Annotated in this window: 74 protein-coding genes, 5 tRNA genes and 3 pseudogenes; 17 read left to right on the top strand and 65 right to left on the bottom strand. The window is 72.5% G+C overall.

Annotation, left to right across the window (positions count from 1 at the left end; all coding sequences use genetic code 11):
• The first annotated feature begins 236 nt into the window (after positions 1-236).
• The 3 genes from ACIO5E_RS37310 (at position 237) to ACIO5E_RS37320 (ending at position 3,612) form a co-directional block, all read left to right on the top strand.
• Positions 237-1,802 carry a YfjI family protein gene (locus tag ACIO5E_RS37310; RefSeq protein WP_400676627.1) on the top strand — a complete coding sequence of 522 codons (1,566 nt, stop codon included), beginning with the start codon at positions 237-239 and terminating at the stop codon, positions 1,800-1,802.
• A 334-nt stretch (positions 1,803-2,136) separates the two neighbouring features.
• Positions 2,137-2,367: a helix-turn-helix domain-containing protein gene (locus ACIO5E_RS37315; RefSeq protein WP_400676629.1), complete on the top strand. Its 231-nt coding sequence runs from the start codon at positions 2,137-2,139 to the stop codon at positions 2,365-2,367.
• Between the two features lie 3 nt (positions 2,368-2,370).
• Positions 2,371-3,612, top strand: a complete 1,242-nt coding sequence (locus ACIO5E_RS37320) for a tyrosine-type recombinase/integrase (protein WP_400676631.1) — start codon at positions 2,371-2,373, stop codon at positions 3,610-3,612.
• A gap of 59 nt (positions 3,613-3,671) precedes the next feature.
• Here the strand turns inward: ACIO5E_RS37320 and ACIO5E_RS37325 are convergent, their stop codons facing one another.
• The 6 genes from ACIO5E_RS37325 to rpsB form a co-directional block, all read right to left on the bottom strand.
• Complete coding sequence (locus ACIO5E_RS37325; RefSeq protein WP_400676633.1) at positions 3,672-4,244, bottom strand: hypothetical protein; 573 nt, start codon at positions 4,242-4,244, stop codon at positions 3,672-3,674.
• Positions 4,245-4,510: 266 nt separating this feature from the next.
• Positions 4,511-5,701, bottom strand: a complete 1,191-nt coding sequence (locus ACIO5E_RS37330; protein ID WP_400676726.1) for a phosphatidate cytidylyltransferase — start codon at positions 5,699-5,701, stop codon at positions 4,511-4,513.
• A gap of 284 nt (positions 5,702-5,985) precedes the next feature.
• Positions 5,986-6,543 carry a ribosome recycling factor gene (gene frr / locus ACIO5E_RS37335; protein WP_280685339.1) on the bottom strand — a complete coding sequence of 186 codons (558 nt, stop codon included), beginning with the start codon at positions 6,541-6,543 and terminating at the stop codon, positions 5,986-5,988.
• 98 nt (positions 6,544-6,641) lie between these two features.
• The gene (gene pyrH, locus ACIO5E_RS37340; protein WP_030056790.1) at positions 6,642-7,406 is read right to left on the bottom strand and encodes a UMP kinase; all 765 of its coding nucleotides are present in this window, start codon (positions 7,404-7,406) and stop codon (positions 6,642-6,644) included.
• A 261-nt stretch (positions 7,407-7,667) separates the two neighbouring features.
• Positions 7,668-8,507, bottom strand: a complete 840-nt coding sequence (gene tsf / locus ACIO5E_RS37345; protein ID WP_400676636.1) for a translation elongation factor Ts — start codon at positions 8,505-8,507, stop codon at positions 7,668-7,670.
• Positions 8,508-8,636: 129 nt separating this feature from the next.
• Positions 8,637-9,524 (bottom strand): 30S ribosomal protein S2, encoded by an 888-nt coding sequence (gene rpsB / locus ACIO5E_RS37350; protein ID WP_400676638.1) that lies wholly within the window; start codon positions 9,522-9,524, stop codon positions 8,637-8,639.
• 796 nt (positions 9,525-10,320) lie between these two features.
• Here rpsB and ACIO5E_RS37355 point away from each other — a divergent pair.
• Positions 10,321-10,782: pseudogene (locus ACIO5E_RS37355) on the top strand (peptidoglycan DD-metalloendopeptidase family protein); the annotation flags it as partial.
• A 105-nt stretch (positions 10,783-10,887) separates the two neighbouring features.
• On the opposite strand, the gene ACIO5E_RS37360 reads toward ACIO5E_RS37355, so the two are convergent.
• The 18 genes and pseudogenes from ACIO5E_RS37360 to proS form a co-directional block, all read right to left on the bottom strand.
• On the bottom strand, positions 10,888-11,472 hold the full coding sequence (locus ACIO5E_RS37360) for a TetR/AcrR family transcriptional regulator (protein WP_400676728.1): 585 nt from the start codon (positions 11,470-11,472) through the stop codon (positions 10,888-10,890).
• 243 nt (positions 11,473-11,715) lie between these two features.
• Entirely contained in the window at positions 11,716-12,720 is a 1,005-nt protein-coding gene (gene whiG, locus ACIO5E_RS37365; protein ID WP_400676640.1) for an RNA polymerase sigma factor WhiG, read from the bottom strand.
• A 336-nt stretch (positions 12,721-13,056) separates the two neighbouring features.
• Entirely contained in the window at positions 13,057-14,226 is a 1,170-nt protein-coding gene (dprA, locus tag ACIO5E_RS37370) for a DNA-processing protein DprA (protein ID WP_400676730.1), read from the bottom strand.
• A 281-nt stretch (positions 14,227-14,507) separates the two neighbouring features.
• Positions 14,508-16,097: pseudogene (locus ACIO5E_RS37375) on the bottom strand (YifB family Mg chelatase-like AAA ATPase); the annotation flags it as partial.
• Between the two features lies 1 nt (position 16,098).
• Entirely contained in the window at positions 16,099-16,668 is a 570-nt protein-coding gene (locus ACIO5E_RS37380) for a YraN family protein (RefSeq protein ID WP_400676642.1), read from the bottom strand.
• Between the two features lie 169 nt (positions 16,669-16,837).
• Complete coding sequence (locus ACIO5E_RS37385; RefSeq protein ID WP_030056781.1) at positions 16,838-17,164, bottom strand: DUF2469 domain-containing protein; 327 nt, start codon at positions 17,162-17,164, stop codon at positions 16,838-16,840.
• Between the two features lie 55 nt (positions 17,165-17,219).
• Positions 17,220-17,693, bottom strand: a complete 474-nt coding sequence (locus ACIO5E_RS37390; protein WP_400676644.1) for an NUDIX hydrolase — start codon at positions 17,691-17,693, stop codon at positions 17,220-17,222.
• Positions 17,694-17,805: 112 nt separating this feature from the next.
• The gene (gene lepB, locus ACIO5E_RS37395; protein WP_400676646.1) at positions 17,806-18,561 is read right to left on the bottom strand and encodes a signal peptidase I; all 756 of its coding nucleotides are present in this window, start codon (positions 18,559-18,561) and stop codon (positions 17,806-17,808) included.
• A gap of 145 nt (positions 18,562-18,706) precedes the next feature.
• The gene (gene lepB, locus ACIO5E_RS37400) at positions 18,707-19,729 is read right to left on the bottom strand and encodes a signal peptidase I (protein ID WP_400676648.1); all 1,023 of its coding nucleotides are present in this window, start codon (positions 19,727-19,729) and stop codon (positions 18,707-18,709) included.
• Between the two features lie 243 nt (positions 19,730-19,972).
• On the bottom strand, positions 19,973-20,875 hold the full coding sequence (lepB, locus tag ACIO5E_RS37405; protein WP_400676650.1) for a signal peptidase I: 903 nt from the start codon (positions 20,873-20,875) through the stop codon (positions 19,973-19,975).
• 115 nt (positions 20,876-20,990) lie between these two features.
• Complete coding sequence (lepB, locus tag ACIO5E_RS37410; RefSeq protein ID WP_400676652.1) at positions 20,991-21,944, bottom strand: signal peptidase I; 954 nt, start codon at positions 21,942-21,944, stop codon at positions 20,991-20,993.
• Between the two features lie 76 nt (positions 21,945-22,020).
• Positions 22,021-22,371, bottom strand: a complete 351-nt coding sequence (gene rplS, locus ACIO5E_RS37415; RefSeq protein ID WP_030306736.1) for a 50S ribosomal protein L19 — start codon at positions 22,369-22,371, stop codon at positions 22,021-22,023.
• Between the two features lie 154 nt (positions 22,372-22,525).
• Entirely contained in the window at positions 22,526-23,344 is an 819-nt protein-coding gene (trmD, locus tag ACIO5E_RS37420; RefSeq protein WP_400676732.1) for a tRNA (guanosine(37)-N1)-methyltransferase TrmD, read from the bottom strand.
• Positions 23,345-23,379: 35 nt separating this feature from the next.
• On the bottom strand, positions 23,380-23,994 hold the full coding sequence (gene rimM / locus ACIO5E_RS37425; protein ID WP_400676654.1) for a ribosome maturation factor RimM: 615 nt from the start codon (positions 23,992-23,994) through the stop codon (positions 23,380-23,382).
• A 129-nt stretch (positions 23,995-24,123) separates the two neighbouring features.
• Positions 24,124-24,363, bottom strand: coding sequence for an RNA-binding protein (locus ACIO5E_RS37430; protein WP_030056773.1), 240 nt, complete (start codon positions 24,361-24,363; stop codon positions 24,124-24,126).
• Between the two features lie 2 nt (positions 24,364-24,365).
• Positions 24,366-24,794 carry a 30S ribosomal protein S16 gene (gene rpsP / locus ACIO5E_RS37435; RefSeq protein ID WP_280685331.1) on the bottom strand — a complete coding sequence of 143 codons (429 nt, stop codon included), beginning with the start codon at positions 24,792-24,794 and terminating at the stop codon, positions 24,366-24,368.
• Positions 24,795-25,187: 393 nt separating this feature from the next.
• A complete protein-coding gene (locus ACIO5E_RS37440; RefSeq protein ID WP_280685330.1) occupies positions 25,188-25,766 on the bottom strand; it encodes a hypothetical protein in 579 nt (192 codons plus the stop codon).
• A gap of 398 nt (positions 25,767-26,164) precedes the next feature.
• The gene (gene proS / locus ACIO5E_RS37445) at positions 26,165-27,577 is read right to left on the bottom strand and encodes a proline--tRNA ligase (protein WP_400676657.1); all 1,413 of its coding nucleotides are present in this window, start codon (positions 27,575-27,577) and stop codon (positions 26,165-26,167) included.
• Between the two features lie 245 nt (positions 27,578-27,822).
• On the opposite strand from proS, the gene ACIO5E_RS37450 reads away from it, so the two are divergent.
• Positions 27,823-28,647 (top strand): class I SAM-dependent methyltransferase, encoded by an 825-nt coding sequence (locus tag ACIO5E_RS37450; RefSeq protein WP_400676659.1) that lies wholly within the window; start codon positions 27,823-27,825, stop codon positions 28,645-28,647.
• A 162-nt stretch (positions 28,648-28,809) separates the two neighbouring features.
• Here the strand turns inward: ACIO5E_RS37450 and ftsH are convergent, their stop codons facing one another.
• The 7 genes from ftsH to ACIO5E_RS37485 form a co-directional block, all read right to left on the bottom strand.
• The gene (gene ftsH, locus ACIO5E_RS37455) at positions 28,810-30,732 is read right to left on the bottom strand and encodes an ATP-dependent zinc metalloprotease FtsH (protein WP_400676661.1); all 1,923 of its coding nucleotides are present in this window, start codon (positions 30,730-30,732) and stop codon (positions 28,810-28,812) included.
• A 95-nt stretch (positions 30,733-30,827) separates the two neighbouring features.
• Positions 30,828-31,370, bottom strand: a complete 543-nt coding sequence (locus ACIO5E_RS37460) for a GNAT family protein (protein ID WP_280685326.1) — start codon at positions 31,368-31,370, stop codon at positions 30,828-30,830.
• A 60-nt stretch (positions 31,371-31,430) separates the two neighbouring features.
• Complete coding sequence (gene ffh, locus ACIO5E_RS37465; RefSeq protein ID WP_400676734.1) at positions 31,431-32,996, bottom strand: signal recognition particle protein; 1,566 nt, start codon at positions 32,994-32,996, stop codon at positions 31,431-31,433.
• Positions 32,997-33,095: 99 nt separating this feature from the next.
• Positions 33,096-35,519, bottom strand: coding sequence for a [protein-PII] uridylyltransferase (locus ACIO5E_RS37470; RefSeq protein ID WP_400676663.1), 2,424 nt, complete (start codon positions 35,517-35,519; stop codon positions 33,096-33,098).
• Between the two features lie 155 nt (positions 35,520-35,674).
• Positions 35,675-36,013 carry a P-II family nitrogen regulator gene (locus ACIO5E_RS37475; RefSeq protein WP_400676665.1) on the bottom strand — a complete coding sequence of 113 codons (339 nt, stop codon included), beginning with the start codon at positions 36,011-36,013 and terminating at the stop codon, positions 35,675-35,677.
• Positions 36,010-37,443 carry an ammonium transporter gene (locus ACIO5E_RS37480; protein WP_400676666.1) on the bottom strand — a complete coding sequence of 478 codons (1,434 nt, stop codon included), beginning with the start codon at positions 37,441-37,443 and terminating at the stop codon, positions 36,010-36,012. The genes ACIO5E_RS37475 and ACIO5E_RS37480 overlap by 4 nt, the downstream gene beginning before the upstream one ends.
• Before the next feature lie 309 nt (positions 37,444-37,752).
• Positions 37,753-39,207, bottom strand: a complete 1,455-nt coding sequence (locus ACIO5E_RS37485) for a hypothetical protein (protein WP_400676667.1) — start codon at positions 39,205-39,207, stop codon at positions 37,753-37,755.
• Between the two features lie 605 nt (positions 39,208-39,812).
• On the opposite strand from ACIO5E_RS37485, the gene ACIO5E_RS37490 reads away from it, so the two are divergent.
• Positions 39,813-40,490 (top strand): bifunctional DNA primase/polymerase, encoded by a 678-nt coding sequence (locus ACIO5E_RS37490; RefSeq protein WP_400676669.1) that lies wholly within the window; start codon positions 39,813-39,815, stop codon positions 40,488-40,490.
• Positions 40,491-40,622: 132 nt separating this feature from the next.
• On the opposite strand, the gene ftsY is transcribed toward ACIO5E_RS37490, so the two are convergent.
• From ftsY to ACIO5E_RS37520, 6 genes are all read right to left on the bottom strand, one after another.
• The gene (gene ftsY, locus ACIO5E_RS37495; protein ID WP_400676671.1) at positions 40,623-41,819 is read right to left on the bottom strand and encodes a signal recognition particle-docking protein FtsY; all 1,197 of its coding nucleotides are present in this window, start codon (positions 41,817-41,819) and stop codon (positions 40,623-40,625) included.
• Positions 41,820-41,866: 47 nt separating this feature from the next.
• Positions 41,867-45,508: a chromosome segregation protein SMC gene (gene smc, locus ACIO5E_RS37500; RefSeq protein ID WP_400676673.1), complete on the bottom strand. Its 3,642-nt coding sequence runs from the start codon at positions 45,506-45,508 to the stop codon at positions 41,867-41,869.
• 191 nt (positions 45,509-45,699) lie between these two features.
• Complete coding sequence (locus ACIO5E_RS37505) at positions 45,700-45,903, bottom strand: hypothetical protein (RefSeq protein ID WP_030243474.1); 204 nt, start codon at positions 45,901-45,903, stop codon at positions 45,700-45,702.
• Between the two features lie 402 nt (positions 45,904-46,305).
• Complete coding sequence (locus ACIO5E_RS37510) at positions 46,306-46,605, bottom strand: acylphosphatase (protein WP_400676675.1); 300 nt, start codon at positions 46,603-46,605, stop codon at positions 46,306-46,308.
• Positions 46,606-46,634: 29 nt separating this feature from the next.
• Positions 46,635-47,138, bottom strand: a complete 504-nt coding sequence (locus tag ACIO5E_RS37515; RefSeq protein WP_400676677.1) for a winged helix-turn-helix transcriptional regulator — start codon at positions 47,136-47,138, stop codon at positions 46,635-46,637.
• A gap of 132 nt (positions 47,139-47,270) precedes the next feature.
• The gene (locus tag ACIO5E_RS37520) at positions 47,271-48,632 is read right to left on the bottom strand and encodes a hypothetical protein (RefSeq protein WP_400676679.1); all 1,362 of its coding nucleotides are present in this window, start codon (positions 48,630-48,632) and stop codon (positions 47,271-47,273) included.
• Positions 48,633-48,941: 309 nt separating this feature from the next.
• On the opposite strand from ACIO5E_RS37520, the gene ACIO5E_RS37525 reads away from it, so the two are divergent.
• Complete coding sequence (locus tag ACIO5E_RS37525; protein ID WP_400676681.1) at positions 48,942-49,862, top strand: hypothetical protein; 921 nt, start codon at positions 48,942-48,944, stop codon at positions 49,860-49,862.
• Between the two features lie 67 nt (positions 49,863-49,929).
• On the opposite strand, the gene mutM is transcribed toward ACIO5E_RS37525, so the two are convergent.
• From mutM to ACIO5E_RS37575, 10 genes are all read right to left on the bottom strand, one after another.
• Positions 49,930-50,808, bottom strand: coding sequence for a bifunctional DNA-formamidopyrimidine glycosylase/DNA-(apurinic or apyrimidinic site) lyase (gene mutM / locus ACIO5E_RS37530; protein ID WP_400676683.1), 879 nt, complete (start codon positions 50,806-50,808; stop codon positions 49,930-49,932).
• A 40-nt stretch (positions 50,809-50,848) separates the two neighbouring features.
• Positions 50,849-51,643 carry a ribonuclease III gene (gene rnc / locus ACIO5E_RS37535; RefSeq protein ID WP_400676685.1) on the bottom strand — a complete coding sequence of 265 codons (795 nt, stop codon included), beginning with the start codon at positions 51,641-51,643 and terminating at the stop codon, positions 50,849-50,851.
• Between the two features lie 20 nt (positions 51,644-51,663).
• Complete coding sequence (gene rpmF, locus ACIO5E_RS37540; protein ID WP_030056747.1) at positions 51,664-51,837, bottom strand: 50S ribosomal protein L32; 174 nt, start codon at positions 51,835-51,837, stop codon at positions 51,664-51,666.
• Positions 51,838-51,839: 2 nt separating this feature from the next.
• Positions 51,840-52,484, bottom strand: a complete 645-nt coding sequence (locus tag ACIO5E_RS37545; RefSeq protein ID WP_400676687.1) for a YceD family protein — start codon at positions 52,482-52,484, stop codon at positions 51,840-51,842.
• Between the two features lie 172 nt (positions 52,485-52,656).
• On the bottom strand, positions 52,657-53,850 hold the full coding sequence (locus ACIO5E_RS37550) for an ATP synthase F0 subunit B (protein WP_400676689.1): 1,194 nt from the start codon (positions 53,848-53,850) through the stop codon (positions 52,657-52,659).
• A gap of 214 nt (positions 53,851-54,064) precedes the next feature.
• Positions 54,065-54,556 carry a pantetheine-phosphate adenylyltransferase gene (coaD, locus tag ACIO5E_RS37555; RefSeq protein WP_400676691.1) on the bottom strand — a complete coding sequence of 164 codons (492 nt, stop codon included), beginning with the start codon at positions 54,554-54,556 and terminating at the stop codon, positions 54,065-54,067.
• Between the two features lie 49 nt (positions 54,557-54,605).
• On the bottom strand, positions 54,606-55,190 hold the full coding sequence (rsmD, locus tag ACIO5E_RS37560; protein ID WP_280685310.1) for a 16S rRNA (guanine(966)-N(2))-methyltransferase RsmD: 585 nt from the start codon (positions 55,188-55,190) through the stop codon (positions 54,606-54,608).
• 135 nt (positions 55,191-55,325) lie between these two features.
• Positions 55,326-55,859, bottom strand: coding sequence for a hypothetical protein (locus tag ACIO5E_RS37565; RefSeq protein ID WP_280686268.1), 534 nt, complete (start codon positions 55,857-55,859; stop codon positions 55,326-55,328).
• Between the two features lie 105 nt (positions 55,860-55,964).
• Complete coding sequence (gene recG / locus ACIO5E_RS37570) at positions 55,965-58,184, bottom strand: ATP-dependent DNA helicase RecG (RefSeq protein WP_400676694.1); 2,220 nt, start codon at positions 58,182-58,184, stop codon at positions 55,965-55,967.
• Between the two features lie 53 nt (positions 58,185-58,237).
• Entirely contained in the window at positions 58,238-59,869 is a 1,632-nt protein-coding gene (locus ACIO5E_RS37575; RefSeq protein ID WP_400676696.1) for a DAK2 domain-containing protein, read from the bottom strand.
• A 282-nt stretch (positions 59,870-60,151) separates the two neighbouring features.
• Here ACIO5E_RS37575 and rpmB point away from each other — a divergent pair, with 282 nt between their 5' ends.
• Complete coding sequence (gene rpmB / locus ACIO5E_RS37580; protein ID WP_014138233.1) at positions 60,152-60,337, top strand: 50S ribosomal protein L28; 186 nt, start codon at positions 60,152-60,154, stop codon at positions 60,335-60,337.
• 149 nt (positions 60,338-60,486) lie between these two features.
• Here rpmB and thiD read toward each other — a convergent pair whose 3' ends face one another.
• The 3 genes from thiD to ACIO5E_RS37595 form a co-directional block, all read right to left on the bottom strand.
• Positions 60,487-61,332, bottom strand: coding sequence for a bifunctional hydroxymethylpyrimidine kinase/phosphomethylpyrimidine kinase (gene thiD, locus ACIO5E_RS37585; RefSeq protein ID WP_400676698.1), 846 nt, complete (start codon positions 61,330-61,332; stop codon positions 60,487-60,489).
• A gap of 23 nt (positions 61,333-61,355) precedes the next feature.
• On the bottom strand, positions 61,356-62,381 hold the full coding sequence (locus ACIO5E_RS37590; protein ID WP_400676700.1) for a 6-phosphofructokinase: 1,026 nt from the start codon (positions 62,379-62,381) through the stop codon (positions 61,356-61,358).
• A gap of 186 nt (positions 62,382-62,567) precedes the next feature.
• The gene (locus ACIO5E_RS37595) at positions 62,568-63,533 is read right to left on the bottom strand and encodes a thiamine-phosphate kinase (RefSeq protein WP_280686263.1); all 966 of its coding nucleotides are present in this window, start codon (positions 63,531-63,533) and stop codon (positions 62,568-62,570) included.
• A gap of 205 nt (positions 63,534-63,738) precedes the next feature.
• On the opposite strand from ACIO5E_RS37595, the gene ACIO5E_RS37600 reads away from it, so the two are divergent.
• The gene (locus ACIO5E_RS37600; RefSeq protein ID WP_280686262.1) at positions 63,739-63,972 is read left to right on the top strand and encodes an Lrp/AsnC ligand binding domain-containing protein; all 234 of its coding nucleotides are present in this window, start codon (positions 63,739-63,741) and stop codon (positions 63,970-63,972) included.
• Positions 63,973-63,992: 20 nt separating this feature from the next.
• The gene (locus tag ACIO5E_RS37605; protein WP_400676702.1) at positions 63,993-64,511 is read left to right on the top strand and encodes a DUF3515 domain-containing protein; all 519 of its coding nucleotides are present in this window, start codon (positions 63,993-63,995) and stop codon (positions 64,509-64,511) included.
• A gap of 109 nt (positions 64,512-64,620) precedes the next feature.
• Here the strand turns inward: ACIO5E_RS37605 and ACIO5E_RS37610 are convergent, their stop codons facing one another.
• The 3 genes from ACIO5E_RS37610 to ACIO5E_RS37620 form a co-directional block, all read right to left on the bottom strand.
• Positions 64,621-65,766 carry a D-alanine--D-alanine ligase family protein gene (locus ACIO5E_RS37610; RefSeq protein ID WP_400676704.1) on the bottom strand — a complete coding sequence of 382 codons (1,146 nt, stop codon included), beginning with the start codon at positions 65,764-65,766 and terminating at the stop codon, positions 64,621-64,623.
• Between the two features lie 62 nt (positions 65,767-65,828).
• Positions 65,829-66,812: an NAD(P)H-dependent glycerol-3-phosphate dehydrogenase gene (locus ACIO5E_RS37615; protein WP_400676736.1), complete on the bottom strand. Its 984-nt coding sequence runs from the start codon at positions 66,810-66,812 to the stop codon at positions 65,829-65,831.
• A gap of 14 nt (positions 66,813-66,826) precedes the next feature.
• On the bottom strand, positions 66,827-67,648 hold the full coding sequence (locus tag ACIO5E_RS37620; protein WP_400676706.1) for a lysophospholipid acyltransferase family protein: 822 nt from the start codon (positions 67,646-67,648) through the stop codon (positions 66,827-66,829).
• A gap of 231 nt (positions 67,649-67,879) precedes the next feature.
• Here ACIO5E_RS37620 and cofC point away from each other — a divergent pair, with 231 nt between their 5' ends.
• On the top strand, positions 67,880-68,563 hold the full coding sequence (gene cofC / locus ACIO5E_RS37625) for a 2-phospho-L-lactate guanylyltransferase (RefSeq protein WP_400676708.1): 684 nt from the start codon (positions 67,880-67,882) through the stop codon (positions 68,561-68,563).
• 56 nt (positions 68,564-68,619) lie between these two features.
• Complete coding sequence (locus tag ACIO5E_RS37630) at positions 68,620-68,841, top strand: hypothetical protein (protein WP_280686257.1); 222 nt, start codon at positions 68,620-68,622, stop codon at positions 68,839-68,841.
• Between the two features lie 218 nt (positions 68,842-69,059).
• Here the strand turns inward: ACIO5E_RS37630 and ACIO5E_RS37635 are convergent, their stop codons facing one another.
• From ACIO5E_RS37635 to leuC, 4 genes are all read right to left on the bottom strand, one after another.
• Positions 69,060-69,809, bottom strand: coding sequence for an HU family DNA-binding protein (locus ACIO5E_RS37635; RefSeq protein ID WP_400676710.1), 750 nt, complete (start codon positions 69,807-69,809; stop codon positions 69,060-69,062).
• Positions 69,810-69,942: 133 nt separating this feature from the next.
• Complete coding sequence (locus tag ACIO5E_RS37640) at positions 69,943-70,290, bottom strand: hypothetical protein (protein WP_400676712.1); 348 nt, start codon at positions 70,288-70,290, stop codon at positions 69,943-69,945.
• 182 nt (positions 70,291-70,472) lie between these two features.
• Complete coding sequence (gene leuD / locus ACIO5E_RS37645) at positions 70,473-71,069, bottom strand: 3-isopropylmalate dehydratase small subunit (RefSeq protein ID WP_400676714.1); 597 nt, start codon at positions 71,067-71,069, stop codon at positions 70,473-70,475.
• A 5-nt stretch (positions 71,070-71,074) separates the two neighbouring features.
• Positions 71,075-72,496 carry a 3-isopropylmalate dehydratase large subunit gene (leuC, locus tag ACIO5E_RS37650; RefSeq protein ID WP_400676716.1) on the bottom strand — a complete coding sequence of 474 codons (1,422 nt, stop codon included), beginning with the start codon at positions 72,494-72,496 and terminating at the stop codon, positions 71,075-71,077.
• A 232-nt stretch (positions 72,497-72,728) separates the two neighbouring features.
• On the opposite strand from leuC, the gene ndgR reads away from it, so the two are divergent.
• The gene (gene ndgR, locus ACIO5E_RS37655; protein WP_148642806.1) at positions 72,729-73,442 is read left to right on the top strand and encodes an IclR family transcriptional regulator NdgR; all 714 of its coding nucleotides are present in this window, start codon (positions 72,729-72,731) and stop codon (positions 73,440-73,442) included.
• Between the two features lie 126 nt (positions 73,443-73,568).
• On the opposite strand, the gene ACIO5E_RS37660 is transcribed toward ndgR, so the two are convergent.
• The 8 genes from ACIO5E_RS37660 to ACIO5E_RS37695 all read right to left on the bottom strand — a co-directional run bounded on the left by ACIO5E_RS37660 (position 73,569) and on the right by ACIO5E_RS37695 (position 77,068).
• Positions 73,569-73,643, bottom strand: a tRNA-Gln gene (locus ACIO5E_RS37660).
• Positions 73,644-73,693: 50 nt separating this feature from the next.
• A tRNA-Glu gene (locus ACIO5E_RS37665) sits at positions 73,694-73,766 on the bottom strand.
• Positions 73,767-73,792: 26 nt separating this feature from the next.
• Positions 73,793-73,865, bottom strand: a tRNA-Glu gene (locus ACIO5E_RS37670).
• Positions 73,866-73,892: 27 nt separating this feature from the next.
• Positions 73,893-73,965 (bottom strand) — tRNA-Glu (locus tag ACIO5E_RS37675).
• Positions 73,966-74,003: 38 nt separating this feature from the next.
• Positions 74,004-74,075 (bottom strand) — tRNA-Gln (locus ACIO5E_RS37680).
• 235 nt (positions 74,076-74,310) lie between these two features.
• Complete coding sequence (gene gltX / locus ACIO5E_RS37685) at positions 74,311-75,810, bottom strand: glutamate--tRNA ligase (protein ID WP_400676718.1); 1,500 nt, start codon at positions 75,808-75,810, stop codon at positions 74,311-74,313.
• On the bottom strand, positions 75,803-76,603 hold the full coding sequence (locus ACIO5E_RS37690; protein ID WP_400676720.1) for a fumarylacetoacetate hydrolase family protein: 801 nt from the start codon (positions 76,601-76,603) through the stop codon (positions 75,803-75,805). The genes gltX and ACIO5E_RS37690 overlap by 8 nt, the downstream gene beginning before the upstream one ends.
• A gap of 243 nt (positions 76,604-76,846) precedes the next feature.
• A complete protein-coding gene (locus ACIO5E_RS37695; RefSeq protein ID WP_280686251.1) occupies positions 76,847-77,068 on the bottom strand; it encodes a hypothetical protein in 222 nt (73 codons plus the stop codon).
• Positions 77,069-77,706: 638 nt separating this feature from the next.
• On the opposite strand from ACIO5E_RS37695, the gene ACIO5E_RS37700 reads away from it, so the two are divergent.
• From ACIO5E_RS37700 to ACIO5E_RS37715, 4 genes and pseudogenes are all read left to right on the top strand, one after another.
• On the top strand, positions 77,707-81,453 hold the full coding sequence (locus ACIO5E_RS37700) for a nitrate- and nitrite sensing domain-containing protein (protein ID WP_400676722.1): 3,747 nt from the start codon (positions 77,707-77,709) through the stop codon (positions 81,451-81,453).
• A 10-nt stretch (positions 81,454-81,463) separates the two neighbouring features.
• Positions 81,464-81,877 carry a roadblock/LC7 domain-containing protein gene (locus tag ACIO5E_RS37705; RefSeq protein WP_097236138.1) on the top strand — a complete coding sequence of 138 codons (414 nt, stop codon included), beginning with the start codon at positions 81,464-81,466 and terminating at the stop codon, positions 81,875-81,877.
• Between the two features lie 163 nt (positions 81,878-82,040).
• Complete coding sequence (locus ACIO5E_RS37710; RefSeq protein ID WP_400676724.1) at positions 82,041-82,466, top strand: DUF742 domain-containing protein; 426 nt, start codon at positions 82,041-82,043, stop codon at positions 82,464-82,466.
• A pseudogene (locus tag ACIO5E_RS37715) lies at positions 82,420-82,601 on the top strand (hypothetical protein); the annotation flags it as partial. The gene ACIO5E_RS37710 and the pseudogene ACIO5E_RS37715, both read left to right, overlap by 47 nt.

Here is an 82,601-nt window from a genome sequence, read left to right on the forward strand (position 1 = left end):
GCCCGTGGTGCGCCCCCCCCCCCGGCGGCGCGCGCGCGGGGGGGGGGGGTTCCCCCCCCCCCGCGCCGCGCCCCCCCGCACGGGGGCGGGGCCGGAGAAGCGCTTCTCCGGCCCCGCGCCTCCCGGAACACCTGCCCACCAGCCCCGCCCCGTCGCCCCGAAGGGAACAGAGCCGTGACGCCCACCGCCCGCCGAACCGAGAACCCGCGTGAGGCGGCCCGCCGCCGGGTGGCCGTGTGAGCGCGCCCGTCCCCCCGGCCGAGCCGCTGTACGCGGACGACTGGGAGGCGAGCCTGCCCTCCGAGTTCACCGACGCCCCGCCCGCGTGGGAAGAGCCCATCCCGCTCGGCCAGGCCAGGACCCTGCCCACCTTCCCCACCGACGCCCTGCCCACGTGGCTCGGCGCCATGGTCGACGCCGTCGCAGAGGAGACCCAGACGCCCGCCGACCTGGCCGGCGGCATGGCGCTGGCGGCCCTGTCCACAGCCTGTGGAGGCCGAGCGGTCGTCTCCGTGCGCGGGCGCTGGCGCGAGCCGGTGAACCTCTACACCGTCACCGCCCTGCCGCCCGGCAACCGCAAGTCCGCCGTGGTCGGCCTGCTCATCGCCCCGGTCCTGGCCGTGGAGAAGACGCTGGTGGAACGGGCCAACGCCCAGATCGCCGAGGCCGAGGTCACCGCCAAGCTCGCCCGCTCCGCCGCCGAGAAGGCCGCCCAGAAAGCCGCCAACGCCGACGCGAGCGACCAGGACCGGCTGACCGCCGAGGCCATCAGCCTCGCCCAGAGCGCCGAGCAGGCCACCGTCCCGGTCCGCCCCCAGCTCATCGCCCAGGACATCACCGCCGAGAACGCCACCACCCTCCTCGCCGAGCAGGGCGGGCGCCTCGCGCTCATGTCCGCCGAGGGCGGCGGCATCTTCGACATCATCGCCGGCCGCTACAGCGGCAAGCCCAACATGGAGGTCTTCCTCCAGGGCCACGCAGGCGACATGCTCCGCGTCAACCGGCAGGGCCGCGACGCCCAGTTCATCGAAGCCCCCGCCCTGACCATGGGCCTCGCCGTCCAGCCGTCCGTCCTCGCCGACATCGCCAAGGTCCAGGGCTTCGACGGCCGCGGCCTGCTCGCTCGCTTCCTCTACGCCGTCCCGGAGTCCCTGGTCGGCTACCGCAACCTCGAACCCGACACCGTCCCGGACGAGGTCGCCGACGCCTACGCCGAGAAGATCCGCACGCTCACCCTGGCCATGGCCGACTGGACCGACCCCGCCGTCCTCACCCTCAGCTCCGAGGCCGCCGAAGTGATGCTGGCGCACCGCACCCAGGTCGAACACCAGCTCCGCAAGAGCGGCCCCCTGCGGCCCATCGCCGAGTGGGCCAGCAAGCTCGACGGCGCCGTCGCTCGCATCGCCGGCCTGCTCCACCTCGCCGACCACCCCGCCGACGGCTACGCCATCCCCATCAGCGCCGACACCCTCACCGCCGCTGCCCGCATCGGCGCCTACTACACCGCCCACGCCCTGACCGTCTTCGACGCCATGGGCGCCGACCCCGCCCTCACCAAGGCCCGCACCGTCCTGGCCTGGCTCCAGGCGAACCCCGCCGACAGCCACACCAAACGCGAGATCTTCCGCGGCCTGCCCAGCGGCGCCTTCCCCGCCGTCGCCGACCTCGACCCCGCCCTTGCCCTCCTCGAAGACCACGGCTGGATCCGCCAGGAGCCCCAGCCCCCGCGCACCTCCCGAGGCGGCCGGCCGCCCTCCCCCCGCTACCAGACCCACCCCCAACTCACCCAACCCACCACCTGAACTGCCGACAGAACCGCCAGAACCGACACAACCTCGCCTCGCCCCGCTCACCTGCGGAAACGGCCGTACCCACCTGGGTGACGGAACCAGACAGAAACCCCGACACAACCCACCCCACCGACCGGGCGAGGGTTTCTGTCGGAGTTTCCAACCAGTTCCGTCACCCGCCCGGCCAACCACAAAACCCCAGGTCAAAGCCACAGAGGAGAGGTTCTGCCAGTTCTGGCGGTTCTGTCCGCCTAAACCGGCTGGCTGTACTCGCCCGGCCGGCCCATACCTCACCCTCGCCAGCGCCCCACGGCGCCGCGCTTCCACCCCATCCGGAGGCTTCGCCATGCCCTCGAAGGGCCGCAGCACGGGCACCGACTCGAACATCCGACCCCTGCCGATCAACTACCTCGAACCCGAGGACGTCGCGGCGCTGTTCAAGGTCCCGCTGGAGACCGTCTACCAGTGGCGCCGCAAGCGCACCGGTCCTCCGGGATTCCGGGTCGGCCGACACCTCCGCTACCACCCCGACGCCGTCGCCCAGTGGGTGGCGGACCAGAGCCGAGAGGCGGCCTGATTCATGGCTGGACACATCCAGGACCGCTGGTACAAGACGGAGATTGGTCCCGACGACAAGCCGCGGCGAGTCCGCACCGACCGCTACGGCAAGGGGATGCGCTATCGGGCCCGCTACGTCGGCCCCGACGGCAACGAGAAGAGCAAGAGCTTCCCCGACCGCCAGAAGCGCCTGGCGGAGATCTGGCTGATCGACACCGAGGCCGACATGTCCCGCGGCCAGTACGTCGACCCGAAGGCGTCCCGAACGACGTTCCAGCAGTTCGCGGCGAGGTGGTTGGCGGCGCAGACCACCGACCCGGCGAGCCAGGTCCTGGTGGAGACGCGCTTGCGACTGCACGCGTTCCCCCGGATCGGCCGGCGCCCGCTCGATTCCTTCCGACCGTCCCACATCCAGGAGCTGGTCAAGGAGCTGGAGCAGAGCCCGATCTCGGGCAGCTACGCCCGGAACATCTACTCGGATGTTCGGGCGGTGCTGTCGGCCGCCGTGGACGACGGACTTCTGAACCGCAACCCGTGCGGTGCCGCGTCTGTCCGCCCGCCGGCCGTCGAGGCCCGACGCATCGTGCCCTGGCTTCCTGAGCAGGTTTTCGCGGTTCGCGGCGCCCTGCCGGAGCGCTACCGGGCGATGGCGGACCTGGGTGCGGGTTGCGGGCTTCGGCAGGGTGAGATCGTCGGACTCGCGGAGGACGATGCGCTCGACTTCGAGACGGGCACCGTACGGGTGCTCCGGCAGGTGAAGCAGATCCGAGGAAAGGCGGTGTTCGCTCCCCCGAAGTGCAACAAGGAGCGCGACGTCCCGCTCCCCAGCTCGGTCGCTGCTGCCATCCGCGCCCACATGGACGCGTACAAGCCCGTGCCAGTCACGCTCCCGTGGAAGACCCCCGACGGGCCGAAGAGGACCTATCGGCTGCTGTTCACCAACACCGCGGCTGGGCTGGTCTGGCGAAGCAACTTCAACCTCCAGGAGTGGAAGCCAGCGATCGCTGCGGCCGGCCTCATCCCGACCCCGCGCCAGGGCGAGGCGTACGCCTCCGCGCGGGAGCACGGGATGCACGCCCTGCGACACTTCTACGCCTCGGTGCTGTTGGATGCCGGGGAAAGCATCCGGGCCGTGAGCGACTACCTGGGCCATGCGGACCCGGCCCTGACGCTCCGGGTGTATGCCCACCTCATGCCGAACAGCCAGGACCGCGCCCGGAAGGCCGTCGACCGGCTGTTCCTGCCAGGCGAACCGACTGCATAAGAGCACTAGTGCAACGGGCGCCCTTCACCACCGTGGTGAAGGGCGTCCTTGCTACTCCTTCACTGACCGCCCAGTGCACGTGTTTCCGAAGTCGACTCTGACAGCCTCTCGTAGATAGCTTCGCGAGCGAGTCGATTCTCAATCGCCGCTTGTGTATACCGCGAGGGAGGGGGCAGCGGATCTTCGCGAAGGTGGGCCCCTAGGCAGCTCAACCCCTCGTAAGGGATCTTGAAAGCACCCGTTCGGCGGTCCAGGTATGTCCCTTCGCCGCTCTGGAACGCCAGCCTGCTCGCCCACAAGATGTCGCCCAAGCGGTCTGCCAACGCCCGATCGGGAAGACGAACAAGTTCCATGTCGATGCGGTTGTTGTGCTCATTGGCTGCGAGCCGGTATGGCCTCATGACGCTTTCGGACGCGCCCTCCTCGGGATACTTCCTAGCCAACTCTTCGAGGGCTACGAGCTCCCGCGAGATAGCGTCGACGGTTTCCCTGGTCAACCGGTCACGCTGTGTCCTGCGGGCCTCTGCTCGCTGGTATCGCTGGTTGACCAAGGTCGTCGCGATCGACCCTCCCGCGCCGACTAAAGCACCGACGAGACCTGCGATGGCCCCCACCCACACTCCAGTGTCCACGGCAGCATCCTGACCTAAGGACTGCTGTCGCGTCTGGCTAACTGCCGCTATTCACGCCTGCCACGGCCCAGGGACGGCCCAGGGCATGAACAAAGGCCCCCTATCGGCGGGAAACCCGCTGGTAGGGGGCCTTCTGTCGTTTCACCCGTCACTGTTCTCCGGGCTTAGGCATGGTTCATCCAGTGTCGCAGACGCCGGAGGCACGCCAGGACGCGCGAGGGCCCCGGACGCGCGGGCGTCCGGGGCCCTTCGACCGCTCGGCGCGTTCAGCTGCCGACGAAGGCCGCCAGCAGCAGCCAGACCACCGGGGCGGTCGGCAGGAGCGAGTCCAGCCGGTCCATGATGCCGCCGTGGCCGGGCAGCAGCGTGCCCATGTCCTTGATCCCGAGGTCGCGCTTGATCATCGACTCGCCCAGGTCGCCCAGGGTCGCGGTGACCGCCGCGCAGCCGCCCAGGATCAGTCCCTGCCACCAGCTGCCGCCGTCGATGATCAGCTGCATCAGGACGGCGCCCGCCAGCATCGACAGGCCGATGCCGCCGGCCAGGCCCTCGCGGGTCTTGCCCGGGCTGATCGTCGGGGCGAGCTTGGTCTTGCCGAACTTGTAGCCCACCGCGTAGGCGCCGGTGTCGCTGCAGATCGTGACGATCAGGAACAGCACGATCCGCTGGGGGCCGTCGTCCGCCGCCAGCATCAACGCCACGAAGGTGGCCAGGAACGGCACGTAGAAGGCGGTGAACACACCGGCCGTTATGTCCCGCAGGTAGTTCTCCGGCGGCTCGACCATCCGCCAGACCATCACCGCCAGTCCGGTCAGCGCGAGCGAGGCCGCGGCCCACTGCACCCCGGCCCAGTAGCCGGTGGCGAGCATCGCGATGCCGCCCGCGACCAGCGGGACCAGCGGCGCCTTGATCTGCTTGCGCTCGGCGAGTCGGCTGGTCAGCTCCCAGACTCCGACCGACACCGCGGCCATCACGACGAACAGGAACAGCGCCTTCACCACGAACAGCGAGGCGATGATCACCACACCGAGACCGACCCCGACGCCTATGGCGGCCTGGAGGTTACGGCCACCGCGCTGCTTGCGCGGCTGCGGCTGCGGGGTGGACTGGGCGGCCACGGGTGTCTCCTGCCCTGGATGGGACGACGGCACGAAGTGGGGCTGCCCGGCCGCCGGGTGGCTCGGCGGCGGCACGGGAGGCACCGGGGCCCCCGGGTACGGCGGGGCGCCGCGGCCGGGGGCGGGGGTGACGTCATCGGATATCGCGCGCAGCACGACCGTCTCCGTCACGCCGGGCACCGCCGCCTCGGACTGCTCGTCCCGGAACAGCGGGCCGCTCAGCCGGCCGGCCTCCCGGGACTGGCCGGCGGCGGGATCGGCCGACCGGCCGGGGACCGCCGGGGGTACCTGGTCCACCGCGCCGGGGAACGGACCGGGGTCGGCCGGTACGGGAGGCATGACCTGAGTCTCCTCCGCGTCGCCGCCGCCCCAGTACACCGGAGGCTGCTGCGGGTGATCCGAACGGTGAGCGGGGGCGGCCGGTGCACCTCCCGGCGCACCCGGGTAGGCGGCCTGGCCGCCCGGGTGGCCGGGGTAGCCCTGGGCCTGCGGCGGCGCCGGGTACTCGCCGTACCCCGGCGCCGGGTGCGCCTGCTGCGGCGGTGCCTGCGGCGCCGGCCGGTAGGGCTGGAACTGCTGGTCGGACGGGCCCCAGTAGCCAGGGGCGTCAGGGGCGTCGTTCATCAGACTTCGAGCAGCTCGGCTTCCTTGTGCTTCAGCAGCTCGTCGACGGCGGCCACGTACTTGGCCGTGGTGTCGTCGAGCTCCTTCTCGGCACGGCGGCCGTCGTCCTCGCCGACCTCGCCGTCCTTGACCAGCTTGTCGATGGCGTCCTTGGCCTTGCGGCGCACCGCGCGGATCGAGACCTTCGCGTCCTCGCCCTTGCCACGGGCGACCTTGATGAACTCCCGGCGGCGCTCCTCGGTCAGCTCGGGCAGCACCACCCGGATGATGGAGCCGTCGTTGGACGGGTTGACGCCCAGGTCGGAGTCCCGGATCGCCTGCTCGATCGCCTTCAGCGCGGTCTTGTCGAACGGCGAGACGACCGCCATCCGGGGCTCCGGCACCGAGAACGAGGCCAGCTGGTTGATCGGCGTCACGGCGCCGTAGTACTCGGCGACGATCTTGGCGAACATCGCCGGGTGGGCACGGCCGGTGCGGATGGCGGCGAAGTCGTCCTTGGCGACGGCGACGGCCTTCTCCATCTTCTCCTCGGCTTCGAGGAGGGTCTCTTCGATCACTGTGATCTCCCTGTCCGGTTCATCTGCGGTTGTCCCGACCGGTATCGGCGTCGAGGCCGGTCACGGCGACGGCGCCGCCCCGTACGGCTGGTTGCGGCTCAGGCCCGGACAGAATCCTGGCTGATGAGTGTGCCGATCTTCTCACTCTTCACCGCACGCGCGATATTGCCCTCCGCCAGCAGCTCGAAGACCAGCATCGGAAGGTTGTTGTCCTTGCACAGCGTGATCGCGGTGAGGTCGGCGACCTTGAGGTCGCGCGCGATGACCTCGGAGTACTCCAGCGCGTCGAACTTCACCGCGTCCGGGTTGGTCCGGGGGTCGGAGTCGTAGACGCCGTCCACGCCGTTCTTGCCCATCAGCAGGACGTCGGCGTGGATCTCCAGGGCCCGCTGGACGGCGGTGGTGTCGGTCGAGAAGTACGGCATGCCCATACCGGCGCCGAAGATCACCACACGGCCCTTCTCCAGGTGCCGGACGGCCCGCAGCGGCAGGTACGGCTCGGCGACCTGACCCATGGTGATGGCGGTCTGGACCCGGGTCTCGATGCCCTCCTTGACCAGGAAGTCCTGCAGTGCCAGGCAGTTCATCACGGTGCCGAGCATGCCCATGTAGTCGGAGCGCGCCCGGTCCATGCCGCGCACCTGCAGCTCGGCGCCACGGAAGAAGTTGCCGCCGCCGATGACCACCGCGACCTCGGTACCGGCGCGGACGACGGTGGCGATCTCCCGGGCGATCGCGTGCACGACGTCCGGGTCGACGCCGAGTCCGCCACCACCGGCAAAGGCTTCACCGGACAGCTTGAGCAGCACCCGGCGGCGCGAGCCGGCCTTGGGGTCCTGCGCGGTCTCCTGCGTCTCCTGCATGGACTTCTCCTTTTTGCACCTACTGGCTCACAGGCGCGGGTGTGCGGATGCCCGGCCTGCGCGTACGCGAGAGGAGGCCACTGCCGCGGGAACCGGTTCGGTGTCCTGCACGGCAATGGCCTCCTCGTCGTTCATGGTGCCGACGCGGCCCGCCCGTGGACGGCTGGCACTGGGTGAGCCCGTTCGGCGTTCCGCCCGCCCTGGTCAGCGGGCGGGGGCGGTTCCCAGCGTAAGGCTGCCGGGGACCAGGTGGAACGTGGCTCAGGCGCCGACGCGGAAGCGGGCGAAGCGCTTGAGGGCGACGCCGTTCTCCTCGAGGACCTTGGCGACGGACTTCTTGTTGTCCTTCGCGAAGGCCTGCTCCAGAACGGAGTTCTCCTTGACGAAGCCGGTGACGCGACCCTCGACGATCTTCGGCAGGGCGGCCTCGGGCTTGCCCTCCTCGCGAGCGGTGGCCTCGGCGACGCGGCGCTCGTTCTCGATGTCCTCGGCCGGGATGTCCTCGCGGGACAGGTACTTCGGCGCGAAGGCGGCGATGTGCTGCGCGACGTCCTTGGCGACCTCGGCGTTCTCCTTGTCCAGCTCGACCAGGACGCCGACGGCCGGCGGCAGGTCGGGGCTGGTCTTGTGCAGGTAGACCGCGACGAAGCCGTCACCGTCGAACTGGGCGAAACGACGGAAGACGATCTTCTCGCCCAGGGTCGCGTTGGCCTCGTCGACGAACTGCTGGACGGTCTTGCCGGCCTCGATCTCGGACGCCAGGGCGGCGTCCAGGTCGGCCGGGGCGGTCTTGGCCACGTGGGTGGCGATCGCGTCGGCAACCTTGACGAAGTTGTCACCCTTGGCGACGAAGTCGGTCTCGCAGTTCAGCTCGACCAGAACGCCGGACTTCTTGTCCTCGGCGATCAACGCGGCGACGGCGCCGTTGGAGGCGTCACGGCCCTCGCGCTTGGCAACGCCCTTCTGGCCCTTGATGCGCAGGAGCTCGACGGCCTTCTCGACGTTGCCCTCGGCCTCGTCCAGGGCCTTCTTGCAGTCCATCATGCCGGCGCCGGTGAGCTCACGGAGCTTCTTGACGTCCGCGGCGGTGAAGTTCGCCATGGTGTGAATCTCTTCTCGCGTCTCGCGTGTCTGCGTGGGGAGACGCCGGGACCGATGGTTCGGTCCCGGCGTGGGAGAGAGGGGCACCTACCGGTGTCGTACCGGCGGGTGCCCCTCACCCTTGGTACGTCAGGCCTGCTCGGCCGGAGCCTCGGTGGCCGGAGCCTCGGCGGCGGGAGCCTCGGCGGCGGGGGCCTCGGCGGCCGGAGCCTCAGCGGCGGCGGGGGCCTCCTCGGCCTTCTTCTCGCCCTCGATGAGGTCCTTCTCCCAGTCGGCCAGCGGCTGGTCGGCACCCGGCTCGGCCTTGACGTCGCCCTTGGCGACACCGGCACGGGCCTTCAGGCCCTCGGCGACGGCGTCGGCGATCACACGGGTCAGCAGGGTGACGGAGCGGATCGCGTCGTCGTTGCCCGGGATCTTGTAGTCGACCTCGTCGGGGTCACAGTTGGTGTCGAGGATGGCGACGACCGGGATGTTGAGCTTCCGGGCCTCGCCGACCGCGATGTGCTCCTTCTTGGTGTCCACGATCCAGACGGCGCTGGGAACGCGCTGCATGTCGCGGATACCGCCGAGGGTCTTCTCCAGCTTGTCGTGCTCGCGCTGGAGGACCAGGAGCTCCTTCTTGGTGAGGCCGGAACCGGCCACGTCCGCGAAGTCCAGCTCGCCGAGCTCCTTCAGGCGCTGCAGGCGCTTGTAGACGGTCGAGAAGTTGGTCAGCATGCCGCCGAGCCAGCGCTGGTTCACGTAGGGCATGCCCACGCGGGTGGCCTGCTCGGCGATGGCCTCCTGGGCCTGCTTCTTCGTGCCGACGAAGAGGACGCTGCCGCCGTGGGCAACGGTCTCCTTGATGAACTCGAAGGCGCGGTCGATGTAGTTCAGCGACTGCAGGAGGTCGATGATGTAGATGCCGTTGCGCTCCGTGATGATGAAGCGCTTCATCTTCGGGTTCCAACGGCGGGTCTGGTGACCGAAGTGGACGCCGCTCTCCAGCAGCTCCCGCATCGTGACGACGGCCATGGCCGTGCTCCTCAGGTGTTACGGCCCGGCGGTCGCGCAGCGGACGGCGGTTCGCGCGGTGGCGCTCCCCGCTCGTGCGGTGCGGCCGGCCGGGTCAGGCTCGGTTTGTCCGTGGCGGCCAGGTGACAGCCACGCCTGACGCCCCGAACGTGCCGAGCCGTTTCCACCCGCTCGGTCCGGGGACCGGGCGGGCTCGGCGGACCGAGCGGCACTCGCACCTGGCGGGGGCAGCGGCCGAGCCGCGTCCGTCCACCGGTGGCGGGGCGTGCGAAGTCGACCCGGCGGACCGGGTCGCGTGTGAAGTGTACGGGAAGCGCCGAGGGGCGGGCGACTCCGCAGCTGGCGGAGGACCTGGGGCGGGTGTGTCCGCGGGGGTGGGAGAGGGGGCGGCGGGGCCTTCGGCGCGTCGGTGGTGGGGCGGTGGCCGGTCGGTGGTGCGTTGCTGGTAGGCCGCTGGTATGCCGCTTGTCCACCGGATGGCGGTGCCCGTACACCCCTTGGAGGGATGGGTACAGGCCGTGAGGGCGGTTTGTCCACAGGTATCCGGAAGTGGGTGGTGTGGGGGCGGCGACGCAGTGAGCCTCGGGGCATGACTGTTCGCGCCGGGTGCCCGGCTCCGTCCGCCGTCGGGCCGGCCCGGTCGACGCCAGCCGGGTTCGTGCTGGGCTGGTTCACGCCGGTCCGGTTCACGCCGGGCTGGTTCGCTCTGGCCGGGGTAGGCGGGACGGGCAAGGGGTGGGGGTGGGGGCGGGGGCGGCGTGTGTTGCGAGGGCTGGTCGTCGTGCTGGCGGCGCTGATGCTGCTGGCTTCCGTTTCTGGCTATGGCTATGGCCATGGCCATGGCGGTGCGGTGCGGAGCTCGGCTCTCGGCGGAGCTGCCGGCCCCGGCCCGAGCGGCGAGCGGGCCTGGCCGGTGAGCGGGCCCGGCGGGGTGCTCGGTCGGTTCGAGCCGCCGGCCAAACCCTGGGCCGCCGGGCACCGGGGAGTGGACCTCGTCGGCGCGCCCGGGGCGGAGGTACGAGCGGCGGCCGCGGGAGTGGTCACCTTCTCCGGGCTGGTGGCGGGACGCCCGGTAGTGACCGTCACCCACCAGGGCTCGGGATCCCCTCCGTTGCGGACCACCTACCTGCCCGTCGTCGGCACCGTCCCGGTCGGCACCGCGCTGACCGCCGGGCAGGTGATCGGGCGGCTCACCCCCGACGGGCGGCACTGCCCCACGCGGGACTGCCTGCACTGGGGGCTGCTGCGCGGCGGGCGCTATCTCGACCCGCTGGCCCTGTTCGGCGCGGGGGCGGCGCGACTGCTGCCGCTGGGCGGCGCCGGGCACACCGGGCCGGGTGGGCCGGGCGGGCCGGGTGGTGGCTCAGGTCCGGTCGAGGCCGTGCAGGGCCATGGCCACGGCGGCGTCCGCGATCAGCTCGGGGCGCTCGGCAGCGCACCCGGCGCGCTCCCCGGAGGCCAGTTTCTCGGCCCGGCGGACGGCCGCCTCCACGATCCCCTGGAGCAGCGCCGCGGCGAGCCTGGGCTGCGCGTGACCGAGATCCTCCAGGGCCTGGACCACCAAGCCGACCAGCTTGCCGTGCGCCGCCCGGATGCGCTCGCGCGCGGCATCGTCGAGTTCCAGCGCGGAGATCGCCACCACCGCCCGGTGGCGCGGATCGGCGGCCAGCGCCAGCTGGCCCCGGACATACGCCTCGATCCGGTCGGCCGCGCTGTCGCAGCTCTCCATCCCGGCCTCGATCTCGGCCGCCCAGAGCGGGAAGTCCACCTCGCAGAGCGCCTCGACCACGGCGGCCCGGGAGCGGAAGTACTCGTAGACCGAGGAGCGCGCCAGAGCGGTGCGCGCCGCGAGCGCGGGGAAGGTCAGCGCCTCCATGCCGCCCTCGGTGAGCAGGGTGCGGGCAGCGTCAAGGAGGGCTGCCCGCTGCAGCTGGCGATGCTCGGCCACCGTGGCCGCTCGGATCTTCGGCACGCTCCCACTGTACGGAGCCCTACGTGCGGCAGATACGGCGCCGCGCATTTGGGTGGGAGGCGCAGGCACGCGGCGCGGCGTACGAGCGGGCGTGCGGTGAGGCGTTCGGCCGGGTTGGCGCCCGTGGTCGAGGCCGGGCGTGCACCCCGGAGATACCTCCCGGGGTCGTGGACAGGCGTGCGGCCCGGGGATGCCGCCGCGCCGGGCGGGCCCGGCGCGCTACCGAATGTCCGACAGCTTGGCGCGCAACTGGAGGACGGATTTGGTGTGGATCTGGCTCACCCGGCTCTCCGTCACCCCGAGCACCTGACCGATCTCGGCGAGGGTGAGGCCCTCGTAGTAGTAGAGCGTCACCACGGTCTTCTCCCGCTCGGGGAGGGTGTTGACCGCCTGGGCCAGCAGTCGGCGCAGCTCACGGTCCTCGGCAACCTCGACCGGGTTGTCGGCGCCGTGGTCCACCAGGGTGTCCATCAGGCTCAGCCGGTCGCCACCCTCCCCCACCGGGTGCAGCAACTCGTCGAGCGCCACCACGTTGGCCAGGGACAGCTGGCTGAAGATGGCGTGCAGATCCTCGATCGCGATGCCCATCTCGGCCGCGACCTCGGGCTCGTGCGGCGTCCGGCGCAGCCGGGCCTCCAACGTCGCGTATGTCCGCTCGACGGCTTTCGCCTTCTGCCGCACCGAGCGCGGAATCCAGTCCAGGGCCCGCAGTTCGTCGATGATGGCGCCGCGGATTCGGCTGATCGCGTAGGTCTCGAACTTGATGGCGCGGTCGATGTCGAACTTCTCGATCGCGTCGATCAACCCGAAGACCCCCGAGGAGACGAAGTCGGCCTGCTCGACGTTGGAGGGCAGGCCGACCCCGACCCGCCCCGCCACGTACTTGACGAGCGGCGAGTAGTGCAGGATCAGCTGCTCGCGCAGCCGCTGGTCACCGGTCTCCTTGTAGGAGCGCCAGAGCTCTTCGAGCGCGGTGCGTCCCTGAGCTCCAGGCCCCTGGGCTCCAGGCCCCTGGGCCCCGGGCCCCTGACCGCTGAGCCCCTGACTGCCGTGCCCCTGACCGCCGTGCCCCTGCTCCGGGCCCGGCGGGGAGGTGCCGTCCGGCGCCAGGGGGCCGCCGGCGCTCGGGCGGGGTGCGCCGTCGATGGCGGCGGCGCCGACCGCGTCGGCGGGCTGGCCTGGCACCGCCGACGGCCGGCCGCCCTGGCGCGACAGGCCTCCCATGGTCCCCGTCGCCTTGGGCGGGAACTCGGTCACGGGGCGCCGCTCGGTCCGCGGCCCTCCCGAGGACCGGGCGCCACCGGTCACTCTGTGTCCGGGAATGTGTGTGGGCATGCGTTGGTCTGCGCCGTTCTGCCGAGTCATGTGCTGATAGGGAAGGCATGTGGAGCGTAGCGTGACCGACTCGCTGCAATGCGCTACCGCCACTCGGTCGTCCCTCGATCCGGTGGCGTTCGGGTCACCGGATCCGGGCACGCGAGCGGAAGAACCGGATCAGCAGGTCAGCCGGGCGATTCCGGCGCGCCTCCCTCGGCGCAGAGGTGCTCTTCGCTCGGGCCGTCACCTCCTCCGCGCCAGACGCCAGTGCGCACCATGCCGCTCGACGTAGCCGAGCGATCCCAACTCGTAGAGCCGCTGCAGTACTTCGTCCGGCGGGAGTCCGGACTGCCGGGCCAGTCGCTCGACCGGCGCACCCTCCGCCGTCGCCGGGACGGCCTCCAGCACCCGGGCCACCGCAGGCTCCAGCAGATCCCGGGGCAGCACCGGTCCACTGCGCTGCGGCGCCAGGTCGTCCCCGATCGCCCCGATCAGCTCGGTGATCTCGGCGGCGTCGGTGACCAACGTGGCGCCCCCGCTGCGGATCAGGGCGTGCACCCCGGCCGAGAGTTCCGAGGTCACCGGGCCGGCGACGCCCATGGTGTGGCGGTTGAGGTCCCGCGCCCGTCTGGCGGTGCTCAGCGCACCGCTGCGCACCGCCGCCTCGACCACCACGGTGCCTCGGGTGAGCGCCGCGATGACCCGGTTGCGGAGCACGAAGCGGAAGCGGTTCGGGTGCTCCCCGGGCGGGAGTTCGCTGACCAGCAACCCCTGGACGCCGATCCGCCGGATCAGTTCGGCGTTGCCCTTCGGGTAGGGCACGTCGACCCCGCAGGCGAGCACCCCGACGGTCATCCCGCCGACGGCGAGCGCCCCTCGGTGGGCGGCCGCGTCGATTCCGTAGGCGGCCCCGGACACCACGACCCAGCCGCGTTCGGCCAGTTGGGCCGACAACTCCCCCGCGACGTGGGCGCCGTAGGCCGTGCACGCCCGGGAGCCGACCATCGCCACCGAGCGGAGTGCGAGCAGCCGCAGCGAGCCCGTGCCGGTCGTCCAGAGCCCGATCGGCCGCCCGTCACCCAGATCGTCCAGTTGGCTGGGCCATTCCGTGTCCCCCGGAATGATGAAGCGTCCACCAACGGCTCGTACCCGTTCCAGGTCCTCGGCCGGGTCCAGACCGGGAAGTCTCGCCTGGTAACCGGCCAGTCGGGGAGAGTCCAGCCCGGGGTGCGCGGGCACCGTCCCGTCCCGGATCGCCTGGACGGTGTCGGCGGCGGAGAGCTGGCCGAGCCATCGGCCGACCACCGCGTCTCCGGGCTCGCTGAGCCGGCTGAGCACGACGCGGGCGAGGCGCTCCGGATCGCGCCCGGGCACGGCCGCCGATCCACCAGGCGGCTGACTGTGCGTCATCATCGGGTTCATGCCTCACCCTCCTCGTTCGCCGCATGCTGGTCGCGTTTCCTGGACCGCCGGGCGGGGCTGGAGCGAGCGGATTGGTCAGGACCGGTGGGACGGTCCTGGTGACCGGGGCTGCCTGGATGGTCGGGGCCGCCTGGGCCACCGGAGTCGGCTGGAGGATCGGGGTGGTCGGCTTTCTCGAACGGGCCCACCCGGCCCTGCGCTTCGGACGGATCGTCGACCGGACCGCGCTGGGCCGGGATGCGCCCGAGCCGACCGTAGACCCGCTCGGTCAGCGGCAGCCCCTGCTCGACTCCGGTGCGCAGGACCAACGCGGTGCGTACGTCCCGCTGGTCCGGCCGGTCGCGACCGGCGAGGTCGGCGACCGTCCAGGCGACCCGGAGCACCCGGTCCAGGCCGCGGGCGGTCAGCAACCCCCGCTCCAACTGGCGCGCGACGTCGTTCAGTGCGCCGGGTTCGAGCTGCCAGCGGGTGCGCAGCTCATGGCCTGGGACTTCCGCGTTGGTCCGCCACGGGGTGCTCGCCAGGCGGGCCGCCGCCCGGTCCCGCGCGGCCAGCACCCGGGCCGCGACGGTCTCGGTGCTCTCCGCCGTGGCGTCCCGCTCCATGAGTTCGATCCTCGTCACCGGGGCGACCTGGACCTGGAGGTCGACCCGGTCCAGCAGCGGTCCGGAGAGCCTCCCCTGGTAGCGGCTGACCATCGCGGGGCTGCACTCGCACCCCTCGCCCCGCCGTGAGTGCCGGCCGCACGGGCAGGGGTTGGCGGCCAGGCAGAGCAGGAACCTGGCCGGGAGCCGGAGCGATCCGGCCGAACGGGCGATCACCACCTCGCCCGACTCCAGCGGCTGGCGCAGCGCATCGAGCACCCGGACGGGGAACTCCGGTGCCTCGTCCAGGAACAGCACGCCCCGGTGGGCCAGCGAGACCGCCCCCGGTCTCGGCAGACCGCTGCCGCCGCCGACGATCGCCGGCATCGTCGTGGAATGGTGCGGGGCGCAGTACGGCGCCGTGTCGATGAGCGGGCGCCCGGCCGGGAGCAGCCCGGCGACCGAGTGCACGGCGGTGACCTCCAACGCCTCCTTCTGGGTCAGCGGCGGGAGCAGCGAGGGCAGCCGCTCCGCCAGCATCGTCTTGCCCGCGCCCGGCGGGCCCTTGAGATACAGGTGGTGTCCGCCTGCGGCGGCGATCTCCAGGGCGCGCCGGGCCTCGTACTGGCCGGCCACATCGGCCAGGTCGAGGCGCGCCACCCGGTCGTCGGGCAGTCCCCGGACGCCGGCGCTGGGCAGCATCAGGCCGGCCATCAGCGGGTCCGGCCGGCCGCTGATCGGGTCGGGCGGCTCCTCCGGCGCGGGTGCGCCGGTCAGGACGGCGACCAGCTGCCGCAGGCTGCGGACTCCGATCACGCTCACCCCGGGGACGAGCGAGGCCTCGGGCGCGGTCTGCTCCGCGACCACGACCCGCTGGTATCCGGCGTCGGCCGCGGCCAGCACCGACGGCAGCACCCCGCGGACCGGCCGCACCCGGCCGTCCAGCCCCAGTTCGCCGATGATCAGCAGATCGGCGATGGACGACGGGTCGAGCCGCTCGGCCGCGGCCAGGACGGCACAGGCCACCGCGAGGTCGAAACCGCTGCCGCTCTTGGGCACCGAGGCGGGGCTGAGCCCGACTGTCAGCTTGCGCTGCGGCCACGCCTCGCCGCTGTTGACCACGGCCGCGCGCACCCGGTCGCGGGCCTCGGACAGCGCTTTGTCGGGCAGGCCGACCAGGGTGAACGCGGCCACCCCGGGCTCCAGATCGGCCTGGACCTCGACGATCACTCCGTCGACGCCGACCAGCGCGACGGAACAGGTACGGGCGAAGGCCATCTCAGACCACCCCCCGCAGGTGGTCGACCACGGCCGCACCCCGGGCCCGGTTGACCACTGCCACCAGGTCGATCCGCACGCCCCCGGGTGGTGCGGGCGGCCAGTGCGGGTCCGTCGGCCCCGGGTCGTAGCCGGGACCGGCCAGCTTCGCGAAGTGGCCGGGCCAGCGCTCGGCCATCCAACGCTCGGCCAGACGTTGCAGCCGGGCGGCCTTGGCCTGGCCGATGGCCTCACTGGGTTGCTGGAAGCCCCGCTCGGAGCGGGTCTTCACCTCGCAGACCGCCACGGTGTCGCCGTCGAGGGCGACGATGTCCAGCTCCCCCTCGACACAGCGCCAGTTGCGGTCGAGGATGCGGAGCCCGGCCTCCATGAGGCGCCGAACGGCGACCCGCTCCCCGTAGCGGCCGAGCCCGTTATTGGTGCTGCGGCCATTGGCGCTGCGGCGCGAGCCCGGCCCGGCGCCGCCCTGCGGGTCGTCCCGCGTGCCCTCCCGCACGCCGCCGCCCGCTCCGGCCGGGTCCGGTACGGCCGCACCCGGTACGGCCTGGTCCTGCACGATCGTGTTCTGCACGGTGACCACCTCCGCCGTGGAGGCTGCACCGTCGAGCACGACGGCACCGGGAATTTCCCATTCCCTGTGGATAACTCAAGGCCTGTGGATAACTTTTGTCACCCGCAGGAGTGAGAGGCCCCGATTGCGCGAAATTCCGCTGGACAACGCGGGGCAGAGCAGTCCAACGTCAGTTCCCGAAGCCGGACTCGTCCGAGGGCAGCTCCAGATCGCTCTTCGCGAGTTCCTCGATGTTCACGTCCTTGAAGGTCAGCACCCGGACCTTGCGGACGAACCGGGCCGGCCGGTACATGTCCCAGACCCACGCATCCGCCATCGACACCTCGAAGAAGACCTCGCCCTGGACCGAGTGCACCTGCAACTCGTAGTCGTTGGTGAGGTAGAAACGTCGCTCGGTCTCGATCACGTACTTGAACAGGCCGACGACGTCCCGGTACTCCCGGTAGAGCTTGAGCTCCATCTCGGTCTCGTACTTCTCGAGATCTTCGGCACTCATCCAGGCGTCCCCTCAACTTGTCACGTCCACCCATTGTGGACCACCGCACCCACGCTCAGAGCCGTACCGGAGCGACCGGCGGGCCCTGGGCCAGCAGTCGCCCCAGGAAGTCCGCCAGTCCGACCGGATAGACCGTCTCGGCGGTCCCCCTCAACTCCTCGACCGTCCACCAGCGCGCCGCGAGCAGTTGGGCGTGTTCGTCCTCGCCCATCCCCGAGTGGTCGAGACCCGTCTCCGTGGTCCGGGCCAGGTGGAACCACTGGTCCTGCTCGTAACGCTGTCCCTGAAAGGAGAACGACACCGTGCCGTACGCCACCAAGGGCCCCAGGTCCACACCCCGCAGGCCGGTCTCCTCCGCGAGTTCCCGCGCGGCTGCCTCCCGCACGTCCTCCCCGGGCTCCAAGCCGCCCCCGGGCGTGAACCACCAAGCCTCCCCCGGCGTCGCCGGGTCGGAGCCCAGGAAGAGGAGGATGCGGTCCTGCCCGTCCAGCAGCAGGATCCGCGCCGCCCTACGCCGTTGTGCCGTCATGGCAGCGCTCCACGCTCCTTCCGTTCGCGTCGGTGGCGCTACCGATCCTGCCACCCGGCGCGGTCGTCCGGGGCGATGTTCGACAGAGCGGCCCGGGCCGCGACGGCCGCGGTCAGGAGCTGCGCCCCCGGCGGAGCCGACGGGCCAGGCCCGCCACCCCACCCACCGCCGACACCACGAGGATCAGTGCCGCGCCCGCAACGGTCGCGTAGGCGGCCGGCTGCAGCGGCCCGGGCGCACTGCCCTTCGGGCCCGCGAGCCCGTCGAAGGCCGTGGTCCGGCCCAGGTCACCCATCCGGCCGAACGGCAGCAGGGTGGCCTCGACCCGGGCCTCCACCGCGTCGGCCGGGACGGTCCCGCTGTCGACCTCCAGGTGGGTGCGGGAGTCGAGCGAGCCCAGCCGGTTGTCGCCGAGCAGGAACAGCCGCCCCGGCGGCACGGTGACGCTGAACGGGGTGCCCTGCGGGCCCTGCGCCGCGAGGTAGGGCTCCTCCACCGGCTTGCCGTCGACCGTCAGCCCGTGGTCGTTCCCGTTGGCCGCGACGGTGTCCCCGCCGACCGCGACCACCCGCTTGACCATGAGCTCGCCGCCCCAGGCCTGGTCCCGGAAGACGACCACGTCGCCCCGGCCGACGGCCCCGCCGCCGACCTTCCGGGCGAGCACGGTGTCCCCGATCCGAAGTGTGGGGGACATCGAGGCGGTCGGGATGTTGTACGGCCGGTAGTCGATCGCGATCAGGGCGAAGCCGCCGACCATCAGCACCAGCCCGAGCGCGATCGCCACGCCCTGCAGCACCGCGGCGGACCGTCGGCGCGGACGGGCGGGCGCAGCCGGGCGGTCGGCCGTCTGGTCAACGACACTGCTCATCGAAACCGTCCACCTCTGGCCGACCGGAGAACTCCACTGGCACGCCGGAGGCCCCGGCGGAAAAGCCGACGGGCCGTGGCACGTCCGAGCAGATTACTCGTCGGTACCACGGCCCGCGCAAGGCCTGGGGAGAACCCGGTGGAGCTCAGGAATCCTTCCGGCGGTCCTTCCGGTCCCGCACCCGACGCACCAGCGGGAGCAGCGCGACCGCGCCCACCGCACCAGCCACGGGCGGCGCCATCGGCGCGGCCGCCGCCAGCCCCGTCTGGCTGAAGGTGTTCGGCACCGGAAGCGTCGACCAGTGGTTGATCGGCCAGGCCACCACGAAGGCGCGCCCGACCACGTTGCCCACCGGCACGGTGCCGCCGCCCGGCTGGTCCATGTGGAAGCGGGAGTCCAGCGAGTCCGCGCGGTGGTCGCCCATCACCCAGATCCGACCGTCGGGCACCTTCAGCGGACCGAACGGGTGGTCACCGCAGGGAGTGTTGCCCGGGTAGACGTACGGCTCGTTGAGCGCGTCGCCGTTGACCTTGACCGGTCCCGTGCCCTGGCACTCGACGGTGTCCCCGCCGACCGCGATGACCCGCTTGATCAGGTCCTTCTCGTTGGTCGAGGGCATCAGACCGACGAAGCTGAGCACGTCCTGGACACCCCGGACGAAGGAGTTGCTGCTCTGCTGGGTCGGCTCGTCGTTCAGCCAGCCACCCGGGTCGTGGAACACCACGACCTCGCCGCGCTCGGGCTCGGCCCCGAACCAGGGGGTCAGCTTGTCCACCAGGACGCGGTCGCCGACCTGCAGCGTGTTCTGCATCGACTCCGACGGAATGGAGAACGCCTGGACGAAGAAGGTCTTGATCACGAGCGCCAGGACCAGCGCGATGCCGATCAGGATCGGCAGTTCCTTCCAGAAGGAACGCTGCTTGTGCTGCTTGTCGGGGGCCTGCGATTCCGACTGGTCCGCCGACTCGCCATCGGGCCGCTGGAACTCCGAGGAGCCCCCGGTGGGGCCCTGCGCCCCATCGCCCTGGTCGTCGGCGGACTGGGCCGCCGTGTCCTCGGCCGAGGCCGAGGCCGAGAGGGCACCGGACTCGGCGGACCGGGCCGCCCGACGGCCGGAGCCCTCGGGCTCGCCCGCGCCTGAGCGGGCGCCGATCACCACATCCCCCACAACATCTCCTCCCTGCTGTGCGGACGCCCGTGCGCCCGCGCTCAGAGTGCCGCACAGCGGGCACCACGCTCACCGTGACCACGGCCGGTTCAGGAACTGCCCATCGCGGGCTCCCCTGACACCAGCACAGCCTCGGCACGCGACCGGGACCAATCCCGGCCGCACCTGCACTTCTCTATCACTCCAAGGCATCCGGCTCGCGGTCCAACGCGCGCGGCCCGGCCGCTCGGCGGCCGGCCAGGCTCACACAGATGGCCGCCCAGGCCGGCGAACGGCGACCGGAAGGATGCCCAACACACCCATAACGAGCGGAGGTTCCATCGGAACCGGCCCAACGCCCACGGGTTCCGGCGCAGTTCCGCGCGCCTGCGGAGCCCGCGCCAACGAGGAGAGTGAACTCGGCACGTCAAGTTGATGGAAGCGGTCCAGGGGCCAGGCGATCACGAAGGCCCGGCCGACCACACCGCTCAGCGGGATCGTCCCCTGCCCCGGATTCCCCATGTGGAAGCGGGAGTCGGCGGACACGTCCCGGTGGTCGCCCATGACCCAGAGCCGACCCTGCGGCACCTTCACCTTGAAGGGCTGCCGGGACGGCGGGTTGGCGGACGCGACGTACGACTGCTCGTCCACCGGCGTGCCGTTGACACTGAGCCGTCCCTGCGCGTCGCAGCACTCCACGGTGTCCCCGCCGACACCGATGACCCGCTTGATCAAGTCCTGCTCGCTGTCCGACGGCAGCAGCCCGACGAAGGTGAGGACCTGCTTGGCCGCCCCCAGCACCGGACCGTCGCCGGACGGCTTGCGGTCGCTCTCCAACCAGCCGCCCGGATCCTTGAACACCACCACGTCGCCGCGCTGCGGCTCGCTGCCGAACCAGGGGGTCAGCTTGTCCACCAGCACCCGGTCCCCGACCTGGATGGTCTGCTCCATCGAACCCGAGGGGATCACGAACACCTGGATCAGGAAGGTCTTCATCACCAGCGCCACCAGCAGCGCCACCAGGATGATCAGCGGGAACTCGCGCAGCAGCGACCGGCTGCGCCGCCGGGCCGCCCGTCTGGCGCTGCGACGGCGCGCGGCCCGGCCCCGGACCGGCGCGGTCTCGGCCGGGCCGGCGCCCCCGGGGGCGGCACCTCCTGGCCGCAAGCCGTCGGATCCCGCGCCGCCGGGTCCCACGCCGCCGGGTCCCACGCCGTTCGATCCGGCTCCTTTCGATCCTCCATCGCCCGGCTGCGGAGCCCGACGGTCAGCGAGCCGGCCCCTACCTCTGGTCCCCATGACCGCCCGTTCCCGCAGTCGCGGCGAAGGCCGCAGGCCTGTCCAGACCGGTCCAGCGCGAGAACGGGTAGACCACCCAGTCCGCCCGGCCGATCACCCTGCTCTCGGGCACGAAGCCGCCGCCGGGCTCGCCGAGGTGGTCGCGCGAGTCGCGGGAGGCGCTGCGGTGGTCCCCCATCACCCAGAGCTTGCCGGTCGGCACCACCACGTCGAAGGCCACGCTCGACGACTGGTCCCCGGGGGCCAGGTAGGAGGACTCGTCGATCGGCACCCCGTTGACGGTGATCCGCCCGCCCGGGCCGGTGCTGGTCACCCGGTCCCCGCCCACGCCGATCACCCGTTTGACGTAGACCGTGTTCCCGGCCGGAACCAGGCCGAGGTCCCGGCCGAGCGAGCTCAGCCCGTCCCAGAAGCCGGCCGGCTCGTCCGACTCCGGCAGGAAGGAGCCCGTTCCGTCGAAGACCACGACATCGCCCCGCTGGGGGTGACCGCCGAAGGCGTAGGCGAGCTGATTCGCGATCAGCCGGTCGCCCGGGTGCAGGGTGTCCTCCATCGACCCGGACGGCACCGAGAACGGGCGCGCGACGAAGGCGTTCACCAACAGCAGGGCCAGCAGGCAGATCCCCACGAGCAGCAGCAGGTCCCGCGAGCGCGAGTGGCCCGGCTCCTCGTCCTCCGCCGCGTCCTCGTCCTCCGGTGTGCCCGCACGCCCCGGTTCGTCCTCACGCTCCGGTACGCCCTCGGACTCTGGAGCGTCCTCAGCCGCCGGGACATCCTCGGCAGCATCCCGGGAGGTCGGCCCGGCGTCCGCCCCCGCACCCCCTCCGGGAGCGGCAGCGGGGACCGCCGCGGAAACGACCGCGGACCGCGACAGCGAGTCCGCACCGGTGGGTGCGGGACTGCCGTCGCGGTCCGCGGGTGGTTCGTGCGTGCTCATCGGGGGCTGAGCTTACCGTGCGGCAGCCCGGCCCCCGGAGCGATCCGATCCCCCGGCGAGGCCGGGGGCCGGTGGATCAGCGGTCGCGCTTCTCCTTGATCTTCGCGGCCTTGCCGCGGAGGTCACGCAGGTAGTACAGCTTGGCGCGGCGGACCGCACCACGGGTCACGACCTCGATCTTCTCGACGACCGGGGTGTGCACCGGGAAGGTGCGCTCCACGCCGACGTTGAAGCTGACCTTGCGAACGGTGAAGGTCTCACCGATGCCGGCGCCGTGGCGGCGGATGACGACGCCCTGGAAGACCTGGACACGGGAGCGGTTGCCCTCGATGACCCGGACGTGGACCTTCAGGGTGTCACCGGCGCGGAAGGCCGGGATGTCGCTACGCAGCGAGGCCGCGTCGACAGCAGCGAGCTTGTTGCTCATGTTGCTCTCCATCGCGAGCGCCACGGGCCGCCCACGGAAGTTCGTCACAATGGGGTTTGCTGCGGGCCGCATCGGCTGACGACGATCCCCCCGTGGCGGGGGCGCCGGTCCACGTGACCCCTACGGAGGGGGCCCAGCAACAGACAGCAGCGGCCTATTCTTCCACACCACCGGCCACGGACCGAAATCGGCCGAGCTGCTCGTCCCAGGCCAGGCCGAGGATGCTGAACGCCTCCCGGTCCTTCTTGTCGAAGGCTCCGTACTGCCAGCGCTCGACCAGGTCGGGCCGGTTCGCCAGGGTCCGGGCGAAGGCCTGCTCCCGGCGCCAGCGGGCGATCCGGCCGTGGTTGCCGCTGAGCAGCACGTCCGGCACGGTCCGGCCGCGCCACTCGGCGGGCTTGGTGTAGACCGGGCCCTCCAGCAGGTCGGCCATCGCGCCGGGCGCGAAGGAGTCGTCCCGGTGGGACTCGGCGTTGCCGAGCACCCCGGGCAGCAGCCGGGCGATCGCCTCGACCATCACCAGTACCGCGACCTCGCCGCCGGCCAGCACGTAGTCGCCGATCGAGGCCTCGACCACCGGCATCCGGGTGGCCGCCTCCTCGATGACGCGCCGGTCGATGCCCTCGTACCGGGCGGGGGTGAACGCCAGCCAGGGGCGGCCCGCCAGTTCCTGGGCGAGCTCCTGGGTGAACGGCCGCCCGCTCGGGGTGGGCACCACGAGCGTCGGCAGCCGGCCCTCGGGCCCGCCGGCGACCACCGCGTCCAGCGCCTCGCCCCACGGCTCGGGCTTCATCACCATGCCGGGGCCGCCGCCGTACGGGCTGTCGTCCACGGTTCGGTGCACGTCGTGGGTCCACCCGCGCAGGTCGTGGACGTGCACGTCCAGCTGGCCGCGGGCACGGGCCTTGCCGACCAGCGAGATGTTCAGCGGCTCCAGGTACTCGGGGAAGATCGAGACGACGTCGATCCGCATCCCGCTCTGCACCTGTGCGGCGCCCTCCACCTCGCTCACTTCGACTCCTCCGCGCCGTCGACGCCCTCCGCGCCGTCCTCGCCGTCAGCGTCCACGCTCTCCGCGACCTGGGCGGAGGCGCCACCGGCGACCTCGGCCTGCTCGGGGTCGATCAGCCCGGGCGGCGGAGTGATCACGGCGCGCTGGTTCTCCAGGTCGATGGTCGGCACGATCTGGCTGACGAAGGGCACCAGCACCTCCGTCCCGTCCGACTTCTCGACGGTGAGCAGGTCCTGGTACGGCAGGTGGAGGACCTCGGTCAGCTCCCCGACCAGGGTGCCGTCGAGCAGCACCACGTCCAGGCCGATCAGCTGGTGGTCGTAGTACTCATCCGGGTCGTCGGGGCGCTCCTCCGGGTCGACCTCGGCGATGAGCACGGTGCCCCGCAGCGCCTCCGCCCCGTTGCGGTCATTGACGCCGGCGAAACGCAGCAGCAGCCGGCCGCTGTGCACCTTGCCGGACTCGACGGTCAGCGGGCCCGCCGACGCGGGGTCGGTGAGCAGGACGGCACCGGGGCCGAGCCGGAGTTCCGGCTCATCGGTGCGGACCTCGACGCTGACGTCCCCCCTGATGCCGTGGGCGCGGCCGATCTTGCCGACGACGAGCTGCACGGTGATCGTTCTCCTGGAGTTCCTGAGCGAGACGGAATGCGGAAAGTGCGAGAAACGCGAAAAGGCCGGCCGGGACGACATGCGTCCCGGCCGGCCTCACAAGCCCTGACGGCTGAACGAGCAGCTGTGTCAGCGAATGTTGTCCACGTCGACCAGGTCGACCCGGACGTTGCGACCGCCGAGGGCGCCGACCACGGTGCGCAGTGCGCGCGCCGTCCGGCCACCCCGGCCGATCACCTTGCCGAGGTCATCGGGGTGCACTCGCACCTCGATGGTGTTGCCCCGACGCAGGTTGCGCGAACGCACCTGCACCTCGTCGGGGTGCTCGACGATGCCCTTCACCAAGTGGTCGAGGGCGTCCTCGATCACGCTCAGGCCTCGACGGCGGCGTCGGCCTCAGCCTCGACCTTGTCCGACTTCTTGGCCTTCGGGGTGATGGCGACACCGGTGGTGGCGTCCTCGAAGCCGGCGACGGCCTTCGCGAACAGGTGCGAGAAGTCCTCGACCTTCGGCTCGGCGACCTTCAGCGGCGCCGGGGCCGGCAGGCCCTTGAACTTCTGCCAGTCGCCGGTCAGCTTGAGGATGGCGAGCACCGGCTCGGTCGGCTGGGCGCCGACGGACAGCCAGTACTGGGCGCGGTCGCTGTCGACCTCGATCTTCGAGGGGTTGTAGGTCGGCTGGTAGATGCCGATCTCCTCGATCGCGCGACCGTCACGCTTGGTGCGCGAGTCGGCGATGACGATGCGGTAGTGCGGGGAGCGAATCTTGCCGAGACGCTTCAGCTTGATCTTGACTGCCACGGGAGTGGATTCTCCTGGTGTTGACGTGGGTGAGCAGCCTCGCCGACGCGTGGGGTTGCGCCGTGGGCCGTTCAAGGGACACGCCAGCCGTAGGAGAGAGGGGTCCTGCTCGGCTGCCGAGTACTCAGCTGTCCATTCTGCCATACCGGCGCGAACCGCCTTCACCCGGCCATCCGGGGGCCGCCCGTAGGGCCGCCCGCAGGATCATCCCCAGGCTCGCTCGCAAGGCTCGACCGGGAGCCCCCGCTCCCGGTCCGCCCACGAACTCATCTGTCCTGCTCGCTCCGGCCGGATCCACTGCCCGCACAGCCGTCCGCCGGCTTCCCCGTCTTCTTGGTCTTCCGGTCCAACGATCTTTCGGTGACGCGATCTCGCGGTGACGCGATCTCGCGGTTACGCGATCTTGAACGGCTGCTGGCACGCGCCGCAGACGATGGACGCCTGCGCGAGCACCGACGGCACGACCCGGACGTTCCGTCCGCAGCCGCAGACCGCCTTGACCCGGACGCCGCCCCCGGAGGAGCCGTGTCGGGCCGCCGGGCCGCGGAAGGCGCGCGTCGCGCCGTCGCCGGCCACCGCCTCCTGGTGCGCGCCGAGGGCGCGGTCCAGGCGCTCGATGGTCTCCGCGTAGCGCTCCTGGGTCTCCTTGAGCATGGTCACCTGGGAGAAGCCGCTACTGGCGTGCGGTTCGACCGGGTGCGCCAGGCCCAGCTCGGAGGCGAGCATGAGGAAGCGCCGGTTGTGGTAGCGGCCGGCCCGCGAGGTGTCCCGGATGTCCCGGGCCGCGGCCAGACCGTGGGCAGCCTCGTGGAGGAGCCGCTCGAAACCGAGCCGCGTGCCACAGGCCGAAGAGGATTCGCCGATCAGGGCCTCGGGCGAGGCCAGGTCGGGGAGGTCCTGGTGGTGGGCCTGGATGTCACTCCAGGCGGCGGCCAGTTCGGCCGCGAGGACGAGGGGCTGTGTCGTGCTCACGCTAGACCAACGATGGAGTGCGAGCCGATGTTCCGCATGTTCCCGTTCTTCGGGAATTCCCAGGGAACTCCCAGGAATGCATGGTCGCGCGCGAATTGCGCGTTCCGGATCTGACGCAAGACCAACCCCCTGCCGGTTTCGGCCCACCGCAGCTCGACGGGCCTCGTGAATTCCGTCCGGGGGCGGGCTGTCGCCCCCTGGACGTACGGCCCGTGGACCCGCCGAGTTGACAGGGCCACGGGCCGTACACCGTACCGCTATTCCGTTAATACCGGCAGTTGACCGGCCAGTAGGGATGTCCGCGGTCGGGGTGCTCTTCGGACAGTTACCGGATTCTTACCCACCCGCATTCCGGGCAAATGTCGCCGGTAACGGTCATTACCTGCTGGTAACAGGTGTCAGTACGCGCGGGCGACGATCGCGATATTGCCGTCCTGGTCGTCCGCCAGCGGCACCGAGCCGTCGGCCGCGACGATGCAGCGCACCGAAACACCCTGCTCGGCCAGCTTGGCCTCGCCCTCCGGGCCGAGGTCGGCCCAGGAGATCCGACCCCAGCCGGTCGCGGCGGCCTCGACGGCCTCGTCGATGGTCTTGACGTCGACGGTGCGGGCCTCGCGGCGCTCGCGGGACAGACGCAGCAGCAGCGCCTGGTCCTCCTCCAGGATGCCCGGGACCAGCGCGGCCAGGCCGTCGATGGAGACCGGCTCCTTGCCACCGGGGATCCGGCGGGCCAGCATCGCGGTGCCGTTCTCCAGGTCGCGCGGGCCGACCTCGATGCGCAGCGGCACGCCCTTGAGCTCCCAGTCCACCGCGCGGCGGCCGAACGGGGTGTCGGTGCGGTCGTCGACGACCACCCGGACGCCGGCGGCCTCCAGCGTCGCGCCGATCTCGCGCACCTTGGCGATCACCGCGTCGTCGCCCTTGATGGCGAGCACGACGGCCTGGACGGCGGCCAGTCGCGGGGGCACCCGCAGGCCGTTGTCGTCGCCGTGGGACATGATCAGGCCGCCGACCATGCGGGTCGAGACGCCCCAGGAGGTCTGCCAGACGTACTCGCGCTCGGCGCCCTGGAGCTGGTAGGTCGTGTTGAACGCCTTGGCGAAGTTCTGGCCCAGCTCGTGGCTGGTGCCCATCTGCAGCGCCTTGCCGTCGCCCATCATGCCCTCCAGGGTGAGGGTGTTGATGGCGCCGGCGAATCGCTCCTTGGCGGTCTTGCGGCCGAGCACGACGTCGATGCCGAGCACGTTGGTCATGAAGTCGCCGTAGACCTGGGTGTGGATCATCGACGCGTACGCGCGGGCGTCCTCGTAGGTGGCGTGGGCGGTGTGGCCCTCCTGCCAGAGGAACTCGGTGGTGCGCAGGAAGACGCGCGGGCGCAGCTCCCAACGGACCACGTTGGCCCACTGGTTGATCAGCAGGGGCAGGTCGCGGTGGCTCTGCACCCACTTCGAGAAGTACTCGTTGATGATCGTCTCGGAGGTGGGCCGGACGACGACCGGCTCGTCGAGCTGCTTGCCGCCGCCGTGGGTGACCACCGCGAGCTCGGGGGCGAAGCCCTCGACGTGCTCGGCCTCCTTGGTCAGGTAGGACTGCGGGATGAACATCGGGAAGTAGGCGTTCTGCGCGCCGGCCTTCTTGATCCGCGCGTCCATCTCCTGCTGCATCCGCTCCCACAGGCCGTAGCCGTACGGTCGGATGACCATGGTGCCGCGCACCGGACCGTTGTCGGCCAGCTCGGCCTTGTTGATGAGGTCCTGGTACCAGCGCGGGAAGTCTTCCGCCTGAGGGGTGAGAACGGGTGCCTTAGCCATGGCCCGAATGGTACGGGGAGCGGCCCCCTGACTTCGAATCGGTATCACACCACCGGCCGGTGGCCGAACGGCCCGCCCGCGCCCGGGGGGACGGCACCCGCCGTCAGCAGGGGGCGCACGACCGCGACACGGGCGCACCACCCTGCACCCCTCTGGACGCCGGGCCCGACCCGCTGTTCGCTGGAGTGGGGCGGGACTTTGGGGGAGCCGTAGCAGCACACCGAAGGGCCGGATGGGAGGCCGCGATGGCTTCAGCTCGGACGACCGGCACGACCGTACGACCAACAGGCGCACGACCGCACCACCCGCAGCCCGGATCGGCGTGGCCCGCGCGGGCGCGCGACTGGGCGGAGATCCAGGAGCGCATGCTGGTGCCGCTCTACGAGGCGGTCTACGACCGGCTGGAGGTCGGCCCGGCGAGCAGCGTGCTGGGCCTGGGCTGCCGGTCCGGACTGGCGCTGCTGCTCGCCGCCGGCCGGGGCGCCCAGGTCGCCGGCCAGGAGCCGCGGGACGAGCTGCGCGAGCTGGCCCGCAGCCGCCGGCTGCAGGTGTGCGCGGGGGCCCGGCCGCCCGCCGCCGTCCCCCACTCGGCCCATTCGCTGGTGACGGTCTTCGAGCAGTTGCCCGGCTGCGCCGAGCCGGGCCCGGTGGTCGCCGAGGCCGCCCGGCTGACCCTCCCGGGCGGGCACGTGGTGCTCGCCGCCTGGGGCCCGCCGGAGCGCTGCGCGAGCGCCCCGGTGCTGGACGTGGCGCGCCGCAGGGCGGGCCGGACCACCGCGCGCGACCCGTTCGAGCTGAGCACGCCCGGCACGTTGGAGGATCTGCTCGCCCCGGCCGGCCTGCGTCCGGCCGGCAGCGGGCGGGTGAGCTGCCCGTTCGCCTACGCGGACCTGGACAGCGCGGTGCGCGGCCTGCTCTCCACCGGCCTGTTCGAGGCGGCCGAGGAGTTCTCCGGCGCCTCGCTGGTGGCCAAGGAGCTGGAAGAGGCACTGCAGCCGCACCTGCGCGCGGACGGCTCGGTCCGGATGGAGAACGTCTTCCGCTACCTGGTCGCCGAAAGGCCCCGCTGACGGACGCACGGCCCTGCTGCCGGTCGCACGGCCCCGCCGACGGACGCACGCACCGCCGACGGCCCCACGCACCGCCGCCCCGACAGCGGTCACCCGCACCGGTCCGCGGCACACGAAACCGGGGGCGCCCGCCATCACGGCGAGCGCCCCCGGCCGACCGGTTCACGCCTGGTCGAGCGACTTCCTCGGCACCCCGGCCGCCCGGTACGCCTGCTCCTCGTCCAGCGTCTCCGCCTCCAGCAGCGCCGCCGCCAACGCGTCCAGCCGGGCCCGCTGCTCGGTCAGCAGCCGCACCGCCTCGTCGTAGCACTCGGCGACGATGCGCCGGGCCTCCTCGTCCACCGCGTCCAGGGTGGTCGGCGCGGCGGAGAGCCCGTAGGCGCCCTGCGCGTCGGCGGGCACGGCGGTCAGCCGGCCGACCCGCTCACTCATCCCCCAGCGGCCGGCCATCCCCCGGGCGATGTTGGTGACCTGCTCCAGGTCGCTCTCCGCGCCGGTGGTGATCACCCCGTAGACCACCTGCTCGGCCGCCATCCCGCCGAGCGCGCCGATGATCCGGCCGCGCAGGTAGGGCTCGGTGTAGGAGTAGCGGTCGTTCTCCGGGGTGGAGAGGGTGACGCCGAGCGCCCGGCCGCGCGGCACGATGGTGATCTTGCGGACGGGGTCGGCGCCGGGCTGCAGCATGCCCAGCAGCGCGTGCCCGCTCTCGTGGTAGGCCGTCCGCTCGCGCTCCTCCGGCGGCATCACCAGCGGCCGGACGGCACCGAGCTGGACCTTCTCCAGGGCGTCCGAGAGGTCCCGCTCGTTCACCGCGTCCTGCTTGCGCTTGACGGCCAGCAGGGCGGCCTCGTTGACCAGGTTGGCGAGCTCGGCGCCGGTCATCCCGGGGGTGACCTTGGCCAGCCGGGTCAGGTCGGCGTCGCCGGCCAGCGGGACGGTCCGGGTGTGGATGCGCAGGATGGCGGCGCGACCGTCCCGGTCCGGCGGGCTGACGGTGATCCGCCGGTCGAACCGGCCCGGGCGCAGCAGGGCCGGGTCGAGGACGTCCGCGCGGTTGGTCGCGGCGATCACGATGACTCCCTCGGAGCCGGTGAAGCCGTCCATCTCGGTGAGGATCTGGTTGAGCGTCTGCTCGCGCTCGTCGTGCCCGCCCATGCCGCCGCCGGCGCCGCGCTGGCGGCCGATGGTGTCGATCTCGTCGATGAAGATGATCGCCGGGGCGACCTTGCGGGCCTCGGCGAACAGTTCGCGGACCCGGCTGGCGCCGACGCCGACGATCATCTCGATGAACTCGGAGGCGGAGGCGGAGAAGAACGGCACGTCCGCCTCGCCGGCCACGGCCCGGGCGAGCAGTGTCTTGCCCGTCCCGGGCGGGCCGCTCAGCAGGACGCCGCGCGGCATCTTGGCGCCGAGCCTGCGGTACTGCTGCGGGTTCTTCAGGAAGTCGACCACCTCGGTGAGTTCGGCCTCGACCTCGTCGATGCCCGCCACGTCGGCGAAGGTGGTCCGCTTGCCCTGCTCGGCGGTGACCGGCTTGGGCGGGGCCTTGCGGCCGAGCGCGCCGGCACCCATGCCGCCGGCCATCCGGCGGGCGAGCAGCACCCAGATGAAGATCAGCAGCACCATCGGGGCCAGCGAGATCAGCAGGTTGGCGAGGAAGCTGCGCTGCTGGACCACCGGGGACGTGGCGGTGACCTCGACGCCCTGCTGCTGCAGGGTGGTCCACAGGTTGTCGTTGGCGAAGGACGGCCGCTGGGTGGCGAAGTCGGTGTAGTCGCCCTTGCCGCCGTCCGGTTTGGGCTGGGCGCTCTTGAGGGTGCCCTCGATCGCGTCGGCCTTGGCGTAGATCTTGGTGATGTTGCCCTTGTTGAGCTGGTTGTTGAACTCGGTGTAGGAGATCGTGGTGGCGCCGGGGTTGCCGAAGAAGGACAGCAGCAGGTCGGAGATCAGGAACACCACGAGCGCGGTGAGGGCGAGGCCCATCCAGCCGCCGGGCATCCGACGGCGGGGCGGCGGCGGGGGCGGGGCGCCCTCGGACCGCCAGGGCTGGTCAGGGGTCTGGCGTGGCGGCACGGGTTCGGTCACCCATCGGACAATACGGACGCGGGCTCGGGCGAGCCACCCGCAACGCCGCGCCGAGGACGCCCCCGACCGGCCGCGATGCCCCCCCGGACCAGCGGCTACGCCGCGGAACCCGGCCACTCCTCGGCGGTCAGCGCGAAGCGCTCGTGGTCCCGCCAGTCACCCTGCAGGAACAGCATCCGCGGGGTGAAGCCCTCGTGCCGGAAGCCCAGCCGCTTGGCCAGCGCGATCGAACGCGTGTTGCCCGGCTGCACGTTGATCTCCAGCCGGTGCAGGCCCAGCCCGCCGGCCGACTGCGCGGCGAAGCAGTGGTCCAGGACGAGCCGCATGCCCTCGGTCATCCGCCCGGTGCCGGCGTACGGCACGTACGAGTCGTAGCCCAGCGCACCGTTGCAGAACCGGCCCATCACGATGTTGGCGACGTTGACCTTGCCGACCAGCCCGCCGCTCTCCCCGTCGAGGATGAGGAAGGTGCACAGGCCCGGCCCCTGCCGCTCCAGCAGGTCGGCCAGCCCGTCCGGCTCGACCGGGTTCCACCGCCCGATGTGCTCGGCGGAGCGCTTGACCGCCTCGGCGTACATGGCCTTGTCCTCGGCCCGCGGGGCCCTGATCGTCACTCGCACGCCACCATCATCGGACATACGAGCGGCCCGCCGCCCGGAGGGGACCGGACGGCGGGCCGCTGAAGCACCGGACGAGCTCTACAGCAGGTCCTTGAACTCCTTGGGCAGCTCGAAGTCGGCCGGGCCCTTGCCCGCGCCGAGGCCGAACGCGCCGCCGTCGGCCGGGGCCTGGCCGGCGCCCGGGCCGAGCGCGCGGCGCTCGGCGGCCGCGGCCTCCTCCTGCGCGCGCTTCAGCGGGTTGCCGCTCTTGCGCTTGCCCTTGGCCTGCGGGGCCTTCTTGGCGGACTTCTTGGCGCCGCCGCCCATGCCCGGGATCCCCGGCATGCCGGGCACGCCCTTGCCGGAGGCCATCGCGGACATCATCTTGCGGGCGTCGAAGAACCGCTCGACCAGGTTCTTCACCTCGCCGACCTGGACGCCCGAGCCCTTGGCGATACGGGCCCGGCGGGAGCCGTTGATCAGCTCCGGCTCGGCGCGCTCGGCCGGGGTCATCGACTTGATGATCGCGCCGACCCGGTTGACGTCCTTGTCGTCGATGTTGTTGATCTGCTCGCGGATCTGGCCCATCCCCGGCAGCATGCCGAGCAGCTTGGAGATCGAGCCCATCTTCTGGACCTGCTCCAGCTGCGAGAGGAAGTCGTCCAGGGTGAACGCCTTCGGGCCGCCGCGCAGCTTGGCGGCGATCTTCTCGGCCTCCTCCTGCGAGAAGGTCTGCTCGGCCTTCTCGATCAGCGAGAGGACGTCACCCATGCCGAGGATGCGCGAGGCCATCCGGTCCGGGTGGAAGGCGTCGAAGTCGTCGACCTTCTCGCCGTTGGAGGCGAACATGATCTGCCGACCGGTGACGTGCGCGACCGACAGGGCGGCACCGCCGCGGGCGTCGCCGTCGAGCTTGGAGAGCACGACACCGGTGAAGTCGACGCCGTCGAGGAAGGCCTGCGCGGTGGTGACCGCGTCCTGGCCGATCATCGCGTCGACGACGAACAGGACCTCGTCCGGGTCGACCGCGGCGCGGATGTCCGCGGCCTGCTGCATCAGCTCGGCGTCGATGCCCAGGCGTCCGGCGGTGTCGACGATGACGACGTCGTACTGCTTCTGCTTGGCGTACTCGATCGAGTCCTTGGCCACCTGCACCGGGTCGCCGACGCCGTTGCCCGGCTGCGGGCCGTAGAAGGCCACGTTGGCGCGGTCGGCGACCACCTGGAGCTGGTTGACCGCGTTGGGGCGCTGGAGGTCGCAGGCGACCAGCAGCGGGGTGTGCTTCTGGCTCTTCAGCCAGTGGCCGAGCTTGCCCGCGAGGGTGGTCTTACCGGCGCCCTGCAGACCGGCGAGCATGATCACCGTCGGGCCGTTCTTGGCGAACCGCACCCGGCGGGTCTCGCCACCGAGGATCGCGATGAGCTCCTCGTTGACGATCTTGATGATCTGCTGCGCCGGGTTGAGCGCGCCCGAGACCTCGACGCCGAGCGCCCGCTCCTTGACCTGCTTGATGAAGGCCCGCACGACCGGCAGCGCGACGTCCGCCTCCAGCAGCGCGATGCGGATCTCGCGGGCGGTGGCGTCGATGTCCGCCTCGCTCAGGCGGCCCTTGCCCCGGAGGTTCTTGAACGTCGCTGCGAGGCGATCGGAAAGGGTGTCGAACACGTCGTCGCGGGTCCTCTGCGGCATCGGTATCAGTACGGTCGTCGCCCCCCAGGGTATCCGGCCGTCCCGGGTACGGTCTCCACCCGGGTTGCAACGACCTCAGACCAGTGCCGCGCGCACCGCCTCCGCCACCTCCCCGGCCTGCCGGGCGGCGAGCGGTCGGCCCGCCTCGTCGGTCAGGTAGAAGGAGTCGACGGCCTCCGCGCCCAGCGTGGAGACGTGCGCGGTCCGCACCCGGACGCCCGCCCCGTCCAGTGCCCGGCCGATCCGGTGCAGCAGCCCGGGAGCGTCGTGCGCGCGGACCTCCAGGACGGTCGCGGTCGCCGAGACCACCGCGGGCGCCACCGCGACCAGCGGCGGCGGGGTGGGGATGCCCCGGCGGCGCGGGGCGGCGGCGTCCCGTTCGGCCAGCCGGCGCGAGACGTCCAGCGAGCCGTCCAGCGCCCGGCGCAGGTCGGCCCGCAGCCGGGCGGCCTCCGGCAGCTCGCCGAACTCGGCGGCCACCCGCCAGGACAGCAGCAGCACCGGGCCGGCGCCGATCGGGTCCAGCTCGCGCAGGCCGGCCGAGCGGACGGTCAGCCGGTGCAGCGCGAGCACCCCGGCGACGGTGCCGAGCAGCCCGGGCCGGTCCGGGACGGCCAGGGTCAGCTCGACGCCCATCGGTTCGGCGCCCGGTTCCGCCCCGTCGGACTGCGCCAGCAACGACAGCGCGGGCCCGTCGGTCCGGGCGGCCTCCACCGCGAGCCGCTCCTGCTCGGCGGTCGGCGCGGCCTCCGCGGGCCCGGTGCCGACGCCGGCCAGCCGGGCGGCGACCCGGGCCACCAGGCCGTCCACCAGCGAGGCCCGCCAGGCGCTCCACGCGGCCGGGCCGGTGGCGAGCGCATCCGCTTCGGTGAGCGCGTGCAGCAGCTCCAGCTGGGTCGCGGTGCCGACCGCCTTGGTGATCGTCTCGACGGTGGCCGGGTCGTCCGGGTCCCGCCGGGTCGCGGTGTCGACCAGCGTCAGGTGGTGGCGCACCAGCACCGCCAGGGTCTCGGTGTCCTCGGGGCCGAAGCCCATCCGGGCGGCGACGTCGCGGACGATCACCTCGCCGGCCTCGCTGTGGTCGCCGGGCCAGCCCTTGCCGATGTCGTGCAGCAGCGCGGCGACCAGCAAGAGGTCCGGCCGGGCCACCCGGCGGGTCATCGCCGCGGCCCGCACCGCCGTCTCCACCAGGTGGCGGTCCACCGTCCAACGGTGCACGGCGTTGCGCTGCGGACGGCAGCGCACCCGCTCCCAGTCCGGCAGCAGCCGGGTGACCAGGCCCTCCGCCTCCAGCGCCTCCCACACCGGGACGGCCGCCTCGCCCGCGCCCAGCAGGGTGACCAGCTGTTCGCGCGCCTCGTCCGGCCAGGGCACCGGCAGCGGGCGGCACTCCGCGGCCAGTCGGCGCACCGTCGCGTACGAGACGGCCAGCCCGTTCTGCGCGGCGGCGGCCGCGGCGCGCAGCGGCAGCACCGGGTCGGCGGCCGGGCGGGCGCCCTGGGCGAGCACCGCCTCGCCGTCCTGCTCGACCACGCCCTCGGCGAGCGGGCGGCGCTGCACCGCGCCCCGGGCCACCGCGCCCGCGCCGCGCCCGGCACCGGTGAACGGGAAGGCCAGCCGGGGGCTCCGGCGGCCCCGGCCGGCCCGGGCGGCGAGCACCCGGTCCACCGCCCGCCAGGTGACGTCGCTCGCGTAGGCGATGGTGCGGGCGGCCTCGTAGACCTGGCGCAGCAGGGTGTCGGCGTCCAGCACGCCGAGCCGGTCGGCGACCTGGTCCTGGTCCTGGAGGCTGAGCCGCTCGGTGGCCCGGCCGGTGACCAGGTGCAGCGCGTCCCGGACGTCGGCGAGCCGCAGCGCGGCGGCGGCCAGGCCGTCCCGCGGGGCGTCGGCGAGCCAGGTGGCGGCGACGGCGTCGAGCGCGACGACGTCGCGCAGGCCGCCGCGGGCCTCCTTGAGGTCGGGCTCCAGCAGGAAGGACAGCTCGCCGTGCCGCTCGGCCCGCTCCCGGCCGAGTTCGCGCAGCTCCGGCAGGCGCGCGGGGGCGCCGACGCGCCAGTCGGTGAGCACGGCGGAGCGCAGGGTCGCGGTGAGCGCCCGGTCCCCGGCGAGGTGGCGGACGTCCAGCAGGCCGAGCTGGGCCTTGAGGTCGGCGGCGGCGACGGCCCGGGCCTCGGCGACGGTGCGCACCGAGTGGTCGAGCGCGATGCCCGTGTCCCAGATCGGGTACCAGATCCGCTCGGGCAGGTCACGGGCGAGGCGGCCGTCGTGCAGCAGCAGGACGTCGAGGTCGCTGCGCGGGGACAGTTCGCCGCGCCCGTAGCCACCGACCGCGACCAGCGCGACGCCCGGCGGGTCGCCGGCGGCCGCGAGCAGGCCCGCCAGCCAGTCGTCGGTGAGCCGGGCGAGCGCGGTGCGGCGGGGGCGTCCGGCCGGGCCGGGCTCGGCGAGCAGCGCGGCCCGGGCGGCGCCGTAGTCGGAAGGACTGGTGTCGGTGGTCATGCGTGGTCCCGTCCGTCGTGCGGTTGAGCGGGCGGCGCCGGGCGGCCGGCGGGCGGCCGGCGGGCGGCCTGGCGCCGGTACGCCGTCGGCGGGCCGGCGGCCCTCATCGGGACCGCGGGCCCGCCTGTGGCGTGCGGGGGCGGTGCCGGACGCCCTCAGAGGGCGTCCGGGCCGCGCTCTCCGGTGCGGACCCGGACGGCGGTGTCGACCGGGATGCTCCACACCTTGCCGTCGCCGATCTTGCCGGTCCGGGCGGCCTTCACCAGGACCTCGATCAGGGCGTCGGCGTCCTCGTCCTCGACCAGCACCTCGATCCTGGCCTTGGGGACCAGGTCCACGGTGTACTCGGCTCCCCGGTAGACCTCGGTGTGGCCGCGCTGGCGGCCGTAGCCGCTGGCCTCGGTGACGGTCAGGCCGTGCACCCCGAAGGCCTGCAGGGCGGCCTTCACCTCGTCCAGGCGGTACGGCTTGATCACGGCGGTGATGAGCTTCATCGGGCGTCGACCTCGGTCTTCTCGGCGGGCGTGGTGGCGGTCTTCTCGGCGGGCTTCGCCCCGGCCTTGTCGCTGGCCTTGTCGGTGGCCTTCCCGGCGGGCCCGTCCGCGGCCTTCGCCACCGACGGGGCGGTCGCGGCGGCGCCTCCCAGGACCGGCAGGGCCCGGGCCAGGCCCGCACCCACCGCGCTGAAATCGTAGGCGGACTCGGCGTGTTCGGCCTGGTCGATACCGGCCACCTCGACCTCCTCGGCGACCCGGAAGCCGACCGTCCGGTCGATCGCCTTCGCCAGCAGCCAGGAGACGGCGAAGGAGTACGCCGCGACCACGGCCACGCCCATCGCCTGCTTGCCGAGCTGCGCCGGCCCGCCGCCGTAGAACAGGCCCTTGGCGGTCTGGCCGACCCCACCGGTGGCGAACAGGCCGATCAGCAGCGAGCCGATCGCGCCACCCACCGCGTGCACGCCCACCACGTCGAGCGAGTCGTCGAAGCCGAGGCGGTACTTGAGGCTGACCGCGGCGGAGCAGACCGCGCCGGCGATCAGGCCGATCGCCACCGCGCCCAACGGGCTGACCGAGCCGCAGGCCGGGGTGATGGCGACCAGGCCGGCCACCGCTCCGGAGGCGGCGCCCAGCGTGGTGAACGCGCCGTGCCTGAGCTTCTCGTAGACCAACCAGCCGACCAGCGCCGCGCCGGTGGCGACCTGGGTGTTGACCATCGCCATCGCGGCGACGCCGTTGGCGGCCAGCGCCGAGCCCGCGTTGAAGCCGAACCAGCCGAACCACAGCAGCCCGGAGCCGAGCATCACCAGCGGCAGGCTGTGCGGGCGCATCGGGTCCTTCTTGAAGCCGACCCGCTTGCCCAGCACCAGGCAGAGCGCCAGGCCCGCGACGCCCGCGTTGATGTGCACGGCGGTGCCGCCGGCGAAGTCGATCACGCCGTTGCGGTCGCCCAGCCAGCCGCCGTTGCCGCCGTCGAAGAAGAACACCCAGTGCGCGACCGGGAAGTACACGACGGTCACCCAGAGCGCGATGAACAGGCCCCAGGCGGAGAACTTGGCCCGGTCCGCGACGGCGCCGCTGATCAGCGCGGGGGTGATGATCGCGAACATCAGCTGGAAGGTGGCGAACGCGGTGACCGGGATGGTCCCGGTGAGGTCGTTCAGGCCGATGCCGCGCATCCCGAGGAAGTCCAGGTTGCCGATCAGGCCGGCGAAGGAGTCGGGCCCGAAGCTGAGCGAGTACCCGTAGAGGACCCAGAGCACGCTGACGATGCCGAGCGAGAGGAAGCTCATCGCCAGCATGTTCAGCGTGCTCTTGGCCCTGACCATGCCCCCGTAGAAGAAGGCCAGGCCCGGGGTCATCACCATGACCAGGGCCGCACTGATGAGCACGAAAGCGGTGTCGCCCGCGCTGAAGCCGTCCGGCATCGGCGTCTCCTCTGCGTGAAAGCCGATCCACACCCGGGTTACCTGTCCCGTGCCACCCGGGGTGTCGGCGATGAAGAGGAGAGTGCCGAAGGCTGGTTTCGGCCAGTGCGGCCGGTTGTTTCGCCGCCGTGACGCGTGCGACGCGCGGGTTACGCCTACGTGAACCACGGCCCTGCCGCAGGGCCGAACGGGTTACCGTGCCGCCGCGCGGCACCGCCGGTGGCGCACGGACCACCGACCGTGGCGGCGGCGGCCGTCACGGTCGGTGGGGTCCTCGGGGCGGGTCGGCGGACCGCCGGAGCGGGGTCCTCAGACCACCGAGACGTACTCCGGAATGTCCTGAACCACGCGCTCCTTGAGCCGGCTGACCGCGTCCACGCCCTTGAACCGGGCGGCCGCGGCCTCCGTGGTCTTGCGGACCCGGGAGTTCAGCCGCTCCGAGCGCACCTTGGTGGCGATGTCCACCGCCTGCTCGGCCATCACCGCGGCCTGCTCGGCCTCCTTCTGCAGGAGATGGACGCTGGCCATGCCGATCAGGTTGAAGGCGTACGAGCGCACGTGGTCGCCGTCCTGGCGGAACAGGTCCACCGCGCGCTCCATCACCGGCGCGGACATCGAGGCGTACAGCTCGCCGTTGTCGGAGTGGTAGGCGAGGTCACGGAAGGAGTGCGCGTTCTCGGCGTTCAGCTCGGCCGGCGAGAAGAACTTCAGCCAGTCCGGCTCGTCGTCCCCCTCGCGGATGTCGGTGAAGGTGTCCTCGGACAGCCGCACGGCCCGGGCGCAGCGGTTCACCTCGCCGATGGTGGCGTAGGCGCGCGCCTCCATCGCGTACAGCAGGGACTGCTGGCGTGCGGTGGCGGTGTCGCGGCTGCCGTACTGCGCGAGGTGGATCAGATCCAGGGCGTCCTCGCCCCGGTTGAGGTGGATCATCTGGCGGCTCATGTCGGTGAGGATCAGTGCGCCGAACGGGCGGTCGCCCGCCTCCTTGGCCGCGTGCAGGGCCAGCACGTAGTACTTCTGCGCGCTCGGGTGCATCCCGACGTCGTACGACATCCATCCGGCCAGGTGGGCGAGTTCGGCGGTGAGCCGGAACAGCCGCCGGGTGGTGTGCTCGTTGTACGTCTCCTGGAGCAGGTCGGTGACCTCGTGGAGCTGGCCGACGACGGCCTTGCGGCGCAGCCCGCCGCCGTTCTGCGCGTCCCACTGGCGGAACATGACCGTGGTCTGCTCCAGCAGTTCGAGCTCGGGTTCGGACAGCCGGCCGGTGAACGGGTCGCCGCCGTTGGCCGCGGCGAGGATCGGGGTGGGCGCGCCGCTCGGGCCGGGGGTGAGCCAGCGCTGCATCGGCTCGATCAGCGCGGCGCCGGCGGTCAGCGCGAGCGAGGTGCCGAGGAAGCCCCGGCGGTTGAGCATCAGGTCGCTGCGGGAGTAGTCGCTGATCAGCTGGACGGTCTGCGGCGCGCTCCACGGCAGGTCGACGCCGCCACCCACGGTGGAGACCGGGATCGCGGCGCGCAGGCCGAGGTCCTCGATCGAGACCACCGAGCCGAAGCGTTCGGAGAAGAGCTCCGACATGATCTTGGGAATCGGTTCCCGGGGCTGCTCGCCGTCGAGCCAGCGACGCACCCGCGAGGTGTCGGTGGACACGTGGTGGGCGCCGATCTGGCGGGCCCGGCGGTTGACCTGACGGGCCAGCTCGCCCTTGGACCAGCCGCTGCGGGCGAACCACGTGGTCAGCTTCTCGTTGGGTTGCTTCTCTGCCATGGGAACGTCCCCATCCCGCCCGGCCCTTGCGGGGCCCCGATCGTGACGCCCGACGGTTGCGGGCCCTTGCCAGACGTGCCGTGCCTGAGGTGTTGCCGTACCGCACTGTCGCACTGGTGTGCCATCGTTACGGACGGCGCGTCAGATTCCCAACTCCCGTGCCCAGAGGGGCCGGAGTCGACTCCGTGACGACGTCCGTGTGCTGAACGTAATGCCCCGCGCGGCACCCGCGGGAGCGACCCTGGCGAAACGCCACCTTTCGCCACCCCCAGGAGTGAACCGAAGCAACGGCCCGCACGCTTCACTAGGTAGACCGACGGTCCGGCATATGCGGGCCGCCAAGTCCTCCGGCGAAACCCGGCGATTCCCGGCAACCCGCCGCAGCCACAAGCGAGTTTGCCGCCCACCCCGATCGGCGGCCGCCCCGCGTACCCGACGATCCGGCATCGGTACCGCCCGCCACAAGGCGGCGCCCGAGGCGCACCACCGCAACAGGCGCACACCGGGCGCCGCACGCCGCCACCGCACGACGCACCACGCAACGGACCATCAACACACAGTCACCGTCCCGTAACCATCGGCAACGAGAACCTGTTGGGGGAGGCATGGACAACCTGTTCGGCGAACTTCGACTGGGGCACCTGCGGTTGGCACCGCTGGGCGCGCGCCGCCGCACCAAGGTCACCGCGTCCCAGGCCGCCGCGGAGTACACCGGCCGCTGGGGCTGGACGGTCGCCACCGGCGGCCCGGCCGGCTCCGCCACCGCCCCGACCCGCTGTCCCTGCGGCACCGCCCGCTGCGCCGCGCCCGGTCTGCACCCCGTACCGGGCGGCGAGCGCCGGGCCCGGGCCGCGGACGCCGAGGGCTCGGTCCTGTTCCCGACCGGCCGCGCCTTCGACGTCCTGGACGTCCCCGAGCAGGCCGGCCTGCAGGCGCTGGTCCGGCTGGAGCGGATGGGCACCCAGGTCGGCCCGGTGCTCGCCGCGCCCACCGGCCGGCTGCAGTTCCTGGTCGCCGCCGGCGCCGCCCGCCGCCTGCCCGACCTGCTCTACCGGATGGGCTGGGACGACGCCGCGCTCGACCTCGCCTGCCACGGCGAGGGCAGCTACGTGGCCGCCCCGCCCACCGTGCTCGGCGCGCTCGGCCCGGTCCGCTGGCTGCGCCGCCCCACCCGCGACAACGCCGGCTGCCCGCCCGAGGCCCGGCTGCTGCTCGGCACCCTCGCCTACGCCTGCCACCGCGGCCGCGAGCGCACCGCCGAACCCGCCTGGCTCGCGTCGTAACCCGCCCGCCGCCTCGGCCCCGGACACCCGAAGGGGCCCGGGTCCGGCCCGAGGGCCCGGGTGCGGAAGCGGGGCCCGGGCACGCGAAAGGGCCCGCCCCTCGCGGAGCGGACCCTACGGACGGGAGGGGCCTCAGTCCCCGATCAGCGCGTCCACGAACGCGCCCGGCTCGAACGGCGCCAGGTCGTCCGCGCCCTCGCCCAGACCGATCAGCTTGACCGGCACGCCCAGCTCGCGCTGGACCGCGACCACGATGCCGCCCTTGGCGGTGCCGTCCAGCTTGGTCAGCACGATGCCGGTGATGTCGACCACCTCGGCGAACACCCGGGCCTGGATCAGGCCGTTCTGGCCGGTGGTGGCGTCCAGCACCAGCAGCACCTCGTCCACCGGGCCGTGCTTCTCGACGACCCGCTTGACCTTGCCCAGCTCGTCCATCAGGCCGGTCTTGGTGTGCAGCCGGCCGGCGGTGTCCACCAGCACGGTGTCGACGCCCTCGGCGATGCCCTCCTTGACCGCGTCGAAGGCGATCGACGCCGGGTCTCCGCCCTCCGGGCCGCGCACGGTGCGCGCACCGACCCGCTCGCCCCAGGTCTGCAGCTGGTCGGCGGCGGCGGCACGGAAGGTGTCGGCCGCGCCGAGCACCACCGTCCGGCCGTCGGCGACCAGGACGCGGGCGAGCTTGCCGGTCGTGGTGGTCTTGCCGACGCCGTTGACGCCGACCACCAGGACCACGGCCGGGCCCTCCGCGTGCTTGGTGGAGCGGACGGTGCGGTCGGAGTCCTTGCCGACCAGCTCGACCAGCTCCTCGCGCAGCAGCGCGCGCAGCTCGTCGGGCGTCCGGGTGCCGAGCACCTTCACCCGGGTGCGCAGCCGCTCGACCAGCTCCTGGGTGGGGGCCACGCCGACGTCGGCGGTCAGCAGGGTCTCCTCGATCTCCTCCCAGGTGTCCTCGTCCAGGTGCTCGCGGGAGAGCAGCGAGAGCAGGCCCTTGCCGATCGAGTTCTGCGAGCGGGAGAGCCGGGAGCGCAGCCGGACCAGCCGGCCCGCGGTGGGCTCGGGGACCTCGACGGCGGGGGCCGCCTCGGCCTCGGCGACCTCGACCTCGGCCTCGGGGAGCTGCACCTCCTCGACGGTGCGGCGGGGCTCCTCGGTCGGCGGCGCGGCCTCCTCGCCGACCTGGGGCTCCTGCGGGGTGGTCGGCGGCGCCGTGATGACCGGCGCCTGCGACTTCGGGGGCAGTTGCTGGCGTCGTCTGCCGGAAACGACGAGGCCGGCGATCGCGCCGATGGCGACCACGGCGATGACTACGGCAAGGATCACGTATTCCATAACGGCTCCAGTATCCGTGACCGGAGCCCGGATGGACCGCAGCCGCCCTACCCGGATGCGCCGCGGGCGGCCCCGGACCGCTCCCGACGCCCTCCCCCGGCCTGCCGACCGGGAGGTGCCGACGCGCGCAGCCGCTGGCTGATCACCTGCGAGATGCCGTCCCCCTTCATGGTCACGCCGTAGAGGGCGTCCGCGGACTCCATGGTCAGCTTCTGGTGGGTGATCACGATCAGCTGGGAGCTCTCCCGCAGCTCCTCCATGATCCCGACCAGTCGACGCAGGTTGGTCTCGTCGAGTGCTGCCTCCACCTCGTCCATCACGTAGAACGGGCTGGGCCTGGCCTTGAAGATCGACACCAGCAGCGCCACCGCGGTCAGCGAGCGCTCGCCACCGGACAGCAGCGACAACCGCTTGACCTTCTTGCCCGGCGGACGGGCCTCCACCTCGACGCCGGTGGTGAGCATGTTGGCCGGGTCGGTCAGCACCAGCCGCCCCTCCCCGCCCGGGAACAGCCGGGCGAAGACGCCCTCGAACTGGGCGGCGGTGTCGTGGTACGCCGCGGTGAACAGCTGCTCGACCCGCTCGTCCACCTCCCGGACGATGTCCAGCAGGTCGCGCCGGCTGCGCTTGAGGTCGTCCAGCTGCTCGCCGAGGAACCGGTGGCGCTCCTCCAGCGCCGCGAACTCCTCCAGCGCCAGCGGGTTGACCTTGCCCAGCTGCTGGTACGCCCGCTCCGCCGCCCTGAGGCGCTTCTCCTGCTCGGCCCGGTCGTACGGGCGCGGCTCGCCGGGCTGCCGCCCCTCCTCCGCGCCGCCGTCGGCGGCCGGCTCCTCGGGGGACGGCGGGACGAGCTGGTCCGGCCCGTACGAGGCGAGCAGTTCGCCGCCGTCGATGCCGAACTCCTCCAGCGCGCGGGCCTCCAACTGTTCGATCCGCAGCCGCTTCTCGGCCCGCAGCACCTCGTCCCGGTGGCCGGCGTCGACCAGCTTGTCCAGTTCCTCCTTGAGGCCGCGGCCCTGCTCGCGGTGCGCCCGCAGTTCGGTCTCGCGCTCGGCGCGCGCCTGCTCGACCGCCGCCCGCCCGGCGTCCGCGCGGGCCAGCGACACCTCCAGGCAGGCCAGCAGCTGCCGGGCGCCCGCCGCGACGGCGTGCGCGACCCGGGCGTCGTGCGCGGCGCGGCGACGGCGCTCGGCGGCCCGGGCGCGCGCCTCGCGCTCGGCGCGGGCGGCCCGGTCCAGCTGGTCCGCCCGTCCGGCGAGCGCGCGGACCCGCTCCTCGTGGGTGCGCACCGCGAGCCTGGCCTCCAGCTCGGCCTGCCGGGAGCCGGTGGCGGCCTCGGCCAGCCGCTGCTGCTCGGCGGTGTCCGGCTCGTCCTCCCCGGCATCCGCCGACTCCTCGGCCGCGGCCAGCCGCTCGGCCAACTCCTCGGCGACGGTCAGCAGTTCGGCCAGCCCCTGGTCGGCCCGCGCGGTGGCGACGGACAGCCGTTCGGCCTCGCCGGCGGCGGCCCTGGCCTGCCCGCCGAGGCGGCCGAGCGCGCCCGCCACCTGGGCCCGTTCCCGCTCCGCCTGCCGCCGCCGATCGGCGAGTTGATCCACGGCGTCGGCCGACTCCCGCCGCCGCTCGGCGAGTTCGGCCAGGCGCTCGGCCGACTCGGCGCAGCGGGCGGTGAGTTCACCGATCGCCCGGGCGGTCTCGTCGACCGCCGCCTGGGTCTCCAGCAGGCTCGGTGCGCCGTCGGAGCCGCCGTGTGCGAAGCCGGCGCCGAGCCGGTCCCCGTCGGCGGTGACGGCGGTCAGCCCGGGGTGGTCCGCGACCAACCGCAGTGCCTCGTCGAGGGTGGCGACGACCGCCACCCGAGCCAGCAGGCTCCGCGCGACATCGGCCAACCCCGGTGGCCCGTCGAGGAGTTCGGCGGCCCAGCGGGCACCGGCGGGCAGCTCCCCCGCGTCGGCGGCCGGTTCGCCCGCACCCGCGATCAGCAGCGCGGCCCGGCCGGCGTCCTGGGCGCGCAGCAGCCGCAGCGCCGCGGCGGCGGTGCCGGGCGAGTCGACGGCCACCGCGTCGGCCGCCGCACCGAGCGCCGCCGCCACCGGCGCCTCGTACCCGGGGACGATCCGCAGCAGGGAGGCCGCCGGACCGAGCAGCCCGCTCAACCGCTCCCCCGCGGCGAGCAGGGCTCCGGTGCCGTCCTTGCGGCGCAGCCCGAGGGACAGCGCCTCGTGCCGCGCGGTGAGCCCGGCCCGCTCGCGCTCGGCGGCGCCGGCCACCTCCCGGGCGGCGGCGAGGTCGCGTTCGACGGCGGAGAGCCGCTCCCGGGCCTCCTGGTGTGCGGCCTCGGCCTGCCCGTCGTCCCCGGCCAGGCCGTCGACCTGCCGCTGGAGTTCGTCGTACTCGTCCTGCGCGGCCCCGGCCCGTAGCAGCGCGTCGTTCCTGGCCTCGGCGAGCCGGCCGGTCTCGGCCTCGGCGGAGGCCGCTCTGGAGCGGGCGGCGGCCGCCTGCCCCTGCAACCGGGCCAGGCCCTCCCGGCGGTCCGCGATGGCCCGGGCGGCGTCCCGGAGGCGGCGTTCCTCGGCGGCCAGCTCACGCTCCAGCCCGCCCTTGCGTTCGACCGCCTCGGCCAGCGCGTACTGTGCCTCCTCCAGCGCCTCGGTGAGCGCGGCCTCCTCCTCCCGGACCCGCGCGGCCTCCTCCTCCAGTTCCTCGGGGTCACGGCCGCGCCGCTCCTCGGCCTGTCCCCCGGCGGCGGCGTGTCGGGCACGGGCCTCGGCCAGCCCGATGGTGCCGCGGCTGCGCTCGGCGAGTGCGGAGAGCCGGTACCAGGTCTGCCGGGCGGCCTCCAGGCTGGGGCCGAGCTGCTGGACCTGCGCCTCCAGCACCGCCTCCCGCTGCACCGCGTGGGCCAGCTCCTGTTCGACGGTGGTCCGGCGCAGCCGCAGTGCCAGTTCGTCGGCGATCTCGGCCTCGACGGCCTGGCGGAGGGTGAGCAGGTCGTCGGCGAGCAGCCGCAGCCGGGCGTCGCGCAGCGCGGCCTGGATGCCGGCGGCGCGGCGGGCGATCCTGGCCTGCCGGCCGAGCGGTCCGAGTTGGCGGCGCAATTCGGCCACCAGGTCCTGGACGCGGTTGAGGTTGGCCTGCATCGCGTCCAGCTTCCGCAGCGCCTTCTCCTTGCGCTTGCGGTGCTTGAGGACGCCGGCCGCCTCCTCGATGAAGGCGCGGCGGCCCATCGGGTCGGCGTGCAGGACGGAGTCCAGCTGGCCCTGGCCGACGATGACGTGCATCTCGCGGCCGATGCCGGAGTCGGAGAGGAGTTCCTGGATGTCCAGCAGGCGGCAGGTCTCGCCGTTGAGCGCGTACTCGCTGCCGCCGTTGCGGAACATGGTCCGGGTGACGGTCACCTCGGCGTAGTCGATCGGCAGGGCGCCGTCGGCGTTGTCGATGGTGAGGCTGACCTCCGCGCGGCCGAGCGGGGGGCGCCCGCTGGTCCCGGCGAAGATGACGTCCTCCATCTTTCCGCCGCGCAGCGACTTGGCGCCCTGCTCCCCCATCACCCAGGACAGCGCGTCGACGACGTTCGACTTGCCGGAGCCGTTCGGGCCGACCACGCAGGTGATGCCGGGCTCGAAACGCAGGGTGGTGCTGGAGGCGAAGGACTTGAACCCGCGCAGCGTCAGACTCTTCAGGTGCACGCGGCCGGTCTCCTCATCGCTCGCCAGGGGCCCAGGGCTCAACGGCGACTGTATCCCCGGCGGGCCGCGCGTCCCGGACACGACCCGGACACGACGAAGGGACGCCACAACCGGGCGTCCCTTGCAAAGCTGCGTCCCTTTCGGGGCGGCTCAGTGCACAGCGGCGTCGATCTGCGAGGACCGGGCGGGACTCAGGTGAGAGCCGGCTCCCGCTGATCCAGATCGATGCTGTTGAGCAGCGAGTGCTCGTCAGCGACAGCGGTGAGCGCGTCGTTCTCAGCCTGCATCCGAAGGAGCTCGGATTCAAGGTCCTGGACGCGCTGCTGAAGCCGTCGCATCTCGGAGAGCATTCGCGGGTCGGGGCCGCCGACGTACCCGAGAAGCGCCTTTGCCATGATGAATGGTCCTCCACGCTGAGTGACCGAACCGGAACGGTACAGGTCTAGGGGGAAGGGGCGCACGCGCGGCGCGTCACCGGCAGTGCTGGCTGGGCACTGACGGCACAACCACCGTGAGCTGGGCTCACGAGGGCATGCACCTACCGGGAAAACGCGGTCGTGTGCGCGGGTTTCCAGCGTCTCACCAAAGACGGTACGGGTCAACACGATCACCGCACGCTACCGCGCCCCTGTCACCTGCCTGGCGGTGTCGTCACGCCTGGAGGTCTCGGGCCGGGTCCGACCACGTGCTCGTGGATCATCGTTCGATGCGGAGTCAACCACGAGTCTGCCCGGATGGCAACCGCATGACACCGGCAGTTGCGGATCAGTTCCGGTCCGCGCCGGTACGGGCCGGGCTCAGCGGATCTCGAAGCCCCCGTAGCCGGGGCCGACGGCCGTCCAGATCTCGGTGACGCCACTGACGCCGCCCGGCGTGTCCGGGCCGCGCAGCAGCTCCAGCAGCTGTTCGCAGTCGGCGGCCAGGCCCTCGGCGACCACCTGCACCCGGCCGTCGCCGAGATTGCTCGCGTAGCCGGTCAGGCCGATCTCCAGCGCCCGTGCCCTGGTCCACCAGCGGAACCCGACCTGCTGGACCTTCCCCCGGACCCAGGCGGTCACCCGGACCGGTTCCTCACTGTGGGCGTCGCGACCATGCATGCCCCGACCCTAACCGCCGTACCGCCCGGTCACAGCTCCACGGGGCCGTCGACCGTCCAGCCCGGGGTGTGCACCCGCGCGTGCAGTTCGCCCCGGCGGGCCTCCCGGCCGCAGCAGCGACAGACCCAGGCCGGGTCGAAGGGGTGCGGCTCGTGCCCCTCGGGCGCGTGGTCGAAGGTCACCGGCGACTCCGGCAGCACCCAGCGGTCGCCCCAGGTGCGCAGCGCGTGGGCGAGCGGTGCGAGGTCCCGCCCGGCCTCGGTGAGGTGGTACTCGTAGCGGGGCGGCCGCTCGCTGTACGGGCGCCGCTCGACCACCCCCGCCTCCTCCAGCGCCCGCAGCCGCGCGGTCAGCCGGTCCCGGGGCGCGCCGGTGTTGCGGGCGATCCGGTCGAAGCGGTGGTTGCCGTAGAACAGCTCGCGGACGGCCAGCAGCGCCCACTTCTCGCCGACCACCTGCAACGCGGCCGCCATCGAGCACGGTCGGCCGGGGACGGCGCCCGGAGCGCGGACGGACTCGGTGTCGGGGGTCACAGCGCCAGCCTGCCACACCGGGTTGCCTTCTCAAACCCGATGCGCCCGCTCACGAGGACCGGCCCGCGCACGCGCCGCGGCCCCGCCGGAGGAACCGGCGGGGCCGCGGAGGCGGGCGATCGGGTCAGCGGGTCACCAGTCGCCGCCGCCGAAGTCCCCGCCACCGCCGAAGTCGCCGCCACCGAAGCCGCCACCGTCGCTGAAGCCGCCGCTGAAGTCGGAGGAGTTGAAGTCGGCGCCGGTGAAGTCGCCGCCCTCGTACTGGTCCTGGTAGCCGTGGTCCATCATCGGCGCCGCGGCGTAGGCCGGGCTGCTGATCATCGAGCCGAGCATGGTCCCGACCAGCAGGCCCGGCAGCAGGCCGCCGCCGCCGAACCCGCCGAAGTAGCCGCCCACCCAGGGGGCGTAGGCCGGTCCGGCGTTCCAGTACGGCTGCGGGCCGTGCTCGGTCTCGACGGTGCGGATGGCCGGGTCGAGGCCGGTGGCCAGCCGGTCCGCGTCGGACTGGCAGACCGGGACGGTACGGGCGGCGCCGCCGGCCGGGGCCCAGTCGGCGTCCTTGACGGACGGGCCGTGGCGCGGGTCGAAGAAGCACGGGGGACGGCGCTCGGGCACCGGGCGCTTCTCCCGCCGGGCCGCCAGGGTGGCCAGCGCGAACCGGCCGTCCTCCAGCGCCTCGGTGACCGGCTTGACGTCGTCCGGCCGCTTGGCCTCGTCCATCAGCCGCTTGGCCTTCTCGTAGGAGTCCAGGGCGTGGGTGTAGTCGGTGCGCTGGGTGTCGTCGGCGTCGGCCGCCGCCGGGTTGAAGTCGAGCCGGTCCAGCTCCTCGCCGAAGGCGGTGATGTCCTCGTCGACCACGCGGCGCAGCTGCTCCAGCTCGGCCCGGGCCTGCTCCTCCTTGCGCTTCTTGGCGCGGCGGAAGAGGAGGAAGACGCCGGCACCGGCCAGCGCGAGCAGCACGACCGGGATGACCACCCAGGCGATCGAGGTGGTGTGGTTCACCCCGGTGCCCTTGGTCTGCGGGGCGGCGCTGTCGACGAAGTCGTTCACGGTGGCGGCGATGTCGCCGTTGTGGGAGCGGAAGGCGGCGCCGGCGATGCGCTCGGCGCTGCCCTGCGACATCGCGCCGCGGTCGGCCTTGGCCGCGAACTGGTCGCCGCGCCAGATCGCGTAGGCACCGTCGATGCCGACCTTGGTGCGCAGGTCCTTGAAGACGGTCTGGGCGCCGTAGGCGGAGTCGGCCGGGACGATCGCGACGAAGATCGGCTTGTCAGCCTTGTTGATCTTCTCGGTCAGGGCGTCGGCCTGGCTCTGGCTGAATCGACTCGTCATCGCCGGATCGACGTAGACCCGGCCCTGCTTCAGGGCGGAGGCCGCGTCGTCCAGCCCGCCGGCGGCCGAGGCCGCCGGAGCCAGCAGGAGCAGCAGCCCGAGCAGCGTCGCCACCAGGGCAAGCGGCCCGGCGCCCCGGGAACGTCGTGCAAGGGTTCTCATGCCCACGACGCTACCGCGACTGGCGTCGGAGCACGGCATACCCTTCGCATACTGGTAATGACAGGATTCCCCGCCGTCCGCCGGGGCTTCGCCCCTCCTCCGGGATGATGTTTCCCCCAGTCGCCCCCGATGCGGGCGGTGTGCGGGAACTGCGGCAGGCGCCCGGTCGTACGTCCCGGCGGGCCCAGGACGTTCCAGGCGGCGTCCCGACCGTATCGCGCGGGCGGGCATAGTGGTCCCGGACCACTGGTCCCATTGCCTTTTCTTGACCAAGCCCGTTCCTGACCCATCTCCCGATCGGAGCACCCGGTGATCATCGGCCTCGTCACCGCCGTAGCGGCATCCGCCTGCTACGGCACCGGCTCAGTCCTCCAGGCCGTCGGATCCCGCCGCTCCGCACGTGAGGAGGCCGCCAAGGGCGCCACCACCAACACCACCGAGCACGGCGGGCCGAGCCTGTCCTCGACCGCGAAGGCCGCCGTCACCTGGGAGTTCATCCTCGGTACGGTGCTCGACCTGATCGGTTTCGGGCTGGGCGCGCTGGCCGCGCGACTGCTGCCGCTGTTCCTCTCCCAGACCATCATCAGCGCCAACCTGGTGATCACCGCGGTGCTGAGCATCAAGCTGCTCGGCATCCGGCTCAAGCAGTTGGAGTGGGCCTCGATCGGCGTGCTCTGCTCGGCGCTGGTGCTGCTGGCCGTCTCGGCCGGGCCCGAGGGCGGCCACCACGCCGAGATGGCCTTCCACTGGTGGCTGCTGGTGGTCACCACCGTGCTGCTGGTCGGCGGCAGCCTGCTGGTGCGGCGGATGGGTTCCAAGGGCGCGATCGTCGCCGGTCTGCTCTCCGGCCTCGGCTTCGGCGCGCTGGGCGTCGGCGTGCGCATCCTGAACGGCATCGATCCGTTCGACCTCGCCAAGCTACTCTCCGACCCGGCCCTGTACGCGATCCTGGTCGGCGGCCTCGGCGGCATGTACGTGCACACGGTGGCGCTGCAGATCGGCTCGGTGAACGGCGCGACGGCCGCGCTGGTGGTCGGCGAGACCGTGCTGCCCGGCGCGATCGGCGTGCTCTGGCTCGGCGACTCCTCCAAGTCCGGCCTGGGCTGGCTCGGCGTGGTCGGCTTCCTGCTCGCGGTGGTGTCCGCGGTCGGGGTCGCCTACTTCGGCCAGGACACCCACGGCGCCCCCGGCGAGGCGGCCGCCGACCAACCGGAACTCGCCAAGCACTGAGCCGGTTTAGACCGACCGGCACATGGTGGGTGGCGTCGCGACGCCGGCCACCATGTGCCGGTCGGTCTTAGCCCCCGCTGCGGGCCCGTGGCACGCGCTGGCAGCGGGGGCAGAAGTAGCTGGAACGGTTCATCCAGGCGGCCCGCCGGATCGGGGTCCCGCAGCGGCGGCAGGGCTCGTGCTCGCGGCCGTACGCGTCGAGGTCCCGGGAGAAGTACCCGCTCTCGCCGTTCACGTTGACGTACAGGCTGTCGAAGCTGGTGCCGCCGACGGCGAGCGCGGCCGTCATCACCTCGCGGGCGTTGGCCAGCAGTTCGGCGGTCTGCGGGCGGGTGAGCGTCGCGGTCGGGCGGTCGTAGTGCAGCCGGGAGCGCCAGAGCGCCTCGTCGGCGTAGATGTTGCCGACCCCGCTGATCAGCGTCTGGTCGAGCAGTGCCCGCTTCACGGTGGTGCGCTTGGCCCGCAGCGCGACCGAGAAGACGGCGTCGTCGAAGCGCGGGTCGAGCGGGTCGCGGGCGATGTGCGCGATGGAGAGCGGGGTGCCCTCCGGGTCGCCGTCCTCGGCCTCCTCGACCGCGAGGCCGCCGAAGGTCCGCTGGTCGACGAAGCGCAGCTCGCGCCCGCCGTCGGTGAACCGCAGCCGTACCCGCAGGTGCGTCTCGTCGGGAACCGACGGGTCCTGGACGAGGAGTTGGCCGCTCATCCCGAGGTGGCCGATCAGCGAGAATCCTGCGCCGGTCCCCGCCAGCGGCACCCACAGGTACTTGCCGCGCCGCTGCGCGGTGCCCAGGGTGGTGCCGATCAGCCGGGCGGTGAAGTCGGCCGCGCCGGCGGGCTGGCGGCGCACCGCACGCGGGTGCAGCACCTGGACGTCGGCGACGGTCCGCCCGGCGACCCAGTTCGCCAGACCACGGCGGACGACCTCGACTTCGGGAAGTTCGGGCACGGGAACAGACCTCCTGCGAAAGTGATCGGCAGGAGGAAGGCTACTGCGCCCCGGCGGGCAGCCGGTCGGCGTACTTCTCCTTGATCGCTCGCCAAGCGCTCTCGGCGGCCTTCTGCTCGGCCTCCTTCTTCGAGCGGCCGACGCCGCTGCCGAAGTCCTCGCCGGCCACCCGGGCCGCCGCGGTGAAGGTCTTCTCGTGGTCCGGACCGGACTCCATGACCACGTACTCGGGCACCCCGATGCCCACCGAGGCGGTGAGCTCCTGCAGGCTGGTCTTCCAGTCCAGGCCGGCGCCCAGCTGAGAGGACTCCTCGATCAGCGGGTCGAACAGCCGGTGGACGAACTCGGTGGCCGCGTCCAGACCCTGGTCCAGGTAGACGGCCCCGATCACGGCCTCGACGGTGTCGGCGAGGATCGACGACTTGTCGCGGCCGCCGGTGCCCTCCTCGCCCTTGCCGAGCCGGATGAACTCGCCGAGGTCCAGGCCCCGGCCGACGTCCGCGAGCGCGCGGGAGTTGACCACTGCGGCGCGCAGCTTGGCGAGCGTGCCCTCCGGGACGTCCGGGTGGACGCGGTAGAGGGTGTCGGTCACCACCAGGCCCAGCACCGAGTCGCCGAGGAACTCCAGGCGCTCGTTGGTGGGCAGACCCCCGTTCTCGTACGCGTACGAGCGGTGGGTCAGGGCACGCACCAGAAGGGCGCGCTCGAGTGTGTACCCGAGGCGCCCTTCCAGGACGTCGTATTCGGTCGAAGCCGGCCCACCGGCCCTGCCACCGCCCGAAGAGGAACCCTTCGGGGCGGCGGACGCCTTGCGGGTGGAGTTACCGTCCGACATCGATCCGTGCACCCCGCCGATCAGACCGAGAGGACCTGGCGACGGTTGTACGTGCCGCAGCTCGGGCACGCGATGTGGCCCAGCTTCGGCTCGTGGCAGCGGTCGCACGCCACGAGGGCCGGAACGACGGCCTTCCAGTTGGAACGGCGGTGGCGCGTGTTGCTGCGCGACATCTTCCGCTTCGGAACAGCCACGGCTACTTCTCCTGGTTCTCGGCGAGACCCTCACGGGTGTCGCTGTTCTTGATCCCGTCACCCTCGTCGCCGGGGGCGGCGGAGAGTCCCTGCAGAGCCGCCCACCTGGGGTCGGCGGCGTCGTGGTGGTGCGTCGGGTCGTCGCTCAGGCGCGCTCCGCACTCGGAGCACAGGCCCAGGCAGTCTTCCTGGCACACCGGCTGCAGCGGCAGTGCGAGCACCACCGCGTCACGCAGCACCGGCTGGAGGTCGAAGAAGTCGCCCTCCAGGCGGTAAGTCTCTTCTTCCGAGTCCTCGTCGAGGTCCTCGGTCCCGGTGGTCCGGGCGCGGTGACGCTCGTCGGACTCCGGGTAGTAGTACAGCTCCTGGAAGTCGACGTCGATGCCGTCCTCGACGGGCTCCAGGCACCGGACGCACTCGCCCTCGATCCGGGCCTCGGCGGTGCCGGTCACCAGCACGCCCTCGACCACGGACTCCAGGCGGAGCTCCAGATGGAGTTCGCTCTTCTCCGGCACGCCGATCACGTCGATGATCCCCAGGCCCTCGGGGGCCTCCAGAGTGCGGGACACCTTGCGCAGCGAGCCCGGGCGACGTCCCAGCTCGTGCGTGTCGAACACGAGGGGGTCGCGGTGGTCGAGGCGGTTCAAGGTGTCCTGACTTCCATGGGAAACATCGATGTGCGGTGCCTTCACGCCGGTGGCGCGCGGGCAAGCCGACAGTCCGACACGAAAAGGCCGGAGTGGTCAGCCTACCGGAGTCTCCCCCCAGGCCCAACTTCGGCCCCGTCAGGGACACCCGACGGGGCCGCTCGGGCCCGGCTCAGCGACCGCCCAGCTCCCGGAGCTTGGTCATGTCGATCATGCTGGTGTCGAAGAAGCTGGTCTCGTCCAGGCCCTGCTGCTGCGCCACGGCCGGCGGGGTCGCGGGCTGCTGCGGGTAGGTGTAGGCGTCGTACTGCTGCGCGCCGTAGCCCGGTTGCTGCTGCTGTTGTTGCTGCTGCTGCTGGTAGCCGTAGTCCCCGTGCTGCTGCTGGCCCGCGTAGTCCGGCTGCTGCGGGTAGCCGTCCGCGGCACCCTGCTGCTGGTACCCCCACTGGGTCCCGTACGGGTCGCCCTGGCCGGCCGGGTCGTAGCCGCCGCCGTACACCTCGGCGTACTGCCCGCCCTGCTGCTGGGCCGCCGCGTACTGGTCGGCGCCGGGGGCCTGCCAGCCCGCCGCGGCCGGGGTCTGCTCCGGCCAGGTCTGCTGCTGCGGGACGTCCTCGCGGTACCAGGCGATGTCGTCGCCGTCGGCGTCGTGGGCGAAGCCCGCGGCCACCGCCTCGGCCCGCTCCTTGGCCTGCTGCGCCTCGTCGGCGGCGGCCAGGTAGGCGCCCAGCTCGTCGATCGGCCGCTTGCCGAGCAGCTTGTCGCGGCCCTTGCCGACCGCTTCCAGGGTGGCGCCGAGGACGTTCTCCAGCGTGGCGAGCTTCACATCGACGTACTCGTCGACCTCGGGGCTGGGGCTGATCCGCTGCGGCTGGAACTCCTCGCCGTCCGGCTCGCCCTCGTGCTCGGTCTCGAAGACGCTGGAGTCGCCGCGCAGCTTGGTCCGGCCGCGGCCGACCGAGCCCAGCGTCTTGGTCAGCACGACCTCGAAGTTGGCGAGCTTGCTGTCCACGTAGTCGTCGGCCTCGGCGCGCTTGGTCTCGACCTCGGCGCGGGCCTCGGCGAGGATCCGGTCGGCCTCGGCCTGGGCCCGGCGGACCACCTCGGTGTCGGAGATCAGCGAGCCCCGCTCGGCGTGCGCGCCCTGGATGATCCGGTCCGCCTCGGCCTGGGCGCCGGCCACCACCTGCTCGTGGTCGGCCATCACCGACTGCGCCTGGGCGAGTTCGGCGGGCAGCGCCGCCTTGAGGTCGTTGAGCAGGCCGATGAGCTCGGCCCGGTTCACCACGCAGGAGGCCGACATCGGCATCGAACGGGCGTTCTCGACCGCCGCGACGATCTCGTCGACCTTGTTCTGCACGTCCACGGGGCTTCGTCTTTCCGTGTGCCGCCGACGGTCCGGCGGAGGCAGGCCCGACGCGGCGAACCTCACCGCAGGGCAGGAATACAGACTGTACGGCCACCGCGCGGCGAGGTCACAACGCCCGAGCCCGACCGGCTGACCGGGCACCGGACAAGCCGTGACGAACCGGCAGAAACGGACGGCTGCCCGGCTCCGGCCGGCGCCCCTCGCGCTCCGGTTACTGCTGGGCCCTGCGCTCCGCGATCCGCTCGACCAGCCGCCGGTGCACCGTCTCCGGCAGCAGGTGGGAGACGTCCCCGCCGTACGCGGCGACCTCCTTGACCAGCGTCGAGGAGAGGAAGCTGTAGGTCGGGGAGGTCGGCACGAACAGCGTCTCCACGCCGGTCAGGCCGTGGTTCATCTGGGCCATCTGCAGCTCGTAGTCGAAGTCGCTGACCGCGCGCAGGCCCTTGATGATCGCGGGGATCCCGCGCTCCCGGCAGAAGTCCACCAGCAGGCCGTGGTACGACTCGACCACCACGTTCCCGAAGTCCGCGGTGACCTCCTCGATCAGGCCGATCCGCTCCTCGACGGTGAACATGCCCTGCTTGTTCCGGTTGATCAGGACCGTGACATGGACCACGTCGTACAGCTTCGAGGCCCGCCCGATGATGTCGAGGTGACCGTTGGTGATCGGGTCGAACGAACCGGGACAGACGGCGCGGCGCATGGCGTGTGTGCTCCCTCGTGGGGTGACGGCTGCTGCGGGCCTCGGCCCGCTACTCGTGCTGGCTGGCCTCGGCGGCGGCGCGACCGTACCAGAGCGTGCCCTCGCCGTAGCGGCGCGAGCGCAGCACCTCGAAGCCCTCGGGCCAGCCGAACTCGCCGCCACGGGTGCTGCGCTCCACGGTGACGAGTGCGTCCGCCGCGAGCCAGCCCCCGGCCAGGAGTGTGATCAGCATCTCGCGCAGTTCCTCGTCCGTCACGGCGTACGGCGGATCGAGGAAGACCAGGTCGTACGGGGTCTGCGGGGGCGGGCCCGCGATCACCTTCTCCGCCTTGGCGGCCCGCACCTCCACGCCCGGCAGGCCGATCGTGCGGACGTTCTCCCGGATCACCCGCGCCGCCTGGCCGTCCGCCTCGACCAGCAGGACGTGTCCGGCACCGCGCGACAGCGCCTCCAGACCGACCGCGCCCGATCCGCCGAACAGGTCGAGCATCCGGGCCCCGTGCAGGGTGCCGCGCAACGCCTCCAGGGTGGAGAACATCGCCTCGCGGGCCTTGTCGGAGGTCGGACGGGTGCCCCGGCCTGGCGGTACGGCCAGCCGGCGGCCGCCGGCCAGCCCGGCGATCACGCGGGTCATGGTGGTGGAAGGTCCTTTCGTCGCTGCCGCACCACGCTATCCCGCCCCGAGGTCTGGGAGCGCCCCGGAGGCGGGCGGACGAGCAGCGGCCGTGGCCCCGCCGTGCCGGTCGGCTGGGCCACGGCCGCTACCCGCTCAGCTGGCCTCGGAGCCCGCCGACTGGGCCGGGACGGCCGCGCCGAGCAGCGCGGGCGAGGCGTAGCGGGACCAGGACAGGCAGCCGTCGGGCGGGCAGAACTCGGGGCGGCGCGGGTCGTGCCCGAGCTCGCGCAGCTTGGTGCGGACGGAGTCGGGCGTACGGCCGAAGCGGGCGGCGATCCGGGCGACGGTCTCGCCGTCGTGGAAGCGCCGGACCAGTTCCTCCTCGTGCTGCGGCACCCAGGGGGCGCCGTGGCCGGGGTACAGCTCGCGCAGCACGTCGCGGTCGGGGATGGGCTCGGAGACATCGGCGACGATCGCCAGCGCCCGCAGCGCGCGGTTGAGCGCGATCCGCAGCGAGGCGACGTCCTCGACCGGCAGGCGGAGCTTGCCCGAGGCGAGCGGCTGGGCGGCCGCCCCCTCGCGCCAGCCGGTCAGGGTGAGGGTGACCTCGCGGTCGTCGTCGCTGGCGAGTTCGATCCGGAAGACCTTGTCGCCCAGCGGGAGCTCGTTGAGATGACGGAATGCCATGGCAGGACCCCCAAGTGTCGTGCCAGGTACGCACCTTGGGGGTGCGCCCTGAACACCTTCATTCTCTCGCGGGGGTCTGACAATTCCGGGGCCGCGGCGGCCCGCTCAGCCCTTCTCCATGTAGGCCGCGCGGTCCTCGTCGAGCAGGCTCTCCAGCGCGGTGCGCAGCTCCGGGTGGGCGGCCAGCTCCCGGTCCTCGGCGACCAGCCGGGTGGCCTCCGTCCGGGCGGTGAGGATGACCTCCTCGTCCTCCAGCACCGAGAGCACCTTGAGCGAGGACTTCACCCCGGACTGCGCCTGGCCCAGCACGTCGCCCTCGCGGCGCTGTTCGAGGTCGATCCGGGACAGCTCGAAGCCGTCCAGGGTGCCGGCCACCGCGTCCAGCCGGGCCCGGGCCGCGCTGCCCGCGGGCATGTCGCTGACCAGCAGGCACAGGCCCGCCGCGCTGCCGCGGCCGACCCGGCCGCGCAGCTGGTGGAGCTGGGAGACACCGAAACGGTCGGCGTCCATGATGACCATCGCGGTGGAGTTGGGGACGTTGACGCCGACCTCGATGACGGTGGTGGCGACCAGGACGTCGACCTCGCCGGCCGTGAACCGGCGCATCACCTCGTCCTTGGCCTCCGGGGCCAGCCGGCCGTGCAGGATCTCCACCCGCAGGCCACTCAGCGGGCCCGTGACCAGCTTCTCGGCCGTCTCCACCACCGAGAGCGGGGGCCGCCGTTCGTCGCTCCCGGCGCCGGCGTCGGGAGCGACGTCCTCCAGGTCCTCCTCGCCCGCCCTGCGCTTCTTCCTCGGCTCGGCGGCGGGCTCCTCGTCCCCGATCCGGGGGCAGACCACGTACGCCTGGTGGCCCTTGTCGACCTCCTCGCGGACGCGTTCCCAGGCCCGGGTGAGGAAGTTGGGCTTCTCCAGCGCGGGGACGACGTGGGTGGAGATCGGCGAGCGGCCGGCCGGCAGCTGGTCGAGGACGGAGGTCTCCAGGTCCCCGAAGACGGTCATCGCGACGGTGCGCGGGATCGGGGTGGCGGTCATCACCAGCAGGTGCGGCGGCTGCTCGCCCTTGGCGCGCAGCGCGTCCCGCTGTTCGACGCCGAAGCGGTGCTGCTCGTCGACCACCACCAGGCCGAGGTCCTGGAACTGGACCTTGTCCTCGATCAGCGCGTGGGTGCCGATGGCGATGCCCGCGTCGCCGCAGGCCATGTCGAGCAGCGCCTGGCGGCGCGCCGGGACGCCCATCGAGCCGGTCAGCAGCACCACCCGGGTGCCGAGTTCGGAGCCGCCGAGCAGACCTCCCTCCGCCAGGTCGCCCATCATCTCGACGATCGAGCGGTGGTGCTGCTGGGCCAGCACCTCGGTGGGTGCGAGCAGCACGGCCTGCCCGCCCGCGTCGACCACGGCGAGCATGGCGCGCAGCGCGACGAGCGTCTTGCCGGAGCCGACCTCACCCTGGAGCAGCCGGTGCATCGGGTGCTCGCCGGCCAGGTCGGCCGCGATCTCGGCGGACACCTTCTGCTGGCCCTCGGTGAGGGTGAACGGCAGCCGGGCGTCGAAGGCGTCCAGCAGGCCGCCCTCGCGGGCCCTGCGCGGGACGGCGGGCAGCGCGGACTCGGCCGCCCGGCGCTGGGCCAGGGCGACCTGGAGGACGAAGGCCTCGTCCCAGCGCAGCCGACTCTGGGCGCGCTCTCGGTCGGCCTGGCTGCGCGGGCGGTGGATCAGCTCCAGCGCCTCGGGCAGCGGGATCAGCTCGTGCCGCTCGCGCAGCTCGGCGGGCAGCGGTTCGCCGACGTCGCCCAGGTGCTTGGTGAGGGCCGTCTCGATGCAGATCGACAGCTTCCAGCTGGGCATCTGCGCGCTGGCGCCGTAGACCGGGATGAGCCGGCCGGCGAACTGCCGGGCGGCGTCCGACCCGGCCTCCTCGTCGAGCAGTTGGTAGTCCGGCGAGACCAGTTGACGGCTGCGGTTGAAGACCCCGACCTTGCCCGCGAACAGGCCCTGGGCGCCGGCCCTGAGCTCCTTCTGCCGCCAGCCCTGGTTGAAGAACACCAGTGAGAGCCGGCTGCGGCCGTCGGTGACGACGACCTCCAGCCGGTCGCCCTTGCGGCCGCGGAACGGGATCAGGGTGACCTTCTCGATCCGCGCCAGCACGGTGACGTGCTCGTCGATCTCCAGCTCGTCCAGGCTGGTGAGCTGGCCGCGTTCGACGTAGCGGCGCGGGTAGTGGTGCAGCAGGTCCCCGACCGTGCGCAGCTTGAGGCTGTCGGCGAGCACCTTCGCGGTGCGGTCGCCGACGAGTTTGGTCAGTGGTTCATCGAGAGCGCCCATCAGCCCCCTGTTTACACCACGGGACCGACAATCCGGGCCCCACGCCGGCCGGCTCACTCCACCCCGATGAGCAGCGGCGCGGACTCCTGGCCGCCGTGGAAGACCACCGCGTCGACCTCGGGCCGCCGGTGCCGGGCGTGCGCCACCAGGTGGTCGGCGAGCGCCTCGTCGGCGCCCTCGCCGAGGACCAGGGTGACGAGTTCGCCGCCCGCGCCGAGCATCCGGTCCAGCACGCTCGCCCCGACCTCGGCCAGTCCGGCGCCGATCACCGCGACGTCGCCGTCGATCAGGCCGAGCACGTCGCCGGCCTGGCAGACCCCGGCCATCGTCCAGGACTCCCCCTCGGCGACGGCGAGTTCGGCGTACCGGGTGGCACCGGCCGCGGAGGTCATGGCGACCACGTCCTCGTCGAAGCGGCGGCCGCCCTCGTGCACCGCGAGCGCCGCCAGCCCCTGCACCGGCGAGCGGGTGGGCAGCACGGCGATCCGTACGCCCTCCTCGCGCAGTTGGTCGGCGGCGGCCCCGGCGGCGGCGCGCAACTCGGGGTCGTTGAGCAGCAGGACGACCTCGCGGGCGGCCGAGCGGCGGACGGCGGCGGCGAGTTCGGCGCTGGCCGGCGGGCGGTCCGGGTCGGCGTGCAGGGCGACGGCGCCGGCCTGCTCGCACAGTTCGGCCAGGCCCCCGCCGGACACCACGGAGAGCACCGCGCGGGCCCGCTCCGCGCGTTCGCCGCGCTCGGCGGCGCTGCCGGCCCGGGCGGCGGCCTCGGCGAAGTGCGTGATCCGGATCTGGTGCGGGCGCCCGGCCTCGACCCCGGCCTCCACGGCGGCGCCCGCGTCGTCCACGTGGACGTGCACGTTCCACAGGCCGTCGCCGCCGCCGATCACCAGCGAGTCGCCGAGCGCGCCGAGCCGCCCGCGCAGCGCGGGCAGGGCCTCGTCGGGTGCGTCGAGCAGGTAGATGACCTCGAAGGCGGGGTGGCCGGGGCCGGGCGGCCGGACGTGCACCTCGCAGCTCTCGACGGCCCGGAGGTCGCCGCGCAGCGCGACCGGGCCCATCGGCTGCTGCCCGGCGACGGCGTCGGCGAGCGCGCCGAGGACGGCGACCAGCCCGCGCCCGCCGGCGTCCACCACCCCGTTCTCGGCCAGCACGGCGAGCTGTTCGGGGGTGTGCCGCAGCGCGTCCCGGGCGGCCCGGTAGGCGGTGTCGGCGACCTGCGCGAGCCCGTCCCCGGCCCGGACGGCCTCCCGGGCGGCGACCCTGGCGACGGTCAGCAGGGTGCCCTCGACGGGCTCCGCGACGGCCTGGTAGGCGGAGTCGGCGGCCCGCTGCAGGGCGGCCCGCAGCTGGTCGGCGCCGCCGCCCTCGGCGAGCGTCTCGGCGGTGCCGCGCAGCCACTGGGCGAGGATCACGCCGGAGTTGCCGCGGGCGCCGACCAGCGCGCCGCGGGCCATCGCCCGGATCGTGTCGGCCAGGCCGGGGGCCGGCTCGGCGGCGGGGTCGGCGAAGCGGCTCTCCACCTCGGCGGCGGCGGACTCGACGGTCAGGTAGAGGTTGGTGCCGGTGTCGCCGTCCGGGACGGGATAGACGTTGAGCGCGTCGATCTCCTCGCGGGCCTGGCCGAGCGCGCGCAGGGCGAGCTGGCACCAGGTGCGCACGGCCGGGGCGTCGAGCGTGTGCAGCACCAGGTCTCCTCCGGATGGGACGCCGCGATGGCCTGAGAGTGAACGGCGAGGGGTGATACCGGCAGGTTATCGGGGGCCGGGGAGGGTCACCGGGACCGGCGACCGGAGCGATCACCCGGCCGGTCATGGTAGTTTCGTTGAACCGGAGCAAGCGTTGTATGCTCTTCCGGTTGCCTGGAACAATCCGGGCTCACCCTTCGGCCCGGTCCGGTTCACGCGAGTGCTCCGCTGGTCCAGCGGGGTTGTCGAACGTAAATGATCTGAAGTCTTGGAGTGACTCCTGTGGCTGCCAACTGCGACGTCTGCGGCAAGGGGCCGGGCTTCGGCAACAGCATCTCCCACTCGCACCGCCGTACCCCCCGTCGTTGGAACCCCAACATTCAGACGGTGCGCGCTGTGATTGGGCGGACGCCGAAGCGGCTCAACGTCTGCACCTCGTGCATCAAGGCCGGTAAGGTCTCGCGCTGACGCGCAGACCGGCATGCCGGTCCTCCAGTGGAGCCGGTTCATCCTCGGATGAACCGGCTCCACTGTTTTCGTTCTCCGGCCGGGGCGTTCCCTCCGCTCCCGGGAGTTCCCGCGGGTGGGCGGGCCCGGTGACCCGCCCACCGTCCGGATCAGCGCCAGCGCCAGGCGTGGTCGACCGGGCCGATCCCGGCGCCGAGCGCGAAGCCCCCGGCGATCGCGCCGGTGATGTACTCCTTGGCCGAGCCGACCGCCTCCGGCAGTGACTCGCCCTTGGCCAGCCCGGCCGCGATCGCGCTGGCCAGGGTGCAACCGGTGCCGTGGGTGTGCCGGTTGTCGTAGCGCGGCGCCCGGTACCAGTGCACCTCGCCGGGCCCGCCGTAGAGCAGGTCGGCGGCCTCGCCCTCCAGGTGGCCGCCCTTGACCAGCGCCCAGCGCGGCCCGAGGTCGAGCAGCGCCTTGGCGGCGTCCAGCATCTGCCCCTCGTTCTCGACCGTCCGGCCGGTGAGTTGCGTCACCTCGTGCAGGTTGGGGGTGGCCAGGGTGGCGACCGGCAGCAGCCGCTCGCGGACGGTGGCGACGGCCTCGGCGGCCAGCAGGGCGTCCCCGTGCTTGGAGACGCCGACCGGGTCGACGACCACCGGGGCGGACACTCCGGCGAGCAGGTCGGAGACGGTCTCGACCAGTTCGATCGACGCCAGCATGCCCGTCTTCACGGCCTGCACCCCGATGTCGTCGACCACACTGCGGAACTGCGCCCGGACGGCCTCGGCGGGCAGTTCCCAGTAGCCCTGGACACCGAGCGAGTTCTGCGCGGTGACGGCGGTGATCACGCTCATGCCGTGGACGCCGAGGGCGAGCATCGCCTTGAGGTCGGCCTGGATGCCGGCACCGCCGCCGGAGTCGGAGCCGGCGATCGTGAGCACCCGCGGCGGGGCGGGCGAGGGGCCGGGCGGGACCTGCCGGCCGGGGGCGGGGGTGGGAGACGGGTGGACCATGGGGTCAACCTACCTGCGGTGGTTCAGAGCACGGCCTCGGACTCCACCCAGCGGTCCTCCGGCACCGTCTTCAGCCTGGTCACCGCGTCGGCGATCGGCACCAGTTCGATCCCGGTCCGGCGCAGCGCGGTGAAGTGGCCGAACGCGCCCTGGTGGACGGCCTCGACGGCGTGCCAGCCGAAGCGGGTGGCGAGCACGCGGTCCCGGGCGGTCGGGGTACCGCCGCGCTGGGTGTGGCCGAGGATGACCGGGCGGGCCTCCTTGCCGAGCAGGTTCTCCAGCTCGTGGGCGAGCCGGTTGCCGATCCCGCCGAACGTCCGGTGGCCGTACTGGTCGACGTCGCCGTGGTCGAAGCGCATGGTGCCCGGCAACGGGGCGGCGCCCTCGGCGACGGCGATGATGGCGAACTTCTTGCCGCGGTCGAAGCGGTCCTCGACCATCCGGGCCACCGCCTCGATGTCGAAGGGCTTCTCCGGGATGAGGATGCCGTGCGCGCCGCCGGCCATGCCCGCGGTGAGGGTGATCCAGCCGGTGTGGCGACCCATCAACTCGACCACCATGACGCGCTGGTGGGACTCGGCGGTGGTCTTGAGCCGGTCGATCGCCTCGGTCGCGACGTGCACCGCGGTGTCGAAGCCGAAGGTGACGTCGGTGGCGTCGATGTCGTTGTCGATGGTCTTGGGCACCCCGACCACCGGAAGTCCGGCGTCGCTGAACAGCTTGGCGGCGGTCAGCGTCCCCTCGCCGCCGATCGCGATCAGCGCGTCGATGCCGATGTCCCGGGCCAGCGTCTTGGCGTTCTCCACCGCCCAGGCGATCCGCTCGCGCTGCACCCGGGCGGAGCCCAGGACGGTGCCGCCGAGGGTGAGCAGGCCGGTGACGTCGTCGTGCGAGACCGGCCGGGTGCGGCCCTCGATCAGACCGAGGAAGCCGTCCAGGATCCCGACGATCTCGTAGCCGTGCACGTCCGTTCCCCGGTGCACCACGGAGCGGATCACCGCGTTGAGGCCGGGGCAGTCGCCGCCGCTGGTCAGTACACCGATACGCATGGCTGGTGCGCTCCCGCTCGCAGTGGTTCAGACCACCCGCACCGGACGGCGGGCGGGCTCGGTCGTCGCCAGCCTACGCACAACGGGCCCGCGAAACCGTGCGCCGCACGTCGGGAGCGTCACGCGCCGCACCGTCGTCCGGGCGCCATCCGCCGCGCGCCGTACGACAATCGGCGGGGTCGGCCCTCACTCGGCGAAGTGGTCCCAGCCGCCGACCCGGTCCCAGGGCGCGCCGTCCACCGTCACCCGGCCGCTGCGGCTGCCCCGGGGGCGGCCGGTCACCTCGCCCACCACCCGCCAGCGGGCCGGGAGTTGGACCCCGCGCGGGAAGGTCGCCACGATCGCGTGGTCCTCGCCGCCGGACAGCACCCACACCAGCGGGTCCACCCCGACCGCCTGCCCGATGTCGGCCATCTGCGCCGGGACGTCGAAGTCGGCGGCCTTCAGATCGATGTCCACCTCGCTGGCCCGGGCCACGTGGCCGAGGTCGGCGACCAGCCCGTCGCTCACGTCGATCATCGAGGTCGCGCCCAACTCCGCGCCGGCCGGGCCCGCGTGGTACGGCGGCTCGGGCCGGCGGTGCGCCTCGACGAAGGCGCGCGGGGAACGGAAGCCGCGCTGCAGCACGGTCAGTCCGGCGGCCGACCAGCCGAGCCAGCCGGTCACCGCGATCACGTCGCCGACCTGCGCGCCGGAGCGTGTCACCGGCGCGCGCCCCTGCAGGTCCCCGAGCGCCGTGATGGCCAGCGTGACGGTGTCGCCGCGCACCACGTCGCCGCCGACCACCGTCGCCCCGGCCACCTGGCACTCGTCGCGCAGCCCGTCCATCAGCTCGGTGGCCCAGGTGGTGGGCAGGTCGGCGGGGGCGACCAGGCCGAGCAGTATCGCGGTCGGCACCGCGCCCATCGCGGCCACGTCGGCGAGGTTCTGGGCGGCGGCCTTGCGGCCCACGTCGTAGGCGGTGGACCAGTCCCGACGGAAGTGCCGGTTCTCGATCAGGACGTCCGTGGTGGCCACCACCCGGCCGTCCGGCGCCTTCACCACCGCGGCGTCGTCACCCGGGCCGAGGTCCACCGCGTCGGTGAGCGGCACCCGGGCGGTCAGCTCCCTGATGAGACCGAACTCGCCGAGCTCGCCCACGGTCCCCTGCATCTGCCGTCCTCTCGCGTTTCCATCTGAACTCGTCCCCGCCGCGCCCCCGCGCGCAGCGTACGCCCTTCGGAGGGCCCGGGGTCTCCCCTCCCCGGCCCACCCCGGGGTAGCGTGGTGATCAGACTGCCGGTGAGCCCGTTCCCACCCCGACGCCTGGCCGGGCGATCACGGCGGCGATCCCCGTAACCGGCCGCCGGAGGTCCCCGTGGTACAGGCATACATCCTGATCCAGACCGAGGTCGGCAAGGCCACCGCAGTGGCCCAGTCGATCTCCGAGATTCCCGGCGTCCTCCGGGCCGAGGACGTCACCGGCCCGTACGACGTGATCGTCCGGGCCGAGGCCGACACCGTGGACGACCTGGGCCGCCTGGTGGTGGCCAGGGTCCAGCAGGTCGAGGGCATCACCCGTACCCTCACCTGTCCGGTGGTCCACCTGTAGGGCCCGCATACCATCGGTGGGTGGCTATCGAACTCCGCGTCCCCAGGGCCCTGGCGGCCCTGCCGGCCCCGATCCGCTGGCTGGCCCTGCCGCTCGCGCTGACCTGCACGGTCGTGGTGCTGCTCGGCAGTTGGGGCTCCGCCGACGACCAGGTCGCGGCCCCGCAGCCGGGCGGCAAGGCGGCCGGGTACTGCCGGGCGCTGGCGGCGGCTCTGCCGCGGGAGCTGCTCGGGCACGCCCGCAAGGACCCGTCGCCCGCCTCGCCGTACGTCGCCGCGTGGGACACCACGCCCCGCACGGTGCTGCGCTGCGGCGTCGACCGCCCGGAGGCGCTGGACGGCGAGCACGCCAAGGACTGGTCGCCGACCGTGGACGACGTCACCTGGTGGTCGCAGAAGCTCACCGACGGCGGCTACCGCTTCGTGACGACCATGCGCGCCGCCTACGTCGAGGTGACCGTCCCGGCCGGGGCCGCGGCCAACCCGTTCGACCCGGCCGCCGCCCTCACCGGCGCGGTGAAGGCCACCATCCCGGGCTGACGACCGGGAGACGACGGAGGGCGGGCCGGGTAGCCCCCGGCCCGCCCTCCGTCGTCGAAACCGCCGGCGTCGAGACCGCTGCCGTCGAGGACAGCCGGCGCCGGACCCGCTACCGCAGGCCGGTCGAGCGGCTCAGCGCCGTCCGGAGCAGCCGGTCGATCAGCTCCGGGTAGGACAGCCCGGTGGCCTCCCACATCTTCGGGTAGGCCGAGATCGGGGTGAAGCCGGGCATCGTGTTGATCTCGTTGACCATCCAGGTGCCGTCCTCCAGCAGGAAGAAGTCCACCCGGGCCAGGCCCTCGCAGCCGAGCGCCTCGAACGCGGCCACCGCCTGGCGGCGGATCTCGGCGGTCCGCTCGTCGTCGATCTTCGCCGGGATCTGCACCTCGGAGGAGTCGATGTACTTGGCCTCGAAGTCGTAGAAGTCGAAGCCGTCACCGACCAGCACCTCGGCCGGGAGGCTGGCCCGCGGGCCGTCCTCGAACTCCAGCACGCCGCACTCGATCTCGCGGCCGGTCACACCGGCCTCGATGATCAGCTTGGGGTCGTGCCGGCGGGCCTCCTCGATCGCGGCGTCGAGGTCGGCCAGGTCCTTGACCTTGGTGATGCCCATGCTGGAGCCGGCCCGGCAGGGCTTCACGAACAGCGGCAGGCCGAGTTCGGCGGCCCGCTCGCGCACCGCGGCGCGGCCGTCCTCGGTCTCCCAGTCGCGCGGCCGCACGATGGTGTACCGGCCGACGCCCAGGCCGTGCGAGGCCAGGATCCGCTTGGTGAACTCCTTGTCCATGCCGACCGCGCTGGAGAGCACGCCGTTGCCGACGTACGGCACGCCGGACAGCTCCAGCAGGCCCTGCAGGGTGCCGTCCTCGCCCCAGGGGCCGTGCAGCAGCGGGAACACCACGTCGACCTCGCCGAGGGCCTTGGGGGCGCTTCCCGGCTCGCTCAGGAGCACTTCCCGGTCGCCCGGGGCGACCGGCAGCGCGACCTGCCCGGCCACGGACTCGGCGACGCCCGGGACGTCCGGCATCCGGCCGTCGGTGATGGCCATCCGGGCCGGCTCGTCGCTGACCAGCGCCCAGCGGCCCTCGGGGGTGATCCCGATCGGGAGCACCTCGTACTTCTCGCGGTCGATCGCCTTGAGCACGCTGCCGGCGGTGACCACCGAGACGCCGTGTTCGGAGCTGCGTCCGCCGAAGACCAGCGCGACGCGCGGCTTCGCAGCGGACGGGTTCGGGGAGGACTGTTCGATGCTCATATCGGGTTTGAGACTACCGTGCGACGTGTTTCCGGGACGTCAGCCGCCCCCGAGGCACCGCCTCAGCGCCGCTCGGCCTTGGCCGAACGGGACATCAGGGCCTGCAGCGCCTCCTGCGTCGGCCGGCCGTTGTGCACGACGTCCACCACCGCCTCGACGATCGGCATGTCGACCCCGTTGCGCCGGGCCAGGTCGAGCACCGACTCGCAGGACTTGACGCCCTCCGCGGTCTGCCGGGTGGCCGCGATGGTCTCCGCGAGCGACATGCCCCGGCCCAGGTTCATGCCGAAGGTGTTGTTGCGCGACAGCGGCGAGGAGCAGGTGGCGACCAGGTCGCCCATCCCGGCGAGCCCGGCGAAGGTGTGCGGGTCGGCGCCGAGCACCTCACCGAGCCGGGTGGTCTCGGCCAGCCCACGGGTGATCAGGGTCGCCTTGGTGTTGTCGCCGAGGCCCATGCCGGCCGCCATGCCGACCGCCAGGCCGATCACGTTCTTGACCGCGCCGCCGAGCTCGCAGCCCACCACGTCGGTGTTGGTGTACGGGCGGAAGTACGGCGTGTGGCAGGCCGCCTGGAGCCGCTTGGCGACCGCCTCGTCCGCGCAGGCGACCACGCTGGCGGCGGGCTGCCGGTTGGCGATCTCCCGGGCCAGGTTGGGCCCGCTGACCACCGCGACGCGCTCCGGGCCGACCTTGGTGACCTCGTCGATCACCTCGCTCATCCGCTTGGCGGTGCCGAGTTCGATGCCCTTCATCAGGCTCACCAGCACGGTCTGCGGCTCGATCAGCGGCGTCCAGGCGGCCAGGTTGTCGCGCAGCGTCTGCGAGGGCACCACCAGGACCGCGAAGTCGGCGCCGGCCAGCGCCTCGGCGGCGTCGGTGGTGGCCCGGACGGAGCCCGGCAGCGGCACGCCCGGCAGGTAGTCCGGGTTCTCGTGCGTGGTGTTGATGGCGTCGACGAGTTCCTGGCGGCGGGCCCACAGGACCACCTCACTGCCGGCGTCGGCCAGCACCATCGCGAAGGCGGTGCCCCAGGAACCGGTCCCCATCACGGCGCAGCGGGTCACCGGCCGACCTCCTCGTCGTTGCCGCCCTTGGCGCGCCGGCGTTCGGCGGCGGCCGCCGCGGCCCGGCTCCGGGCCGCCTTGCGCATGTCGTAGCGCTCGGCGGGCGGCTCCTCGCCGCGGATGTCGGCCAGCACCGCGGTGATCGCCTTCATGATGTCCTCGGTCGCGTCGTTGAGCACCTGGGCGGTGAGCTCCTGGCCCTCGTAGCGGCTCAGGTCCACCGGGGGCCCGGCGGCCACCGTGACCTTGTGGCGCGGGAAGAGGTTGAACTTGCCCCGGCCGTAACCGGGCCGGCCGTACGGCGGGATGATCTCGTGCGCTCCCCAGTGCGCGACCGGGACGACCGGCGCGCCGGTCATCAGCGCGACCCGGGCGACCCCGCTCTTGCCGGTCATCGGCCACAGGTCCGGGTCCCGGGTGAGCGTGCCCTCCGGGTAGAACTGCACGCACTGGCCGTCGTTGATCGCGTCGATCGCGGCCCGGAACGCCTGCGCGGCGTCGGTGGACTCGCGGAAGACCGGAATCTGGCCGGTCTTGCGCAGCATGAATCCGATGAAGGGAATCGAGAACAGCGAGGACTTGCCGAGAATCCGCGGCGGACGGCCGCTGTTGTACTGCCAGTGTGCGTAGATCACCGGGTCGATGATCGAATTGTGATTCACCGCGGCGATGAAGCCGCCTTCCGTCGGAAGGTGCTCCCAGCCCCGCCAGTCGGGCTTCACCAGGGCGGTCGTCACCGGCTTCACCAGCACGGCCGCGAAGCGGTACCAGATGCCGTAGTCGGCGTTGCCGAACTTGGCGTACGAGCGGCGGGCCACCCCAGGTCCTCCTCATCCCATGCGGCACGTGGGGTGCCGCGTCATAACCTCCCGGCGCCGCGCACCGGTACCCGACCGGTGCCCGGGTCACGGGCGCGGAACAGTGTCGCCCGGCTGCTCACCGGCTGTCGAGCGACCGCGCCAACCCGCCCGGCAGGCGTGATCAAACGCACGTCCGCACAGTTCGGACGGCCTGGCGAGGGCTCCGGGACCGGCGACACAATGACGCCGATGACCCAGGACACCGTACGCCCCAGCGGGCCCGTCGCGCCCCCCGCACCCACTGCCGACTGGTCGCTGGTGCTGCCGCTCAAGCCGCTCGCCCTGGCGAAGAGCCGACTGGCCCCGTACGCCGGGCCGCACCGGGCGGACCTCGCGCTGTCCTTCGCGCTGGACACCGTCACCGCCGCGCTGGCCACCCCGGGCGTCGCCCGCGTCCTGGTGGTCACCCGGGACGCGTCGGCCGGCGACCGGCTGGCGGCGCTGGGCGCGGTCGTGGTCGCCGACGAACCCGGCGGGGGCCTCAACGAGGCGCTGGCACACGGCGCATCGGCCGCCCGGTCGCTCGCCCCGCGCTCGCCGCTGGCCGCCCTCTCGGCGGATCTGCCGGCCCTGCGCCCGGTCGAACTGGCCCGGGTGCTGGGCGCGGTGCCGCCGGCTGGCCGGGCCTTCCTGCCGGACTCCCCCGGCCTGGGCACCACACTGCTCGCCTGCACCCCCGGCCGCCCGCTCGCCCCCGCCTTCGGGAACGGCTCGCGGGCCCGGCACGCGGCCGGCGGGGCGCTCGAACTGTGCCTGGCGGACGTGGAATCGGTGCGCCGGGACGTCGACACCGGCGCGGACCTCGGCGAGGCCGCGGTGCTCGGCCTCGGCCCGTACACCAGCCCCCTGTTCGCCCGCCTGGGACGGGGCTGACCGGCACCCCGCGGGACGGCGCCCGGCCGCCGCGGACCGCTCGCTATGCTGCTGGCATGCAGGCCACCGCGTTCACCTTCGACCCCGCCACCCGGGCCGGCTCCGTGCTGCTCGACGACGGGACCCCGGTCCCGTTCGACGCGGCCGCCTTCGACGCCGGCGGTCTGCGGCTGCTGCGGCCCGGCCAGCGGGTGCGGATCCGCACCGAGGGCTCCGGCGAGGCCCGCCGGGTGGTCTTCGTGACGCTGCAGACCTTCCCCGACCCGGCCGAGGGCTGACCCTCCCCCGCTGGTCCTGCCCGCCGGTCCGGCCCGCCTTCCGCACGCCCGCCTCCGCGCACCCGCGCCGTGGCCGCCGTCCGCCGTCCGCCGTCCGCCGTCGAATGTTGACTAAGCGCCCGGAAATCGAAAGAGCCGCGGCGACCCGGTCTCCGCAATTCACGGAGGGGGGTGCCGCGGCTCTCTGCCGAAGGCCGTCCGAGGACCGCTGCGCGGGACTACTTGGCAGAGGTCTTGCGCGCGGTGGTCTTGCGGGTGGCGGTCTTCTTCGCCGGAGCCGTCTTCTTGGCGGTGGCGGTCGCCTTCTTGGCGGTCGCGGTGGTCTTCTTCGCGGCGGCGGTGGTGGTCGCCTTCTTGGCGGCGGCAGCCGTCTTCTTGGTCGCGGTCGCGGTGGTCTTCTTCGCGGCGGCGGTGGTGGTCGCCTTCTTGGCGGCGGCAGCCGTCTTGGTGGCGGCGGCCGTCTTGGTGGCGGTCGCCTTCTTCGCGGCGGTGGCCGTGGTCTTCTTGGCGGCAGCCGTGGTGGTCGCCTTCTTGGCGGCGGCCTTCTTGGTGGCCGGAGCGGCGGCGGCGGCCGTGGCGGCACGCTTGGTGGCGGCACGCTTGGCGGCCGGGGTGGCGGCGACGCCGCTCTTGCCCGGGGTGAGGGAGCCCTTGGGGGCCTTCTTCACCGAGGGGCCTTCCTTCGGCAGCTTCTTGCTGCCGCTGACCAGGTCCTTGAAGCCCTGGCCGGGACGGAAGCGGGGCACCGAGGTCTTCTTGACCTTGACCTTCTCGCCGGTCTGCGGGTTGCGGGCGAAGCGCGCGGAGCGCTCCACCTTCTCGAAGGTGCCGAAACCGGTGACCGAAACCCGGTCACCGGCCACAACGGCACGGACCATGGTGTCGAGCACTGCGTCGACGGCCTCTGCGGCAGCCTTGCGACCGCCCAGCTGCTCGGCCACCGCTTCGACAAGCTGAGCCTTGTTCACGTCTTCCCCTTCGGAAACGGGCGCCGGATGATTCCATCCGTTCTTTTCGCACGTTAGGTATGTATCTGCGGACTTTCAATTACCAAACGCGCGAATCACCCTAGTGTCGCAATGGATTTGCGCGTCGGCGACCTCAGTCGACGGGCGGGCGCCCCTCGTCGAGGTCATGTACAAAGCGACTCAACCGCCTTGCCGCCTCCGGAAGATCGCGCTTGGCGGTCTCGGTGACGATGAGGAGTTGACGGGAGAGAGCGGTCTTTGCATCGGCAGACACGTTCAGCGCATGCACGCGGGCGTGAGCTTGCTTCAACCGCTCGGCCACAAGCGCGTAGAGCGCTGCGACTTCCTGGTCGTCCGGCCCCTCAGCTGGTGCGGAGGTGACGTCCGGCCGATCGTCAATTCGGCGTTCGGCTCCCCGGCCCATGGACTCCGGAGTCGCGGGTTCGCCGCCCGCGTACGGAGGTTCATGGTGCCGGTGCATGTACTGATTGTGCCATCTACCCGCAGTTGTACTTGCGCGGGGCCCTCTCGGGCAAAGCCAAATGGGCAATCCGGGGTGGGCCGCGCCGCTAACTCGTGCTCCGGAACGGCGGATGGCCCGGCCCCCCCGAAGGGGAGCCGGGCCATCCGCCGGATCGTCAGAATGCTTGTTCTGAAGGGATCTCAGGCAACCGGCAGAGTACGGGGCTTGAAGGCCGGGCGGGTCGCTTCGAAGGCCGCGATGTCGGCCTCGTTCCGCAGTGTGATGCTGATGTCGTCCAGCCCGTTCAGCAGCCGCCACCGGACGTTGTCGTCCAGTTCGAAGGAGGCTGTGATGCCTTCGGCACGCACTTCGCGGGCCTCCAGATCAACGGTGATCTCGGCCGAAGGGTCACTCTCGGTGAGCGCCCAGATCCGTTCCACGGTCTCCTGCGGCAGGACGACCGTCAGCAGTCCGTTCTTCAGGGAATTCCCACGGAAGATGTCGGCGAAGCGGGACGAGATGACCGCGTGGAAGCCGTAGTTCTGCAGCGCCCAGACGGCGTGCTCGCGCGAGGAGCCGGTGCCGAACTCGGGGCCGGCCACCAGGACCGTGGCGCCCTGCCGCTCGGGCCGGTTGAGGATGAACGACTCGTCCTTGCGCCAGGCCTCGAACAGCCCGCCCTCGAAACCGGAACGGGTGACCTTCTTGAGCCAGTGGGCCGGGATGATCTGGTCGGTGTCCACGTTCGAGCGCCGCAGCGGAACGGCCCGGCCGGTGTGGGTGGTGAACTTCTCCATGGTTCTCAGGCCTCCACAGCCACGGTGCTGGTCAGGTCGGACGGTGCGGCCAGACGGCCCAGGACGGCGGTCGCGGCGGCGACCTGCGGGGAGACCAGGTGGGTGCGGCCGCCCTTGCCCTGCCGGCCCTCGAAGTTGCGGTTCGAGGTGGAGGCGCAGCGCTCGCCGGGGGCGAGCTGGTCGGGGTTCATGCCCAGGCACATCGAGCAACCCGCGTGGCGCCATTCGGCGCCCGCCGCGGTGAACACCTTGTCCAGGCCCTCCTCCACGGCCTGCAGGGAGACCCGGACCGAGCCGGGGACGACCAGCATCCGTACGCCGTCGGCGATCCGGCGGCCCTCCACGACGGCCGCGGCGGCGCGCAGATCCTCGATCCGGCCGTTGGTGCAGGAACCGACGAAGACGGCGTCGACCTTGACCTCGCGCAGCGGGGTGCCGGCCTCCAGGCCCATGTAGGCGAGGGCGTTCTCGGCGGCCGCGCGCTCCTGCGGGTCGGCGAAGGAGGCCGGGTCCGGCACGTTGGCGCCCAACGGGGCGCCCTGGCCGGGGTTGGTGCCCCAGGTGACGAACGGGGTCAGCTCGGCCGCGTCGATGAAGATCTCGTGGTCGAAGACCGCGTCCTCGTCGGTGCCCAGGGTCCGCCAGTACGCGACGGCGGCGTCCCAGTCCTCGCCCTGCGGGGCGTGCGGACGGTCCTTGAGGTAGGCGAAGGTGGTCTCGTCCGGGGCGATCATGCCCGCCCGGGCGCCGGCCTCGATGGACATGTTGCAGATGGTCATCCGGGCCTCCATGGACAGGCCACGGATCGCCGAACCGCGGTACTCCAGGACGTAGCCCTGGCCGCCGCCGGTGCCGATCTTGGTGATGACGGCCAGGATCAGGTCCTTGGCCGTGACGCCCTGCGGCAGCTCGCCCTCGACCGTGACGGCCATGGTCCGGAACGGCGCCAGCGGCAGCGTCTGGGTCGCCAGCACGTGCTCGACCTGGCTGGTGCCGATGCCGAACGCCAGTGCGCCGAAGGCGCCGTGGGTCGAGGTGTGGGAGTCGCCGCAGACCACGGTCATGCCGGGCTGGGTCAGGCCCAGCTGCGGGCCGACCACGTGCACGACGCCCTGCTCGACGTCGCCGAGCGAGTGGATCCGGACGCCGAACTCGGCGGCGTTGCGCCGCAGCGTCTCCAGCTGCACCTTGGACACCGGGTCGGCGATCGGCTTGTCGATGTCCAGGGTGGGCGTGTTGTGGTCCTCGGTGGCGATCGTCAGATCGGTGCGGCGCACCGGGCGCCCCGCCAACCGCAGCCCGTCGAAGGCCTGCGGGCTGGTCACCTCGTGGAGCAGGTGCAGGTCGATGAAGAGCAGATCGGGCTCTCCCTCCGCGCGCCGCACGACGTGGTCGTCCCAGACCTTCTCTGCGAGTGTCCGTCCCATCGGATTCCCTCCAGCCGGCCGCGTTGCCGGCCTTCTCGTGTCGTCGAGGTCGAAGCTTCCGCCGCCCTGTGCCGGGCACGTCCGCACGACCTGCACGCCGGATCGCTGTCCACGATGCGGACACTCTGTTGAGGTCCCATCCTGGATGTCTCCCGGGCTGCTGCTTCCAGAGTGGCGCTTTTCTCCGAAGATTGAACTTGCGTCTCGCGGAATGAGACTGCAGTCTTAGGGCATGGACAACTCTAGCGGCGTCGGCGTTCTCGACAAGGCCGCTCTGGTGCTCAGCGCACTGGAGTCGGGCCCCGCCACGTTGGCGGGGCTGGTCGCCGCCACCGGTCTGGCGCGCCCCACGGCCCACCGACTCGCCGTCGCACTCGAACACCACCGTCTCGTCACCAGGGACATGCAGGGGCGTTTCATCCTCGGCCCCCGGCTCTCCGAACTCTCCGCCGCGGCGGGCGAGGACCGGCTGCTCGCCACCGCGGGCCCGGTCCTGACCCACCTGCGCGACGTCACCGGCGAGAGCGCACAGCTCTACCGCCGTCAGGGCGAGATGCGGATCTGCGTCGCCGCCGCCGAGCGGCTCTCCGGTCTGCGGGACACCGTCCCGGTCGGCAGCACCCTGCCGATGAAGGCCGGCTCGGCCGCCCAGGTCCTGCTGGCCTGGGAGGAGCCCGAGCGGCTGCACCGCGGCCTCCAGGGCGCCCGCTTCACCGCCACCGCACTGAGCGGCGTCCGGCGGCGCGGCTGGGCCCAGTCGATCGGCGAGCGGGAGCCGGGCGTCGCGTCCGTCTCCGCGCCCGTGCGCGGCCCCTCCAACCGGGTGGTGGCCGCCGTCTCCGTCTCCGGCCCGATCGAGCGCCTGACCCGCCACCCGGGCCGGCTGCACGCCCAGGCCATCATCGAGGCCGCGAACCGGCTCACCGAGGCCCTGCGCCGCGGCTGATCGATCCCGCACCACCGAGAAGAGCCCCGGCCGACCGGACGGGGCTCTTCGAGCATTTCCGGCCGGCCCGCGCCGATTCCACCGGGAAATGCAAAAAAGACCCCGGAAACCGGGGCCTTGAATTTCTGGCTGGGGTACCAGGACTCGAACCTAGACTAAATGAACCAGAATCACTCGTGCTGCCAATTACACCATACCCCAACACAAAGCAAGGGCCGATGGGAGTCACCCACCGGCTTCCTGCTCTGAAGTACCCCCGACCGGATTCGAACCGGCGCTACTGCCGTGAGAGGGCAGCGTGCTAGGCCGCTACACAACGGGGGCTTCCTGGCGATCCCTTGCGGGATCAGTACCCCCGACCGGATTCGAACCGGCGCTACTGCCGTGAGAGGGCAGCGTGCTAGGCCGCTACACAACGGGGGCTTTCCAGGTGATCCCTTGCGGGATCAGTACCCCCGACCGGATTCGAACCGGCGCTACTGCCGTGAGAGGGCAGCGTGCTAGGCCGCTACACAACGGGGGCTTGATCTTTTGTTGTACTGCTTGTACTGCTGTACTGCGCTGGGGTACCAGGACTCGAACCTAGACTAAATGAACCAGAATCACTCGTGCTGCCAATTACACCATACCCCACCAGAGTTGAACCCCTGTCGGGATCCTCTCAGGCGTTGCGCCTCTCGTTCGGACCGGCGGGGGTTTCGCTCCCTCGCTCGTTCCCTCCCGGGCGGCGCAGAAAGAACATTACCCGACGTCTGCCCCGGCTCCAAAATCGATAACCCCAGGCAGCGGCCGGGCGGCCGTCCGGTGACGTCCGGGTACGCCGCGGGCCCGGCACGAGGCCGGGCCCGCGGCCTGCTCGGCGACCCGCTCAGGCGGCCGGCAGGGCGTCCAGGGCGGAGTTCAGCCGGCGCAGCGTCTCGGGGCGCCCGAGCAGCTCCATCGACTCGAACAGCGGCGGCGAGACCCGGCGGCCGGTGACGGCCACCCGCAGCGGCGTGAACGCGAACTTGGGCTTGATGCCCAGCCCGTCCACCAGCGCCTCGCGCAGCGCGGCCTGGATCGGCTCCGGGCTGAAGTCCGCGAGCGCCTCCAGCGCCTTGATGCTGGCCTCCAGCACCGCGCGGGCGTCCGCGGTCAGGGCCTTGGCGGCGTCGTCCGGGTCGACGGTGAAGTCGGCCGGGTCGACGAACAGGAAGCCGGCCATGTTCACGATCTCGCTCAGCACGACCATCCGCTCCTGGGTGAGCGGCGCGATCTTGGCGAGCAGGTCCAGCTGCTCGGCGGTCGGCTCGGCCGGCAGCAGGCCGGGGGCCTGCAGGTACGGCACCAGGCGGCGGACGAAGTCCTCCGGGGCCAGCTTGCGGACGTGCTCGGCGTTGATCGCCTCGCACTTCTTCAGGTCGAAGCGGGCCGGGTTGGCGTTCACCTTGGCGATGTCGAAGGCGGCGACCATCTCGTCGATGCCGAAGAGGTCGCGGTCGTCGGCGAGCGACCAGCCCAGCAGGGACAGGTAGTTGAGCAGGCCCTCGGGGATGAAGCCGCGCTCGCGGTACAGGTTGAGCGAGGCCTGCGGGTCGCGCTTGGAGAGCTTCTTGTTGCCCTCGCCCATCACGTACGGCAGGTGGCCGAAGCGCGGGGTGGTGCCGTCGCCGACGCCGATCTCGGCGAGCGCGGCGTACAGCGCGACCTGCCGCGGGGTGGAGGAGAGCAGGTCCTCGCCGCGCAGCACGTGGGTGATGCCCATCAGGGCGTCGTCCACCGGGTTGACCAGGGTGTACAGCGGGGCGCCGTTGGCCCGGACGATGCCGTAGTCGGGCACGTTCTCCGGCTCGAAGGTGAGCGTGCCGCGCACCAGGTCGTCGAAGCTGATGGTGCGGTCGGGCATCCGGAAGCGCAGGATCGGCTCGCGCTTCTCCAGCTTGTAGACGGCGACCTGCTCGTCCGTCAGCTCGCGGCAGTGGCCGTCGTAGCCGGAGGGCTTGCCGGCCGCGCGGGCGGCCTCGCGGCGGGCGTCCAGCTCCTCGGTGCTGCAGTAGCAGTGGTAGGCGTGGCCGGCCTCGTGCAGGCGGCGGGCGACGTCGGCGTAGATGTCCATCCGCTGGGACTGCCGGTACGGCTCGTGCGGGCCGCCGACCTCCGGGCCCTCGTCCCAGTCGAAGCCGAGCCAGCGCATGGCGTCGAGCAGCTGGTCGTACGACTCCTCGGAGTCGCGGGCCGAGTCGGTGTCCTCGATCCGGAAGACCAGCGTGCCGCCGTTGTGGCGGGCGTAGGCCCAGTTGAAGAGGGCCGTGCGGACCAGGCCCACGTGGGGGTTCCCGGTCGGGGACGGACAGAAGCGAACCCGGACGGCCGGGTCAGTGTTAGCCACGCTTGATCACCTTGTTGGTGAGAGTGCCGATGCCTTCGATGGAGACGGCGACCTCGTCGCCGACGTTGAGCGGGCCCACCCCTGCGGGCGTGCCGGTGAGGATGACGTCGCCGGGCAGCAGCGTCATGGCCTCGGAGATGTGGACGACCAGCTCGGCGACCGAACGGACCATCTGGGAGGTGCGGCCCGCCTGCCGGAGCTCGCCGTTGACCGTGCAGGTGACGGCGAGGTCGGCCGGGTCCAGGTCGGTCTCGATCCACGGGCCCAGCGGGCAGGAGGTGTCGAAGCCCTTGGCCCGGGCCCACTGGCCTTCCCGCTTCTGCACGTCCCGGGCGGTGACGTCGTTGGCGCAGGTGTAGCCGAGGATCACCTCGGGCACCCGGTCCAGCGGCACCTCGCGGCACATCCTGCCGATCACCACGGCGAGTTCGGCCTCGTGCTGGACGTCCGAGGAGAACGGCGGGTACGCGATGTTCTCGGTCGGGCCGATCACCGAGGTGGACGGCTTGAAGAAGGTGAGCGGGACGTCCGGGACGTCGTTGCCCAGCTCGGCCGCGTGCGCCGCGTAGTTGCGGCCGACCGCCACGATCTTGTTGGGGAGCATCGGGCTGAGCAGCCGGACGTCCTGGAACCGGTAGCTCTCGCCGGTGGGCTGGGGCTGGCCGAACGGGTGGCCGGCCAGCGCGTGGACGACCAGCGAGTCGGGCTGGGAGGGGTCGCCCTCGACCACGCCGAAGGAGACGCTGCCGGCGGCAGGGCTCCCCTCCCGGACGGAAAACCTGGCAATGCGCACGGCTGGGCTACCCCTCGCTTCGTCGACCGCCCGGGGCGCGCCCGGGCGCTGGTGGGCGCCCCGCCCACGGTGGGCGCGGCCCCGTCAATCGTCGTCCAGGCTATCGCGTGGGGCCCCGGCTGACCGCTTTGCCCCTGTTCAGCGCGGTTGGGCCGGACGCCGCGGACGGGGCCCGGGAACGCCGCAGGGCGCCGCGGCCGCCCTTGCTGCGCGGCCGTGGCGCCCTGTCGGAACGCGGTCGGGTCAGTCCTGCGGGACGGCGGCCACCGGGGCGACCATCAGCTGGGTGCGGCGCGGGTTGGCGGTGCTGGCCGGCAGCTCGGTGGCGTAGGTGACGACGTCCTCGGACTTGCGGGCGCCCGGGATCGCGCTGAAGTCCGCGACCGAGGCCAGCGTCGTCCGGCGCGGGTTCGCCGTGGAGCGGCTGGGCAGCGTGGACTTGGTGGCCTTCTTCGCCTGGGACATCGAGAGCACCTCGTGGTCGCGGCCGGCGGATCGCGAACGGATCGGCACCGACCTGTGTGATTCCGAATGATTCGGAGGGGTTCTGGGCAGGCTGATCGGGGCCGTGCTCCGGAGACAGCCAGGTTACGAGATCTCATTCCACAGAGGTCGTGACCAAAGCTACACATTGGACTGTGATTTTGCTCACAAATTCACGAGAGAATCGCAGATATCCGACATATCGCCGCAACGGAATTTACCGGCATATCTCCGATAACGGGCATTCCGGAAGGTCTGTGACTCTTTTCGATCTCGGGTCAGGTTGGCATGTATCCGGCGAGTGTCCGAAAAAGGCGGTATTCCGGTCCGATTGCTGCACAGTCCGTGAGGTCGCGCACGCGGTCGGTAGCGCCGCCCGGCGTGTCCTGGCGGCCCTTGTTGGGATTCCCCGGCTGTGCTGGAATGCCACGGACCGTGGGTAGGGAGAAGTCCACCCCGGCGACCCGCTCACCCGGACCGGCCGGGTAGCGGAAGGAAACTCGACACCGTCCGGTCCGCGGCGACGCGGCGGGACGCCCGGTCCAGAGGTTGCGACGCCAGTGCAGGGACGTTTCAAAAGGGGTAGCGGCGCCGCGGGTAACCCGGAGTCGCCTGAGCCTGTGGCAGCCCCCCAGCAGGCGGCGGCCCTTGGAGGCCCGGCCGAGCCGGTGACGCCCGAGGCCCCCGGCCTCCCGGAGGACGACGGCCAGGAGCGCAAGTCCACCCGGGACAAGCTCCGGACGACCCTGACCAGGCGGCGGGCCACCGGTCTGAGCCGGCTCGCGATGCGCAACTGGCGCATCCGCACCCGTCTGATCGCCCTGCTCGCCCTCCCCGTCCTGGTCTCCCTGGTCCTCGGTGGCCTGCGGATCCAGACCTCGATGCAGGCCTCGCAGCAACTCGCCCAGATGGCCAACCTGTCCGACCTCGCCAAGAAGGCGACCAACCTCGCGGACGCCCTGCAGAAGGAACGGGACATCAGCGCGGGCCCGATCACCGCGCGCCCCAACGCCCCGCTCGACGACGACATCGCCACCGCCCGCAAGGAGACCGACGACCTCAGCCGCACCTTCACCGCGTCCTCGGACAAGTTCGAGAACCTCGAACTCTCCGGCGGCAAGGCGCTGCTCTTCCAGATCCGCAAGGACCTGAACTCGATCTCGGACGCGCGCAACACGCCGTACCAGAACAACCAGAACATCCAGTCGACGATCACCGCCTACGACGTGATCATCCGCGACCTGCTGTCCATCACCCAGGACATCGCGCTCGCCTCGAACAACAAGGACCTGGTCGTCGCGACCCGCGCGCTCCAGCAGTTCTCGCTGGCCAAGGACGCCACCTCACAGCAGCGCGCCCTGATCAGCGCCGCGCTCGCCAACCCCAAGGGCCCCGACCTCAGCGCGAGCGACGAGTCCTTCGGCATCCGCCTGCGCGCCTCCTACGACAACGCGCTCACCAGCTTCAACAACATCTACACCGCGCACGACCTGGACAACCTGCGCGGCCAGCTCAGCTACAACTCGGTGGTCGCCGACGCCGACCGCTACGCGCGCTCGATCCTCCAGCAGAGCGGCATCCACCAGACCGACCCGGTGACCTACAAGGACTGGTACGAGAAGGCCAGCGCCAAGATCACCGCCGAGCGCCGGATCGAGTCCAAGCTCATCGAGGACCTCGACGGCAAGGCCCAGGACCTGCAGTCCCAGGCCGACACCGAGGCCATCATCATCGGTGCCGCCGTCGCCCTGGTGCTGCTCGTCGCCCTCGGTGGCGCCGGTCTGATCGCCCGCTCGATGGTGCGCTCGCTGACCCGCCTGCAGGCCGCGGCCGAGGACGTCGCCGAGCGCCGCCTGCCCGAGCTGGTCAAGACCCTCTCCGAGAGCGACCCGCACGACGTCGACACCACGGTCGAACCGGTGGCCGTCGACTCCACCGACGAGATCGGCCACGTGGCGCACGCCTTCGACATGGTGCACAGCGAGGCCGTCCGCCTCGCCGCCGAGCAGGCCCTCCTGCGCGGCAACATCAACGCGATGTTCACCAACCTCTCGCGCCGCAGCCAGGGCCTCATCCAGCGCCAGCTGTCGCTCATCTCCGAGCTGGAGAGCCGCGAGGCCGACCCGGACCAGCTGGCCAACCTCTTCAAGCTGGACCACCTCGCGACCCGTATGCGCCGCAACGGCGAAAACCTCCTGGTCCTCGCCGGTGAGGACCCGGGCCGCCGCTGGACCAGGCCCGTCCCGCTGGTCGACGTGCTCCGCGCCGCCGCCTCCGAGGTGGAGCAGTACGAGCGCATCGAACTCGCCGCCGTACCGTCGGCCGAGGTCGCCGGCCGCGTCGTCAACGACCTCGTCCACCTGCTCGCCGAGCTGCTGGAGAACGCCACCTCGTTCTCCAGCCCGCAGACCCGCGTCCGGGTCACCGGCCACGCGCTGCCGGACGGCCGCGTCCTGGTCGAGATCCACGACACCGGCATCGGCCTGAGCCCGGACGACCTCGCCGAGATCAACGAGCGCCTCGCCAACCCGCCGACGGTGGACGTCTCGGTCTCCCGCCGCATGGGCCTGTTCGTGGTCGGCCGCCTGTCCCTGCGACACGGCATCCGCATCCAGCTGCGCCCCAGCGACTCCGGCGGCACCACCGCACTCGTCATGCTCCCGGTGGACGTCACCAACTCCGCCGACCGCCGCGGCACCGCCCGGACCGGTCCGGCGCAGGCCAAGCAGCAGCGCGGGGTCACCCCGACGCCGCGCCAGCAGCGCCAGGTGCCGCCCGGCCAGGGCGGCCCGGCCGCGCTCGGCCAGGGCCCGGCCGGCGGCGCCCCGCAGGGCGGCCGCCCGCAGCTCGGCCAGGGCGGCCCGGCCGCTCCGACCGGCCCCGGTGCCCCGACCGGCCCGGGTGCGCCTGCCGCGCCCGGCGGCCGGGCCGGCGGTCTGCCGACCCGCCAGGTCGGCCAGTCGCTGCGCGAGATACCGGCCCAGCCGGGCCAGCCGGGTCCGACCCAGCCGAAGCAGCAGGGCCCGAAGCAGCAGGGTCCGGGCCAGCAAGGTCCGGGCCAGCAGGGCCAGCGGCCGCAGCCCCAGGGCCCGGGCCAGCCGGGCCAGCCGGGCCAGCAGCCCCAGCAGTCCCCGCAGGGCGGCCTGCCGCAGCGCGGCGGCCCGAACCGGCCCGGACCGGCCCAGGGCGGCCTCGGCGGCCTGCCCCGCCGTGGCCAGCAGCAGCCCGCTCCGGGCCGCCCCGGCCAGGAACGGCCGCGCCCGGGTGGCGAGTTCGACGGCGGTCCGGGCCCCCGGACCGGCGAGCAGCCGCAGCACGGTCGGCCGGGCCGGCCGGGCGGACCGCAGCAGCAGGGTGCCCGCCCCGGCAACCGTCCGCAGGACGGCCTGCCGCAGCGTCGGCCGGCCCCGCAGGGCCAGGGCGGCCCCGGCCAGCCCGGTCCGCAGGGCCCGCAGGGTCCGCAGGGTCCGCAGAATCCGCAGGGTCCGCGCCGCCCCCAGCGACCCGGCCCGGACGCGCCGCAGCGCGACCGTCACCCGCAGCTGCCCCCGCAGCAGCAGGCCCAGCCGCTGCCGCCGGCCGAGTCTTCGCCGATGGAGAGCACCCAGCAGTTCGCCAGGCCGCGCTTCGAGGCCAGCCAGATCGACCCGCGTGACCCGCTGGGCCTCGGCCTGGTGGAGCCGGTGCTGCCGAGCGTGTCGAACCCGGCGCGCCCGGAGCCGGTCCGTCAGGAGCAGGCCCGTCCGGAGCCGATGGCCCTGCCGACCGGCCCGTCCGAGGGCGCGGCCGGCCAGCCGTGGCACCCGCAGGAGGGCCGTCCGGCCGAGGCCGGCCAGCAGCAGGCGCGGCCGCGGCCGTACCAGCCGCGTCGGCCCGGCACCTCCGCGCCGGACGCCCAGCCGTCGGAGCCGCAGGCCCGGCAGGCCCAGGCCCCTCAGGCTCAGCAAGCCCCGCAGGCCCAGCAAGCCCCGCAGGCCCCGCAGCAGCCCGAGCAGCCGCAGCAGCCGGGCCCCGGCGACGCCCCCTGGCGCCCGTCCGCGAACGACGAGCGCTGGCGCCGCGCCGAGCAGATCCGCGAGCCCTCCACCAGCGGTGTGACCATGTCCGGTCTCCCCCGGCGGACCCCGCAGGCCAACCTGGTCTCCGGCACCGCCGAGGCCTCGCCGCTGACCGGTCCGCAGGTCTCCCGGGCCCCCGAGGAGGTCCGCGGCCGGCTGACCAACCTGCGCCGCGGCATCCAGCAGGGCCGCCGGGCCGGGGCCGAACAGTCCACCCAGCCGGGCTTCCAGCATGGTGCCCAGCAGCCCGGATTCGATAGTTTCGGTGGCCGGACCGACGGCAACGGCGCAGATCACCAGGAGCGTTGAGTTGAATCAGATGAGCCAGGCCGCACAGAACCTGAACTGGCTGATCACCAATTTCGTGGACAACACCCCCGGGGTGTCCCACACCGTGGTGGTCTCCGCCGACGGCCTCCTGCTGTGCATGTCCGAGGGCTTCCCCCGCGACCGCGCCGACCAGCTCGCAGCCGTCGCCTCCGGCCTCACCTCCCTCACCTCCGGCGCCAGCCGGATCTTCGAGGGCGGCGAGGTCAACCAGACCGTCGTCGAGATGGAACGAGGCTTCCTCTTCCTCATGGCCATCAGCGACGGCTCCGCCCTCGCCGTACTCGCCTCCCCCGACTCCGACATCGGCCTCGTCGGCTACGAAATGGCCCTGCTCGTCGACCGCGCCGGCGCCGTCCTCACCCCCGCACTCCGCGCGGAACTCCAGGGCAGTCTCCTGCACTGACCTGGCTCCGAACGGGATTCATCCACCGTCCCACCCGCCGCCGGGTCCGACCCGACCGGTCCCGGCGTCTCACCCTCAGCTACCCTCAGGCAGCTGATCCCGCCTCAGCTGGCACCGCCCCAGCTGGAACCGGCTGCCCAAGGCTGCAGCACAAGGAGGACCCATGACCCCGCCCTCGACACCCGCCGGCTCGTACGGCAACGGGTACGGCAGCGGCTACGGCGGGCAGCAGTCCGACGGCTACGAGCAGCAGCCGCTGGTCCGCCCGTACGCGATGACCGGCGGCCGCACCCGGCCCAGGTACCAGCTCGCCATCGAGGCTCTGATCTCGACCACCGGCTCGGCCGAGCGGACCGGCGGCCTGCTGCCGGAGCACGCCCGGATCGTGAACCTCTGCCGTGAGGTCAAGTCCATCGCGGAGATCTCCGCACTGGCCGGCGTGCCGCTCGGTGTGGCCCGCATCCTCGTGGCCGACCTGGCCGAGGCCGGCCTCGTCGCCATCCACCAGCCCGCCGCCGCGGGCGAGTCGGGCGGAACGCCCGATGTCACGCTGCTCGAAAGGGTCCTCAGTGGACTTCGCAAGCTCTAACGGACCCGCCCGGGCCACGACGTCGGCGAAGATCGTCGTGGCGGGCGGCTTCGGTGTCGGCAAGACCACGCTCGTCGGCGCCGTCTCCGAGATCAACCCCCTGCGCACCGAAGCCGTCATGACCTCGGCCTCCGC

The organism is Kitasatospora sp. NPDC087314, assembly GCF_044744365.1.
GTDB lineage: Bacteria > Actinomycetota > Actinomycetes > Streptomycetales > Streptomycetaceae > Kitasatospora.

Bases quoted from the DNA above. Each gene is read 5' to 3' on its own strand.
- ACIO5E_RS37315 (WP_400676629.1), top strand. From the start codon at position 2,137: ATGCCCTCGAAGGGCCGCAGCACGGGCACCGACTCGAACATCCGACCC.
- ACIO5E_RS37320 (WP_400676631.1), top strand. From the start codon at position 2,371: ATGGCTGGACACATCCAGGACCGCTGGTACAAGACGGAGATTGGTCCC.
- ACIO5E_RS37330 (WP_400676726.1), bottom strand. From the start codon at position 5,701: ATGCCTCCCGTACCGGCCGACCCCGGTCCGTTCCCCGGCGCGGTGGAC.
- pyrH (WP_030056790.1), bottom strand. From the start codon at position 7,406: ATGCAGGAGACGCAGGAGACCGCGCAGGACCCCAAGGCCGGCTCGCGC.
- tsf (WP_400676636.1), bottom strand. From the start codon at position 8,507: ATGGCGAACTTCACCGCCGCGGACGTCAAGAAGCTCCGTGAGCTCACC.
- rpsB (WP_400676638.1), bottom strand. From the start codon at position 9,524: ATGGCCGTCGTCACGATGCGGGAGCTGCTGGAGAGCGGCGTCCACTTC.
- whiG (WP_400676640.1), bottom strand. From the start codon at position 12,720: ATGGGAGGCCTGTCGCGCCAGGGCGGCCGGCCGTCGGCGGTGCCAGGC.
- dprA (WP_400676730.1), bottom strand. From the start codon at position 14,226: ATGATGACGCACAGTCAGCCGCCTGGTGGATCGGCGGCCGTGCCCGGG.
- ACIO5E_RS37385 (WP_030056781.1), bottom strand. From the start codon at position 17,164: ATGAGTGCCGAAGATCTCGAGAAGTACGAGACCGAGATGGAGCTCAAG.
- ACIO5E_RS37390 (WP_400676644.1), bottom strand. From the start codon at position 17,693: ATGACGGCACAACGGCGTAGGGCGGCGCGGATCCTGCTGCTGGACGGG.
- lepB (WP_400676646.1), bottom strand. From the start codon at position 18,561: ATGAGCAGTGTCGTTGACCAGACGGCCGACCGCCCGGCTGCGCCCGCC.
- lepB (WP_400676652.1), bottom strand. From the start codon at position 21,944: ATGAGCACGCACGAACCACCCGCGGACCGCGACGGCAGTCCCGCACCC.
- rplS (WP_030306736.1), bottom strand. From the start codon at position 22,371: ATGAGCAACAAGCTCGCTGCTGTCGACGCGGCCTCGCTGCGTAGCGAC.
- trmD (WP_400676732.1), bottom strand. From the start codon at position 23,344: ATGCGGATCGACGTCGTCTCGATCTTCCCCGAGTACCTGGAGCCGCTG.
- proS (WP_400676657.1), bottom strand. From the start codon at position 27,577: ATGGCTAAGGCACCCGTTCTCACCCCTCAGGCGGAAGACTTCCCGCGC.
- ACIO5E_RS37450 (WP_400676659.1), top strand. From the start codon at position 27,823: ATGGCTTCAGCTCGGACGACCGGCACGACCGTACGACCAACAGGCGCA.
- ACIO5E_RS37460 (WP_280685326.1), bottom strand. From the start codon at position 31,370: ATGTCCGATGATGGTGGCGTGCGAGTGACGATCAGGGCCCCGCGGGCC.
- ACIO5E_RS37470 (WP_400676663.1), bottom strand. From the start codon at position 35,519: ATGACCACCGACACCAGTCCTTCCGACTACGGCGCCGCCCGGGCCGCG.
- ACIO5E_RS37475 (WP_400676665.1), bottom strand. From the start codon at position 36,013: ATGAAGCTCATCACCGCCGTGATCAAGCCGTACCGCCTGGACGAGGTG.
- ACIO5E_RS37480 (WP_400676666.1), bottom strand. From the start codon at position 37,443: ATGCCGGACGGCTTCAGCGCGGGCGACACCGCTTTCGTGCTCATCAGT.
- ACIO5E_RS37485 (WP_400676667.1), bottom strand. From the start codon at position 39,207: ATGGCAGAGAAGCAACCCAACGAGAAGCTGACCACGTGGTTCGCCCGC.
- ACIO5E_RS37490 (WP_400676669.1), top strand. From the start codon at position 39,813: ATGGACAACCTGTTCGGCGAACTTCGACTGGGGCACCTGCGGTTGGCA.
- ftsY (WP_400676671.1), bottom strand. From the start codon at position 41,819: ATGGAATACGTGATCCTTGCCGTAGTCATCGCCGTGGTCGCCATCGGC.
- ACIO5E_RS37505 (WP_030243474.1), bottom strand. From the start codon at position 45,903: ATGGCAAAGGCGCTTCTCGGGTACGTCGGCGGCCCCGACCCGCGAATG.
- ACIO5E_RS37510 (WP_400676675.1), bottom strand. From the start codon at position 46,605: ATGCATGGTCGCGACGCCCACAGTGAGGAACCGGTCCGGGTGACCGCC.
- ACIO5E_RS37520 (WP_400676679.1), bottom strand. From the start codon at position 48,632: ATGAGAACCCTTGCACGACGTTCCCGGGGCGCCGGGCCGCTTGCCCTG.
- rnc (WP_400676685.1), bottom strand. From the start codon at position 51,643: ATGTCGGACGGTAACTCCACCCGCAAGGCGTCCGCCGCCCCGAAGGGT.
- coaD (WP_400676691.1), bottom strand. From the start codon at position 54,556: ATGCGCCGCGCCGTCTGTCCCGGTTCGTTCGACCCGATCACCAACGGT.
- rsmD (WP_280685310.1), bottom strand. From the start codon at position 55,190: ATGACCCGCGTGATCGCCGGGCTGGCCGGCGGCCGCCGGCTGGCCGTA.
- ACIO5E_RS37565 (WP_280686268.1), bottom strand. From the start codon at position 55,859: ATGGCATTCCGTCATCTCAACGAGCTCCCGCTGGGCGACAAGGTCTTC.
- recG (WP_400676694.1), bottom strand. From the start codon at position 58,184: ATGGGCGCTCTCGATGAACCACTGACCAAACTCGTCGGCGACCGCACC.
- thiD (WP_400676698.1), bottom strand. From the start codon at position 61,332: ATGGTCCACCCGTCTCCCACCCCCGCCCCCGGCCGGCAGGTCCCGCCC.
- ACIO5E_RS37590 (WP_400676700.1), bottom strand. From the start codon at position 62,381: ATGCGTATCGGTGTACTGACCAGCGGCGGCGACTGCCCCGGCCTCAAC.
- ACIO5E_RS37595 (WP_280686263.1), bottom strand. From the start codon at position 63,533: ATGCAGGGGACCGTGGGCGAGCTCGGCGAGTTCGGTCTCATCAGGGAG.
- ACIO5E_RS37610 (WP_400676704.1), bottom strand. From the start codon at position 65,766: ATGAGCATCGAACAGTCCTCCCCGAACCCGTCCGCTGCGAAGCCGCGC.
- ACIO5E_RS37615 (WP_400676736.1), bottom strand. From the start codon at position 66,812: ATGGGGACCGGTTCCTGGGGCACCGCCTTCGCGATGGTGCTGGCCGAC.
- cofC (WP_400676708.1), top strand. From the start codon at position 67,880: ATGACCCAGGACACCGTACGCCCCAGCGGGCCCGTCGCGCCCCCCGCA.
- ACIO5E_RS37630 (WP_280686257.1), top strand. From the start codon at position 68,620: ATGCAGGCCACCGCGTTCACCTTCGACCCCGCCACCCGGGCCGGCTCC.
- ACIO5E_RS37640 (WP_400676712.1), bottom strand. From the start codon at position 70,290: ATGCACCGGCACCATGAACCTCCGTACGCGGGCGGCGAACCCGCGACT.
- leuD (WP_400676714.1), bottom strand. From the start codon at position 71,069: ATGGAGAAGTTCACCACCCACACCGGCCGGGCCGTTCCGCTGCGGCGC.
- leuC (WP_400676716.1), bottom strand. From the start codon at position 72,496: ATGGGACGGACACTCGCAGAGAAGGTCTGGGACGACCACGTCGTGCGG.
- ndgR (WP_148642806.1), top strand. From the start codon at position 72,729: ATGGACAACTCTAGCGGCGTCGGCGTTCTCGACAAGGCCGCTCTGGTG.
- ACIO5E_RS37695 (WP_280686251.1), bottom strand. From the start codon at position 77,068: ATGTCCCAGGCGAAGAAGGCCACCAAGTCCACGCTGCCCAGCCGCTCC.
- ACIO5E_RS37705 (WP_097236138.1), top strand. From the start codon at position 81,464: ATGAGCCAGGCCGCACAGAACCTGAACTGGCTGATCACCAATTTCGTG.
- ACIO5E_RS37710 (WP_400676724.1), top strand. From the start codon at position 82,041: ATGACCCCGCCCTCGACACCCGCCGGCTCGTACGGCAACGGGTACGGC.